Origin of the sequence: Acidovorax sp. NB1, assembly GCF_005405905.1 — a bacterium.
In the GTDB taxonomy this organism is placed as follows: domain Bacteria; phylum Pseudomonadota; class Gammaproteobacteria; order Burkholderiales; family Burkholderiaceae_C; genus Acidovorax.
This window is the reverse complement of the sequence record NZ_BJHU01000010.1, coordinates 1-81,190: the sequence shown is the minus strand read 5'-3', so window position 1 is coordinate 81,190 and position 81,190 is coordinate 1. Positions and strand designations below refer to the sequence as shown.

70 protein-coding genes and 1 riboswitch are annotated in these 81,190 nt (G+C 65.7%); of the genes, 28 read left to right on the top strand and 42 right to left on the bottom strand.

The annotated features are described in order from the left end of the window. A partial coding sequence (locus AvAM_RS26120; protein ID WP_137746011.1) for an adenylyl-sulfate kinase occupies positions 1–93 on the bottom strand: 93 nt, incomplete at its 3' end. Positions 94–484: 391 nt separating this feature from the next. Between AvAM_RS26120 and AvAM_RS04750 the strand changes: the two genes are divergently transcribed. The 4 genes from AvAM_RS04750 to AvAM_RS26010 all read left to right on the top strand — a co-directional run bounded on the left by AvAM_RS04750 (position 485) and on the right by AvAM_RS26010 (position 4,238). Beyond that, positions 485–2,830 (top strand): NADP-dependent malic enzyme, encoded by a 2,346-nt coding sequence (locus tag AvAM_RS04750; protein ID WP_137746010.1) that lies wholly within the window; start codon positions 485–487, stop codon positions 2,828–2,830. Between the two features lie 243 nt (positions 2,831–3,073). Then, positions 3,074–3,484, top strand: a complete 411-nt coding sequence (locus AvAM_RS04745) for a ribonuclease domain-containing protein (protein WP_137746009.1) — start codon at positions 3,074–3,076, stop codon at positions 3,482–3,484. 140 nt (positions 3,485–3,624) lie between these two features. Beyond that, positions 3,625–4,050: a barstar family protein gene (locus AvAM_RS04740; protein WP_063461487.1), complete on the top strand. Its 426-nt coding sequence runs from the start codon at positions 3,625–3,627 to the stop codon at positions 4,048–4,050. A gap of 59 nt (positions 4,051–4,109) precedes the next feature. Continuing rightward, positions 4,110–4,238, top strand: a complete 129-nt coding sequence (locus AvAM_RS26010) for a hypothetical protein (protein ID WP_283202033.1) — start codon at positions 4,110–4,112, stop codon at positions 4,236–4,238. Positions 4,239–4,519: 281 nt separating this feature from the next. Here AvAM_RS26010 and rsmA read toward each other — a convergent pair whose 3' ends face one another. From rsmA to AvAM_RS04725, 3 genes are all read right to left on the bottom strand, one after another. Further along, the gene (gene rsmA / locus AvAM_RS04735; RefSeq protein WP_137746008.1) at positions 4,520–5,299 is read right to left on the bottom strand and encodes a 16S rRNA (adenine(1518)-N(6)/adenine(1519)-N(6))-dimethyltransferase RsmA; all 780 of its coding nucleotides are present in this window, start codon (positions 5,297–5,299) and stop codon (positions 4,520–4,522) included. Between the two features lie 65 nt (positions 5,300–5,364). Continuing rightward, entirely contained in the window at positions 5,365–6,783 is a 1,419-nt protein-coding gene (locus tag AvAM_RS04730; RefSeq protein ID WP_137746007.1) for a peptidylprolyl isomerase, read from the bottom strand. Positions 6,784–6,787: 4 nt separating this feature from the next. Then, positions 6,788–9,202, bottom strand: coding sequence for an LPS-assembly protein LptD (locus AvAM_RS04725; RefSeq protein ID WP_375708138.1), 2,415 nt, complete (start codon positions 9,200–9,202; stop codon positions 6,788–6,790). A 120-nt stretch (positions 9,203–9,322) separates the two neighbouring features. Between AvAM_RS04725 and AvAM_RS04720 the strand changes: the two genes are divergently transcribed. The 3 genes from AvAM_RS04720 to AvAM_RS04710 all read left to right on the top strand — a co-directional run bounded on the left by AvAM_RS04720 (position 9,323) and on the right by AvAM_RS04710 (position 12,545). Beyond that, positions 9,323–10,465, top strand: coding sequence for an aminoglycoside phosphotransferase family protein (locus AvAM_RS04720; RefSeq protein ID WP_137746006.1), 1,143 nt, complete (start codon positions 9,323–9,325; stop codon positions 10,463–10,465). Between the two features lie 92 nt (positions 10,466–10,557). Further along, positions 10,558–11,295 (top strand): 16S rRNA (uracil(1498)-N(3))-methyltransferase, encoded by a 738-nt coding sequence (locus AvAM_RS04715; protein ID WP_137746005.1) that lies wholly within the window; start codon positions 10,558–10,560, stop codon positions 11,293–11,295. 86 nt (positions 11,296–11,381) lie between these two features. After that, a complete protein-coding gene (locus tag AvAM_RS04710) occupies positions 11,382–12,545 on the top strand; it encodes a diguanylate cyclase (RefSeq protein ID WP_249367941.1) in 1,164 nt (387 codons plus the stop codon). On the opposite strand, the gene AvAM_RS04705 is transcribed toward AvAM_RS04710, so the two are convergent. Both AvAM_RS04705 and AvAM_RS04700 read right to left on the bottom strand, forming a co-directional pair. Then, positions 12,529–13,089 carry a DUF3617 domain-containing protein gene (locus AvAM_RS04705; RefSeq protein WP_137746004.1) on the bottom strand — a complete coding sequence of 187 codons (561 nt, stop codon included), beginning with the start codon at positions 13,087–13,089 and terminating at the stop codon, positions 12,529–12,531. The two genes, AvAM_RS04710 and AvAM_RS04705, sit on opposite strands and share 17 nt — an antisense overlap. 124 nt (positions 13,090–13,213) lie before the next feature. After that, positions 13,214–14,512, bottom strand: a complete 1,299-nt coding sequence (locus AvAM_RS04700) for an acyl-CoA dehydrogenase family protein (RefSeq protein WP_137746003.1) — start codon at positions 14,510–14,512, stop codon at positions 13,214–13,216. A gap of 187 nt (positions 14,513–14,699) precedes the next feature. Here AvAM_RS04700 and AvAM_RS04695 point away from each other — a divergent pair, with 187 nt between their 5' ends. Next, the gene (locus tag AvAM_RS04695; RefSeq protein ID WP_137746002.1) at positions 14,700–15,431 is read left to right on the top strand and encodes an SOS response-associated peptidase; all 732 of its coding nucleotides are present in this window, start codon (positions 14,700–14,702) and stop codon (positions 15,429–15,431) included. 31 nt (positions 15,432–15,462) lie between these two features. On the opposite strand, the gene AvAM_RS04690 is transcribed toward AvAM_RS04695, so the two are convergent. From AvAM_RS04690 to AvAM_RS04650, 9 genes are all read right to left on the bottom strand, one after another. Next, positions 15,463–16,722, bottom strand: coding sequence for a branched-chain amino acid ABC transporter substrate-binding protein (locus tag AvAM_RS04690; protein WP_137746001.1), 1,260 nt, complete (start codon positions 16,720–16,722; stop codon positions 15,463–15,465). A 73-nt stretch (positions 16,723–16,795) separates the two neighbouring features. Then, complete coding sequence (locus AvAM_RS04685; protein WP_137746000.1) at positions 16,796–18,436, bottom strand: long-chain-fatty-acid--CoA ligase; 1,641 nt, start codon at positions 18,434–18,436, stop codon at positions 16,796–16,798. Positions 18,437–18,600: 164 nt separating this feature from the next. Further along, entirely contained in the window at positions 18,601–20,088 is a 1,488-nt protein-coding gene (gene ubiD / locus AvAM_RS04680) for a 4-hydroxy-3-polyprenylbenzoate decarboxylase (protein ID WP_137745999.1), read from the bottom strand. A 78-nt stretch (positions 20,089–20,166) separates the two neighbouring features. Next, positions 20,167–20,751 (bottom strand): UbiX family flavin prenyltransferase, encoded by a 585-nt coding sequence (locus AvAM_RS04675; RefSeq protein ID WP_137745998.1) that lies wholly within the window; start codon positions 20,749–20,751, stop codon positions 20,167–20,169. Beyond that, positions 20,744–21,151: a putative zinc-binding protein gene (locus AvAM_RS04670; protein ID WP_137745997.1), complete on the bottom strand. Its 408-nt coding sequence runs from the start codon at positions 21,149–21,151 to the stop codon at positions 20,744–20,746. Before AvAM_RS04670 ends, AvAM_RS04675 begins: the two co-directional genes overlap by 8 nt. Continuing rightward, complete coding sequence (locus tag AvAM_RS04665; protein ID WP_137745996.1) at positions 21,148–21,705, bottom strand: SCP2 domain-containing protein; 558 nt, start codon at positions 21,703–21,705, stop codon at positions 21,148–21,150. The genes AvAM_RS04670 and AvAM_RS04665 overlap by 4 nt, the downstream gene beginning before the upstream one ends. A gap of 44 nt (positions 21,706–21,749) precedes the next feature. Next, a complete protein-coding gene (locus AvAM_RS04660; RefSeq protein ID WP_137745995.1) occupies positions 21,750–22,370 on the bottom strand; it encodes a hemolysin III family protein in 621 nt (206 codons plus the stop codon). Positions 22,371–22,372: 2 nt separating this feature from the next. Further along, the gene (locus AvAM_RS04655; protein ID WP_137745994.1) at positions 22,373–23,332 is read right to left on the bottom strand and encodes a U32 family peptidase; all 960 of its coding nucleotides are present in this window, start codon (positions 23,330–23,332) and stop codon (positions 22,373–22,375) included. 193 nt (positions 23,333–23,525) lie between these two features. Continuing rightward, the gene (locus AvAM_RS04650) at positions 23,526–24,581 is read right to left on the bottom strand and encodes a peptidase U32 family protein (RefSeq protein ID WP_137745993.1); all 1,056 of its coding nucleotides are present in this window, start codon (positions 24,579–24,581) and stop codon (positions 23,526–23,528) included. Positions 24,582–24,747: 166 nt separating this feature from the next. Between AvAM_RS04650 and AvAM_RS04645 the strand changes: the two genes are divergently transcribed. Next, the gene (locus AvAM_RS04645; RefSeq protein WP_137745992.1) at positions 24,748–25,932 is read left to right on the top strand and encodes an MFS transporter; all 1,185 of its coding nucleotides are present in this window, start codon (positions 24,748–24,750) and stop codon (positions 25,930–25,932) included. On the opposite strand, the gene AvAM_RS04640 is transcribed toward AvAM_RS04645, so the two are convergent. Further along, positions 25,916–26,833: a LysR substrate-binding domain-containing protein gene (locus AvAM_RS04640; RefSeq protein WP_137745991.1), complete on the bottom strand. Its 918-nt coding sequence runs from the start codon at positions 26,831–26,833 to the stop codon at positions 25,916–25,918. The two genes, AvAM_RS04645 and AvAM_RS04640, sit on opposite strands and share 17 nt — an antisense overlap. Before the next feature lie 162 nt (positions 26,834–26,995). Between AvAM_RS04640 and AvAM_RS04635 the strand changes: the two genes are divergently transcribed. Both AvAM_RS04635 and AvAM_RS04630 read left to right on the top strand, forming a co-directional pair. Next, on the top strand, positions 26,996–28,363 hold the full coding sequence (locus tag AvAM_RS04635) for a M20/M25/M40 family metallo-hydrolase (protein WP_137745990.1): 1,368 nt from the start codon (positions 26,996–26,998) through the stop codon (positions 28,361–28,363). A gap of 300 nt (positions 28,364–28,663) precedes the next feature. Next, entirely contained in the window at positions 28,664–29,143 is a 480-nt protein-coding gene (locus AvAM_RS04630; RefSeq protein WP_137745989.1) for a YidB family protein, read from the top strand. A gap of 58 nt (positions 29,144–29,201) precedes the next feature. Here the strand turns inward: AvAM_RS04630 and AvAM_RS04625 are convergent, their stop codons facing one another. From AvAM_RS04625 to otnI, 6 genes are all read right to left on the bottom strand, one after another. Then, on the bottom strand, positions 29,202–30,071 hold the full coding sequence (locus tag AvAM_RS04625; protein WP_137745988.1) for an alpha/beta hydrolase: 870 nt from the start codon (positions 30,069–30,071) through the stop codon (positions 29,202–29,204). Positions 30,072–30,203: 132 nt separating this feature from the next. Then, on the bottom strand, positions 30,204–30,728 hold the full coding sequence (locus AvAM_RS04620; RefSeq protein ID WP_137745987.1) for a TlpA disulfide reductase family protein: 525 nt from the start codon (positions 30,726–30,728) through the stop codon (positions 30,204–30,206). Positions 30,729–30,789: 61 nt separating this feature from the next. After that, a complete protein-coding gene (locus tag AvAM_RS04615) occupies positions 30,790–32,280 on the bottom strand; it encodes a M20 family metallopeptidase (RefSeq protein WP_137745986.1) in 1,491 nt (496 codons plus the stop codon). A gap of 201 nt (positions 32,281–32,481) precedes the next feature. Next, a complete protein-coding gene (locus AvAM_RS04610) occupies positions 32,482–33,741 on the bottom strand; it encodes a GGDEF domain-containing protein (RefSeq protein WP_137745985.1) in 1,260 nt (419 codons plus the stop codon). Positions 33,742–33,883: 142 nt separating this feature from the next. After that, positions 33,884–35,908, bottom strand: a complete 2,025-nt coding sequence (locus AvAM_RS04605; RefSeq protein WP_249367939.1) for a methyl-accepting chemotaxis protein — start codon at positions 35,906–35,908, stop codon at positions 33,884–33,886. A gap of 163 nt (positions 35,909–36,071) precedes the next feature. Continuing rightward, positions 36,072–36,899 (bottom strand): 2-oxo-tetronate isomerase, encoded by an 828-nt coding sequence (otnI, locus tag AvAM_RS04600; RefSeq protein ID WP_137745984.1) that lies wholly within the window; start codon positions 36,897–36,899, stop codon positions 36,072–36,074. Between the two features lie 190 nt (positions 36,900–37,089). On the opposite strand from otnI, the gene AvAM_RS04595 reads away from it, so the two are divergent. Both AvAM_RS04595 and AvAM_RS04590 read left to right on the top strand, forming a co-directional pair. Continuing rightward, positions 37,090–37,536 (top strand): MerR family transcriptional regulator, encoded by a 447-nt coding sequence (locus tag AvAM_RS04595; RefSeq protein WP_137745983.1) that lies wholly within the window; start codon positions 37,090–37,092, stop codon positions 37,534–37,536. 62 nt (positions 37,537–37,598) lie between these two features. Continuing rightward, the gene (locus AvAM_RS04590) at positions 37,599–38,261 is read left to right on the top strand and encodes an NAD(P)H-dependent oxidoreductase (protein ID WP_137745982.1); all 663 of its coding nucleotides are present in this window, start codon (positions 37,599–37,601) and stop codon (positions 38,259–38,261) included. On the opposite strand, the gene AvAM_RS04585 is transcribed toward AvAM_RS04590, so the two are convergent. The 4 genes from AvAM_RS04585 to AvAM_RS04570 all read right to left on the bottom strand — a co-directional run bounded on the left by AvAM_RS04585 (position 38,227) and on the right by AvAM_RS04570 (position 41,884). Further along, entirely contained in the window at positions 38,227–39,375 is a 1,149-nt protein-coding gene (locus AvAM_RS04585) for a glycerophosphodiester phosphodiesterase (protein ID WP_137745981.1), read from the bottom strand. The two genes, AvAM_RS04590 and AvAM_RS04585, sit on opposite strands and share 35 nt — an antisense overlap. Positions 39,376–39,458: 83 nt before the next feature. After that, positions 39,459–40,043 carry a methionine biosynthesis protein MetW gene (gene metW, locus AvAM_RS04580; RefSeq protein WP_137745980.1) on the bottom strand — a complete coding sequence of 195 codons (585 nt, stop codon included), beginning with the start codon at positions 40,041–40,043 and terminating at the stop codon, positions 39,459–39,461. After that, positions 40,040–41,170: a homoserine O-acetyltransferase gene (locus AvAM_RS04575; protein WP_137745979.1), complete on the bottom strand. Its 1,131-nt coding sequence runs from the start codon at positions 41,168–41,170 to the stop codon at positions 40,040–40,042. The genes metW and AvAM_RS04575 overlap by 4 nt, the downstream gene beginning before the upstream one ends. A gap of 144 nt (positions 41,171–41,314) precedes the next feature. Further along, positions 41,315–41,884: a TMEM165/GDT1 family protein gene (locus tag AvAM_RS04570; RefSeq protein ID WP_137745978.1), complete on the bottom strand. Its 570-nt coding sequence runs from the start codon at positions 41,882–41,884 to the stop codon at positions 41,315–41,317. A 12-nt stretch (positions 41,885–41,896) separates the two neighbouring features. Further along, positions 41,897–42,081: riboswitch (yybP-ykoY riboswitch) on the bottom strand. Positions 42,082–42,326: 245 nt separating this feature from the next. On the opposite strand from AvAM_RS04570, the gene AvAM_RS04565 reads away from it, so the two are divergent. Both AvAM_RS04565 and AvAM_RS04560 read left to right on the top strand, forming a co-directional pair. Continuing rightward, positions 42,327–42,734 carry an RNA-binding protein gene (locus tag AvAM_RS04565; RefSeq protein WP_108616140.1) on the top strand — a complete coding sequence of 136 codons (408 nt, stop codon included), beginning with the start codon at positions 42,327–42,329 and terminating at the stop codon, positions 42,732–42,734. A gap of 352 nt (positions 42,735–43,086) precedes the next feature. Then, positions 43,087–43,617, top strand: a complete 531-nt coding sequence (locus AvAM_RS04560) for an RNA-binding protein (RefSeq protein WP_137745977.1) — start codon at positions 43,087–43,089, stop codon at positions 43,615–43,617. A 300-nt stretch (positions 43,618–43,917) separates the two neighbouring features. On the opposite strand, the gene AvAM_RS04555 is transcribed toward AvAM_RS04560, so the two are convergent. The 4 genes from AvAM_RS04555 to AvAM_RS04540 all read right to left on the bottom strand — a co-directional run bounded on the left by AvAM_RS04555 (position 43,918) and on the right by AvAM_RS04540 (position 47,055). Continuing rightward, positions 43,918–44,694, bottom strand: coding sequence for an SDR family oxidoreductase (locus AvAM_RS04555; protein WP_137745976.1), 777 nt, complete (start codon positions 44,692–44,694; stop codon positions 43,918–43,920). 173 nt (positions 44,695–44,867) lie between these two features. Further along, positions 44,868–45,485 carry an LPS export ABC transporter periplasmic protein LptC gene (gene lptC / locus AvAM_RS04550; protein WP_137745975.1) on the bottom strand — a complete coding sequence of 206 codons (618 nt, stop codon included), beginning with the start codon at positions 45,483–45,485 and terminating at the stop codon, positions 44,868–44,870. Further along, a complete protein-coding gene (locus tag AvAM_RS04545) occupies positions 45,482–46,051 on the bottom strand; it encodes an HAD family hydrolase (protein ID WP_137745974.1) in 570 nt (189 codons plus the stop codon). Before AvAM_RS04545 ends, lptC begins: the two co-directional genes overlap by 4 nt. A gap of 2 nt (positions 46,052–46,053) precedes the next feature. Beyond that, positions 46,054–47,055, bottom strand: coding sequence for an SIS domain-containing protein (locus AvAM_RS04540; RefSeq protein WP_137745973.1), 1,002 nt, complete (start codon positions 47,053–47,055; stop codon positions 46,054–46,056). Positions 47,056–47,180: 125 nt separating this feature from the next. Here AvAM_RS04540 and AvAM_RS04535 point away from each other — a divergent pair, with 125 nt between their 5' ends. After that, the gene (locus AvAM_RS04535; RefSeq protein WP_137745972.1) at positions 47,181–49,166 is read left to right on the top strand and encodes a monovalent cation:proton antiporter-2 (CPA2) family protein; all 1,986 of its coding nucleotides are present in this window, start codon (positions 47,181–47,183) and stop codon (positions 49,164–49,166) included. Between the two features lie 151 nt (positions 49,167–49,317). Here the strand turns inward: AvAM_RS04535 and AvAM_RS04530 are convergent, their stop codons facing one another. Continuing rightward, positions 49,318–52,371, bottom strand: a complete 3,054-nt coding sequence (locus AvAM_RS04530) for an EAL domain-containing protein (protein WP_137745971.1) — start codon at positions 52,369–52,371, stop codon at positions 49,318–49,320. Between the two features lie 203 nt (positions 52,372–52,574). Between AvAM_RS04530 and AvAM_RS04525 the strand changes: the two genes are divergently transcribed. Continuing rightward, positions 52,575–53,129 (top strand): adenine phosphoribosyltransferase, encoded by a 555-nt coding sequence (locus tag AvAM_RS04525; protein ID WP_137745970.1) that lies wholly within the window; start codon positions 52,575–52,577, stop codon positions 53,127–53,129. Between the two features lie 99 nt (positions 53,130–53,228). On the opposite strand, the gene AvAM_RS04520 is transcribed toward AvAM_RS04525, so the two are convergent. The 7 genes from AvAM_RS04520 to rpmH form a co-directional block, all read right to left on the bottom strand. Then, positions 53,229–54,158 carry a hypothetical protein gene (locus AvAM_RS04520; RefSeq protein ID WP_137745969.1) on the bottom strand — a complete coding sequence of 310 codons (930 nt, stop codon included), beginning with the start codon at positions 54,156–54,158 and terminating at the stop codon, positions 53,229–53,231. A gap of 111 nt (positions 54,159–54,269) precedes the next feature. Continuing rightward, entirely contained in the window at positions 54,270–54,761 is a 492-nt protein-coding gene (locus AvAM_RS04515) for a Crp/Fnr family transcriptional regulator (protein ID WP_137745968.1), read from the bottom strand. Positions 54,762–54,884: 123 nt separating this feature from the next. Next, positions 54,885–56,324 (bottom strand): tRNA uridine-5-carboxymethylaminomethyl(34) synthesis GTPase MnmE, encoded by a 1,440-nt coding sequence (gene mnmE / locus AvAM_RS04510; RefSeq protein ID WP_137745967.1) that lies wholly within the window; start codon positions 56,322–56,324, stop codon positions 54,885–54,887. 77 nt (positions 56,325–56,401) lie between these two features. Next, positions 56,402–58,105 (bottom strand): membrane protein insertase YidC, encoded by a 1,704-nt coding sequence (yidC, locus tag AvAM_RS04505; protein ID WP_137745966.1) that lies wholly within the window; start codon positions 58,103–58,105, stop codon positions 56,402–56,404. Next, positions 58,102–58,398 (bottom strand): membrane protein insertion efficiency factor YidD, encoded by a 297-nt coding sequence (yidD, locus tag AvAM_RS04500; protein ID WP_137746012.1) that lies wholly within the window; start codon positions 58,396–58,398, stop codon positions 58,102–58,104. Before yidD ends, yidC begins: the two co-directional genes overlap by 4 nt. Further along, positions 58,398–58,925: a ribonuclease P protein component gene (locus AvAM_RS04495; protein WP_137745965.1), complete on the bottom strand. Its 528-nt coding sequence runs from the start codon at positions 58,923–58,925 to the stop codon at positions 58,398–58,400. Before AvAM_RS04495 ends, yidD begins: the two co-directional genes overlap by 1 nt. 72 nt (positions 58,926–58,997) lie before the next feature. After that, entirely contained in the window at positions 58,998–59,132 is a 135-nt protein-coding gene (rpmH, locus tag AvAM_RS04490) for a 50S ribosomal protein L34 (RefSeq protein ID WP_005798102.1), read from the bottom strand. A gap of 406 nt (positions 59,133–59,538) precedes the next feature. On the opposite strand from rpmH, the gene dnaA reads away from it, so the two are divergent. From dnaA to AvAM_RS04445, 9 genes are all read left to right on the top strand, one after another. Continuing rightward, positions 59,539–60,963, top strand: coding sequence for a chromosomal replication initiator protein DnaA (gene dnaA / locus AvAM_RS04485; protein WP_063461437.1), 1,425 nt, complete (start codon positions 59,539–59,541; stop codon positions 60,961–60,963). A gap of 130 nt (positions 60,964–61,093) precedes the next feature. Then, positions 61,094–62,212, top strand: a complete 1,119-nt coding sequence (gene dnaN / locus AvAM_RS04480) for a DNA polymerase III subunit beta (protein ID WP_137745964.1) — start codon at positions 61,094–61,096, stop codon at positions 62,210–62,212. Between the two features lie 154 nt (positions 62,213–62,366). Then, positions 62,367–64,973 (top strand): DNA topoisomerase (ATP-hydrolyzing) subunit B, encoded by a 2,607-nt coding sequence (gene gyrB, locus AvAM_RS04475; protein ID WP_137745963.1) that lies wholly within the window; start codon positions 62,367–62,369, stop codon positions 64,971–64,973. Positions 64,974–65,136: 163 nt separating this feature from the next. Further along, positions 65,137–65,913, top strand: coding sequence for an RNA polymerase sigma factor (locus AvAM_RS04470; protein ID WP_137745962.1), 777 nt, complete (start codon positions 65,137–65,139; stop codon positions 65,911–65,913). Between the two features lie 50 nt (positions 65,914–65,963). Further along, positions 65,964–66,479 carry a hypothetical protein gene (locus tag AvAM_RS04465; protein WP_249367937.1) on the top strand — a complete coding sequence of 172 codons (516 nt, stop codon included), beginning with the start codon at positions 65,964–65,966 and terminating at the stop codon, positions 66,477–66,479. A gap of 2 nt (positions 66,480–66,481) precedes the next feature. Further along, complete coding sequence (locus tag AvAM_RS04460; protein WP_137745960.1) at positions 66,482–69,868, top strand: UvrD-helicase domain-containing protein; 3,387 nt, start codon at positions 66,482–66,484, stop codon at positions 69,866–69,868. 84 nt (positions 69,869–69,952) lie between these two features. Further along, positions 69,953–70,702: a multiubiquitin domain-containing protein gene (locus AvAM_RS04455; protein WP_137745959.1), complete on the top strand. Its 750-nt coding sequence runs from the start codon at positions 69,953–69,955 to the stop codon at positions 70,700–70,702. Further along, complete coding sequence (locus tag AvAM_RS04450) at positions 70,677–71,858, top strand: ThiF family adenylyltransferase (protein ID WP_137745958.1); 1,182 nt, start codon at positions 70,677–70,679, stop codon at positions 71,856–71,858. Before AvAM_RS04455 ends, AvAM_RS04450 begins: the two co-directional genes overlap by 26 nt. Further along, complete coding sequence (locus tag AvAM_RS04445) at positions 71,855–72,325, top strand: DUF6527 family protein (RefSeq protein ID WP_137745957.1); 471 nt, start codon at positions 71,855–71,857, stop codon at positions 72,323–72,325. The genes AvAM_RS04450 and AvAM_RS04445 overlap by 4 nt, the downstream gene beginning before the upstream one ends. A 54-nt stretch (positions 72,326–72,379) precedes the next feature. On the opposite strand, the gene AvAM_RS04440 is transcribed toward AvAM_RS04445, so the two are convergent. Further along, positions 72,380–77,299 carry a type ISP restriction/modification enzyme gene (locus tag AvAM_RS04440; RefSeq protein WP_137745956.1) on the bottom strand — a complete coding sequence of 1,640 codons (4,920 nt, stop codon included), beginning with the start codon at positions 77,297–77,299 and terminating at the stop codon, positions 72,380–72,382. A gap of 382 nt (positions 77,300–77,681) precedes the next feature. Then, positions 77,682–78,548 (bottom strand): competence protein CoiA family protein, encoded by an 867-nt coding sequence (locus AvAM_RS04430; protein WP_137745955.1) that lies wholly within the window; start codon positions 78,546–78,548, stop codon positions 77,682–77,684. 33 nt (positions 78,549–78,581) lie between these two features. Between AvAM_RS04430 and AvAM_RS04425 the strand changes: the two genes are divergently transcribed. Next, positions 78,582–79,634, top strand: coding sequence for a hypothetical protein (locus AvAM_RS04425; RefSeq protein ID WP_137745954.1), 1,053 nt, complete (start codon positions 78,582–78,584; stop codon positions 79,632–79,634). A gap of 110 nt (positions 79,635–79,744) precedes the next feature. Here AvAM_RS04425 and AvAM_RS04420 read toward each other — a convergent pair whose 3' ends face one another. Beyond that, on the bottom strand, positions 79,745–80,386 hold the full coding sequence (locus AvAM_RS04420; RefSeq protein WP_137745953.1) for a hypothetical protein: 642 nt from the start codon (positions 80,384–80,386) through the stop codon (positions 79,745–79,747). Next, the gene (locus AvAM_RS04415; RefSeq protein WP_137745952.1) at positions 80,383–80,868 is read right to left on the bottom strand and encodes a helix-turn-helix domain-containing protein; all 486 of its coding nucleotides are present in this window, start codon (positions 80,866–80,868) and stop codon (positions 80,383–80,385) included. Before AvAM_RS04415 ends, AvAM_RS04420 begins: the two co-directional genes overlap by 4 nt. A 16-nt stretch (positions 80,869–80,884) precedes the next feature. Here AvAM_RS04415 and AvAM_RS26115 point away from each other — a divergent pair, with 16 nt between their 5' ends. Beyond that, positions 80,885–81,019 (top strand): hypothetical protein, encoded by a 135-nt coding sequence (locus AvAM_RS26115; protein WP_137745951.1) that lies wholly within the window; start codon positions 80,885–80,887, stop codon positions 81,017–81,019. Positions 81,020–81,190: the final 171 nt, after the last annotated feature.

The following is an 81,190-nucleotide window of genomic DNA, read 5'->3' as shown; positions in this document are numbered from 1 at the left end:
CAAGCTCTGCGCCAGAGCCTGGGCGAGGGTGGTCTTTCCTGAGCCCGGCAGACCCGTGAGCCACCAGGTGGTGGCCTTTTCTGGTTTCTTCATAAAAAGGGGCACTCAGCATTCCTGCGGGTTCAGCAGGTATCGCGTTGGGGCACTCACAGCCCTGGCCTCAATGGATTAACAATTTGTAGACCATGGGTTTTAACCAATGCCCCCTCTGTTGTCACTCTTTATTTCCCCGGGAAATCGTGATCCGTAAATACAACACGCCGGCATTGATCAATGCCTTCATCGTGGGAGATCCGGAACAGGTGCCCAGGTGCCCAGGTGCCGCAAGAAAAGTCACAACACCTGCACCCACATAAGCAGATTCGCTTACTAGGGTTTTTACGGCCCGCCCCCTACAATCGCAGACCCTTACAAAGCTGACAGCCTGCTGCAGACCCGCTGGAGTACGGTTTTGGCCCCTCACCCCCTGAGTTGGAGACACTGAATGCCCGAGAACACCACGGCCCAGAACAACAACAACGATTCCGACAAGCGTGCCCAGTTGCGCCGTGCCGCTCTCGAATACCACGAGTTTCCCAAGCCGGGCAAGCTGGCGATTGCTGCCACCAAGCAGATGATCAACCAGCACGATCTCGCGCTGGCCTACTCGCCCGGTGTGGCAGCCCCTTGTGAAGAGATCGTCAAGGACCCGGCCAACGCCTTCCGCTACACCTCGCGCGGCAACCTGGTGGCCGTGATCTCCAACGGCACCGCGGTGCTGGGCTTGGGCGACATTGGCGCGCTGGCCTCCAAGCCGGTGATGGAAGGCAAGGCCGTTCTGTTCAAGAAGTTCGCCGGTGTGGACGTGTTCGACATCGAGATCGATGAAAAGGACCCCGCCAAGCTGGTGGAAGTGATCGCCGCGCTGGAGCCGACCTTCGGCGCCATCAACCTCGAAGACATCAAGGCCCCGGATTGCTTCTATGTGGAGCGCGAGCTGCGCAAGCGCATGAAGATACCGGTCTTCCACGACGACCAGCACGGCACGGCCATCACGGTGGCGGCCGCCATCGTCAACGCGCTCAAGGTCGCCAACAAGAAGATCGAGGACGTGAAGCTCGTGACCAGCGGCGCGGGCGCAGCGGCCCTGGCATGCCTGAACCTGCTGCTCAAGGTGGGCGTTCAGCGCAAAAACGTGTTCGTCACCGACCTGGCCGGTGTGGTCTATGAGGGCCGCGAAGAGTTGATGGACGACGACAAGCGCCAGTTCATGCAGAAAACCGACGCGCGCAAGCTGGCCGAGGTGATGGTCGGCGCGGACGTGTTCCTGGGCCTGTCGGCAGGCAACGTGCTCAAGCCCGAAATGGTGGCTACCATGGCCGAGCGCCCAGTGATCTTCGCGCTGGCCAACCCCAACCCCGAGATCACGCCCGAGCTGGCACACAGCGTGCGCAGCGACATCATCATGGCCACGGGCCGCTCGGACTACCCCAATCAGGTGAACAACGTCCTGTGCTTCCCGTACATCTTCCGGGGTGCACTGGACTGCGGTGCCACCACCATCACCGATGAGATGGAAATTGCCGCTGTGCACGCGATTGCCGAGCTGGCCCAGGCCGAGCAGAGCGAAGTGGTGGCAGCCGCCTACGTGGGCGAGAAGCTCACCTTTGGCCCCGAATACCTGATCCCCAAGCCGTTCGACCCACGCCTGATGATGAAGATCGCCCCAGCCGTGGCCCAGGCGGCCATGGACAGTGGTGTGGCGCAGCGCCCCATCACCGACATGGATGCGTACCGCGACCGGCTGCAGACCTTTGTGTATGCCTCGGGCACGACGATGAAGCCCATCTTCGACGCGGCCCGCAATGCGGCCAAGAAGCGTGTGGCCTACGCCGAGGGTGAGGAAGAACGCGTGCTGCGCGCCGCGCAGATCGTGGTGGATGAGCGTGTGGCCCGCCCCACGCTGATTGGCCGTCCGGCCATCATTGCCCAGCGCATCGAAAAGTTTGGCCTGCGCCTGAAGGAAGGCGTGGACTATGACGTGGTCAACACCGACTTCGACCACCGCTACAACGACTTCTGGCAAACCTACCACCGCATGACGGAGCGCAAGGGCATCACCCAGCAGGTGGCCAAGATCGAGATGCGCCGCCGCCTCACGCTGATCGGCGCGATGATGCTGCACAAGGGCGAGGTGGACGGCCTGATCTGCGGCACCTGGGGCACCACGGCCAACCACCTGCTCTACATTGACCAGGTGATTGGCAAACACGCGGGCGGCGCCGACAGCACGGCCCAGGACGTGCCGGTGTACGCCTGCATGAACGGCCTGATGCTGCCCGGCCGCCAGGTGTTCCTGGTAGACACCCACGTGAACTACGACCCCACGCCCCAGGAGCTGGCCGAGATCACCGCCCTGGCGGCCGAGGAAATGATGCGCTTTGGCATCAAGCCCAAGGCGGCACTGCTGTCGCACTCCAACTTTGGCACCAGCAACCACCCCAGCGCCGTGAAGATGCGCCAGACCCTGGAGCTGCTGCGCCAGCAGGCCCCCTGGCTGGAAGTGGACGGCGAAATGCACGGCGATGTGGCACTGGACGGCAAGGCGCGCGCGGCCCTCATGCCCAGCAGTGAACTCACGGGCGATGCCAATCTGCTCGTGTTCCCCAACATTGATGCCGCCAACATTGCCTACAACCTGCTCAAGACCGCAGCCGGTGGCGGCATTGCGATTGGCCCCGTGCTGTTGGGTGCAGCCAAGCCGGTCCACATCCTGACACCCAGCGCCACGGTGCGCCGGATTGTCAATATGACAGCCTTGACGGTGGCCGACGCCAACGTTTCAAGATAAGCCATAAATCGGTAGCAAGTGCTAACTTAATGCACTTGTACAACCCTTCAGCGTCTGCCCAATCTTTGTGCAGACGCTTGCTTTTTGGGGGCCGTTGAGCGACACTAGCGGCTCGAAATTTCGGGTTAACCCGTAGGTTTCTGGACGCTGGACTTATGCAAACAAGGGGGCATGAAGCGCGTTGTTGGAGGACAGGCGATCTGCCTGTCCCCGAATTGCATAAGTCGTGTGAAAGGTTCGTTGATGTTGAAGGCTGTAGCCACCCGGGCGCGCAAAGCAGGGTTTTTGTGTGTTCTGGGTGTTGCGTTCGTGTTGTCTCCGGTCGTGGGGCAGGCACGGAACTCCCCGTCCACCGACGGCGCCATCCCCCCCATCGCATTGGCCGAGTTGCCGCCCCAAGGGCGCGCCACTTATGCGCTGATCCTTGAAGGAGGGCCCTTTCCGTATGACAAGGACGGAACAGTTTTCGGCAACCGCGAGCGGCTGTTGCCCGCCCACAAGCGGGGCTACTACCGCGAGTACACCGTCAGAACACCAGGATCGCGCAACCGGGGAGCCCGGCGCATCGTGTGTGGTGGCAAGCAACCCCGGACGCCGGACGCCTGCTACTACACCAGCGATCACTACGCCAGTTTTCGCGAAATCGTCGAGTGACCCCCGTTGCGCTGCACGCAGGCCAGAGATACGCTGGCAGCGGTCAGCGCGCCCCCTTGAATCCCCCACCCGTAGGCTGCATCCCGCAGCCCTGCGGAGAGCCAGAAGTTTGTGGACTTTATAAAGAAAGAGTAGCGGAGATGCAGACGCCACTTCGTAAAGACCTGGAAACGCCACTGCGTGGCGTGCGCACCAACATCGTGCAATCCATTCGCGCCTTCCGCGTGCAGGATTTGCAGGATGCGGCCACCTCCATGGGTCACCATTTCTTGTACGCCAATCTGGCCCACGCGCAGTCCAAGCAGGATGTGCTGGACCTGATCGCAGCACAGTTCACCTTTCCGTCGCACTTCGGCAAGAACTTCGATGCGCTGTACGACTGCATGACGGACCCCTTGCACAAATCGGGCCCGCAGCCCGGGTTCATCGTGGTGCTGGAACAGATCCCCGCCACGGCCAAGTTCGACAAGGAAGCGCGCGAGCAGCTGCTCGACATCTTCCGCGATGCGGCCGACTACTGGGGCGATCGCAAGATCCCGTTCCGGTGTTTCTATTCTTTTCTGTAGCCCGTTCTGCATCCACCAGCCAAGCAGAACGGGCGAACGAGGCTACGGATGCCCAAGAGGTGAAGGGCATCGAGATCCCCGCAGAATCCGCCGAAAAGATGCCAACCGACAAGCTCGTGGACGTGTCGCCCATGGCGTTGCGCATGAGCAGCCCGTTCAATGCGGGTTACTGGCTCAGCGCCGCCTGAATTCGGCACATCCCCCTGAGGCGCTTTGCGCCTTTCCCCTTCTCTCGAATTGCTACGCAATTCGGGAAGGAGGAGGACACCAGCGCGGCGGGGTGGCCCTTGCGCGGTGTCACTGGCCTGGGCCGTGCCAGTTGCCACTGGCAGTGGAGAAATGAGGCGCCGAAGCTGCAAGCGCGACGCCATCCCATCGCAGGCGGGGGGCAACATCGCCCGATACGTCCCCATACCCATGGCCAATATGGTGTCTTGCGCGCGTCCAGCAAGCACCAACAGCTATCAATTTAAGAGCAAACTTGCGCCAGCGCCACGTATTCGGCCACGGGCACTTCTTCGGCGCGACGTTGGGTGTCGAAGTTGCCGGAGAACTGGCGGGCTTCGAGCCAGCGGCCCAGGGTGTGGCGCAGCAGCTTGCGGCGCTGGCTGAAGGCGACCTGCACCAGTTCTTCGAGCACGGGCACCGACAGCGGCGCGGGCTCGGCGTGGGGCACCATGCGCACCACGGCGCTGTCCACGCGCGGGGGCGGGTCGAAACTCTCGGGCGGCACGAAGAGCACGTTCTCCATCGCATAGCGCCACTGCAGCATCACCGACAGGCGGCCGTAGTCGCCCGTGGCGGGGCTGGCCACCATGCGGTCGATCACCTCTTTTTGCAGCATGAAGTGCTGGTCTTCGATGACCTGCACATGCGCGAGCAGGTGGAACAGGATGGGTGTCGAGATGTTGTAGGGCAGGTTGCCCACCACGCGCAATCGAAGGCCGGGCTGCGCGGCCTTCTCGCGCATCGCCTGCGCCAGCGCCGTGAAGTCCACCTTGAGCACGTCGGACTCGATCACATCGAGCTGGCCATGCAGCCGCAGGCGCAGTGCTAGGTCGCGGTCCAGCTCGATGACGGTGAGGCGCCCCAGGCGCTCCACCAGGGGCTGGGTGAGGGCGGCCAGGCCGGGGCCGATCTCGACCATGGGCTGGCCCGGCTGCGGAGCAATGGCCGACACGATGCCATCAATGATGCCGTGGTCGGACAGGAAATGCTGCCCGAAGCGCTTGCGGGGGATGTGTTTCAACGCGGCCTTGCCTGTCTTGTCACGGAAGTGGGGGATGGGTGAGCTGCTGCCAATGCTGCTGATGCTTACTGAGGCGGATCGCGGTATTCAACGTAGGCTCGGCCGCGCAGCTCCTGCGCCCAGGTGGCATAGGCTTCGTCGAGTTTCTTCTCGCGCACGGTGCCACGCGCCATATCGCGCTGTTCGCGCTGGGTCAGCTTGGCCTCGCGGCGCTCCAGCAGCTGGACCAGGTGCACACCAAAACGCGACACCAGCGGCTCGCTGACTTCACCGGGCTTGAGGGTGTCCAGTGCCTGCTCAAACTCGGGCACATACCGGCCCGGGTTGGCCCAGCCCAGATCGCCGCCGTCCTTGGCGCTGCCGTCTTGCGAATGTTCACGCGCCAGGGCCGCAAAGTCGGCCTGGCCTGCAAGCACGCGGCGGCGGTAGTCGGCCAGGCGGGCGACCGCCGCGGTCTCGGACAACTGGGGGCCAGTGCGCAGCAGAATGTGGCGGGCGTGGTTCTGCACCACCGTGGCAGGCATGCCCGCCGTGACCCGCTCCACCACCTTGAGCACGTGGAAGCCCGCCGGGGACCGCACGGGGCCCACGATGGAGCCCACGGGCAGGCCGAGTGTGGAGTTCACGAACAGCTCCGGGTACCGGTCGGCCGGGCGCAGGCCCAGCAGCCCACCCGCACGCTGGCCCTCGGCCGCATCCGAAAACTCGCGCGCCACGGCGGCAAAGTCTTCGCCGGCTCGCACCTTGTCGGCCGCGCGCTGGGCCCGTGCCTGGCGCTCGGCCACCTGCACGGGGCTGGCGTTCTCGGGCACCAGCACCAGCACATGGCCCAGGTTGATTTCCATGGCGGAAGGGTCAGCGCCCTTCTGTTCCTCACGCAGGAACTGGTCCACGTCCAGGTCGGACACCTTGACCCGTGCTTCCACCTCGCGTTCACGCAGGCGCTGCTGCAGCAGCTGGTTGCGCAGTTCTTCGCGGAAGCGTTCACGGCTCATGCCGTCGCGGGCCAGGCGCGCGTACAGCTGCTCCACGGTCATGTCGTTCTGGCGGGCCACACCCTGTTCGGCCTGCGCCACCGCCACATCGTCCACCTTGATGCCGGATTCGCGCGCCTGCTGGAGCTGCACCTTCTCCAGGATGATGCGTTCCAGCACCTCGCGCGCGAGCAGGTCGCGCGGGGGCATGGCGCCGCCCTGCTTGGCCAGCTGGGCTTCGGCCCGGGCCAGACGCGAACGCACTTCGTAGTTGGTCACGGGCTCGGAATTGACCACCGCCACGATGAAATCGGCCGAGCGGGGCGCCGCGCCCACACCAGGCTCTGGCAGCGTGATCGACGGTGTGGCCGGGGGGCGCGCCGAGGGCGCGGACAGGCCACTCTTGCCGGACGGCGACGCCCCCGACGGGCGCAGCCCCTGCGCCGCAGCGCCTTGCAGGCTCATGGAGGCCAGGGTGGCGAGGGCCAGTGCAAAAACTCGGTGATTCATGGCGTTAGTCGTAGTTGCTGAAACGGCTGGGCGTTGAGACCTGCTCGCGCAGGTTCTGGTAGCGCGGCACGTTGTTCTTGAAGGTTTCCAGCGGGCTGGAGCCCAGGCTGAGACGGGAGAATCCCACAAACTCGATCTGGAACAGCAGGCGCGTGTTGGACGTGGTCACGCTGCTTTGCAAGCGCTCCAGCACCACGCGGCCAATCCAGCAGCAGCTGTCGTATTCAAAGCCCACCACGGTGTCCACCAGCTTGCGGTCCTGCAAGCTGTAGTTGAGGCGGCCCACGCTGTACCAGCGCCCGCCGCCCTGGCCCCGGCCCGCGCCCAGGTCCTTGCCCTTGTCGCCCCACAGGTCGTTGAGCGGCCACTGCCAGCCGATGTCGATCTGCTCGCTGGTGCCGCGCTGCAGGCGGTAGGCCGCACTCACGGTGCGGTAGTTGCCAGGGCTGTAGCGCGCGCCGATGGTCGAGCGGATGGAGCGGCCGGTCTTGGGGTTGTACTGCACGGTGGAGTCAAAACCCCACTGCGGTGTCCAGGTGATGCCAGCGCCCAGCAGCAGGTCGGACAGGCGCTCGCTGACCGGTGCCACGCCCGGCAGGGTGACCTTCTGGTCCGAAAAACGCAGGCGCTGGGCGATGCCGAACCGTGCGGCCTCGGCACCCGTGTTCGGGTCCAGCAGCCGCGTGGTCACGCCCAAGGTGAGCAGGTTGTTGTCCGCCAGCCGGTCGTTGCCGCCAAAGGCGTTTTCGGTGTAGATGGTGGCAAAGTTGAAGTCGTTGGCCGCCGTGTCGTACACCGGCAGGCGGCTTTGGTCACGGTAGGGCGTGTAGGTGTAGAACGCGCGCGGCTCCAGCGTTTGCAGGAAGGTACGGCCAAAGTAGGCCGCATCACGCTCGAATACCAGGCCGCTGTCCAGACTGAAGGTGGGCAGGGTGCGGCTGGCCGAGCGGTCGCCGTTGGACAAGGGGCTGTCGAACTGGTACGTGGTGGCATGCAGCTGCAGGCGCGGGGTGATGAACCCACCAGGCGCAAGAAACGGCCGGCTGATCTGCGCCATGGCATAGCTGCGGTCGGCATTGGGCTGGCCCGTGAGGGCGCGCGCGGCCTGGAAGCGTGTGGTGTCCAGCTCCACGCTGGCATCCAGCCCGCCGCCCAGTTGCGACGGGGCATAACGCCACTGCAGCTGGGGCATGCGGTCATAGGGCGGAACGATGGGCGCGTTCACGTCCTGCAGCGTCTGCCACTTCAGGGTGCGGATCCGGGCGCTCATGTCGTTGCGCGCCCAGGACAACGTAGCGTCGCCGGGCAGCAGGCGCTGGCGCAGCGGCTCGGAGGCCCGGCCAAAGTCGCGCCAGTAGTTGTCGTCGCTCACGCGGTTGATGTTGAGGTTCAGCCCCAGGCCACCGATGCCGGTGTCAAACGCGCCTTGGTGCTGGCCTGAAAAGCTCCAGCGCATGCGGTCCCGCAAGCGGTCAGAGGGCATCACATCCCCGCTGATCTGGCCTGAGTACGTGGGTTCCAGGTAGCGAAACTCGCCGCCCAGGTTGGCGCCCCGCTTGGTCATGAGTGCGGCACGCAGCGTGGCGTCACGGTTGGGGGCGATGTTCCAGTAATAGGGCTGGATGTAGGCCACGCCGTCCCGGCTGTCGAGGCCGATGGTGGGCGGCAGCAGGCCCGATTTGCGCTTGTCCGACAGCGGGAAGGTGATGTAGGGGATGGGCAGCACCGGGACGCCCTTGAACTCCAGCACGGCATCCTCGGCCGTGCCCACTTCTTCCTCGTTGTCCAGGCGCAGCGTGCCCGCGCGCAGCACCCAGTCGGGCTCCCAGCTCTCTTCGTTGCCGCGCTCGCAGGTGGTGTAGGTGGCGTTGTGCACCACGGCCCGGTAGCGGTCGATGAAGTCCACGCGCGTGGCGTCGCCGTGGGCCTGCGTGGCCAGGAACTTGTAGCGCGCGTCGCTGAAGAAGCCCTCGAACGCGTCCACGCGCAGCTCCAGCGCCGTGCCCTCGTACACATTGCCCGCACGGTTGATGCGCACCTTGCCGTTGGCCTTGGCCAGGTCTTCGGGCACGTTGTAGTCCAGCCGGTCGGCATGGATCACGGTGTCGCCCCGGCGCAACTCGGCGTTGCCCTCGATCACCGCATTCAGGTCGGTCTGGCCGCTGATGTGGTCGCCCTTCACAAACACGGGCAGCTGGGGGCGCACGGCGTCAGGGATCTTCTCTTGCAGCAGGGGCGAGGTGCGCAGCGCAGGCGGGGCATCCCAGGCGCTGGGCGCCGGGCCCTGGGCCAGGGCCGCCAGCGGCCAGCTGCAGCAGGCCAGCGCCACACCATAGGCCAGTGCGCGCGGCACCGGGGCGCACTGGCGCACCGCCTGTGACGTGGCGGGCCGGGACCGGAGGGAAGGGGGGGTCTGCACGGTGGGGGGCTGGCAGCGTGGCACGTGGTGGGGTGGTTCGGGCAGTGGCAGAAGAAAGAAGGCCCGCCCCAGGCTCTGCGGGGATGCGTGCCCAAAGCGGGTTTTAAAATCGGATTATCCATGAGCCACCCCTTCCCCCCATCACCCGCCGGTGCGCCCCTGGGCGCGGCCGCTGCCGCCACCGCCCTGCCCCCCGTGACCTGGCCCGACGCCGCCCGCAAAGCGGCCTTCGATGCCTGGCTGGCCCCGCTGGTGGGCGGGCAGCAGCTGCTGCCCGCCACGCTGCGCCCCGCCTCGGCCGACGCGAGCTTCCGCCGCTACCTGCGCATCGACACGGCCACGGGCGCCAGCCGCATCGTGATGGACGCCCCGCCCGACAAGGAAAACTGCAAACCCTTTGTGCAGGTGCAGGGCCTGATGGCCGCCGCCGGGCTGAATGTGCCGCAGATCCTGGCGTTTGACGAACCCACCGGCTTCATGCTGCTGTCCGACCTGGGCCACCAGACCGTGATCGAGCGGCTGAACCCCGAAAAGCCCCAGGACGCCTACGCCTGGTACCAGCAGGCCACCGATGTGCTGCTGGACTGGCAAAAAGCCTCTACCCCCGGCGTGCTGCCCGCCTACGATGAGGCCCTGTTGCGCCGCGAGCTGGCGCTGTTCCCCGACTGGTACCTCGCCAAGCACCGCGCCGTCACGCTGGACGACCAACAGCAGGCCACGCTGCAAGGCGCCTTTGACGCCATCGTGGCGCACAACCTGGCCGCACCCCAGGTCTATGTGCACCGCGACTTCATGACCCGCAACCTGATGGCGCCCGTTGCAGCAGGCGCGCCCCTGGGCGTGCTGGACTTCCAGGACGCGGTCTACGGCCCCATCACCTACGACATCGCCAGCCTGCTGCGCGATGCCTTCATCAGCTGGGAAGAAGAATTCATCATCGACATCACCGTGCGCTACTGGGAGAAGGCGCGCAAGGCCGGGCTGCTGGGCGCCACCAGCGCCAGTGGCTGGGGTGATGACTTTGGCGAGTTCTACCGCGCGGTGGAATGGATGGGCCTGCAGCGCCACCTCAAGGTCGCAGGCATCTTTGCGCGCCTGACGCTGCGCGACGGCAAGCCCAAGTACCTGGCCGACGCGCCCCGGTTCATGGCCTACATCCGCGCCACGGCCAACCGCTACCGCCAGCTGGGCCCGCTGCTCAAGATGCTCGACCAGATTGAAGGCACCGAGCCCGTGGTGGGCTTTGCCTACGGCCGCATGTAGGCAGGCACTACCGCCCAGCCACCAGAAATTCAAGAAAAAACAGCCCTCTGCGCGCGACCAGCTTGCCCAGATAGCTATTAATAGCATAGCAAATGCCCCGTTTCCACTGCCCCGCTCCGCTGGCCACGGGTGCCGAAATTGCACTGCCCCCCGGCGCCGCGCGCCATGTGCAGGTGCTGCGCCTGCAGCCCGGCGATGCGCTGACGCTCTTCAACGGTGAGGGCGGCGAATTCGACGCCACCGTGCAGAAGATGGGCCGCAGCGACGTGTGGGTGCAGGTGGGCACCCACCACGCCACCGAGCGTGAGGCGCCACGCGCCGTGCACCTGCTCGCGGGCATCACCGCCAACGAGCGCATGGACTGGCTCGTGGAAAAAGCCACCGAACTGGGCGTGGCCAGCATCACCCCGCTGGTGGCCGAGCGCAGCGTGCTCAAGCTCAAGGGCGAGCGCGCCGACAAGAAGATCGCCCACTGGCAGGCCGTGGCCGTAGCGGCGTGCGAACAATGTGGCCGCAACCGCGTGCCCGTGGTGCACGATGCCATCGACCTCGCGGGCTGGGCCCGCGCGCAGGCAGGGGCCGCTGCGCCCGACGGGGCCGGGGCAGCGCAGCGCCTGCTGCTGTCGCTGCGCGCGGGCACCCTGCCGCTGCAGCAGGCGGCGGCCCCGGCCGGGCCGGTGCTGTTCCTCTCGGGCCCCGAAGGCGGGCTCAGCAGCGCCGAGGAAGACCTGGCCCTGCAACACGGCTTTGCCCCCGTCACGCTGGGCGCCCGCGTGCTGCGCGCCGAAACCGCGCCACTGGCGGCCCTGGCGGCGCTCACACTGTTATAGGGATGTACGCGCAGCCCCCTGCGGCCTAAAATGCGCGATCGGCCGCGCCCCGCGCCTGGCCCCACCCTCTGGCAGGAGCCCCCATCTTGCGCCCACCTTCCCGCTGGCAGCGCCTCAGGGACGTGATCCTCTCCACCGATCCCCGGCGGCGCACGCTGGTGGGGATGGCGCTGCTGGCCCTGCTGCTGATGGCCGCCAGCGCAGGTGTGATGCTGCTGGTGGCGCATGCCAGCGCTGCCCTCAACCCCACTGCCGTGCACTGGTGGGCCGCCCTCTCGGTGGGCGGGCTGGCCGTGATGACGGCCTTCATCCGGTCTGGCGCCACGCTTGCTCTGCGCGACCCCTCGCTCACCCTGCCGCAGATGGCCTGGACCATCACCAGCGGCGCCGTGGCCTATGTGCTGGCGGGCGAGGCGCGCGGGCTGGTGCCCAGCGTGCTGGCCATGATCCTGTTCTTTGGCACCTTCGGCCTCACGGTGGCCGAGGTGATCGGCATCGGCATCTATGCGCTGGTGGCCTTTGGCTGCGCGATCGGTGTGAGTTCGCGCCTGAGCGCCAACGCCTCGGGCTACCTCGACACGGCCTATGCCCTCATGGTCGTGATCGTGCTTGGGGGCTGTGTGGCGCTGAACCTGCGCATCCACCGCATCCGCGCGCGGCTGCAACAGCAGCGCGAGGCCCTGGCGCAGGCGCTGGACATCAACCGCGAGCTGGCCACACGCGACGAGTTGACGGGGCTCATCAACCGCCGCGCCATGCTCGACCTGATGGAGCTGGAACACCGCCGCAGCCTGCGCAACGGCCGCCCGATGCTGCTCGTGCAGCTCGACATCGACCACTTCAAGCCCATCAACGACCAGCACGGCCATGCCACCGGTGACCGCGCACTGCAGGCCTTTGCGGGCACCGTGCGCGCCCATGTGCGCGACACCGATGTGCTGGCCCGCTGGGGCGGCGAGGAGTTTGTGCTGATGCTGTGCGACACCCAGCTGGACGACGCACGCGAGCTGCTCGAACGCGTGCGGCTGGCGGTGGAGGCGCTGGAGATCCCCCACGCCACCGGCTCGCTGCGCCTGACTGTGTCGGCAGGCCTGGCCCTGCATCTGCCGGGCGACACCGTGGTGCACACGCTGGAGCGCGCCGACCAGGCGCTCTACACCGCCAAGGCCCTGGGCCGCAACCGGTGGGTGGTGGCGCCCAGCGGGCCGCAGCGGCCCGCTGGCGCAGGCCCGCTCAGCGCGCGGGTTTGAGCGCGCCGCAGTCGGCGGCCAGCCATTTGCCGGTCTGCGCCATGTCGAGCTGGTCGGGCTTGCCGTTGGTGGTGGTCGTGACCTTGAACTGGCCCGTGTAGGCCGTGGGGCCGTTGAAAGTCATGGTGCCCTCGCCCGTGGTGGGCGGCTGGCCCTGCGCGCCCTTGCAGCTGAAGCGCATGGCCACGGCGTTCGGCCCGGTGCGGGTCACGGTCTGTGTGCAGCCCTCCTGCGGGGGGATGCGGTCCAGGTCGGCCTGCTCGGGGCTGATGCACACCTTCACCGTACTGGTGTTGCCCCCCGGGCCCATGGCCACGCCCTGCTGCGCCAGCATCTGCTCCATCTGCTTGCGCTGCGCAGGTGTCATGCTGGCCATGGACTTCTGCATCTGCGCCATGGCGGCCTCCATCTGGCCGCTCTGGCTTTTCATCACCACGCTGTGCTCCCAGAGGCCGGGGCGCATCTTCTGCACCTGGGCTTGCGCGGGGGCCAGCGCGCCGGTCAACAACAGGGCCGTGGTCAGGGCAAGGACAGGCTGGCGCATGGTGGGTTCTTCCGGATGGGAGCAAGGTGGCCAGTATCTCCAAGCCGCCCCGCACTGCCAAGTGGGGCGTGGGACGGGGCGACCTTGTCCGCCTGCGCAGTGCCCACTGCTCGCACGGGGCCCGTCACGCGCTCAGGTGCGGCGGCGCGCGCAGCTGCTCGGGCGTGGTGAACCAGGCGGCCGATTCGCCCAGCCCTGCGCGCGCCTGCGCCAGCTCATGCCGCGCCACGGTGCGCAGGTGCACCTCGTCGGGCCCGTCCATCAGCCGCAGCGCGCGGCCCCAGGTCCAGAAGGCCGCCAGCGGCGTGTCGGGCGACAGGCCCATGGCGCCGAAGACCTGCATGGCGCGGTCCACCACCCGCTGCTGCAGGCGCGCGGCCACCACCTTGATGGCGGCGACCTGGGCACGCACGGCGCGCGCGTCAGCCGCATCGCCCTGGTCCAGCAGCCACGCAGCGTGCAGCACCAGCAGGCGCGCCTGGTCGATCTCGATGCGCGACTCGGCCAGCCATTCCTGCACATTGGCCTGCTCGGCCAGCGGCTTGCCAAAGGCCGTGCGCTCCAGCGCGCGTTCGGTGGCCAGGGAGAGCGCCAGTTCGCACTGGCCGATGGTGCGCATGCAGTGGTGCACGCGGCCGGGCCCCAGGCGCGCCTGCGCCATCGCAAACCCCGCGCCCCAGTCGCCCAGCAGGTGGTCGGCAGGCACGCGCACGCTGCGCAGCAGAATCTCGCAATGCCCCTCGGGCGCGTGGTGGTGCAGCACGCTGATGTTGCGCACGATCCGCACGCCCGGCGTGTCCACCGGCACCAGCACCATGCTGTGGCGGTGGTGGCTGCCGGTCTGGTCGGCGTCTTCGGCATCCGCGTCGCGGCACAGCACGATGAGCAGCTGGCAGTGCGGATGCGCCGCGCCGGTGATGAACCACTTGCGGCCGCTGAGCACCAGGCCATCGCCTTCGCGCCGCACTGTGGTCTGCAAGTTGGTGGGGTCGGACGAGGCCACATCGGGCTCGCTCATCGCAAAGGCCGAGCGCAGCTGTCCGTGCAGCAACGGCACCAGCCAGCGGGTGCGCTGGGCGGGTGTGGCAAAGCGGTGCAGCAGCTCGATGTTGCCGGTGTCTGGCGCCTGGCAGTTGAACACCTCGGCCGCCCAGGGCAGGCGACCCATGGCCTCGGCCAGCGGCGCGTAGTCAAGGTTGTTCAGGCGCGTGCCCGGCTCGTCCTCGCGCAGCGTGGGCAAGAAGAGGTTCCACAAACCCTCCTCACGCGCCAGCGCCTTGAGGTCTTCGACAAACGGCGGCGGGTAGTCGCCCGCAGCCACGGCCGCGTGCCAGGCGGCGTTGTAAGGCAGCAGGTAGCGGTCCATGAACGCGGTCAGGCGTTCATGCAGTTCACGGGCCAGGGGCGAAGGTGCAAAGTCCATGCGGCCATTGTCAAAACCGCGCCCGCCCCCGTCACAACGCAGGCGACAAGCGGCTTGACGCACATCAGGGCCGTAGCAGTGCGGGGAGGTCGATAACTACATTTTTCATAGCTAAAAACCTTTACTGGATGCGCGGAAACGCCGATTTTTATTCACAAACCCAGCCGCCAACCGCTACCATCGCCCCATGGCCACCCACTACGAAACCCTGCACCCCGCCGACCGCTACCAAGAGGCCTTTGCGGTGGAGCCGCCCCCCACCCCACTGGAACGCCACCTCCGCCCGCGCAAGCCCGGGGCCTGCATCGTGCCCGCCACCAGCGCTGCCGCCCTGGGTGCGACGCCGCCCGGGCCAGCGGACGATGCGAGCAGCGCCCCGGCAACGCGCCTGCTGGTGCCCGCGCAATGGGGCCTGGTGCCACACTGGGTCAAGTCCGCATCCGACGCCAAGCTGCGCGCGCCCAAGCTGACCCACGCCAAGGCCGACCTGGCCTCCACCGGCACCGCGTTCCGCGATGCGTGGCTGAACGGCCAGCGCTGCATCGTGCCCATGGCAGCCTTTTTTGAAGACGACTGGCGCACCGGCAAGGCCGTGCCCACCCGCATCGCCCGCGTGGACGGCAAACCCCTGGGCGTGGCGGGCCTGTGGGCGCGCTGGCAGGGCGCCGACGGCGAGGTGATCGTGAGCTACTGCCTGCTCACGGTGAACGCCAACAACCACGCGCTGCTGCACCGCTACGGCCCACCGGGCAGCGAGAAGAACATGCCCACCATCCTGAACGAGGGCGCCTACGACGCCTGGCTGTCCGCACGCCCCGACAAGGCCAAGGAGTTTCTGCGCCAGTACGCCGCGCAGTCGCTGCTGGCCAACCCGGTGGAGAAGAAGGCGGACAAGGTGCCCAAGGGGTGGCTGGACTGAAGGCAGTCCCCGCCACCCGCCATGCGTCCGCTCAGGACGGCCGCTTCATCTGGCAGGACGTGGGCTGGGCGCTGATGTAGTTGTCCCAGGCCACTTCAGAGCGGAAGCCATAGCCGGTCTTCTCGGCGTCGTACTTCACACCCTTGCTGCCCTGCTTGGCCCAGATGCCCAGGTACAGCGGCGCTTCGAGCTGGTGGTCGGTCTTGCGCATGCGCACCTCGCCCATGGGGCTCTTGTAGGTCATGTTTTCCAACGCGAAGGCCACCTTCTTGGGGTCGGTGGACTGGGCCTTGCGCATGGCATCGCGCAGCATGTGCATGCTGTTCCAGTGGGCCGCAAACACAAAGTCGTCGCCCGTCTTCTTCTTGTAGTCCACGTAGATCTTTTCCAGCTCGGGGGTGGGCGCGTTGTGCACCCAGTTCCAGATCACACCGACCTTGCCCTCGCCCCAGGGCCCGATCTGCGCAGGCGTGCCGGGGTTGTTGGCGTTGAGCGTGAAGTAGTTGATGTTCAGGCCGTAGTCGCGCGAGGACTTGAACAGCAGCGTGAGGTCGCTGCCCCAGTTGGAGGTGATGACCGTGTCGGCCTTGGCGGCCGCGATCTTGGCCACGTACGAAGCGAAGTCGCGCGTCTGCGCGATGGGGATGAAGTCATCGCCCACGATCTCGATGTCAGGCCGCTTGCGGGCCAGGTATTCCTTGGCGGCCTTGGAGACCTGGCGGCCATGGGTGTAGTCCTGGTTGAGCAGGTACACGCGCTTCACGTCCTTGCGGCCTTGCAGGTAGGTGGTCAGCGCCTCCATCTTCATCTCGCTCGATGGATAGAAGCGGAAGTGCCAGAAGCTGCAGCGGTCGTTGGTGAGCTGCGGGTCCATGGCGGCGTAGTTCAGGTACACGGTCGCGCGCTCGGGGTCGCGCTCGGCGAGCTTGTTGAGCGCATCCACCAGCGCCAGCGCCACGCCCGAGCCGCCGCCCTGGGTGATGTAGCGCACGCCCCGGTCGGTGGCGGCCTTCAGCGCGTTCAGGCTCTCCTGCGGCGTGCCCTTGTTGTCAAAGTCCATCACCTCGAACTTGGGCTCGTTAGGCCCGGCCTTGGCGTTGACCTGGGCCACCACCTCGCGCAGCTGGTTCAGCGAGCTTTGGCCGGTGAGCGCAAACGGGCCGGACAGCAGGTCGATGAAGCCGATCTTCACCGTCTCGGCCGCCCCGGCGTGCGTCGCCATCACCAGCGCTGCGGCGCATGCGCCGACCTTCAACCAATGGCGTGGCCATTTCCTGGGAACCATGTTCATGTGTGTCTCCGTGGGGTGGGTGAGTGCGAACAAAAGGAAAGCCAAAACCGAAAACCGTCAGCGCGCGGGGGTGTCATTCGCCACCGAACACCGCGCCATGGCGCTGCCGCAGCTCGTTCTTCTGGACCTTGCCGGTGCCGCCCAGCGGCAGGCTTTCGACAAACAGCACGTCGTCGGGCAGCCACCACTTGGCAACCCGCTCTGCGAGGAAGTCCAGGATCTGCGCCTTGTCCAGCGACTGGCCGGGCTTGCGCACGATGAAGAGCAGCGGGCGCTCGTCCCACTTGGGGTGCTTGACGCCGATGACCGCCGCCATGGCCACCGCCGGGTGCGCCACGGCGGCGTTCTCCAGGTCGATGGAGCTGATCCACTCGCCGCCCGACTTGATCACGTCCTTGGTGCGGTCGCGGATCTGCACCACGCCCTGCGGGTTGATGGTGGCGATGTCGCCCGTGTGGAACCAGCCATCCACCAGCGCCGAACGCTCGGCCTTGTGGTACCGGTCCACGATCCACTGGCCGCGCACCATCAGCTCGCCCTGCGCCACGCCGTCGCGCGGCAGGCTGGCGCCGTTTTCATCCACCAGCTTGAGCTCGATGCCGAACACCGATTTGCCCTGCTTGGCGACCAACGCGTGGCGGTCCTCGGGCGGCAGCTCGGCATCACCCGCGCCCAGCACGCTCATGGTGGCAATGGCCGTGGTCTCGGTCATGCCCCAGCCATGGCGCACCTCCACGTCGTACACGTCGTTGAACTTGGCGATCAGCGCCTTGGGCATGGCCGAGCCACCCACACCCGTGCGCCGCATGGTGCTAAAGCGCAACTGGTGCTGCTCCACATGCTGGATCAGGCCCATCCAGATGGTGGGCACACCCGCGCTGACGGTGACGCGCTCGGTCTCCATCAGCTCGTACAGGCTGGCCGCATCCAGGCGCGGGCCGGGCAACACCAGCTTGGCGCCGCCGATCAGCGCCGCATAGGGCAGGCACCAGGCGTTGATGTGGAACATGGGCACCACGGGCAGGATGGTCTCCCGCGCGCTGATGCTGAGCACACCCGGCATGCAGGCCGACAGGGCGCTGAGCACGAGCGCCCGGTGCGAATACAGCACGCCCTTGGGGTTGCCGGTGGTGCCCGACGTGTAGCACAGCGCCGCGCCGGCCTTTTCATCGGACACGGGCCACGTGAAGCGGTCGTTCTGGCTGGCTACCAGCGTCTCGTACGCCTCGACCCCACTGACGCTTTGCAGGTCGATGGAGCCCAGCGTGTCGGCATCACACAGCGCCACCCAGTGCCGCACGCGGGGGCACGACGCCGCAATGGCGCGCACCAGCGGCGCGAAGGTGGTGTCGAACAACACCACCTCGTCGTCGGCGTGGTTGACGATGTAGGCCAGCTGCTCGGGGTGCAGGCGCGGGTTGCAGGTGTGCATGACCATGCCGCTGCCCGACACGGCGTAGTACGCCTCCAGGTGGCGGTGGTTGTTCCAGGCCAGCGACCCCACCACGCTGCCGGGGCGCAGGCCCAGTGCCTGCAGCGCATTGGCGAGCTGCCGGGCGCGCTGGGCCATGTCGGCAAAGCGGTAGCGGTGCAGGCGGCCATCGGTGTCGCGCGAAACGATCTGCTGATCGCCGTACTGGTTCTCGCCATGCTCAAGGATGGCCGAAACCAGTAAGGGCCGATCCATCATGCTGCCGGGCTGGTGCTGCTGCATTGCCGTTGTCTCCTAGGGATGTGCGCCTTGCTGCATCGCGGCATCCATAGGGTGCCGGTGCAGAGCCCTCTTTACCGGGGCGGGCACATCGTCGCAAACAACGCGGGGCGGGCTTGTCTTCTACGCGACTGGGGAGCGCAGCACCGCCGTGGTGCATGGAAGTTTCACAGGCCCAGCGCGGCGAAAAGCCCGTCCATGCGCGCTTGCACGGCAGCGTCCATGGCCATGGGCCGCCCCCACTCGCGCTGCGTCTCCCCCGGCCATTTGTTCGTGGCGTCCATCCCCATCTTGCTGCCCAGGCCGCTCACGGGTGAGGCGAAGTCCAGGTAGTCGATGGGAGTGTGCTCCACCAGCAGGGTGTCGCGGGCCGGGTCCATGCGGGTGGTGATGGCCCAGATCACGTCCTTCCAGTCGCGCACATCCACATCGGCATCCACCACCACGATGAACTTGGTGTACATAAACTGGCGCAGGTGGCTCCACACGCCCATCATCACGCGCCGGGCGTGGCCTGCGTAGGCCTTGCGGATGCTGACCACCGCTAGCCGATAGCTGCAGCCTTCGGGCGGGAGGTAGAAATCCACGATCTCGGGGAACTGCTTTTGCAAGAGCGGGATGAACAGCTCGTTCATCGCCAGGCCCAGCACGGCGGGCTCGTCGGGTGGCTTGCCGGTGTAGGTGCTGTGATAAATCGCGTCCTGGCGCATCGTGATGCGGTCCACGGTGAGCACGGGGAACTCGGCGCATTCGTTGTAGTAGCCGGTGTGGTCACCGTACGGCCCTTCCAGTGCGTGCTGCCAGCCGCTTTTGTGGTGCGCATCGGGCTGGATATGGCCTTCGAGCACGATCTCGGCCGTCGCAGGCACATGCAGGGGCACGCCGAGCGCGGGCGTGACCTCGGTGCGGGCTCCGCGCAGCAGGCCAGCGAACTGGTATTCGCTTAAAGAATCGGGCACGGGCGTGACGGCGCCCAGCAGCGTGGCGGGGTCGGCGCCCAGGGCCACGGCCACCGGGTAGGGCTGGCCGGGGTGGGCGGCGCAGTGGTCGGCAAAGTCCAGCGCGCCGCCGCGGTGCGCCAGCCAGCGCACGATGACCTGGTTGCGCGAGAGCACCTGCTGGCGGTAGATGCCCAGGTTCTGCCGGGCCTTGCGCGGGCCGCGCGTGATGGTCAGGCCCCAGGTGATGAGCGGGGCCACGTCGCCGGGCCAGCAGTGCTGCACGGGCAGGCGTGCCAGGTCTACGTCGGGGCCTTCCCACACCTCTTGCTGGCAGGGCGCACCGCGCGCCACGGTGTGCGGCGCCATGTTCCACAGGGTCTTGAGCAGCTGGCCCATGCCCAGCATGTCCTTGAAGCCCTTGGGCGCCTCGGGCTCCTTGAGGGTGGCCAGCAGCTCGCCCAAAGTGCGCACGCCGCGCAGGTCCGGCACACCCATGGCGCGGGCCACGCGGGCGGGTGTGCCGAACAGGTTGGTGAGCACCGGCATGTGGTGGCCCGTGGGCTGCTCGAACAGCAACGCTGGCCCTCCGGCGCGCAGCACGCGGTCGCTGAGTGCGGTCATCTCCAGGTGGGGCGAGACGCTTCCGCCCACACGGCGCAGGTCGCTGGTGGCTTCGAGCTGGGCCATGAAGTCGCGCAGGTCGCGGTAGGCCATATTAGTTATCAGAACATGAACAAAAAAGGCCGTTTGCGCGCGTCCATCATGCGCAAAAAGCTATTAATACAATAGCAATCAATCCAATCCCTGCCAGCGAGGCATCAGGCTGTGCTCCACGCCGATCAGGTCCAGCACACGTGCCACGCTGGTGTCCACCACCTCGCCCACGGTCTGCGGGCGCAGGTAGAAGGCGGGCAGCGGCGGGCAGACGATGCCGCCCATCTCGGTCACGGCCACCATGTTGCGCAGGTGGGTGAGGTGCAGCGGCGACTCGCGCACCATCAGCACCAGGCGGCGGCGCTCCTTGAGCGCCACGTCGGCTGCGCGCGTGAGCAGGTTGTCGGCCAGGCCATGCGCAATGGCGGCCAGCGTGCGCATGGAGCAGGGCGCGACCACCATGGCATGGCACTGGAACGAGCCGCTGGCAATGGCTGCCCCCACGTTGGCGACGTCGTGCACGCGGTGCGCCAGGGCCTCCACGGCGGGGCGGTCCATGTCCAGCTCGTGCTGCAGGTTGCGCCAGCCTGCGTCAGAGACGACCAGGTGGGTCTCGATGCCGTTCTGCCCCTGCAGCACCTGCAGCAGGCGCGCGCCGTACACGGCGCCGCTGGCGCCCGAGATGGCGACGATGACGCGGCGAAGGGAGGCGGACTCAGCCATGGGGCACCCCTTCAGCAGCCGAGGCACGCAGCGGCTCGGCCAGCTGGTCGGCCTCGACCTGCTCCAGCACCAGCGCGGCCTGCAGGGGGTCGAAGTCTTCGTGCGCGCGTTTTTTCACGCCGTATTGCTGCAGCTGGTAATGCCGGTCGGCCGCAATGCCGTGGCGCGCGAGGGTGCTTTTGACGCAGACCAGCGGGCAGCCGTCGAGCGCGATGATGGGGCGGCCCGAGCGCACGGTCTTCATGAGGTGCGGCACATCGCCGCCCACCCCGGCGATGCACGACATCTCGGCCACGCCGCGCCGGTCGAGCTGCAGCGCCACGTGGTTGGCCAGCTGCGCGGCGCTGGAGCAGCCGGAGCAGGAATACACCAGGGGATGGTCGGGGTGCGCGCCGCTCATGGCCGCACCCTCCGGCCCACACGGCGGGCCAGTGCGCCCAGCACTGCGTGCGGGGCCAGCCTGCGCAGCGCGCCGCCGGGTTGCAGCCACTGGCGCGGGTCGAGCACGGGGGTGTCGAGCGCGTCCAGCGCGTTCTTCACAGCCAGGCCCAGCTCGGTGTCGCCCTCCATGGCCAGGCGGCGGCAGAAGAACAGGGTGTCGGGGTCCTGCTTGCGCTGGGCCAGCCACAGGAAGTCCTGTGCGCTGGCGCGCAGCGTGAGGTCGGGCTCCGTTGCGCTCGCATGCAGGGGCGCGAAGCGCTGCCCGTCCCAGCCAAAGTCCAGCGCCACGCGCGCATCGCGCACGGCCATGCGCAGGCGCCGCCCGCGCAGCAGGGCCAGCACATCGGCAGGCAGGTGCGGGGCCAGCACCAGGTTGAGCCCCACGGCCAGCGCGGCCGCGCCCGGCCAGGCGGGCAGGCGCGACAGCACGGCGCCCACGGGCGCGGGCAGGGTGAAGGGCTGCGCGGTGGGCACAGCCGACGGGGCAGCGGAAAAGGGGCTCTCTGCAGTCATGGGGAGAAGTTCTGGGGGGTGGGTGGTGCGTGGGCAGGAGTGGCTCAGGCGACGTAGACCAGCACGGTGGTGAAGTGGCAGGCACTGCCCGCCAGCACAAACAAATGCCACAGCCCGTGGCCATGGGGAATGCGGTGGTCGGCCGCGTAGAAGACCACGCCCAGCGTGTACACCGCGCCACCGGCGGCCAGCCAGGCAAAACCGGCGGGCGAGAGCGCGCGCCACAGCGGCACCACGGCCACCAGTGCCAGCCAGCCCATGGCCACGTACAGCACCAGCGACAGGATGCGGGCGCCACGCGCGAGCCAGATCTCCTGCACCACGCCCAGCGCCGCGAGCCCCCACACCACGCCCAGCAACGACCAGCCCCAGGCGCCGCGCAGCGACACCAGCGCAAACGGCGTGTAGCTGCCCGCGATCAGCAGGTAGATGCTGCAGTGGTCGAGCTTTTGCAGCACGGCCTTGGGTTTGCGCGCACGCACGCTGTGGTACGCGGTGGAGGCGGCGTACAGCAGCACCAGCATGGCGCCGTAGATGCTGAAGCTCACGATCTTCCAGGGGTCGCCCAGGCGCGTGGCCAGCACCACCAGCACGGCGGTGCCGGTGGCGGCCAGGGCTGCGCCCACCAGGTGGGTGAGGCTGTTGAGACGTTCGCCGGGGTACATGGCTAACCAGCGGCAGCCTTGCCAGCCGAGGGTGTGGCCTGCGCCGTGCGCGCGGGCCCCACGCGCCCCTGCTCCAGCCCGGGGCGGCCCTCCCAGAAGCCGTTGCAGGGGGCATCGGGCAGCAGCGGCTCGGCCTGCTGGGCGCAGCGCGCGGCCAGGGCGGCGTTGGTGGCGTCGCAGCGGGCGGCGTCGAACAGCGCCACCACCTCGGGCATGTGCCGGGCCTGGGGCGACAGGCGCACCAGGTCCACGCCCAACGCAGCCATCTGCGGCAGCGCGTGCAGCAGCTGGTACACGCGGGCTGATTGCGTCTGGATGCCGTTGAGCACCAGAAAACCCTCGCCATCGCGCGTGCGCAGCGGCAGGCCGTCGGGGTGGCTCTGGCAGACAAAGCCGCAGTCGTCCTTGGGCCGGTTGGCGTGGCGCGCAGTGAAGCAGCGGGCCGAATAGGCCAGCGGCAGCCGCCCATGCGCAAACACCTCCGTCTGCAACCCGGCGGGCCGCGCGGCCTGGATGCGCGCGAGGTCGGCCTGGGGCATCTCCACCGGCATCACCCAGCGGGTGGCGCCCAGCTGCGCGATCCAGCCCACGGCGCGCGGGTGGTACAGGTTCAGGTGGGGCCCGGCCACAAAACGCTGCCCGGCCTGGTGCAGGCAGTGCACGGCGCCCATGTCGTTGGCCTCCACCTCAAACCCGGGCCCGTTGGCCACGAGCTTGTGCATGGTGCCCACATCGGCCGTGGATTCGAGCAGCACCTGGGTGGACAGCACCACCTGCTTGCCTGCAGCACGCAGCATCTCGCCCAGCGCCAGCCAGTCGGCCAGGCGCAGTTCGTGGCGGCGCGAGCACACGGTCTCGCCCAGGTACACCACATCGAGCGGCGTTCCCGCCAGGGTCTCGTAGAAGTCAAACACCTGGCTGCGTGGCCAGTAGTACTGCAGGGGGCCCAAAGAGATTTTCATGGGAGCGGTCTCCGGGGTTTTCATCGGGTTGTTTCGGTTTCAAAGAGGCACACCCGCCTGCAATCCAGCGTGGGCCAGGCCAGCGACCGCCGCGCAAGGGCCGCCCCGCCGCGCTGGCGGTGTCTCCCTTCCCGCATCGCGCTAGCGAGGCGAGAGAAGGGGGAAGGCGCGCAGCGCCTCAGGGGGTTGTTCCTCATTTCCACGGGCGGTGGTAGGCGCCCAGCGTGTGCTGCTGGCCCTCGGCCACCTGGTCGAGCTGGGCCATCCAGTGCGTGCGCGGGCGATAGCGCTGGGGCTGGGCCATGCAGTCGTCGATGGCAGCGCGCCACACCTGCGTGACCTGGGCCACATAGGCGGGGCTGCGCTGGCGGCCTTCGATCTTGATGGCGCGCACGCCCATCTGCACCAGCTGGGGCAGCAGCTCCAGCGTGTTCAGGCTGGTGGGCTCTTCCAGCGCGTAGTAGCCCTGGTCGTCCTCCACGTCAAAGCGGCCCTTGCACAGCGTGGGGTAGCCTGCCTTTTCGCCGGGCGCAAAGCGGTCGATCAGCACGCCGCCCAGGCGCGACTCCATGCCGCCCTCTGTCTCCTGCCAGCGCACGGCCTTGGGGGGCGAGCACACGCCGTGGGTGTTGGGCGATTCGCCCGTGGCGTACGACGACAGCGCGCAGCGCCCCTCCACCATCACGCACAGGCTGCCAAAGCCGAAGACCTCGATCTCGACCTCGGTGCGCTCGATCACCTGGCGCACCTGCGGCAGCGAGAGCACGCGCGGCAGCACGGCCCGCACGATGCCGAACTGCGCGCGGTAGAAGTTGATGGCGTCGTGGTTGGTGGCCGAGCCCTGCACCGACAGGTGCAGCCGCAGCCGGGGGTGGTGCTGCACCGCGTGCTGCATGAGGCCGGGGTCGGCCAGGATCACGGCGTCCACGCCCAGATCCACCGCATGGTCCAGCGCGCTCAGCCAGGGCGCCTCGCGCCCGGCCTGCGGGTAGGTGTTGAGCGCCATGAACACCTTGGCGCCGCGCGCGTGGGCGTAGGCAATGCCCTGCGCAATGGCGGCGGCGTCGAAGTTGAGCCCCGCAAAGTTGCGCGCGTTGGTGGCGTCGCGCAGGCCCAGGTAGACGCAGCTGGCGCCATGGTCCACGGCGGCCTTGAGGGCGGGCAGGCTGCCTGCGGGGCAGACCAGCTCGGGCGCCGCCAGCGGGGCTGCCGGGGCAGCAGCAGAAGAAGATACGGTCACGGAATCCATCGCGGTCCATCGTCCAAACAGGCCCGCACGGTACGGCGGCCGGGGGGCGCGTCCGCTGATCCCGATCAAAGCGGGCGCACAATGGCAGAGTTTTTTTGTCGGAATTGACCCAGATCCGGTCTCCGGCTTGACCCATTTCAAGTGCGCCTTGACGCACCTCCAGCCCATGAACCGCAACCTTTGGCTGCTGGCCCTGTGCCAGGGCCTGTTCCTCACCAACAACGTCGTTTTTATTGCCATCAACGGCCTGGTGGGCCTGCAGCTGGCCCCGTTTGGCTGGATGGCCACGCTGCCCGTGATGGGCTATGTGGTGGGCGGGGCACTGTCCACGCCGCTGGTGGCGCACAGCCAGGCACGGTGGGGGCGCAAGGTGTCGTTCCAGATCGGACTGGCCGTGGCCGTGGTGTCGGCAGCGCTGTGTGCCTGGGCAGCGTTCAGCGCCAGCTTCTGGCTGCTGTGCACGGCCACGGTGGTGGCGGGCTACTACAGCGCCAATGGCGGGCTGTACCGCTTTGCTGCGGCCGAACTGGCCACGCCAGACTACCGGGAAAAGGCCGTATCGCTGGTGCTGGCCGGTGGCCTGCTGGGCGCCGTGGCGGGCCCCAACCTGGCCAGCGCTACGCGCACGCTGTTCCCGGTGCCGTTTGCGGGCGCCTACATCGCGCTGATTGGCGTGGCGCTGTTGTCCATGCTGTGCATGTCGGCCATCCGCTTCGAGGTGCAACCCGTGGTGCTCAATGCTGCGGGCCAGCGCGAGCAGGGGCGCCCGCTCAAAGTCCTGATGCGCCAACCTGCCTTCATCGTGGCCATTGTGGGCGCCGCGCTGGGCTATGGCGTGATGAACCTGCTGATGGCTGCCACGCCGCTTGCCATGCAGGTGTGCGGGTTTGACTTTGACGCCTCGGCGCTGGTGCTGGAATGGCATGTGATCGGCATGTTTGCGCCCGGCTTTGTCACCGGCCACCTCATCAAGCGCTTTGGCGTGTTGCCCATCATGGGCGTGGGTGTGCTGCTGAACTTTGCCTGTGTGGCCGTGGCGCTGATGGGCCTGGAGCTGCACCACTTCGGCATTGCGCTGTTCTTCCTCGGCGTGGGCTGGAACTTCCTGTTCACAGGCTCCACCACGCTGGCGATGACGGCCTACCGCCCGGAAGAGAAGGACCGCGCCCAGGCAGCCATCAACTTCTGCGTGTACGCCACGCTGGCGCTGAGTGCGTTTTCGTCGGGCGTGCTGGTCACCACCCAGGGCTGGACGCTGCTCAACGCGGGCTCGCTGCTGCCCATCACCCTCACCGGGCTGGCACTGCTGTGGCTGGCGCTGCAGCGCCGCCGCCCTACAGCGGCGGTGTAAGGCCCCCGTCCCCGGCCGCCACCTCGGCCTGCAGCCACTGCGTGAAGGCAGCCACGGTGGGGTCGGGTTCGCGTGCGGGTGGCATGAACAGGCTGTAGCCCCGGGCGCCCGTGTCGGCATGCGGGTGGGCCAGGGCCAGCGTGCCCGCGTCCAGTTCGCGCTGCACAAAATACTGCGGCACCAGGCCCACGCCCAGGTCGGCGCGCACGGCCTCCACCAGCATCGAGAACAGGTCGAACCGATGGCCCCCCAGCCGGTGCTCGGGCACACGCGTAATGCCCGCGCCCGCAAACCAGTCGTCCCACACGCCCAGGCGCGAGCTGAGCTGCAGCAGCGGCACGGCGCGGAAGTCGCCACGCGCCATGGCCCGCCGGTGGCGCGCGCCGGGCGCACACACGGCCACCACCACCTCGCGCATCAGCGGCGTGGCCTGGGCGCCGGGCCAGCTCGCATCGTCGTACTGCACGGCCAGGTCAAACGGCACCTCGGACATGTAGGTCTGCGTAGGAAACACCTGCAGGTGCAGGCTGCAATGCCGGTGCCGGGCCAGGAAGGCGGGCAGGCGCGGCAGCAGCCAGCGCTCGGCAAACACGGGCACACAGCCCACCAGCAGGCGCGTGCCATCGGGCCGCTGGGCCATGGCTTCGAGCGTGTGGTTCTGCAGCCGCAGCAGGTCACCCACCACCTGACCGTGGTAGCGCCGCCCGGCGGGCGTGAGGCGCGAGCCACGTGCGCTGCGCTCGAACAGCAACACGCCCAGCTGGGCCTCCAGGTGGCGGATCTGCTGGCTGACGGCGCTGTGCGTGATGCACAGCTCTTCGGCCGCCTGGCTCACGCTGTGGTGGCGGGCCACGGCCTCAAAGGCCAGGAGGGCGCGGGTGCTGGGAATGTGGCGGTGCATGGAAGGGGCAGGCAAAGCAAGGGGGTGTAAGAAAAACTGTCAGCCCGCCAAATTAAAGCAAAGCGGGCGCCGCGCACTCGCGCGACGATGCGGGGCATGCAAGCTCCGCGCCCACGGTGGGGAGCTGCGCCTTTTGTTGTTGCTTTGTTTTCCTTCCTCCTTATGACCTCCACCGCCTCCCGCCCACGCCGTCCCCACGCCACCCACGCGCTGTGCGCCATCGCCCTGGCTGCCGCCACCTGGACGGCGCCTGCCGCCGCACAAAGCGCCGTGGCCTCGGCACCCGAGCAGCTCAGCCCCGCCGTGGAGACAGCCTTCACGCGCCTGCTGGCCTCGCCCCGCATCACCCAGCTGATGGACGCGGTGCGCGCCGATCACACCCGCTCCATCGACGACCTGAAGATGCTCACCGAGATCGAGGCGCCACCCTTCAAGGAACAAAAGCGCGCCGAGGCCTTTCTGGCGCGGCTGCAGGCGCTGGGCCTGACGCACGCCGCCATCGACGCAGAAGGCAACGTGGTGGGCCTGCGCAAGGGCACGGGCAAGGGGCCCAAGCTGGTGATTTCGGCCCACCTGGACACGGTGTTCCCGGCGGGCACCGATGTGAAGGTGAAGGAGCAGGACGGCAAGCTGATGGCCCCCGGCATTTCGGACAACACCCGCAGCCTGGCCGTGCTGCTGTCGTGGCTCAAGGTGCTGAACGAGCAGAAGATCGAGACCGTGGGCGACCTGCTGTTTGTGGGCAATGTGGGCGAGGAAGAGCTGGGCAACCTGCGCGGCATGAAGCACCTGTTTGCCGAGCACCGCGACATCGACGGCATGGTGGCCCTGGAGCCCGCCGCCGACGGCAACGTGCTGGTGCTGGGCACGGGCAGCCACCGCTACGAGGTCACCTTCAAGGGCCCGGGCGGCCACAGCTATGCCGCGTTTGGCCGCGTGCCCAGCGCCATCCACGGCATGGGCCGCGCCATAGCCAAGATCGCCGACATCAAGACCCCCAGCTACCCCAAGACCACCTTCACCGTGGGCACGGTGGGCGGCGGCACTTCGGTGAACACGATTGCGCCCGATGCGCGCATGGCGGTGGACATCCGCTCGGACGCGATGGCGCCGCTGCTGGAGACCGAGAAGAAGATCCTCGCCGCCATCGAGGAGGCCGTGGCCGAGGAGAACCAGCGCTGGGGCGTGCAGTCGCTGAGCGTGTCGCACAAGCTGATTGGCGACCGCCCGGGCGGGCAGACTGCTTCGGACGCGCTCATCGTGCAGGCCGCTGTGCGCGCCAACCGTGCGCACGGCCGCAAGACCATCCTGGGCGGGGCCAGCACCGACGCCAACGTGCCCATGTCGCTGGGCATCCCGGCCATCGTGATGGGCGGCGGCGGCAAGACGGGCGGCTTCCATGCGCTGTCGGAGTGGATCGACCTGACCGATGCCTGGCAGGGCGCGCAGACCTCGTTGATCACCGTGCTGGGCCTGGTGGGTGTGAAGGGGGTGAGCGAGCCCCTGCTGGAAAAGCGCCGGGGAAAGTAGCCCCCTGAGCGGCTTCGCCGCTTCCCCCACAGGGGACGCCACCAGCGCGGCGGGGCGGCCCTTGCGCGGTGGCACTGGCCTATTGCCGCGCCAGTCATGGCGCGTGTGAGCGCGGCGACCGCTCATTGCTGCCCCACCCCCGAACCGTTCGGGCTGAGCCTGTCGAAGCCGGGGCACTGCGCAGGCAAAGCGCAGAACGAGGGAGCGCGGAATTCACCTTTGTTGACACAGGGCGCCCGCCCGACTGCGTAAGAACGTGTTTACGATCTCTCTTTTGTTTTTCTTGCGCAGGAGATCACCATGGGCTTGCTCGATTCCGTCTTGGGTGCCGTCATCAACAGCGCGTCGCAGGGCGGCGCACAGGCGTCGGCGGGTGGCGCGGGCGGTGGGCTGGGCGGCTTGATCAGCCTGGCTGCGCAGAACCCGCAGCTCATCCAGGCGGTGATGTCCCTGATCAGCAACGACGGCCCGGTGGGTGGCCTGCCCGGCCTGATGACCAAGTTCCAACAGGCCGGGCTGGGCAATGTGATTGCCTCGTGGCTCAGCGCCGGGCCCAACCAGGCGATCTCGGGCGATCAGTTGTCGCAGGTGCTGGGCAGCGGGCCGCTGTCACAGATCGCCACGCAGCTGGGCGTGGGCTCGGGCGCCGCCGCAGGGCAGCTGGCCCAGGTGCTGCCCGGCCTCATCGACCAGCTCAGCCCCCAGGGCCACGCACCGCAGGGCGGGTTTGGCAATGCCAGCGATCTGTTCGGGATGCTGGGCGGATTGCTTCAAAAATGATAGCTATCAGCGCATGATGGACGCGCGCAAACGGCTTTTTCTTCTCACATTCTGAGCACTACACCAGCGGGCAGCGCCGCACCAGCCACTGGCGCAGCAGGTCGAACACGGGCGCGGCCAGCTCGGGGCTTTCATTGAACAGCTCGTGGTACAGGGGCTCGAAGCAGTGCGACTGCACCAGGGCCTGGGGCGCGGCGGCGGCAAAGGCGCGGCTGCCTGCGGGGTTGACGAGCTTGTCGCTGCCCGCCCAGATCAGCAGCGTGGGCACGCTCCAGTGCGCTGCGCGGGCCACGGTGGCGGGGCCGCCGTCGGCAATGAAGCGGGCCAGGCGTGCGCTGATGCGGTCGTGGCACAGCGGGTCGGCCAGGTAGGCGGCAGGCACGGCCGGGTCGTGCGAGAGGTACTGCGCATCAAGCCCGTTGCCCACGCGCAGGTTGGGCGCAAAACGCGGCAGCGTGGCCAGCAGCAGCTTTTGCACGGAGTTCAGGCCCGGGTCCAGCGCGGGGGATGACAACACCAGCGCATCGATGGGCCGCAGGTGCATGGCCGCAAAACGCGCGGCCACCAGGCCGCCCATGCTGTGGCCCAGCAGCACCAGGGGCTGGCCTTGTGGCATGCGGGCGCGGGTGGCATCGACCAGGTCGGCCAGGTCGTCGAGCAAGCGCAGGTCACTGGTGAGCCCGCCACGCGGCCCGGAGGATTCGCCATGGCCGTAGTGGTCGTAGCCACGCACGGCAAAACCCCAGTCGTTCAGCCGGCGCGCCACAGGGTCGTAGCGGCCCACATGCTCGCCCAGGCCATGCACCAGCAGCACGGTGCCCCGACAGGGCTCGCACTCGGGCAGGGGCCAGTCCTGCATGGCCAGGTTCTCGCCGTCACTGGCGGTGAAGGTGGTGAGGGTCGAGGGGGTCAGTTCGTCGGCGTTCATGGGCAGCAGGGGCTGTCAGGGGGATGGCACGCAGCATACCCCGCGCCTTCCAACTCTCGAAGGACTCAGTGGCAACCCCACCGCTCCAGCCCCAGGCTGCACCGGTTGAGGTCCCGCCTCATCCCGCCCAGCTCAGGCGAGCGAGGTCCACAGGTCGTCCCAGTCTGCGGGCTGGAAGTTGCCCTCTCGCCGCAACACCTGCTGGTGCTGGCGGTTGAGGACATAGTGGGTGGGGCGACGGGTGATGGCGCCAAAGCTGTCCTGATGCCCGGCCGCATTGCGCCAGGCGATGGGAAAGCGTTGTTCTGCTGGCACAGACACTTTCAGCAGTTCGATGTACTGCATGAAGTCCGCACTTTTCTCGTCCATGTTCACGCCGAGCAGCACAAAGTCACGCTGACGGTTGTTGGTGTAGAACTCACGCATGAGCCGGAGTTCGTTGACGCACAGGGCGCAGCCCGCCGTAAAGAAACTCACCAGACTCACCTTACCCGCATAGTCCGCCAAGGCCAGAGGCTTGCCGTCACTGCTGGTACCCGACAGCGTGTGGCGCGGGCCAGGGGAGGCGGCCGCAGGCGCCTGGGCATGCACGAGGGGCTGTACCGCAGCAGCCAGCGTGGTGGCCGCACAGGCATGCAGAAATGCGCGTTTTTCCATGGTTATCAGGGCCTGTTTCGAAAGAGTGGAAGAGCAGCGAAAGCCAGAACAATCGCGCCGGTCAGCCTGCCGCAGCGGCGGCCGCCTGGTGCTGCGCCATGCCGGCAATCACCTGCGCCACGGCAGCGGTGAGCTTCTTGGCATAGGGCACGTGCAAAAACTCGTTGGGGCCGTGCGCGTTGCTCTTGGGGCCCAGCACGCCGCAGACCATCATCTGCGCGGTGGGGAAGCCTTCGCTGAGCATATTCATGAGCGGGATGGTGCCGCCCTGGCCGATGTAGCCGCAGGGCGCGCCAAAGTGGGCCTGCGACGCATCGTTGAGCGCCTGCTCGAACCAGGGCGTGGTGCTGGGCGCATTCCAGCCCGTGGCGCCGCTCGTGCCCTGGAAGGTGACCTTGGCCTGGTAGGGCGCGTTGTCTTCGAGCAGGGCTTTCAGCTCCTGCACCGCAGAGGCTGCGTCCACGAGGGGCGGCAGGCGCAGGCTGAGCTTGAAGGCGGTGTAGGGGCGCAGCACGTTGCCCGCGTCCTGCAGCGCGGGGAAGCCTTCGGCGCCGGTCACGGAGAGCGTGGGCTCCCAGGTGCGCTTGAGCAGGGCCTGCAGCGGGTCGGTGGTGGTGGGCAGCGCAAAGGTGGTGGAGCCGCCGCAGTCGTAGTGCGCCCAGGGGAAGCGCTTGTACACCTCTTCGCCCAGGATGCCCGCCGTGGCGCGGGCCTGGGCGAGGCGGTCGGCGGGCACTTCGCAATGGAAGCTCTGGGGCAGCAGGCGGCCGGTCTTGCTGTCTTCCAGGCGGTCGAGCACCTGGCGCATGATGCGGAACGACGAGGGCACCAGGCCCGAGGCGTCGCCGGAGTGGATGCCTTCGGTGAGGATCTCGACCTTGAGCGTGCCGGTGGCCATGCCACGCAGGCTGGTGGTGAGCCACAGCTGGTCGTAGTTGCCCGCGCCCGAATCCAGGCACACCACCAGCGCCACGTTGCCCATGCGGGGCTTGAGGGCCTCGATGTAGGGCAGCAGGTCGCGCGAGCCGCTTTCCTCGCAGGTCTCGATCAGGCCGACGATGCGCGGGTGGGGCACGTTCTGGCGCTTCAACTCTTGCACGGCGGCGATGCTGGCATAGACCGCGTAGCCGTCGTCGGCACCGCCCCGGCCGTAGAGCTTGCCGTCTTCGTACTTGGGCGTCCAGGGGCCGAGGTCGTTGCGCCAGCCGCTGAACTCGGGCTGCTTGTCGAGGTGGCCGTACATGAGCACGGTGTCGGTGGCGCCTGCCTGGGTGGCGTCGATTTCAAAGAACAGCACTGGCGTGCGGCCTTCCAGGCGCACCACTTCGAGCTTCAGGCCTTCGACCTTCTGCGACTCAACCCACGCGGCGGCGTTGCGCACCACGGTGTCGAGCAGGCCCTGCGCGGCCCAGTCGGGCGAGAACATGGGTGACTTGGCGGGGATGGCAATGTAGTCGGTGAGCTGGCCCAGGATGTCGTTGTCCCAGGCCTGGCTGACCCTTTCGAGGGCCAGGGCGGGTTGCAGGGCGTGGGCGGGGACTCGGGCGTTCATGGACAGCTCTCCTGGATGTGGGGGGTGGGAACCTGGGGGCGGCCTCATGCAGGTCGCGCCGGGGGCCCGCAGGTTCTTGTGGACCAAAACCAGCATTCCAACACAACACCTGCGCGCGTGCCACGGGACGCTGCCATACACCTGCGCAAGGTTCTGCTGCGCCGCAGCACGGGCCCTGCCTCTGCCGGGCGACCGCAGCACTCAGTACCGGGAGACGGGATGGGTTTCGGGGTTGTCCAGGGCGGCACGCTGCGCGGACGGGCGGCGCAGGCCTGTGGCCACCTCCACCCGGTTGCGGCCGTTTTCCTTGGCCTGGTAGAGCGCGCGGTCGGCGGCGGCGATCAGCATGTCCCAGCTGTCGCCCGACTCCAGGCGGCCGCCGAACACGCCAATGCTCACGGTGACGGCAATGCTGGTGCCCCCGCCGGACTCGGGGCGGGAGTCGCTGGCCCCTTCGGTGGCGCCCACGCGGCAGCGCGATTCGGCCACCGCACGGCACAGCTCGCGCGCCAGCTGTTCGGCGCCCAGCAGCGTGGTGTCGGGCAGCAGCACCATGAATTCCTCGCCGCCGTAGCGGCCCACCAGATCCTGTGCACGCACGCGGCCACGCAGCACATTGACCACATGGCACAGCACCTGGTCGCCCACCGGGTGGCCGTAGCGGTCGTTCACGCGCTTGAAGTGGTCGATGTCCACCATCATGAGGGCGATGGGCTCGCGCGTGCGCACGGCGCGCGAGACATCGCGGTCCAGCGCCGAGATCAGCGAGCGGCGGTTGGCCACGCCGGTGAGCGGGTCGATGGCCGCCATGATGCGGTTGTTCTCGTCGGCCCGGTCGCGCGCCATGAACACAAACCCCATGGAGCTGATGAGCACCACCGAAAACGTGGCCAGAAAGGTGAGCGTCTGCAGCGCGCTGGCCTGCAGAATGCCGGAGGCCACAGCCGTGCTGCTCAGGGCCAGCAGGGCGCGGCCGCTGAGCACGGCGGCCTCCAGCCCCAGTCCCGCCACCAGCAGCCACTGACCCCGTCCCACTGCGGCATCGCGGCGCTGAAGTGCCGTGGCCAGGGCCCACACCGCCTGCAGGCCAATCACCAGACCCACAAAACTCACGCGCGCCGGAAAGTTGTCGATGAAGGCAATCACAAAGCCGGTGACCAGCACCGGCGGCGCCACGAGCAAAGGCCACCGGGCAGGCTGCCCCTGGAACTGGTGGATCGCCGCGATCATGCCCACAAACACGCAAGACAGCAGCACGTTACCCAGCACCACCGACAGCACGTCAGGCACCACGCCCCGCAGCATGATGAGGCCGTGCCCGATGGCGTTGACCAGCAGGGCCGCCGCCCAGCGCCCCAGGCCGTCGCGTCGGCGCCCCCAGCCCACCACGGCCATGGAGGCGGCCATCATGAGCGAGCTGACAATGATCATTGCCAGCATGGTGGGAACGTGGGCTGCCATGGAGCGCTGGGGGCCTGTGGGTGGTGAGGGCGGTGGGTCAGCCCAGCATAAACCAAGCGGCGCGGCGCGCGAAACACCAATGTGCCACCCCGGTGGCAACAAGGAAGGCGCGGCGGGGCATCACCATCCCCGCTACGGTGCCTCAGTGCAGCTGCGCGGGTTCGCGCGCTGTGCGGGCATGGGTGGAGGTGCTGCCGGGCGCCTGCAGCGCGGGCTGGTCGGGCGGGGCATCGCCCGCGCCGTGCCGCAGCTTGAATACCTGCACCGCGCCCGCCAAGCGTGTGGCCTGCTCGCGCAGGCTCTGGGCGGCGGCGGCCGATTGCTCCACCAGCGCGGCGTTCTGCTGCGTCATCTGGTCGAGCTGGTTCACGGCGGTGTTGACCTGGCCGATGCCGTCCGACTGCTCGCCCGAGGCCGCCGTGATCTCGCCAATGATGTCGCCCACACGTTTGACCGAGCCCACGATCTCGTCCATGGTGCTGCCCGCGTTCTGCACCAGGCGCGCGCCCGATTCCACGCGCTCCACCGAGGCACCGATGAGCGCCTTGATCTCGCGCGCGGCCTCGGCGCTGCGCCCGGCGAGGTTGCGCACCTCGCTGGCCACCACGGCAAAGCCCCGGCCCTGTTCGCCTGCACGCGCGGCTTCCACGGCCGCGTTCAGCGCCAGGATGTTGGTCTGAAACGCAATCGAATCGATCACACCGATGATGTCGGCGATCTTGCGCGAGCTTTGGTTGATGTCGCCCATGGTGGTGACCACCTCGCCCACCACCTGGCCGCCGCGTGCGGCCACCTCGGCGGCGGTGCTGGCCAGCTGGTTGGCTTGGCGCGCAGCATCGGCCGACTGGCGCACCGTGGCGGTGAGCTGGTCCATGCTCTGCGCGGTCTGCGCCAGGCTGCTGGCCGTGGCCTCAGTGCGGGCCGACAGGTCCTGGTTGCCGCTGGCGATCTCGGCGCTGGCGGTGCTGATGCTGTCCACCGCGTTGCGCACCTGCTGCAGCATCTGGGTGTAGCGCTGGCGCATGCCCTCCACCTCTTGCACCAGCGCGCCGATCTCGTCGCGCCGCGTGGTGCGGAAGGCCTCGGTCAGGTCGCCCTGCGCCACCAGCGTGATGGCCTGGGTCAGGTCCTGCAGCGGGCGGCTCACGCCCCGGCGCAGCATCACGAACAGGCCGATGGCCAGCAGCACCACGGCCACGGCCATCAGGCCCCACACGGCCAGCGTCACGCGCCGCTGGCTGGCCATGGCCTCACCGTCGGCCACCTCGGCCACCACCCACCAGCCGCCGCTGGTCTTGCGCACCAGCGCCCAGGGGTCGGTGGCGCCCGCACCCAGCACGGGGGCGGCCTCGCGCACAAAGCCGTCTTGCGACGCGGCCAGGGCCTCGAAGAAGGGGCGCGCCTGCGGGTAGGCCTCCAGCACACGCTTGCCGCGTGCCGTGGGGTGGTACACAAACACCGCCTTGTCGAGCGAGGTGCCTGGGTTGATCACATAGGTGCCACCATGCTCGAAAAATTTGGTCTGCGTGACCTGCTTTTGCAGCATGGCGTGGAACACGCTGATGTCGTTGCCGATGAACAGCAGCGCAATCACCTTGCCTGCGGCGTCCTTGGCGGGCAGATAGTGGCCCATGAAGGGCTTGCCACCCGCCACCGTGACGCCCGTGTAGGGCTCACCCTTGGACACCGTGGCATAGGCCGGGTCGTCCTTGCCCAGCGGTGTGCCCTGCTGGCGCTCGCCCTTGTCGTTTTTGACCGAGGTGGTGATGCGGATGAAGTCGTCGCCCTTCTTGGCAAACACCGTGGCGATGCCGCCGGTTTCGTTGGCGAATTTATCGACCGAGCCGTAGTCCTCGTTGACCAGCGCGCCGTAGCTGCGCAACTCGCCCGAGGCCTCGTCGAGCTGCATGGTGGCCTCGAAGTAGCGCTGGAAACCCTTCATGGTGAGCTGCACCAGCTCGCGGTTGGTGTTGTCGGCCGCATCCAGCGACTGCGCCACGCTCTGCGCCGTGTCGCCCACGCTGGCCACCACCTGCGCGCGGGTGCTGCGCTCGGTCAGCACGGCAATGGCCAAACCCACCAACACCAGGACCAGTGCCACCAGCCCAATGGCGGCCAGCGTGACCTGCCGCGCGACGGAACGGTTGTTGGCCAGGGATGCTGCCATGGGGGATGTCTCCTGCGGGTGAATACGAATGCACAAAGCCGGCTGGGCCGGTCTGCTCTGAATCTACGGCCAGAGCCTTGTTACATTCATTCACGCATTCCCTTACGCAATTGCGCGGACTGGAGGCCCGGGGCAATTGCGCTTAAAGGTGCTGTGCGTGGGGTCAGCGCTCTGCAGACCCCGCCAGCGCCCGGTCCCGCCATACCAGTCCCGCCGAGGTATCGGCCGCCGGGCGGTATTCACACCCCACCCAGCCGCTGTAGCCCAGCGCGTCCAGCGTCTCGAACAGGAATGGGTAGTGCAGCTCGCCCCGGTCGGGCTCGTGGCGGCCCGGCACGCCCGCGATCTGGACATGCGCCACGCGGCCCGTGGGCAGGTAGCGCTGCAGCTTGGTGGCCACATCACCCTCCACGATCTGGCAGTGGTACAGGTCCATCAGCACCTGGAGGTTGTCGGCCTGCACGGCATCGAGCAGCTCGTGAGCATGGTCCTGGCGGTTCAAGAAATAGCGCGGCACATCGCGCAGGTTGATGGGCTCGATCAGGATCTCGTGGCCCGCGCGCGCGGCCTCGGCCGCCGCCCAGCGCAGGTTGCCTGCGCACAGGTCCTTGAGCGATTCGCGCTCCACGCCCGGCGGCACGATGCCCGCGAGCACATGGATGCGCGGGCAGCCCAGCGCCTCGGCATAGCGCAGCGCCTGCTGCACGCCCGCACGGAACTCGGCCTCGCGCCCGGGCAGCGCAGCCGTGCCCCGCGCGCCTTGCTCCCAGGCCGTGGCCATGGCGGCGGGGTCCATCCCGCCGGCCGGGGCGTTCATTAGCACCAGCTGCAGGCCATGGTCCGCCAGCCGCGCGGCCACCTCGGCAGGCGCAAAGGCATATGGGAACTGGCACTCCACCGCCGTGAACCGGTCGCGCGCCGCAGCGGCAAAGCGGTCCAGGAAGGGCAGCTCGGGGTACATCAGGCTCAGGTTGGCAGCAAACTGGGGCATGGCGGGTGGGGGCGGGGGCCCAAGACAACAAGGAACGCAAGGAGAACGCGGCAGCTTATCCTGCACAGCGCGCACACCCTCGCACACCGAACCAAAATACAAGCAAAAAGGCCGTCTGCGCGCGATGGATATGTCTTTATAGCTATATATTTAATAGCAACAAACTCAACCCACAGAACGCTCGCCCCACATGCGCATCGGAGAACTCGCCCACCGCACCGGCACCACGCCCAAGGCCATCCGCCTGTACGAAGCGCGGGGCCTGATGGGTTCCGTGGCGCGTGCGGGCAGCTACCGCCACTATGGCGAGGCGGACGTGGCGCGCGTGTTGCTGATCCGCCAGGCCCAGGCTCTGGGCTTTCGGCTGGCCGAGCTGGATGGCCTGCCCCACATGGACACCACCGCTGGCTGGGAGCGCATGGCGCAGCTGGTGGCCCGGCGCCGCGCCGCCGTGGCGCAGCAGCTGGCCCGGCTGGCCGCGCTGGATGCCCAACTGGCCGGGCTGGAGACCGAGCTGCACACCTGCGACACGCTGGCCGTGCCCGCCACGCCCCAGGCCTGCGTGGCGCCCAGCGCGCTGGCGGCCCCGGGGCCGCTGCCGCGTTCCACTTTCACTCCATCTGATCTGACCGCTTGACTCTGCCCCGTGGGGCAAGGTGAGCATGCCGCCATCAACAACTTCTGTGTGATGGAGATTCCGTGGCAAAGCAACACATTCTGGTCATCCTGGGCCATCCCGCCGCCAAGAGCCTGTGCGCCGGCATGGCACACGCCTATGCCGACGGTGCACGGCAGGCGGGCGCCGAGGTGCGCTTTCTGGACCTGGGGCAGCTCGCGTTCAACCCCTTGTTCCAGGGCTATGGCGCAGCGCAGCCGCTGGAGCCCGACCTGCTGGCCGCGCAGGCCGACATCACCTGGGCGGACCACCTGGTGTGGGTCTACCCCATCTGGTGGGGCGCCATGCCTGCGCTGCTCAAGGGTTTTATCGACCGCGTGCTGCTGCCGGGCTATGCGTTCAAGTACCGCCCGGGCTCGTCGCTGTGGGACAAGCTGCTGGCCGGGCGCTCGGCCGAGCTGCTGGTGACCATGGACTCGCCGCCCTGGTACTTCCGCTGGGTCACGCGCATGCCGGGGCACCACCAGATGAAGAAGGCCATCCTGGAGTTCTGCGGCATCCGGCCGGTGCGTGTGCACAGCTTTGGCCCGGTGCGCAGCGCCAGCACCGAGCGCCTGGCGCAGTGGGTGGGCGCGGCACGCGAGCTGGGCGCGCGGCAGGCCCGGCGCGCGCCACCGGACCGCAGCGCACGGCCGGTGGCGCCGCCCTCGGCTACGGCTTCGGCGACACCTTCGACGACCCCGTGAAGGCCGACACCGCGGCCCGGCCCACGGCCGGGTCGTCGGTGAAGAAGCCGTCGATGCCCGCACGCAGGTAGGCCGTGATCTCGGCCACGCTGTCGCCGCGTTGGGTGCCATCGGTGGCGGGCGCCTTTTTCAGCCCGGCGGGCAGGAAGGCGTTTTCGGGCCGCAGCGTCCAGATGTGCACGCCCAGGCCTTCGGCACGGGCACGCGCCACCAGCGGGGTGGGCTCGCCCGGCACGCCGTCCTTGACCGGCACCACCAGCGTCTTGAATGGGCCGATGGCGTTGGCGTAGGTGGCCACCTGCTTCAGGCCATCGGGCGTGATCAGGTCGGCATAGGCGCGTGTGTTGGCCGCGCCCTGCGCCACAAAGTCATAGGGCCGCCCGGAAGGCGCGACCAGTTGCACCAGGCGCACGCTGCTGAGCTTGCGGATCGCCTGCAGGTTGGACACTTCGAAGGACTGCACGAACACGGGCGCGTCCTTGTGGTTCCAGCCGTTCTTCTCCAGCGCTGCCAGCAACGGTGCCTCCAGCGGCAGGCCGATGGACTGGAAATAGGTGGGGTGTTTGGTCTCGGGGTAGATGCCGATGGTCCTGCCCGTCTTCGCGCTCTGGGCCTTGGCCAGGTCGATCACCTCCTGCAAGGTGGGCACTTCGAACTGGCCGTTGTAGGCCACGTTGGCCGGGCGCTGCGCGGGGATGCGCTCGCGGGCACGCAGGGTTTTCAGCTCGGCCAGCGTGAAGTCTTCGGTAAACCAGCCGGTGATGGCCTGGCCGTCGATGGTCTTGGTGGCTTTGCGGCCCGCAAACTCGGGGCGGTCCACCACGTCGGTGGTGGCTTCCTTCACCGAGCCGTCGGCGTTCAGGATGGCGATCGCGTTCTCGTGCCGGGCCACCAGCACGCCGTCCTTGGTGATCACCAGGTCGGGCTCGATGATGTCGGCGCCGTCGTCAATGGCCTTCTGGTACGCGGCCAGCGTGTGCTCGGGCCGCAGGGCCGAAGCGCCCCGGTGGGCAATCACGGTGGGGGTGGGCGGCCAGGCCTGGGCCACGGCGCCCAGCGCCCAGGTGGTGAGCAGCGCGGCAGCGGTCACGGCGCGCAGTGCAATGCGTTTCATGCGGGTCTCCTACAAACGGAGCCCGCACCTTAGCCGATGCGGTTGACAGCGGCGTGTCGCCAGGGCGCACACACCCACAAGGGCTATGCGTGTTCGAAGTGAAAGACGGCCGTGCCCGCGCGCGCGTTGGGGAGCCAGCGCACCTCTTGCCCATCCTGCAGCCCGAAGGAGTCGAGGATGCGCAGGCTGTTCTTGGTGGCCAGCACCTCGAAGTCCTTGTACGTGCCCACACGGATGTTGGGCGTGTCGTACCACTGGTAGGGCAGGCGCCGCGTGACCGGCATGCGCCCGCGCAGAATGGACAGGCGGTTGGGCCAGTGCGCAAAGTTGGGGAAGGCCACCACACCGGTGCGGCCCACACGCGCCGTTTCGCGCAGCATGGTTTCGGCATTGCGCAAATGCTGCAGCGTGTCGATCTGCAGCACCACGTCAAAGCTGTTGTCGTCGAACATGGCCAGCCCCTCGTCGAGGTTGAGCTGGATAACATCCACCCCGCGCTGCACGCAGGCCAGCACGTTGGCGTCGTCGATCTCCACACCATAGCCGCTGCAGCCGCGTTCGCGCTGCAGGTAGTCGAGCATGGCGCCGTTGCCACAGCCCAGGTCGAGCACGCGCGAACCAGAAGGCACCAGGCGCGCCAGGGCTTGCATTGCCGCTTTGTCCGTCATGCTTGCAACTCCTTGGCAATGCTATCGAAGTAAGAGCGCATCACGCCCATGTAACGCGCGTCATCGAGCAAAAAAGCATCATGCCCATGGGGCGCGTCGATCTCGGCGTAGCTCACGCTGCGGCGGTTGTCGAGCAAGGCCTTGACGATCTCGCGGCTGCGCTTGGGCGAAAACCGCCAGTCGGTGGTAAAGCTCACGAGCAGGAACTTCGCCGTGGCGCGGGCGAGCGCACGCGTGAGGTTGCCGTCATGCGCGCGGGCAGGGTCGAAGTAGTCCAGTGCGCGGGTGATCAGCAGGTAGGTGTTGGCGTCGAAGTAGTCGCTGAACTTGTCGCCCTGGTAGCGCAGGTAGCTTTCGATCTGGAACTCGATGTCCTGCGTGCTGTATTTCAGCTCCAGACCCTCCCTCAGCTGGCGTCCGAACTTCTCGTTCATCACGTCGTCGCTGAGGTAGGTGATGTGGCCGATCATGCGCGCGATGCGCAGGCCGCGCTTGGGGATCACGCCGTGGCGGTAGAAGTGCCCGCCGTGGAAGTCCGGGTCGGTCACGATGGCGCGGCGGGCCACCTCGTTGAAGGCGATGTTCTCGGCCGTGAGGTTGGGCGCGCTGGCCACCACCACGGCGTGGAGCATGCGCTCGGGGTACTGCAACGTCCAGCTGAGCGCCTGCATGCCGCCCAGGCTGCCGCCCAGCACGGCGGCCAGTTGCGCGATGCCCAGGCGATCGAGCAGGCGGGCCTGGGCGTTGACCCAATCCTCCACCGTGACCACCGGGAAGTCCGCGCCGTAGACCTCGCCCGTGTCGGGGTGCTGGTGCATCGGGCCGGTGGAGCCGAAGCACGAGCCCAGGTTGTTCACGCCGATGACGAAGAAGCGGTCGGTGTCCACGGGCTTGCCGGGGCCGATCATGTTGTCCCACCAGCCCTCGCTTTTGTCCTGCCCCGCGTAGACGCCAGCCACGTGGTGCGAGGCGTTGAGCGCATGGCACACGAGCACGGCGTTCGAGCGGTCGGCATTGAGCGTACCGTAGGTCTCGTAGGCCAGGTGGTAGTCACGGATCGACGCGCCGCTTTGCAGCGGGAGCACCTCCGGGAAATGCATGGACTGGGGTGTGGCAAAAAACGACATAAAAAAACCCGGCGTCGCTAAAAACGAGGCCGGGCTGATGTGTCGGACGGGTCTTTAGCAGGATTTATAAAGCGCCCGCAAGCTGTGGCAAATCGGCGCGTTCGGCAAATATACCAAAACCGAAAACGTCGACCACTGCGTCTGTCAGCTGCCCATGGGCGCAAAGATCGCCAGCAGCCCCAGCACCAGGAAGATCACGGCCGACACCACATGCACAGCGCGGATCGGCACGCGGCGTGTGATGCGCTCGCCCAGCCACACCACAGGCGCGTTGGCGATCATCATCCCGAGCGTGGTGCCCGCCACCACCCACAGGTAGGCGTTGTACTGCGCAGCCAGCATCACGGTGGCAATCTGGGTCTTGTCACCCATCTCGGCCAGGAAGAAAGCGACCACGGTGGTGCCGAACACACCCCAGCGCGGCGAGCCGTCGGCCTCGCCTTCGTCGAGCTTGTCGGGGATCAGCATCCAGATCGCCATGGCGATGAACGACGCGCCCAGAATCCAGCGAAGCACCTGCGGCCCCACAAAGGTGGTGACCCACGCGCCCACAGCCCCGGCCAGGCCGTGGTTGACCAGCGTGGCGACCAGGATGCCGAGCACGATGGGCCAGGGTTTGCGGAAGCGGGCAGCGAGCACCAGCGCCAGAAGCTGCGTCTTGTCGCCCATTTCGGCGAGCGCGACGATGGCGGTGGAGATGAAAAACGGTTCCATGTGGGGGTCCTATCCGGCCGGATGGGTGGAAAACGCATTGACTGCACCCCGACTCCGGCCATGTGGATCGGTTTGCAGTCAATGGTCTCGCCCAGCTAAAAAGCCGCATACGCCATAGGCCCAACGGGCCCAAGTTTGTTGACGCATGCCCCCGGCGCATTGCACAGCCGGGCGGGCTACTCCCCAAAGACCCCGCGATTTTACCCTATGGTTTGCCCGGGGATTGGCTTCAAAACCACGCAAATCGCCTGTTTTGGGGCATCCGGCCCAGAAATAAACACCCACACTGCCCATAAAGTGATTGATAATGGGTTCGCTTTTCTGCTTGCAGAAGGGCAGCTAACTTAGCGGTGATTGGTCAGTTTCGCGTCTTTGAAGTCGTCACAGGTTTGTTGATTGCGTCGGGCTCCATCGCGTTTTCATGTTTTTTCAGGAGTCCTTCATGGGCAACAAACTCTACGTGGGCAACCTGCCCTATTCCTTCCGCGACCAAGATCTGGAACAAACCTTCAGCCAGTTCGGCTCCGTGGGCAGCGCCAAGGTCATGATGGAACGTGACACCGGCCGCTCCAAGGGTTTCGGCTTTGTCGAAATGGGCAGCGATGCTGAAGCCCAAGCCGCCATCCAAGGCGTGCATGGCCAAAACTTCGGCGGCCGTGACCTCGTGGTCAACGAAGCCCGTCCTATGGAGCCCCGCGCTCCCCGTAGCGGTGGCTTCGGTGGCGGCAATGGCGGCGGCGGTTACGGCGGTGGCCGTAGCGGCGGTGGTGGTGGCTACGGCGGCGGCGGTTACGGCGGTGGCCGTGAAGGCGGCGGTGGCGGCTACGGCGGTGGCCGCGGCGGTTACTAAAAAGACCTTTTCAGCAGGCCCTTGCGCCTGCTGATGGCAAACAAGGAGCCTTCGGGCTCCTTTTTTTATGGCCTGTCCCTCCCACAACGAGCCCCTTCTTTGACGGGCGCCAAGGCCGGCAACGGCCGCGCTTGAAGGCCATTTCTTGCGCGCGCGCAGCATGGGCGCCACAGCGCACATCACCGCTTGCTTTTTCCACAAAAGTGTGGCGCATAATGGGTTGGCGGGGCTTTTTCCTGCTTTCCAAGTTTGCGGTGATCCGTCAGTTTCGCGCTGAGAGCGTCATTGAGATTAGCTGGCTGCGTTTTCGGGACTCCATCGCTTTATCCATGTGTTTTTGAGGAGTCCCTCGATGGGCAACAAACTGTACGTCGGCAACCTGCCTTACTCCGTGCGCGACAGCGATCTGGAACAGGCTTTTGGCCAATTCGGCGCGGTCACCAGTGCCAAGGTCATGATGGAGCGAGACACGGGCCGTTCCAAGGGCTTTGGCTTTGTGGAAATGGGCAGCGACGCAGAAGCCCAGGCAGCCATCAATGGCATGAACGGCCAGCCCCTGGGTGGCCGTTCCATCGTGGTCAATGAAGCCCGTCCCATGGAGCCCCGCCCCCCCCGCAGTGGTGGTTTTGGCGGCGGCGGTGGTGGCGGCTACGGCGGCGGTGGCCGCAGTGGTGGTGGCGGCGGTTACGGCGGTGGCCGTGAAGGCGGCGGTGGTGGCTACGGTGGCGGTGGCCGCGATGGCGGCGGCGGTTACGGTGGTGGCGGCGGCCGCGGCGAAGGCGGTTTCCGCAGCCCCTACGGCTCCGGCTCGCGCAACGGCGGTGGCGGCGGTCGCAATGGTGGTGGCGGCGGCTACGGCGGCGGTGGCAACGGCGGCTACTGAACCTCGCAGATACTGCATTCTTGAAAAAAAGCTCCTTCGGGAGCTTTTTTCATGGCGGGGCCGCTTCAGAGTGAAAAGTGCGCCCTTGGGGAGCGGGGGGCGTCTTCCATGCCACTGCGTGACGAGCTCGAACTCCGTGGTCCCGTCTTCGCAGGGCGGAACGAAACGGCCAATACCCCCACCGGGTGCGACCCCAGCCAGCACTCCCGCGCAAGGGCTGCCAAGCCGCGCATGCAGCGCTTTGCTTGCGGGCGCCGGGAGCGCCCCCCTGCGGGGGAAGGCGCACAGCGCCTCAGGGGGCTACTCGCCTTCTCGGCGTTTGCGCGGGCGTCCAGCCAGCACCTTGTCGAACACGGCATTGGGCAGCAGGCGCAGCAGCTTGGCCACCACGCCCATCTGCCAGGGGATGACCCGGTAAGTCACACCCGCTGTGATGGCGCGGTAGGCGCGGTCGGCAAAATCCCCGGGCTGCATCAGGAAGGGCATGCCGTAGCGGTTCTTCTGGGTCAGCGGCGTGTCGATGTAGCCGGGCGATAGGGTGACCACCCGCACGCCATGCGGGCGCATTTCGCCACGCAGGGCTTCGCAGTAGCTGATGACGGCCGCCTTGCTAGCGCAGTAGGCGCCGTGCCCCGGCAGGCCCCGGATGCCCGCCACGCTGCCGATGCCCACCAGCGTGCCGCTGCCGCGCAGCACCATGCCGTCCACAAAGGGCTGGAAGGTGGCGGCCATGCCGATGTTGTTGGTGGCAAAGGTGCGCGCCATCACCTCAATATCACCGCGCACGGCGGTGTCCATTCCCACGCTGATGCCGGCATTGGCGATAACCACATCCGGGACGCCCTGGCGTGCCAGGCAGGCCTGGCCTGCGGCCACGATGCTGTCGGTCACTGCCACATCAGCACTATAAATTTCATAGCTATCAGCGCTTATCCCTTGCGCGGTAGCCCATGTTTTCACCTCTTCTGTGCGGCGCGCGGCCAGGGCCAGCCGATAGCCTGCCTGGTGAAAGCGCAGTGCCAGCGCCTGGCCAATGCCGCTGGACGCGCCGGTGATGAAAACAAGGGGTGTGGTCATCTCAGTTATCCGTTGTGCTGTGAATCACCCACGGCGCGTGAAACTGGCGCGCACCATGCGCGGGCAGCAGCGCAAGGGCCGCCCCGCCCCGCCCCGCTGGCTGCGTCCCCCTCCCCCTAGCGCGAAGCGCGTAGAGAGAAGGGGGAAGGCGCGAAGCGACTCAGGGAGTTGTCTCATTTCTTGCCCGGCAGGATCATGCCGCGCACGCGCCCGCGCAATTGCAGCACCTGGTCGAGGTTGTCGTACTCCATGCCATCGGCCGTGAAGCGGTCGTTGCCCCGCGTGAGCGTGACAGGCTGGTCGGACCGCACGCGCTCGGTGTTGGTGAAGGCATGCAGGAACTCGCCACGGAACTCCAGGCGCGGCTGCGCTGGCGCCCCGGGTTTGGCGGGCAGGGGCTCGCGGGTCACGACGGCGTTGCCAAACAGCTGCACCTCCGAGCCATCGGCATTGCTCAACGCACGGTTGGCGGTCGCCACGGTGAGCCGGCCGTCAAGGCCGATCGAGCGCATGCGGACCCGGTCGATCTCCAGCGTGTCCGTGTCGGGGTAGTGCCGCGCTTCAATGCCTTGCACTTCGCTCTGCAGGCGGCCTGTGGCATCGAACGTCTTCACCGAAAAGGACTTCATGAAATAGTCCGGCTGGTGCTTCACGGGCCGGTCGATGGCGGGCAGCTGCGGCATGGGCGCGTTGCGCACCAGCCACCAGGTGCCCAGGGCCAGCAGGCCCATCAGCAGCACGGGCAGGTAGATCGAGAGCTGGTCCCAGCCCTGGCGGATCACACGGATCATGCGGTGTAGTCCGCCAGCAGTGCGGCATAGCGGCCCGTGGCCACCAGCAGCAGGTCGCACAGCTCACGCGCCGCACCGTCGCCCCCGCGCGCCTGGGTCACGAAGTGGGCCGCATGGCGCACCTCGGTCTGGGCGTTGGCAGGTGCGCACGCAAACGCGCTGCGGCGCATGACAGGCAGGTCGGGCCAGTCGTCGCCCATGGCCGCCGCCTGCGACCAGTTCAGGCCCAGGGTGGCCAACATCTGCTCGGCGGCAGGGCGTTTGTCTTCGGTGCCGAACACCGCGTGCTCCACGCCCAGGGCCTTGAGGCGCACACGCAGCGGAGCGGAGTCGCGGCCGGTAATCACGGCGGGGGTGATGCCCGCTTTTTGCAGCAGCTTGAGACCGTGGCCGTCCAGCGTGTTGAAGCGCTTGATCGTCTCGCCCGCTTCGCTGAAGTACAGGCTGCCGTCGGTGAGCACCCCGTCCACGTCGAAAAAGGCCACGCGCACGCCCTGGGCGCGCAGCAGCAGTTCGGGGTCGATCTGCAGGGCGGGGGAGGGAGAGGTCTGCGGAACCATCGCCATCATCAGATCACCTTGGCGCGCATCAGGTCGCCGATGTGCACTACGCCCACCAGCACACCCGCTGCGTCCAGCACCAACACGCTGGTGATGGCGTGGGCTTCCATCATCTCAGCGGCGTCCACAGCCAGCGCGTCGGGGGCGATGCGGCGCGGATGGGGGTGCATGACCTGGGCAGCCGTGGCTGTGCGCAGGTCGGCCCCGGCCTCGATGCGGCGGCGCAGGTCGCCGTCGGTGAAGATGCCCAGCACCTGCCCGGCGGCATCGACGATGGCCGAGGCGCCCAGGCCCTTGGCGCTCATCTCGCGCATGAGGTCACTGAACGAGGCGTCAGGCGCCACGCGCGGCACTTCGGTGCCCGAGCGCATCACGTCGCTCACATGGGTGAGCAGCTTGCGGCCCAGTGCACCGCCGGGGTGCGACCGGGCAAAGTCTTCGGGGCGGAAGCCCCGGGCGTCCAGCAGGGCCACGGCCAGCGCGTCGCCCATGGCCAGCTGGGCCGTGGTGCTGGCGGTGGGGGCCAGGTTCAAGGGGCAGGCCTCGCGCTCCACGCTGCAGTCCAGCACCAGGTCGGCATAACGCGCCAGGGTGGACTGCAGGCCGCCCGTCATGGCGATCAGGGGTGCGCCCAGGCGCCGCAACACGGGCAGGATGGCCGTGAGTTCGCCGCTTTCGCCGCTGTTGGAGATGGCCAGCACCAGGTCGTCGCCCGTGACCATGCCCAGGTCGCCATGGCTGGCTTCGGCGGGGTGCACAAAAAACGCGGGGGTGCCGGTGGAAGCGAGCGTGGCAGCAATCTTGCGGCCCACATGGCCGCTTTTGCCCATGCCCATGACCACCACGCGGCCCCGGGCCTGCAGCACCATCTGCACGGCCTGGGCAAACACCGCATCCACACGGGCGGACAGGCCCGCCAGGGCCGCAGCCTCGATGTCGAAGGTTTCGCGGGCCAGGCGCAGGGCCTGGTCGGCATCAAAAGGGGGCAGCGCGGCGGAGGCGGGAGTCATCCGGGGATTCTATCGACCGGGCATGCCGGGCGGGCCCTGCTGGCGGGATGCCCTCTGGCACAGACCGTGCATCGCCTGCAGAAAACACCATTGCTGGCGCACAAGCCTCGGATAGCATCGAAGCCATGTCTTCTCTCGCCCTCACACTGCTTTACCTGCTGGCCGCGGTGCTGGGCGTGGTGACCTGCCGCAGCCTGAAGCTGCCGCCCATGCTGGGCTACCTGGCGGCCGGGGTGCTCATCGGGCCACATGCGCTGGCGCTGGCGCAAAACTCCGAAGGCGTGCGCCACCTGGGCGAGTTTGGCGTGGTGTTCCTGATGTTTGCCATCGGGCTGGAGTTCAGCCTGCCCAAGCTGCGCGCCATGCGCAAGCAGGTGTTTGGCCTGGGGCTGATGCAGGTGGTGCTGACGATGGCCGTCGTGTCTGGCCTGGCGCTGGTGCTGTCGCACTGGGCGGGCGGGGTGTGGGACATGGGCTGGCAGACAGCGCTGGCGCTGTCGGGGGTGATGGCCATGAGCAGCACAGCGATTGTGGTCAAGCTGATGTCCGAGCGCGCCGAGCTGGAAAGCGAACACGGCCGGCGGGTGATGGGCATCCTGCTGTTCCAGGACCTGGCCGTGGTGCCGCTGCTGGTGCTGATTCCGGCCCTGGGATCGTCGCCCGACCAGCTGCTGACCTCGCTGGGCTGGGCGCTGATCAAGGCCACGGTGCTGGTGGGCCTGCTGCTTACGGGCGGCCAGCGGGTGATGCGCTGGTGGCTCACGCTGGTGGCGCGGCGCAAGAGTGACGAGCTGTTCATGCTGAACCTGCTGCTGATCACGCTGGGGCTGGCCTGGCTGACCGAGGTGGCGGGCCTGAGCCTGGCGCTGGGCGCCTTTATCGCCGGGGTGCTGGTGTCCGAGACGGAATACAAGCACCAGGTGGGCACGGACATTCGGCCCTTCCACGACGTGCTGCTGGGGCTGTTCTTCATCACCATCGGAATGATGCTGGACTGGCACATCCTGGTGGACCGCTGGGCGCTGGTGCTGGCGCTGCTGGTGGTGCCGCTGGTGCTCAAGCTCTTGATCATCCTGGTGCTGGCACGCGGCATGGGCGCCACCACCGGCGTGGCGCTGCGCACGGGGCTGTACCTGGCGCAAGCGGGCGAGTTCGGGTTTGTGCTGCTGTCGCTCACGCAGGGCAATGGCCTGGTGCAGCCCGCGCTGATGAACCCCATCCTTGCAGCCATGGTGCTGTCGATGCTGGCCACGCCTTTCCTCATCATGTACAGCAACCGCATCGTGATGAAGCTGGTGGCCAGCGACTGGCTGCAGCAGTCGCTGCAGATGACGTCGATTGCGCGCAAATCCATCAACACCAGCAAGCACGTGATCATCTGCGGCTACGGCCGCTGCGGACAGAACCTGGCGCGCATGCTGGAGCACGAGGGCATCCCCTACATGGCGCTGGACCTGGACCCGGACCGCGTGCGCCAGGCCGCTGCGGCGGGCGATTCGGTGGTGTATGGCGACGCCACCCGCCTGCAGGCGCTGATGGCCGCCGGCCTGGTACGCGCGAGCGCCGTGGCCGTGACCTACATCGACGTGCCCGCAGCCCTGAAGGTGCTGGCCAACGCGCGCTCGCATGCGCCCCAGGTGCCCGTGGTGGTGCGCACGCAGGACGACGCCAACCTGGACAAGCTGCAGGAGGCCGGCGCGACCGAGGTGGTGCCCGAAGCCATCGAGGGCTCGCTGATGCTGGCCAGCCACGCGCTGGCCCTGGTGGGTGTGCCCATGCGCCGCGTGCTGCGCCTGGTGCAGGACCAGCGCGACGCGCGCTACAACCTGCTGCGCGGCTACTTCCACGGCGCCGACGACGACACGGCCCACGAGCGCGACCAGGAGCGCCTGTCCACACTGAACCTGCCGCCGGGCGCCACGGCCCTGGGCCGCAGCCTGGGCCAGCTGGCCCTGCCCGCGATGGGCGTGCGCGTGGTCAACCTGCGGCGCGGCAACGGCCACATGAGCGCGGCGGTGGACGAGGCCCTGCTGGCCGAAGGCGACACGCTGGTGCTGTCGGGCCACCCGGCGGCGCTGGCGCTGGCGGAGGACAAGCTGCTCAGAGGGTGATCCCCCTGAGCAGCCCTCGTTGCGGGGCGGCCGTTGCTTGGCCGTGCTGGCCTGCGAGTGGCGCCTGTTGCAGAGCGCGTACCGAAGTTTGACTAAAAATCGGCCTTACCGCGCGTCCATCATGCCTTTATAGCTATATATTTAATAGCAATCAAAGCAAGGCGGCAGGCCCGGGCCGCCCGAACAGGTAGCCCTGGAAGCGTTTGCAGCCGTTGCGCAGCAAAAACGCGCGCTGGCCTTCGGTTTCCACGCCCTCGGCCACCACGTCCAGCGCCAGGCTGTGGGCCAGGGTGATGATGGTGCAGGCGATGGCGGCGTCGTTGGGGTCGGTGAGCACGTCGCGCACAAAGCTCTGGTCGATCTTGAGCTGGTCCAGCGGCAGGCGCTTGAGGTAGCTCAGCGACGAATAACCGGTGCCGAAGTCGTCCAGCGAAAAACCCACGCCCAGCGTGCGCAGGGCCTGCATCTTGAGGATGCTGTCCTCCACGTCGTGCAGCAGCAGGCTTTCGGTGAGTTCCAGCTTGAGCCGCCGCGCATCCGCGCCCGAGTCGCGCAGCACGGCCAGCACGTCCTGCACAAAGTCGCTCTGGCGGAATTCCTGCGCACTCACGTTCACGGACAAGGTCCAGTCCGCCTTGGCGGGGTCGGCAGCCCACAGCGCAAGCTGGCTGCAGGCCATGGCCAGCACCTGCCGCCCCAGGGGCAGGATGAGGCCGGTCTGTTCGGCCAGCGGGATGAAGTCGGCCGGCGACACCATGCCGCGCTGCGGGTGGTTCCAGCGCACCAGGGCTTCGGCGCCCAGCAGCTGGCCGGTTTCGTCCACCACCGGCTGGTAGTGCAGCAGGAATTCGGTGCGCGCCAGCCCCAGGCGGATGTCGCCCTCCAGCGCCGAGCGCGCCGACGCCGCCGCCTGCATGGCGGGGTCGAAAAAACACAGCGTGTTGCGCCCCTGGGCCTTGGCCTGGTACATGGCCAGGTCGGCGCGCTTGAGCAGCTCCTGCACCGGCTGTTGCGCGTCCAGAAACAGCGCGATGCCGATGCTGGGCGTGCTGTGCATCTCGCAGCCCTCGACCTGGTAGGGCTGGTTGAGCGCGACCAGCACTTTCTGCGCCACTGCTTCGGCCTCGGCGGCGGCCTCTGCCTCTTCGGTGTGCAGGCCTTCGATCACCACCACAAACTCGTCGCCCCCCAGGCGCGCCACGGTGTCGGTGGCGCGCACGCAGGCGCTCACGCGGGCGCCCACCTGCACCAGCAGCCGGTCGCCCCATTCGTGGCCCATGGTGTCGTTGATGCCCTTGAAGTTGTCCAGGTCGAGGAACAACAGGGCGCCATGGTTGCCCTCGCGGGTGCTGGCGGCCACAGCGCGCTCCAGCCGGTCCATCAGCAGCCGCCGGTTGGGCAGGCCGGTGAGTTCGTCGTAAAACGCCAGACGCTGGATCTGGGCCTCGGCCAGCTTGCGCTCGGTGATGTCGCGCGCCACGCCCCGGTAGCCGGTGAAGGTGCCTTCGGCATCGAAGATGGGCTCGCCGCTGATCGACACCCAGATCGGCTGGCCGTCGTGGGTCACCCGCTGCATCTCGAAGTCGTGGAACACCTGGTGCGCCTCCAGCAGCGCGCGGTGGTCGCGCCACTGGCCTTCGTCCACAAAGGTGTCGGGCAACTCCCAGCGCGTGAGGCCGTAGTGCACCTCGTCGGGCACGCCGGTTTTCTGCTGGGCGTTGCCGTCCAGCCGCACAAAGCGGAACTCCGCGTCCTGCTCCCAGTACCAGTCCGAGGAGAGCTGGGTGAGGCTGCGCCAGCGCGCCTCGCTCAGGCGCAGGGCCTCCAGGGTGCTGAGGTAGTCGGTCACGTCGGTGAAGGTGCGCACCCGGCCGCCGGGCTCCAGCGCGCGCGTGCGCACCTCGATGTAGCGGCCGTTGTGCGTGCGCCGCACGTAGGAGTCGGGCATGGTCAGCTGACCGCCATGGGCCGCGTACTCCGAGGCCACGTAGTTGCGCGCCATGGGCTCGATGAGCTGGAACTGCGGCCCGAAGTCGCCGCGCTCGGTCTGGTAGCGCACCACGTCCTCCACCTTGGGCTGGCTGGCCAGCAGCGCCTCAGGCAGGTCGAGCAGCTCCAGGTAGCGCCGGTTGTAGACGCGGATGCGCCCCTCGGCATCCACGTTGGTGATGCCCTGGGAGATGTTGGCCAGCGTGACCTCCAGCGCCCGGGTTTTTTCGCCCAGCAGGGCGCTGGTGCGCAGCAGCTCGGCCTCGACCGCGCTGCGGGCCAGTTCGGCGCGGCGTGCGGTCTCCAGCTGGCCCACGGTGTTGAGCAGGGGCTGCAGGAATTGCACATCCGCCTGCGAGTACCCCTCGCTGCGGTTCGCCAGGCCGACCATGGCCACCAGCTCGCCCGCCGCGTGGATGGGCAGGCCCAGGTAGGTGCGCAGCACGGGGTGGCCCGGCGGGGTGCCTGCAGCACGCGGGTCGTGGCACGCGTCGTTGCTGATGACCGGCTCGCCAGAGACCAGGGCCGCGCCCACCAGGGAGTGCAGGCTGTCGAACACCATGCCCTCCTCGGCGTGCTGCGCATACAGCGCGCGGGAGGCGGCGTCCCAGCTGATGTCGGTCATGGCGTGCACCCGCAGAAACGGGTGTCCGTCCGGCGCGCGCTGCACCTGGCCCACCAGGCCAAATGCGCTCTGGCTGAGGAACATCAGTTCTTCAAGCAGGGCCTCGAACGCCGCCCGGGGCCCGGAGCTGGCAATGAACATGCCCTGGGCGCGCGAGATGGCCTGCAGCAGCCGGTGCTGGCGCGCCAGCATGGCCTCGGCGGCCAGGCGGGCGCGGGCGCCGGTGCTGCGTTCAAGCACCGCGTCGATCTGCGCGGGCAGCGTGAGCAGGTAGTCCAGGGCTGCATCCTGCACGGCAAAGTCGTCAAACCCATGCCGCATGGCCTGCGCCGCGTGGGTTTCGGCCCCCATGCGCACGATGATGATGGCGGGCACACCCTGCAGCAACTGCAGCAGGTCATAGGCCGCGCCACCCAGGGTGCTCTGGGCCACCAGCACCACATCGGGCCGGTGCTGCTGCAAGAATGCCCGTGCTTCCGCCAGCGAGGCGCGGGCTTCCACCTGCCAGCCCGACCAGGGGTCTGCCAATGCGCCCACTACCGCCTGGGCATGGGAGTGGTCGCTTTCAATCAGCAGGATGGAGATGGGCATGGGCCAATCTTCTGTGGGGGGCGCCGCCTGCAATGCAGCCGGCCGTGGGGTGTAACAGCAGTGAAACATTATGGGGGCTGGCGGTGGCCCCGGGAGCGCAGAAAAGCGCATGCAGGCGGCTGATTACACTTCAGCCCTTCGCGCGGGAAAGCCGTTGTCCGACGCCCCCACACCCGCGCCCCTTGACCCCCCTCTCTTTTCCCATGCAGCCACTCAGCGTCAACGACTACCTCCGCCAGCACATCCGCACCGTGCCCGACTGGCCCGCACCCGGCGTGCAGTTCCGTGACATCACGCCGCTGCTGCAGGACCCCAAGGTGTTCCGCGTGCTCATCGACGCCTTCGTGCACCGCTACATGGACAAGGCCCTGCGCCCCGACGTGGTGGCCGGGCTGGATGCGCGCGGCTTCATCCTGGGCGCCGTGGTGGCCTATGAACTCAATGTGGGCTTCGTGCCCATCCGCAAGAAGGGCAAGCTGCCTTTCACCACGGTCGAGGAAACCTATGAGCTGGAGTACGGCAGCGCCACCGTGGAGCTGCACACCGACGCCGTGAAGGCCGGTGACCGCGTGCTGCTGATCGACGACCTCATCGCCACCGGCGGCACCATGATGGCGGGCAAGAAGTTGCTCGAAAAACTGGGCGCCACGGTGACCGAAGGCGCCGCCATCGTGGACCTGCCCGAACTGGGTGGCTCCGAACGCCTGCGCGAATCGGGCCTGCCGCTGTACACGCTGGTGGATTTCGCAGGGCACTGAGGCGCCAGCCGGTTCGCCGCGCCTCCTGATTTTCGACGCCTCAGGCAAAAAAGAAGCCCTCTGCATGGAGGGCTTCTCGCTTGGGGGGACCGGTGATGCTCAGCGCAGCTCGCCGTACTGGGTGCTGCTCAGGTCGGGCGAGGGGCTGTCGGCCCCGGGCATTTCGGTGTCTTCAAAACCGGTGGGCTGCGACGGGGGCAGCAGTGGCCCGGAGCGCACGGGCACACCTGGCTTGGCGGCCGCTGCCGGGGCGGCTGTGGCGCCTGCGGCGTTGGCCAATGCACGCTTGAAGGCGGCCACCTCGTCGGCCTCAATGGGCTCGAACCGGGGCGCCGGGCGCTGCTCGCCCACCGGCGCGGCCACCGGGGGCCGGGTCGGCGCGGCAGCCACGACGGGCGCTGCGGGGCGCACGGGGGCAGCCGGAGCAGGGGCGGCAGGCGCCGGTGCCTGGATCACGGGCAAGACCGGGGCGGCTGGCGCCACCGGCGCCGCAGCGGCCGCCGGGGGCCGACGCACGGCCGCCGCCACGGGCGCGGCCGACACGGGCAGAGCAGCCCCCTGGGGTGCCACGCCTTTCTGCGGAATGCCCACGGCCACATGGTCGTTGATGCGCCAGTACACGGCCGTCACCAGGATGTCGTAGCGGGTCTTGGCGGTCTGGGCGATCAGCGCCTCGATTTCGGACAGGCGCACGGTCTCGCCGCCGTATTCGCGCGCCAGGTCCATCATCACCAGGAACTGGCGACCGCGCTGGTCCAGCGACAGCACCTTGAATTTGTAGCTGGCAGACAGCACCCCGGCGCGCACCATGGCATCGCGCACCACGGTGTAGAGCAGCTCGCGGCGCTCCATGCGCTCGTTCTTGCGGTTGGCGGCGTGTTCGGGGGGAGCCGGCTCGACCAGGGGTTTGCCCATGCGGCCGGGGTGGAGCGGCACGGTGGCGTCAGCATTCAACAGACCCGACGGTTCTGCGGCTGGCCGGGGCTTGGGGGGGGCGGGTTTACGGCTGAACCAGCTGAACAGGGACATGGCTTGCTTTCTTCGGATGGTGCCTGGACAAAATCCAAATCGAGTGTAACTTGCTGTACCCCTCGCAGAGCCCCGAACAAGCCCGCAAACCCCGGGTCTCCGGGGCGCCTGTCAGGTGGCCGCAACGCGGCGGCGGCGGTTGCCCAGGCGCTTGGCCAGCACAGCCCCTGCGGCCATCGCCAAACCCAGGGCAATGGCGGGCTGGCGGTTGGTCAATTCGGTGAATCGGATGGCCGTGAGGCTCCAGAGCTTGCAGGGCGCGCTGGCCTGCACGGTGGCGCTGCGTGCGCGGTGCGAAAAGAAGGCGCCTTCGCCCACCACGGAGCCCGCGCCCACAATGGCCAGACGCAGGCGCTCTTTTTCGTCCTGGTAGTGCACGCTCAGGTTGCCGCTTTCCACCAGATAGAGGGTGCGGTCTGTGGCACCCTGGCTGAAAAGCACCTGCCCGGCGGGCAGAACCACCGGCAGCAGGTAGGACGAGAGCACATCCCATTGGGCAGGGGAGAGGGGGTTGGTCATGCTGTCGTCTGCGGTAGTTTGCGCAATGGCGTCCAGCAACCCTTTCAGGTCAACCTTGATGGCAGCAGGGGTGGGTGCATTCATGATGCGTCGAAAGTACCGTTGTTACAGAGCTGACACAAGCGCTGTTTACGTCCGTTTACAACATAAGCGACAGGCGGCGGCATGGGCGCTCCGGCCGGGCGCCTCAGGCCCATTCTCTGTTTTCTATTTGCCAATGCAGAAGCTGGAGAAGATCACGCCCAGCAGGTCGTCGGAGCTGAACTCGCCGGTGATGGCGCTCAGGGCGTTCTGGGCCAGGCGCAGCTCCTCGGCCAGCAGATCGAGCGCCGGGCCCTGGGCCTGCAGCTGGTCGGCGGCCTCCTGCAGGTGGGCCGACACGGCACGCAGCGCCTCGATGTGGCGCGCGCGCGCAATGTGGAGGCCTTCGGGTGCCGACTGCCAGCCCGCCACCTTCAGCAGGATTCGCCGCAGGCCATCCAGCCCCTCGCCTGTGCGTGCGGACAGCCAAACGCCCGGCCGGGTATCGGCGCGCCCGGCCCCTCCTGCAGTGGGGATCACCGCCGCCGGGACGCGGTCCAGCTTGTTCCAGACATCGATCACCGGGATGGTTTGAGGCAGTTTTTGGGCCAGTGCGCGCGCTATGTCTGCCTCAGCAGCTATGTATTCAATAGCATCCTGGCGCGACAGATCGTGCAGGAACAACACCGCATCGGCCCCCGCGATCTCGTCCCAGGCGCGGGCGATGCCGATGCGCTCCACCTCGTCCTCGCTGTCGCGCAGGCCGGCGGTGTCGATGATGTGCAGGGGCACCCCTTCGATCTGGATGGTCTGCTGCACCTTGTCGCGCGTGGTGCCAGCAATGGGTGTGACGATGGCCAGCTCGGCGCCCGCCAGCGCATTGAGCAGCGAGCTTTTGCCCGCATTGGGCTGGCCCGCAATCACCACCTTGATGCCTTCGCGCAGCAAAGCGCCCTGGCGCGCGCGCTGCATCACCAAGGCCAGGGTTTGCTGCAGATTCGATAGCTGGCCATGCGCATCCGCCTTGCGCAGGAAGTCGATTTCTTCCTCCGGGAAGTCGAGCGTGGCCTCTACCAGCATGCGCAGGTGGATGAGCGCGTCGCGCAGGCTGTGGATTTCGGCGGAGAACGCGCCGGTCAACGAGCGGCTGGCGCTGCGCGCCGCAGCCTCCGTGCTGGCGTCGATCAGGTCGGCAATCGCCTCGGCCTGGGCCAGGTCGATCTTGTCATTCAGGAAAGCCCGTTCGGTGAACTCACCGGGCTGGGCCACGCGCAGGCCCGGCAGGCAGGGTCGGCCCGTGGCCGGGTCCGTGGCGGTGCCCGCCTCCAGGCAGCGCGCCAGCAGCAGCTGCAGCACCACGGGGCCGCCATGGGCCTGCAGCTCCAGCACATCCTCACCGGTGTAGCTGTGCGGGCCGGGGAAGTACAGCGCCAGCCCCTGGTCGATGGCCTGGCCCTGCGCATCCCGAAACGGCAGGTAGGTGGCCTCGCGCGGCTTGAGGCTGCGGCCGCACAGGGCCTGCACCAGGGCCTCCAGCCCTTTGCCCGACACCCGCACGATGCCGACGGCACCACGCCCCGGTGCAGTGGCAATGGCGACGATGGGGTCATGGTGGCGGGCAAGCATGGTGGGACTGTACAGGGTGGAAGGAAACGAAAAAGGCCGCTTGCGCGGCCTTTCAGGGGGCAGTGATCAGGCGGCGATCACTTGAAGCTGGGCAGGTTGAACTGCGGTGGCACGCCCATGCGCGTGTTGATGATCCACTGCTGTGCAATCGACAGGATGTTGTTCGTCAGCCAGTACAGCACCAGGCCGGCCGGGAAGAAGAAGAACATCACGCTGAAGATCAGCGGCATGAACCACATCATCTTGGCCTGCATTGGGTCCGGTGGTGCGGGGTTCAGGGCCGTCTGCAACAGCGAGGACAGCGTCATCAGCAGCGGCAGGATGAAGAACGGGTCCGGGGCCGACAGATCGTGGATCCAGCCAATCCAGGGCGCGTTGCGCATCTCGACGCTGGACAGCAGCACCCAGTACAGCGCAATGAACACGGGGATCTGGATCATGATGGGGAAGCAGCCGCCCATGGGGTTGACCTTTTCCTCGCGGTAAATGCGCATCATCTCCTGCTGCATCTGCTGCGGCTTGTCCTTCAGGCGCTCGCGCATCTCCATGATCTTGGGGTTGATGGCCTTCATCTTGGCCATGCTGGCGTAGGCCTTGGCATTGAGCCAGTAGAACGCGATCTTGAGCAGCAACACCAGCGCCACGATGGACCAGCCCCAGTTGTTCAGGAGCTTGTGCAGCTGGTCCAGCAACCAGTACAGCGGCTTGGACAGGATGGTGAGCCAGCCGTAGTCCTTGACCAGCTCCAGGCCGGGGTACAGCTTTTCCATCATGGTCTCGACCTGCGGGCCGGCGAACAGGCGCGCGTCGATGGTCTTGGTGGTGCCCGGCTCGATGGTGCCGAGGGAGGTCAGCATGCCCACGGAGTACAGGTTGGTGTCCACCTTGCGGGTGAAGGGCTCGCGCTGCACGCCGTCGGCCAGCAGCCATGCGGTGGCGAAATAGTGCTGCACCATGGCCACGTAGCCATTGGCCGAGTCCTTGGGGATGTCGATCTTGCCGTTTTCGATGTCCTTGAACTCGATCTTCTGGTACTTCTTGGCTTCGGTGAAGACCGCCGGGCCGGTGAAGGTGGAGTAGAACGACGACTCGCCTGGCGGCTTGTTGCCATCGCGCACCAGTTGCAGATAGAGCTGGGGCGACACGGCGACGCTGCCGGTGTTGACGATGTCGTGCTTGACGGCGATGTCATAGCCGCCGCGCTTGATGGTCCAGGTCTTGACCAACTTCACGCCGCCCTGGTCGGGCGACTCGAAACGGATGCTCAGCTCGTCCTGCCCGTCCTTGAGTTCACGCGGGCCGGGCACGGCCGTCATTGGCGTCTTGTGCGTGGGGAAGGTGCCGCCCACCAGGCCCGTCTGCGCCACGTACACGCGCTGGGCGCTCTCGTCCAGCAGCAGGAAGTTGCGGGCCTTGTCGGTCATGTCGGCGTGCTTGAGCAGCTCGGCCTGCGTGAGCGAGCCGCCTTCGCTGTCGAACACCAGGCGGTACAGATCGGTCTTGACCTCGATGCGCTCACGCTTGGTGGGCGCGGCGGCGGCTGGCTGGCCGGGCACCGCTGCTGCGCCTTGAGCAACCGCAGTGGCTGCGGGCACGCTGGTGGCTGGCACGCTGGCAGCCCCGGCCGCGCTGGACGCTGCACCGGCAGCGGGTGCCGTCACGGCGGGCGTGGTCGGGAAAAACGTGGCCTTGTTGCCGTTGTGCAGTTGCCACTTGTCCCACAGCAGAACCATGGAAAAGCCAAAAATCACCCACAAGATGGTGCGGCGAATGTCGTTCATGAAGACTTCTTTGGTGAGGGTGGTTGGGTGGTGGAGGATTGTTGCAGCCGCGAAAAAAGCCTCATGCCGCGCGGCAGTTCTCGGGGGACCGGATCGTGGCCCCCATCACACCAGGGGTGGCAGCGTACCAGCCTGCGCACCGTGAGATAGCTGCCTGCCGCCGCGCCATGCAATTCCAGCGCCTGCAGCGAATAGACCGAGCAGGTGGGTTCGAACCGGCAGGCTGAACCTAGCCAGGGGCTGAGGAACAGCCGGTAGCCCTTGACCACGCCCATCAGCAGGCGCTGCATGATCATGGCGCCACCTCGTGTGCGGGCACCCGCTCGGCCGTCTGCGGGGCCACAGCCGGGGCGGGCGAAGCAGCGGCTACGCCACCCGCACGCCGTGCGGCGTAGCCGAACAGCTGCAGCAGCTCTGCACGCACCGCCTGCTTGAGCTGGTCGGACGTGGCACTCACGAACTGCTTGCGGTCAAACGCCGTGCGCAGGCGCACCACATGGGCCGCCTGGGGCAGGCGCGCTTCAAAAGCTGCGCCCACGGTATAGATCTGCCGCTTGATGGTGTTGCGTGTCACGGCACGGCGCGCCCAGCGCTTGGGCACCATTGCGCCCAGCCAGACATCCGGCACGGCAAACAGGGCCTGCGGTCCTTGCGTTGACGGCAAGGAACCGGGCCCTGTGGGTGCAGCACTGGCGGGGTTGGCAGCGGCGCTGCCAGCAGGGTCCAGCACCAGACGGTGCAACGCGAAATGCGCTGTGCGGGAGACGGTGCCCCCTGCCATGGCCGCCTGGAACTGCGGACGGGTTTTCAGCCGTTGCATGCAGGCACCCCGTTTGGAACCTGACGGTACAAACCGAGGCTGACGGGGAGCAGGCCGTAGACCGGGACGGCCTTAGACGGCCAGGCGCTTGCGGCCCTTGGCGCGGCGTGCGTTGATAACGGCACGGCCGCCGCGGGTCTTCATGCGGACGAGGAAACCGTGGGTGCGCGCGCGGCGCGTCTTGGAAGGCTGGTAAGTACGTTTCATGGTCTATTCCTTGAGGTTCAGTTCCGGACTGCTGCTCCTGAACCCCTGCTTTACTCTGCTGGATACCAGCTGAATAAAAGCAGAAATAACGGCGCGCCGGGTCAAATCACCCTGAACACATTCAGGGAAACCCAAAATTATCGCAGGCTTGTTGCCCTCTGGCAATGCCTTTCGGCGGGCAAGCCCATCCAGATGCCGCCTTCTGGGGCCGCCGCCAGGCCATTGCGCCCCTTGTTCAGGGCGCTCCCGGAAACAGAATTCCAAGTTTTCCACACCCCGGCGCAGCAGCCAGGCAACCCCGGAATCCCCCGATGACAGCCGCCGCCAGAATGTGGATAACTCCTTGACAAGCTACAATCCGCCGCCCAGCACCGTTCCTCCTATCCACAACAAGAATCCCCGATAAATGACCGAGGAACCCACCCGCAGCGCCCAGCCATCGCCCGGCGCCGATGCCGGCCAAGGCCTGTGGCAAGCCTGCGTAGAACAACTGGCGCAAGACCTGCCCGAACAACAATTCAACACCTGGATCAAGCCTCTGGTCGCTCAGGTGGCTGAGGACTTTTCCAAGGTCACCCTGCTGGTAGCCAACCGCTTCAAGCTGGACTGGATCCGCGCCCAGTACGCAGGCCGCATTGCCTCCCTGCTGGAAGGCCTGTACGGCCAGCCGGTCTCTCTGGAGTTAGCGCTCGCTCAGCGGGAATCCGTTACCCGTACTTATGTGCGCCCCGCATCACCCGAGCCCTCCAGCGCCCCGGCACCGGCAGAATCCCCGGCCGCCAGCATCGACGAGGCCCCGGCCGGTGCCTTCCGCAACCGGCTGAACGCCGCCCTCACATTCGAGACCCTGGTGGAAGGCACGGCCAACCGCATGGCACGCTCGGCCGCCATGCACGTGGCAGGCATGCCCGGCCACCTGTACAACCCGTTGTTCATCTATGGCGGCGTCGGCCTGGGCAAGACCCACCTGATGCACGCTGTGGGTAACCGCCTGCTGCAGGACAAGCCCGACGCCAAAGTTCTCTACATCCATGCGGAGCAGTTCGTGTCGGATGTGGTTAAGGCGTACCAGCGTCGCACCTTCGACGAGTTCAAGGAACGCTACCACTCGCTCGATCTGCTGCTCATCGACGATGTGCAGTTCTTTGCCAACAAGGACCGCACGCAGGAAGAATTCTTCAATGCGTTCGAGGCTTTGCTGACCAAGAAGAGCCACATCGTGATGACGTCGGACACCTACCCCAAGGGCCTGACCAACATCCACGACCGCCTGGTGTCGCGCTTCGATTCGGGCCTGACGGTGGCGCTGGAACCGCCCGAGCTGGAAATGCGCGTGGCCATCCTGATCAACAAGGCGCGCGTGGAGGGCACCGAGATGCCCGAGGAAGTGGCCTTCTTCGTGGCCAAGAACGTGCGCTCCAACGTGCGCGAACTGGAAGGCGCGCTGCGCAAAATCCTCGCGTACTCGCGCTTCAACCAGAAAGAGATCTCTATTCAGCTCGCCCGCGAGGCGCTGCGCGATCTGCTGTCGATCCAGAACCGGCAGATTTCTGTGGAAAACATCCAGAAGACGGTGGCCGACTATTACAAGATCAAGGTCGCCGACATGTACAGCAAGAAGCGCCCGGCGAGCATTGCCCGCCCGCGCCAGATTGCGATGTACCTGGCCAAGGAGTTGACGCAAAAGAGCCTTCCGGAGATCGGAGAATTGTTCGGAGGGCGCGACCACACCACCGTTTTGCATGCCGTTCGCAAGATTTCGGGCGAACGCCAGCAGCTGACCGAGTTGAACCAGCAGCTGCACGTGCTGGAGCAGACCCTGAAAGGCTGATCGGTGGTGGTAGATGCACCGAACAGAAACCGCCCCGTAAAAGGGCAAAATGACGGGCTGTGCAGCAGGGGGAGGCACAACCCGTGCCGCTGTCCACGCACCGTTCCAAAAACCACAAGAGGTTGAAGACATGATCGTCCTGAAGGCAACACAAGACAAGGTTCTCGCGGTTCTGCAGTCCGTGGCTGGCATCGTCGAGCGCCGCCACACGCTGCCCATCCTGGCCAATGTGCTGATCCGCAAGACGGGCAATGCCCTGCAGCTGACGACCAGCGACCTCGAAATCCAGATCCGCACCACCGCCGAGCTGGGCGGCGACACCGGCGACTTCACCACCACCGTGGGCGCACGCAAGCTCATCGACATCCTGCGCACCATGCCCGGCGACCAGACCGTGAGCCTGGAGTCGCAACAGTCCAAGCTGGTGCTTAAGGGTGGCAAGAGCCGCTTCACGCTGCAGAGCCTGCCCGCTGAAGACTTCCCGCTGGTGCAAGAATCCGCCGCCTTCGGCCCCGTGTTCGCCGTGCCACAAAAGACGCTGAAGGACCTGCTCGGCCAGGTGTCGTTTGCGATGGCGGTACAGGACATCCGCTACTACCTCAACGGCATCCTCTTCGTGGCCGAGGGCAAGACTCTCAGCCTGGTGGCCACCGACGGCCACCGCCTGGCGTTTGCCAGCGCCACGCTGGATGTCGAAGTGCCCAAGCAGGAAGTCATCCTGCCGCGCAAGACCGTGATCGAGCTGCAGCGCCTGTTGAGTGACGCGGGCGGCGAGAACCAGCCCCACATCGAGATGCAGTTCGCCAACAACCAGGCGAAGTTCACCTTCGGCGGCATGGAGTTCGTCACCAAGCTGGTCGAGGGCAAGTTCCCCGACTACAACCGCGTGATCCCCAAGAACCACAAGAACAGCATCACCCTGGGCCGCGCGCCCCTGCTGGCCAGCCTGCAGCGCACGGCCATCATGACCAGCGACAAGTTCAAGGGCGTGCGCCTGAACCTGGAGCCCGGCACCCTGCGCGTCGCGTCGAACAACGCCGAGCAGGAAGAGGCCGTGGACGAGCTCGACATTGACTACGGTGGCGACACCATCGAGATCGGCTTCAACGTGACCTACCTCATCGACGCCCTGGCCAACATGGGCCAGGACATGGTGAAGGTGGAACTGTCGGACGGCAACAGCTCTGCGCTGATGACCATCCCCGACAACGACAGCTTCAAGTATGTGGTGATGCCCATGCGCATCTGAGGCGGCCCCTCCCACCTGCCGCACAGCCACGCAGCTGCACCCCGTTTACTATCGTATTGATAGCTACTAGCGCTTACTGGGTAGGCGGTAGAGCCCAATTTGACCATTGAAACTATTGGAAACCCACCGGTTTCCACGGACCCCAAGGCCCACCATGACCGCTGACAACAACCTGCCCGAGCAAGAACCTACCGGCACGGGTGAGCCTGTTCCCAACAAGATCGACACCAACCAGGCCGGGGCGAGCGAGAGCTACGGCGAAGGCTCCATCACCATCCTGGAAGGCCTGGAGGCCGTGCGCAAGCGCCCCGGCATGTACATCGGCGACACGAGCGACGGCACAGGCCTGCACCACCTGGTGTTCGAGGTGGTGGACAACTCCATCGACGAAGCCCTGGCCGGCCACTGCGACGACATCGTCGTCACCATCCACACCGACAACTCCATCAGCGTCACCGACAACGGCCGCGGCATCCCCACCGGCGTGAAGATGGACGACAAGCACGAGCCCAAGCGCAGTGCTGCCGAAATCGCGCTGACCGAACTGCACGCAGGCGGCAAGTTCAACCAGAACAGCTACAAGGTATCCGGCGGCCTGCACGGCGTGGGCGTGAGCTGCGTGAACGCACTCTCCAAATGGCTGCGCCTGACCGTGCGCCGCGAAGGCAAGGTGCACCAGATCGAGTTTGCGCGCGGCTTTGTGCAGGACCGTTTGCTCGACAAGGTCGATGGCTTTGAAGTCAGCCCCATGAAGGTGACCGGCGAGACCGAAAAGCGTGGCACCGAAGTGCACTTTTTGCCCGACACCGAGATCTTCAAAGAGAACTACGACTTCCACTACGAGATCCTGGCCAAACGCCTGCGCGAACTGTCCTTCCTGAACAACGGCGTGCGCATTCGCCTGAAGGACGAGCGCAGCGGCAAGGAAGACGACTTCTCAGGCGCTGGTGGCGTGCGCGGCTTTGTGGAGTTCATCAACAAGGGCAAGACCGTCCTGCACCCCACTTCGTTCTACGCGGCTGGCGAGCGCCCCGCTGAGACCTACGGCGGCATCCCCGGCACCCACATTGGCGTGGAAGTGGCCATGCAGTGGAACAGCGCCTACAGCGAGCAGGTACTCTGCTTTACCAACAACATTCCCCAGCGTGACGGCGGCACCCACCTGACCGGCCTGCGCGCCGCGATGACCCGCGTCATCAACAAGTACATCGAAGAAAACGAGTTCGCCAAGAAGGCCAAGGTCGAAGTCACCGGCGACGACATGCGCGAAGGCCTGTGCTGCGTGCTGAGCGTGAAGGTGCCCGAGCCCAAGTTCAGCAGCCAGACCAAGGACAAGCTGGTGTCGAGCGAAGTGCGTGCGCCCGTGGAAGACATCGTGGGCAAGCTGCTGACCGACTACCTGCAGGAAAAGCCTGCCGATGCCAAGATCATCTGCGGCAAGATCGTCGAAGCCGCCCGCGCCCGCGAAGCTGCCCGCAAAGCCCGCGAGATGACCCGCCGCAAAGGCGTGCTCGACGGCATGGGCCTGCCCGGCAAGTTGGCTGACTGCCAGGAAAAAGACCCGGCGATGTGCGAGATCTACATTGTCGAGGGTGACTCCGCCGGCGGCTCCGCCAAGCAAGGCCGCGACCGCAAGTTCCAGGCCATCCTGCCCCTGCGCGGCAAGATCCTGAACGTGGAAAAAGCCCGCTACGAAAAGCTGCTGACCAGCAACGAAATCCTCACGCTGATCACGGCTCTCGGCACCGGCATCGGCAAGGCCGGCGGCACCACCGGGGGCGACGACTTTGATGTCGCCAAGCTGCGCTACCACCGCATCATCATCATGACCGACGCCGACGTGGACGGCGCCCACATCCGCACCCTGCTGCTGACCTTCTTCTACCGCCAGATGCCCGAGCTGGTCGAGCGCGGCCACATCTACATCGCACAGCCACCGCTGTACAAGGTCAAAGCGGGCAAGGAAGAGCTGTACCTGAAAGACGGCCCCGCGCTCGACGGCTTCCTGCTGCGCATTGCGCTCAACCACGCCAGCGTGAGCACCGGCGGCGCCAACCCGCAGGTGCTGGCGGGCGACACCCTGGCCGAACTGGCACGCAAGCACCAGGTGGCCGAGAGCGTCATCCACCGCCTGTCCAACTTCATGGACCAGGAGGCCCTGCGCGCCGTGGCCGACGGCGTGAGCCTGAAGCTCGACACCGTGGCCGAGGCCGAAGCCAGCGCCGTGGCCCTGCAGATCAAGCTGCGCGAGCTGAACACCACCGGCACCCCCGCCGAAGTGGCCGGCGAATTCGACGCCCGCACCGACAAACCCATCCTGCGCATCAGCCGCCGCCACCACGGCAACGTCAAGAGCAGCGTCATCACGCAAGACTTTGTGCACGGCGCCGACTACGCCGCCCTGGCCGAAGCCGCCGAAACCTTCCGTGGCCTGCTGGGCGAGGGCGCCAAGGCCCTGCGCGGCGAAGGCGACAAGCAGAAGGAAGAAAAAGTCGGCGACTTCCGCCAGGCCATGAAGTGGCTGATCAGCGAAGCCGAACGCACCACCAGCCGCCAGCGCTACAAGGGCCTGGGCGAAATGAACCCCGAGCAACTGTGGGAAACGACGATGGACCCCAACGTGCGCCGCCTGCTGCGTGTGCAGATCGACGACGCGATCGAAGCGGATCGCGTGTTCACGATGCTGATGGGGGATGAGGTGGAGCCGCGCCGCGACTTTATTGAGACGAATGCGCTTCGGGCGGGGAATATTGACGTCTGATAGTGTAGGTTCTCATTGATCTTGCAAATATTCTCACTACTTGCAAATCACGGCCGCGTGTTGAGCGAGGCATAAGGTACGAAATTGCGGACCATAAGGCGCGAAAGCCATGAACCCCTTTTGGCCGATGCGCTTTGTGATGGTTAATGCTTGAGGATTTGGCATGGCACGCTCTCTTCGTAAGCACAAGCTCGACGGCACGCCTTACTTCAGGCGAGATAAGGTCGAATTCGAAATTCAGGCCCTCGCTGAAATCAGTGCTGCCGAACTGGAGCGGCGAGCCGACCTGTGGCAGGTAAACGACCCCGAATTCGTCTCCCCCGAAGCGTTGCTGTACTTCGTGCGCAATGCGGCGGCCGGTGCCCACCGCGACAAACTGACCGAGAAGCTCCTGCTTCGTGTGGCCCGTCGAGTCCCTTCTGTCGCCGACGCTGGTGGCAAAACGGTCTCATTGACCAAGATGAATATCCGCGAGGACGTCCGCGACCACTTCGTCGACCTGCTTCTCAGCGACCGAAAGCAGTATGACGACCGCCTTGATTACTACGAAGTCAACTTCAACAGCGCGGTCGCGGCGGATCGTCGGGATGCAAACGCCCAGCACTGGAAACATGAGAACCGGACTGCTGAAATCGAGACGGAGGATGGCGAGGTTTCCGCCCAAGTCGAATTAGCCGTGGGAGACTACAACCCATTCGACGCCGACGAACTCGACAAAAAAGATTACCGGCGCCTCCTTGATGAGGCGATTGACAGCCTACCTGAGTTCCAAAGGAGGATCGTCGTGATGTGGCGCCAAGACATTCCCATAGAGTCCAATGACCCCTCGATCGAGTCCATCAGCAAAGTGCTGGGGAAATCTGAGAAGACCATTCGCACGCATCGCGACAAAGCCTTTGCATCCCTAAAGCTGCGCCTTGAGCGCAAGGGGAGGACGTGATGGCACCGCAGCCACAAGTTACAAAAGATGATGTCCTGAGAGCGTTCGCCATGGATTTCGAACCGGGAGCCGGCGTTCTGCAGCGATACCTTGCGCGCTACCCAGAGCACTCTATGGCTCTCACGGATCTATCCATGGAGTTGACTCGTGAGTTCGACGAAGATATTCCCCCTAGTACCGCCGATTTCGAACTCGTTGCAGCAGGCATGGCACGTCTTCGGGAGGATGTTGTTACGCTTCAAGCTTTACAAGCTGCCCCAGCCAAGGTGTTTGCCGATGCCATCAGATTGCTGTCCTTACCTATGCAGGTTGGCCTAGCGTTCCGAGAACGTCGGATAGAGGTCGCAACCTTGCCCCAACGGGTTCTGGCGAAGATGGCTGAGGCGCTGCAGACGTCGACTGAGACACTGGTCTCGTACCTCGTTCTTCCTCCCGAGACACCCCTGGCTCGTGCAAGAAAGTCGACAGTCAAGCCCGCAACTCCTGAGAAAGTGTCGTTCGAGAGAGTGTTGAAAGACGCTGGCGTCGACGAACAGAGCATTTCGAACCTACTCCGCGAGGAGTAGCCATGGACCCGATAGAGCTGGCGCGACAGCATGCTCGGCGACTACACGATGAGGCCGTCCAGCGCGGGCGCAACCCCTGGTCCCCGTACGAGTTCGCTGTTGGCGTAGCGAACGACCTCGGGATCACCGTCGAGACCTGCGCTCCCGGCGCCGCGATGCTCGATGGTGGCCGAGCCTCCTTTGATCCAGACCTTCCGCTCATCCTCCATGAGGTCGATGGCTCACCTTTCGACCAAGCTTTCCTGGTTGCGCATGAAATCGGGCACGCCGAACTGGGCGATGGAGAAGAGGCATCCGAGCCAGCGGCCCACATTGACCCAGCTCGTACCTCGGAAGCTGCTCCTGTCGGGATGGATCGGGTCGTCGACTACAGCCGCCGACAGCGTCGAGAAGTCCAAATGGACCTCTTTGCCAGGGAGCTTCTTCTACCGAGGTCTCTGATTGTTGACTTGCATGTTGTTCAGGGCCAAACCTGTTCTGATATTGCAGGGCGGCTAGGTGCTCCATTCGAAGTCGTCGCTCAGCAGATGCTCGATGCGCTGCTCCTGCCAGCCATTCAGGTCGCCGCTGAAGCCGACCCCGTTGAAATTCCTCTCAACGACAAGCAGCGTGACGCGGCTCAGCATCGCGGCGCTGCATTCCTACTTCAGGCTGGGCCAGGAACTGGGAAGACCCGCACGCTCGTTGCGCGTGTCGAAAGCTTGCTGGACGAAGGCATTGACCCACGGCGCATCCTTCTCCTGACCTTCTCGAACAAGGCCGCTGGAGAGATGACTGAGCGGATCGCGTTGAAGCGGCCGAAGGATGCCGCGGCACTCTGCATCGGAACCTTTCATAGCTTCGGCCTGGACATCCTGCGGCGATTCAACGACCGGTGCAACCTGCCAGCCGATCCTCGTCTGATGGATCGAACCGAGGCCGTGGAGCTTCTTGAGAATGAGTTCCCTCGACTCGGCCTGACCCATTACCGCAACCTATACGATCCATCGCAGACAGCGGCAGACATCTTGACCGCGGTGTCACGCGCAAAGGATGAGGTTGTTGATGCCGCTAGGTATCAGGTGCTGGCCACAGCTATGCGTGCGACGGCAACCGACCCAAGTACGAAGGAAGCCGCCGAGAAGGTAGCAGAGGTCGCCAAGGTCTATGCGCGCTACGAGGAGCTGAAGGCAGTCTCCCAGTGCGTGGACTTCGGTGACCTGGTCATGCGGCCGGTGCTGCTGCTGGAGAGTGATGACGCAGTTCGAGTTCAGCTTCAGAGCGACTATGACCACATCCTGGTTGACGAGTACCAGGACGTGAATCGCAGCAGCGTGCGGCTCCTGGCGGCGCTGAAGCCAACGGGCGTCAACCTATGGGTGGTGGGAGACGCCAAGCAATCCATCTACCGGTTTCGCGGTGCCTCGTCGTTCAACATGTCCCGCTTCGGGCGTGAGGATTTCCCTGGCGCGGTACGCGACAGCCTGGAGGTCAACTACCGCTCCACCTCGGAAATGGTCCATGCCTTTTCGACGTTTGCTACGGGAATGTCTGCAGCCGATGGCGAGCAGGCGCTCGAAGCGGATCGAGGCCCTGGTGGCAAGCTACCGGAGGTCATCACGGTGGGCAGCACACCCTTGCTGACAGCGGCTATCGCGGATGGCATCGAAGAGCTCCGCGCAGAGGGATACCGGTATCGCGACCAGGCCGTCCTGTGCCGCGGGAATGATCGGCTGTCGGATATCGGGCGGGAACTCGAGCGCGCAGGAATTCCAGTGCTTTTCTTGGGCAGCCTGTTTGAGCGGCCGGAAGTGAAGGACCTCGTTGCCGTGTTGACGCTTCTTGTCGACAGGCGTGCGATGGGATTGATCCGAACCGCCTGCTGGCCAGAGTTCACGATGGGCTTGGAAGACGCTGTGCGAGTCTTTGAGCATCTCCGGGGAACCAACGCGGAACCAGGTGCATGGCGACTTGGCGCCCCGGCCGAGGTAACGCCAGCGGGGCAAGCGGCGCTGGCTGCCCTCCATGCGGCCCTTGCTGGCTTCGATGCGACATCGCAGCCTTGGGCCGTACTGGCGACGCTCCTGTTGGACCGAACCAGGCAAGCAGCACGCATCGCTGGATCGACCAGCGTACCGGAGCAGGCGCAAGGTATCGCGATCTGGCAATTCATGAACTTCGTTCGGGTGCAACCGAATGCCCAGGGACTCCCGATCCAGCGGCTGTCCGACCGTGTACGAAGGCTGCTTCGCCTCAGAGACGACAGGGACCTGAGGCAACTGCCTGCAGCAGCCCAGGGTATCGACGCAGTCCGCCTGATGACGATCCACGGTTCCAAGGGGCTTGAGTTTCCCGCGGTCCACATCGCCGGCGTCAACAAGGACTCGATCCCGGGGTCGCTTCGGACGTCGAAATGCCCTCAACCAACGGGAATGATTGCCGGAAGCCAAGGCAGCGCTGAAGACGTCGCACGAGCAGCCCACAACGAGGAACAGGAGTGCCTGTTCTACGTCGCCATGTCCCGTGCGAGGAATCGCTTGGCGTTCTACGGGGCCACCGCGACGGCGTCCGGGCGCGCTAGAGCGCTATCGCCGTTCCTGGAGCGGATCGGGCCTGTCAATTCGCGCCCGACGACGCCGTCCACCGTCATGCCTCCGGCTCCCGATGAGGCGATGATTCCTGTCGCCTTCTCCGGGACACCGCGCTTCAGTTCCGATGCAGTCGGGCTCTACGAGTCTTGCGCCCGACGGTTTCTGTACACGCACCTGCTGCATGTGGGCGGTCGCCGCCGGACGAGCTCGTTCATGCAGATGCACGAGGCGATCCGCGAAGTCTACCGCGCCGTCGTGGCGCAAGGGGGCGCGTCGACGGGAAAGCTCGATGAGCTGCTCTCAAAGGCGTTTGTCACCCACGGTCTGCATGAGCACGGCTACGTCGAGGACTACCGCGCGATGGCGACGACGATGCTCCGATACTTCCTAGAGTCCAGAGCTGGAGCGGTTGTCGAAGCACCGACCGCGCTTCGTGTGTCGATCGGCGACCACGAGGTAGAGGTCACCCCAGACGAAGTCCTGGTGCGAGACGGCTTCAGGACCTTGCGCCGGGTGAAGACGGGCCACGCGTCCAGCGGTGACGGTAAGGACGTTGGAGCCGCAGCCTTCGTGCTGGCCTCCAGGGCCGCATTCCCCGACGCCAGCGTCGAGCTCGTTTACCTGGCGGACGCTGAATCCAAGCCATTGACCCTTTCCCCCAAGGAACTGAGCAACCGCCAGGACAAGCTGGGTGACATTTTCCGTGGCATCCGGGCCGGCCAGTTCAAGACCGAAGCGTCGGACGCTATCTGCCCTAACTGCCCGGCCTTTTTTGTGTGCGGCGCAGTTCCGCCAGGCACGCTCTCGAAAAGCTTTTAAAGAAAGTTTACCGGCGATGTCCGGTGGGTTCGATTAGGCGGTTGTAGGCGAGAAAAACCTCGCTACAGCAACCACAAGGACCCTATGAAACATCCTGACTTTGACGACGTTGGCGACGCGATCCGTGAGGACCGTCCTCTGCGGGAGGCTGCCGCCTACCGTATCCGCTTTGGCTTGGAAGGACTGACCTTCCGCCACATCGACGTGCCGGACCCAGTTCCCACTGGCCGGCAAATCCTGGCCAGCGCGGGCCTGGACCACCGTGCGGACTACATCCTGTTCGCCTACCTGGACACGGGTGACTTCGAGGACGTTCGCCTCGACGAGACCTTCGACCTGCGCGGAAAGGGCGCTGAACGCTTCATCGCGTTCAAGTCCGACCGCGACTTCAAGTTCTCCCTGAACGACCGCCAGCTGGCCTGGGGCCGCGCCGACATGTTGGGCAGCGTCCTGTACGACCTTGCCGATACGTCGCCGGATGAGGCCGTGTTCCTGGAGGTTCGCGGCGGCGAAGATCGCTTGATCGACCCGGACGAGCGCATCAACCTCGACGCGCCGGGCATCGAGCGCTTCATCACTGCGCCCAAGCCGGAAACGGGCTACATCATTTTGGTCAACTCTGAAGAGAAGACCGTGCCGGACAAGCTCGTCACCTTCGAGCAGGTGGTCAAGCTGTACTACCCGAACGCGGCCGGCGAGACCAACGTGAAGTTCTCGATGACCTACCGCAACGCGGCCTCGCTCCCCCACGCCGGCGAGCTCGGCGAGGGCGGCTCCGTCGAAGTCAAGAAGAAAGGAACCATCTTCAATGTCACGCGCACTGTTCAGTCTTAATTCCGACCTGGCCCGCCTTCGTTCGGAGGGTTACTTCATGCGCATCCAGGGGAGCCTCCTGGTGATGCTGGAGGTGCCCTACGTAGACGCACAGCGCCAGGTTCGCTTCGGCACGCTGTCGTCGGCCCTTGACCTGGCCGGCGACCGCACCCGCAAGCCCGAAACGCACGTCATGAACTGGGATGGCGACTTCCCATGCAATGCCGACGGGACGTGCCTGCAAGGCATCTCGCATGCCGAGCCGAACACCGACCTCGGCCACGGGCTCAAGGCGCGGTTCACCTTCTCCAGCAAACCGAGCGATCAGGGCTACGCGGACTACTACGCGAAGATGTCGACCTACGCGACCATCGTGTCCGGGCCGGCTGCGGTGCTGCAGCCGGGCCTCAGCCCGCGCGTGTTCCGCGGCGGCGACGAGGAAGACGAGGCCAGCATTTTCAACTACCTCGACACGGCCTCCAGCCGCGTCGGGATCGGCGCGCTGGCCGCCAAGCTGGAGCAGGAAGTCGTGGCCATCATCGGCCTCGGCGGGACCGGCAGCTACATCCTCGACTTCTTGGCGAAGACACCCGTCAAGCAGATTCACCTGTTCGACCCCGACGTCTTCCTGTCGCACAACGCCTTCCGTGCGCCCGGTGCGCCGACCCTGGAGGAGCTGCGGGATGCCCCGATGAAGGTGCACTACTTGAAGGGCATCTACGGGCGCATGCACCGCTTCATCGAGGCGCACCCTGTGGAGATGAAGGTGGAGACGCTCGGCCTGCTGGACGGCATCACCTTTGCGTTCCTCAGCATGGATGCCGGCGAGGAGAAGCGCGCCGTCGTGGCCAAGCTTGAGGCCCTAGGCGTGCCCTTCATCGACGTTGGCATGGGCCTGGAACTCACGAACGGCAGCCTCGGCGGCATCCTGCGCGTCACGACGAGCACGCCAGAGAAGCGCGAACACGTCCACCAGGGCCGCATCTCCTTCGCCGGCGGTGGTGGCCAGGACCTGTATGCGTCCAACATCCAGGTGGCCGACCTGAATGCGCTGAACGCGTGCCTGGCGGTGGTGAAGTGGAAGAAGCTCCGCGGTTTCTACCGCGATCTGGAAAACGAACACCACAGCACGTACACCACCGATGGCGGCATGCTGCTCAATGGAGACCAGACATGATGCGTCACCAGATTCTGGAGCATCGCTTCGTCCGCAATGTCCCTCGCGAGCTGGATCCCGGCGTGCTGTACATCTCGGTGGAATACGCGACCGCAGTTCACTCGTGCTGCTGCGGCTGTGGCGACCGAGTCGTGACGCCATTTACGCCGACAGACTGGCGCATGACATTCGACGGTGAGTCGGTCTCGCTTGATCCGTCGGTGGGCAACTGGAACCAGAAGTGCCGGTCCCACTACGTGATACGCCGGAACCGCGTGTTGGAGGCCGGCCCTTGGTCAAACGCCCAGGTCGAAGCAGAACGTCGTCGAGACAAAAAGGCCAAAGCCGCCTATTTCGGCAAGACGGCAGACGCCCAACCCAGCGTAGTTACCCAGGCGGCTGACCGTGTGCCCAGCACAGCTGTGCAAGAGACGAACCACTCGTCGCGGAGCGTCTGGGCACGGATTAAGTCATGGCTCACTCGTTGAGCAGAGTGGAGGAGGACTGGGCGGGTGGGCGCCAAGTACACATAGCGGCCGCGCCTACAGCACGAGCGCGGGCAGTCCCCTTACGATCCTCATCGTTTCCAAACTGACGGTAACCACGCGCTGGAACAGCTCCAGCGGATAGCGCGGATTGCCCATGGTCTCGACCGCCCAGTCGTTCGCATCGTTGACGATGCCGCTGTCCTTGTCGGTCTTCACGCCCTGGCGCTCGACCACCCAGTCCAGGGCTGGCTTGCCGTTGACGAAGTAGTCGTAGGCTTCCAGCGGGATGCCGGTCAAAGTGATTCGGTCGTTGTAGTGCAGGGTCGTCAGGTCCTTGTCCTTACCTTTGCCCTTGCCGTAGCGCATCTTTTCGACGCGGTAGTCGGCATCAGTAAGCTTCTTGCCGCCACTGTCGATCTTCAGCGTGTAGGGTTCGACGCTCTCGTAGTTCAGGTGCAGATCGGCCAGTTTGCGGCCGGCCTTGGAGAAGGCCCAGAAGTCGGCGGCTGTCTTCACACACGGAATGCGCGGCAGCTCCTTGCCCAAGTTATCGGCGAAGCGCTTGCGGTAGTCGGGTGCGTGCAGCAGTCCGTAGACGTAGTAGAAAAGGTCTTCGCGGCCGATGTTCTCGCCCGGGTAGGCGGACTGGAAGTGCGCTAGACCCTCTGCCGTTATGGCGTCTTTGCGCTTGCGCGATGTGGGCGTCGCGCCTTCATGGCTGAACAACGTGCCTTGTGGCGCTGAACCGGCTTGTTCACCCTCTGAGTCGTCATACAAGTAAAGTGGGAAGCACTGGCCCGTCTGCATCATGTGGAGGTCGGGCAGATGGTCCGTGATTAGAGTTGAGAACTCCTTCTGAGCTCCCACCCCATTCACGCAGATGACCAGGTTTTTGTGCTTTCCATCGGGAAAGACGCGCGGCATCTGATAGACCATTTCGTTGAATCGCCGGCTGTAGTACAACCATTGCTTCGTGAACGGGCGGTAGCTGCTTGGGGCCAGACATTCCGCATCAAACTCGAATCGACGGTCCTTGACTGCATCTTGCTTCAACGCTCGAGTCCAACTAATTTGCTCGGGGTCGGAATTCACGAACCCGTCAACCAGCTCTTCGCGTTGCAACTTGGGGAGCTGGCCATGCGTCAGCGAGAAGCGATCGGCCTCTGTGTTGTAGAAGGCGATCATTCGCCCCATGTTGGCTGCGACAGCAGACCGGCTGGAGTTGTAGCACCAAGCATCGCGCTGGGTTTTCACTCCACTGGAGTAGTTGGAGAAGATCGTGACCTCGCCAGCACCGCCCTTGTCCCCCAGCACCAAGTGCTGCTTCAGATCGTTGTCGCGCTGTCGTAGCCAGTCACCGTGCTCGTCGGGCTCGATCAGCATCCACTTCCCGGCTTTTGAAATGCCAGCGATGCTGGCGAAGTCAGCAATCTTCTGAAGCTTCTCGTCCCGATTCAGATAGTCGCCGATGTCGTGGAAGTGAATCTGCCCGTGCTGTCTGGCGTTGGGATTCTTGACCAGCAAGGAAATGGCGATGGGTGCACGACTGCCACTGCCGAAAATCTTGCCGCCCTCCTTGCGGGACAGCTCTCCTGACGTTCGCTGATTGCCCCGCAGGTGGAATATCCAGATGCTGCTGAACTCGTCCGCCAGACATTTGCGCAATCCGTCGAAGGTCCCCGTTTCGACGAAGCCGGCGTTGGTCACAAAGCCAATCACCCCGCTGCTGCCAATCCGGTCGCAGGCCCAGCGGATAGCACGGACGTAGCTGTCGTACAGCGCATTCTTGTTGGTCGCCACAGATTGTTCTGCATAGGTCTGGCGGACCCGGCCGTCCAGATACGGGTAGGCGACGTTCTGGTTGTTGTCGTTCGCGCGCTCCTGCCCCACGGAATATGGCGGATTGCCGATAACGACCCGGATGTCCAGCTGCTTCTGCCGCTTGCGCCGCGCGCTGTTATCCACCAGCAGAGCATCGACCAGGTCTTCCTTTTCGTACATCTGGAAGGTGTCGGTCAGGCAGATGCCCTCGAAGGGCTGGTACTTGCCGCCGACAATGCCGTGGTAGACAGCCTCGATGTTGATTGCGGCGATGTAGTAGGCCAGCAGCACCAACTCATTGGCGTGGATTTCGTGCTTGTACTTGTGGGGCAGGTGCTCGGGCGCGATCAGGCCGCTTTGCAGCAGGCGGGTGATGAACGTGCCGGTGCCAGTGAAGGGATCAATGATGTGGACGCCCTTGCTACCCAGCGTCTGCCCGAACTCGGTCTCCAGGATGTGGGCGACGCTGTGGATGATGAAGTCCACCACCTCGACCGGCGTGTAGACGATGCCTAGCCGCTCGGTCATCTTGGGGAAAGCGTTGCGGAAGAACTTGTCGTACAGCTCGACGACGATCTTCTGCTTACCGGCCGCGTTGTCGATGCCCGATGCACGCATCTTGACGCTGTCGTAGAAACGCTGGAGGGTGTCGGCTTCCTTGTCCAGCCGGTGCTCATGCAGAACGTCCAGCACGCCCTGCATGGCCAGCGACATGGGGTTGTGCTGGGCGAAGCTGTAGTCCTCGAAGAGGGCATCGAAGACTGGCTTGGTGATCAGGTGCTGGGCCAGCATCTCGATGACCTCACCGTCGCTGATGCTGCCGTTCAGGTCATCGCGCAGCTCACCGGCGAAGGTGTTGAAGGCGGCGCGCTCCTTCTCGTTGGCTGGGTATTCAACGATGGCTGTGATGCGGTCGATGTGGGTGCGGGCGATCTTGGCAATGTCGTTGGCCCAGTCTTCCCAGTGGTGGCGGTTGCCCACCTTCTGCACCAGCTTGGCGTAGATGGCCTTCTCGATCTCGCCGATCTCGAATGGCAAGGAGGTCTGGGCTTCCTTGCCGTAGGGCTTGGGCGTCGGCTCCCCGATGGTGAAGCCGCCCTTGCCGGCGTCCTTGTTCTTCGAACCCTTGGGCTTCTCGGCCTTCTTCTGAATCTTGTCGGTAATGGCGACGACTTCCATCTTGCTGGTGTCGCGGCCGATGAGGTCCAGCTTGTTGACCATTGCGTCAAAGCGGTCATCGTGCGAGCGCAGCGCCTGCAGCACCTGCCACACCACGGCATAGGTCTTGTTGTCAGCCAAGGCCTCATGCGGCTCCACGCCGGCGGGAATGACAACAGGCAGCACGACATAGCCACGCTTCTTGCCCGGAGCGTTGCGCATAACCCGGCCGACCGACTGAACCACATCCACCTGGGAGTTGCGCGGCGTCAGGAACAGCACCGCGTCCAATGCCGGCACGTCGACACCTTCGGACAGGCAGCGCACATTGCTCAGGATGCGGCAAGTGTCCTCAGCGGCATCGGCCTTGAGCCAAGCGAGCTTGGCTTCCTTCTCGCTGGCATTCATGCTGCCGTCTACATGCTCGGCTTCGCAGGCCAGTGTCGAGGCTGCATCGTCCTCCTCGGTCGCCTGGTAAGCCTCGACCACCGCCTGGAACATGCCGGCGATGTTTTTGGAACTGACCTTGTGGGTCTTGGCACTCTTGCTCACTTCGATGACTTGGCAGAAGGCCACAGCACGCTTCATGACTTCGTGGTCGCCGTTCAGATCCTCGGCGAGACCCTGCTTGGCCAGAGCTTTCCAGCAGCCAATGATCTTGGCGGCGTCATCCACCTTGAGCTGGTTGTTCTCGTCTTTGAGCAGGCTCTGGATGCGGCGGCTGACGTGGCTCTCTTCCACCGACAGCACGATGACCTTGTAGTCCACCAACAGACCGCGCCGGACCGCCTCGGAGAAGGTGATGACGTGCAGCTCGGGGCCGTAGAGGGCCTCGTCGTCCATCGAGCACAGCGCCACGCTGCCCTGTTCGGCCTTGGCCTTGGCGCTGTCGCCGTAGATGCGCGGCGTGGCCGTCATGTAGAGGCGCTTGGCCGAACGGATGAAGGCCGCGTCGTGCACCTTGACGAAATTGCTCTCGTCTTCGTCGCCGAAGGTAGCGCCCGTGGTGCGGTGGGCCTCGTCGCAGACGATGAGGTCGAAGTCAGCCAGGCCATGCCCCTGCTGGGCGCGGTGGATGACGTCGATGGAGTGGTAGGTGCTGAAGACGACGCTCATGTGCGCGGCGTCGTGCCGTTTGGCCATCTCACTGGCCAGGCGGCCCGGTTCGGTCGTGGCGGGGTAGCGCAGTTCGTGGGTGAAGGTCTGGACGCTGTCGTCGTCTTTCTGGCGCTTCTTGCCGACATCACTGTCCGAGCAAACGGCGAAGCTGTGCAACGGAGTGGCGCTTTCCTGGGTCCACTCGGTCAGGGTCTGCGACAGCAGGGACAGGCTGGGCACTAGAAACAGCACGCGCTTGCCCTTGCCGGCCAGGGCTTCGGCGATCTTCAGGCTGGTGAAGGTCTTGCCCGTGCCGCAGGCCATGATGAGCTTGCCGCGGTCAGTGATCTGCAAGCCGGAAAGCGCGCCGTCCAGCGCCTGTTGCTGATGGGGCCGAAGCTGCTTTTTGACCTTGAGCACCGGCGCCGCTTTAGGCTGGTACTGGGCCCAGTCGATCTGGCTGTTCTCCAGGTCGTTCAGGTCGATCTTGCTGACGGGCGGTTGCTGGTCGCGCAGCGCCTCCTCCGCGTGGGTGCTCCAGTGGTTCGTAGTGCTGACGATGACACGGTGGGCGAAGGGCTTCTTGCCCGAGGCGGTGAAGAAGCTGTCGATGTCGCTCTTTTGCAGGCGGTAGTCCTCAGCGTACAGCTTGCACTGGATGGCGTGGATTTCGCCGGTACCTTGGGTCTTGGCCACCAGGTCGATGCCGGTATCTCGCTTGTCCAGCCCCTGGAGTGCCGCCCATTCGCCGTAGGTCCAGACCTCGCTGTAGAGGTCACGGTAGGTAGCCTCGTTGCGGAGGTAGCAGAGCATCAGCTCTTCAAAGTACGTGCCCTTCTCGCGCTCCGACATGGACGAGTTGCGATAGTGATCGAGCAGCGATGAAAGGGCAGTCATGTCGTTCTAGAAGCTTGTGCTGGTTTTGCTGGGAACACGGGCGAATCAGGCTACCTGCCCTTGTGCGTCTTGGGAGACTTGACCGGATGGAGCACGATGCCGCGCGTCCGGCAGTAGTCGAGCACCATGAATGGACCATCGAGGCCAAGCTTCGACGCTCCTGGTCAGCCGCTGCAACCAATGCAGCCTTCACGTCTGGCGGAACCCAGACGCTGACGACTTCGGTTTTGGAGACGGTCAAGTACTTGCTCCTGTGTGTAAAACGCTAGCGTTTTGCAAAGCGTATCAGAGAGCCATTTAACCTTTTCAGAACTGATGACGGCCCGGCTGCTTGACCATTTCTGCCCAACCTGACGCAAGGCGCTTTCAGATGGAGTTGGCACTACCCGGCAGATGCAATGGCGCGCAACTGTAACCGAGCCGCCTGCGCCCTGAAGCTTGGAATGACCCAATTATGGTAAGCCTCGCGATACCGACCAAAATGTGCGCGTGCGACGGTTCGCACAACAGAGACGACATCTGGGTCATATCGCACTGCTTTTATGGCGATATCTCCGCTGGGCAGCTCTTTTACCGATATCCAACGTCCACGGATCGTCACGATTTCCTCCGGAAGGAAGCGTTGTGTAGGGGTGTTCTCAGCAGAAGCATCTACCGGCTGCTCGGCCTCAATGTTCTCGGGCCAGAGCCAAGCTTTTCCCGCAACATCTTCCAAGATGGCATGTTTGACTTTGGCAACATCAAAGGCGGTGGAGGTGAACGCACGGAGATCAATCTCCAAAGCAGGTAGTTTTAGTTGCTCATAGGCTAGGCACTTGTCCGCACCGCAAAAAGACGCGTAGGCGACTTCAATGGCCACCGTCACCCCTGCAGCCGTCGCCGCCAACAAGTCGGGCCGCAACTCTCCAACAACAACTTCCTCCTCGATGTCAGTGCATGCCAACAGGATAGAAGGATCTAACCGTCCGCCGAATCCCAGCGCTTGAGATGCAGCGGGAGTCACTGGGACTACCAACCCTCGGGCTTCGATGATTACTCTCTTGGCAAAGCGGTGCAGATCTGATTCGTAGTTTGAAGCGCAGGGTTCGGCGTTCGAGCTGTGCGCAAAGTGATGCTCCCTGAGTTCGCCCTGCCGGGCAATAACCGGTTCACCGCAAACAGCACATCGGCAATCACAGGCCAAGCCACGCTCGACCTCGCTCACATGAACAAAGCGATTGGATTCGTGCAATGCGAATAGTGACAACATTGGGATTCCTAGAGTTGAGTGAAGGAAAACCAAGTGTTGCGATCCGAATCCCTACCAACCAGCCCTGAACCGGTTGCCAACGGGTTGACCCAGCCCACTTTTCGCGATCTGTTGCTGTGTATGCGCGACTGGCTGGACGTACAGCGCGATGAAGCCACGGCATCGAAGCTTGTGCGCGCATTGGTGAGCGAATCCATCACCCTAAGTGCCAATTCCAAGGGGGGACAGCCGCCTGAATTCGATGCACAGGAGCTCACCGAGGCTTGCGATATGCCGGAGCAGGAAGACTATGAAGCGTCCTCGACCAAGGTCAAAAACGCTAACTTGACTCGTTATCTCGAGAGTCGCCGATCAAGCGTCGAAGCCTTCTTTGAGGGACAAGGTTTCAGCCATGCGCTTCGACTAAAGAAACTGTCTCCCGGTGGTCGGCATCGTGCGCGATGGCTACTGGAGGACTACTCAATCGAAAGTAATGATGACGCTGCGGAGGGACAACCCGATGAGCAACTAGTTGAAGTCCTTTCAGATCCAAACAATCAACAGATCAAGTACGAGTACGCTGAAGCAGGCTTAGTGAAGTGCTCATTCATCGCTAAGCCACTTCTTGGCAAAGGATCGTTCAAGATCAGATCAGTTCGAGGCTTGGCATTCGGGGGCACCATCCTCCTGCCAGCGCTGTGCGTGCTGTTACTTGCAGGAATTGGGTGGTTGCACCTTTTTGTCCACCGGCCATTGGCAACTTCAGACCTGGCCTTTGCCGTATTAGCGATTTTGATCAGTTGGGTCTTGGCAAAAGCAATCCGCGATGGCTGGTGGCTGCTGTCAGACCGAATTGCGCCGGCGTCGGAGCTGCTGGTCAGTTGGAAGGAAGCTCCCGCTCAACTGGAAAGCTTCAGGGCGGGGGACGAGCGCGTTATCGGTTTGGTTCGGTACACAGCCACTTGTCCCGAGTGCTCAGCTGCGGTTGAGTTGCGTTATGGGGAGGGACACGAACGGCGCCGGCTATTTGGCTGCTGCGTGGAGTCACCCCAGGAGCATGTGTTTACCTTTGATCGGGTCACCAGACGCGGCAGGCGTGTTAGATAACCGCGCTCAAGTATGCCATTGAGTTCTGGTTGCAAGCCGAACTGTGTCGGGCAGGGCGCGTATCACCAGGCAAGATACACCTGCACCATCTAGTGAGAGTCGGTGCAGAGCTAACGTTGATGCTGACGCTGCTCTTGAATCGAAATGACAGTAGCACTCTCGACGTTGTGCTGCCCCCCAATGCGCTCAACGGTTTCGCCCGCGCTCGCTGCAGCATCAAGCGCACGAGTCGTATATAAGCCCCATCCGGGCCAGATCAACCAAAAGAGGAAAGTCAACCCACCAGCAACGGCGGCCCTGACCTCCCATCTAGCAGGTGACGAGACGACTTGGGCCATCAGCATCAGCCAAATGCCCAGAAAAATCCCCAGAGCAGACATCGCGAGAAGCGTGTAGCCCCAACCACGACGAAGCTGCACCTTGTCATCGACGCGAACGACATCTCGGTTCAGAGCCAGAACGCGAAGGTCAGACCTGGATACCCCGGTCCGCTCGCTAGCCTCAAGAACGCGAATGACAACAGGATCGGAAGGTCTCCAGTACCTGGCGCCCTTTACAAGCTTGCGATGCCGCTCAGTGAGCTGACGCACAGGCATTGAGTCCTCACCGAACTCCTCCAAAGCATCTGCCAGCTTTTTCTCATTGCGCCGAATCTGCCATTCTGTCCACCAGACGCCGGACCAGAAGCGATCCCGCGCTTTAAGAAACCCTTTGGCCGCATCCTTCAATCTAGAAGCAACAGCCATCATCAAGTGCCCGTCAGCCTGCGCAGCTCATCGCGCAATGAATCCAAGCTCTGGTCCTGACTGCTTTTGTCCTTGAGCGACGCACACAAGAGTTGAAAGAAGCGAGCTCGAATCTCGAGTGGCAGAGGCTCGCCATCCTCATCCACGCAGAACTCATCTACGATCCGATAGATGTTCAGCAACGCTAGACCGCTGACCATCAATTTGTCGCTACCGGCAGCCACCTGTCGAGAGCCGCTGACCAAGTAGGAGACATCGACACCAATTCCACGTAGCTTTTCCAAGTAAGCCACGTCGGGGGAGCGGATGTCGGTTTCATAGATGTGCTGAGTGGTACGGGCAACACCACCGACTTCGGCGAACTGCGTCTGACTTAGCCCCAGGCGATCTCGCTCTTCTCTCAGCCGGCTCCCGAACGATTGGGAGTTGACGCAGCCGGGCGGGTTGATATGATGTCCTGAATTCAGAACATTTTTGCCCGTTTTCATATTGCCTCTGCCCATAATGACCCAGATCGTACCAGTTTGTACTGTTGCTGACGTGCGTGCTGAGTTCAAGAAACGCGGGATCAGCGTGAGCGAGTGGGCACGTGTGCGCGGCGTTTCCGCCCAATTGACCTATCAAATCCTTGCCTGTTAGTGCCGATGCAATCTTGACCAGCTAAACCGCAAAGTGCCAATCCAATATTGACCAGGGTGTTCCACTGACCTGCTGAGAATTTCAGCAGGGATTCAAGGTGATCACCATGGACATGATTGGCAAGGTCAGGCGCATGAGGCTGCGCGACCAACTCTCTCTCAGCGAGATCGC

Excerpts from the sequence above, each read along its gene's own strand:
- AvAM_RS04750 (WP_137746010.1), top strand. The coding sequence starts at position 485 with ATGCCCGAGAACACCACGGCCCAGAACAACAACAACGATTCCGACAAG.
- AvAM_RS04745 (WP_137746009.1), top strand. The coding sequence starts at position 3,074 with ATGTTGAAGGCTGTAGCCACCCGGGCGCGCAAAGCAGGGTTTTTGTGT.
- AvAM_RS04740 (WP_063461487.1), top strand. The coding sequence starts at position 3,625 with ATGCAGACGCCACTTCGTAAAGACCTGGAAACGCCACTGCGTGGCGTG.
- AvAM_RS04730 (WP_137746007.1), bottom strand. The coding sequence starts at position 6,783 with ATGAATCACCGAGTTTTTGCACTGGCCCTCGCCACCCTGGCCTCCATG.
- AvAM_RS04720 (WP_137746006.1), top strand. The coding sequence starts at position 9,323 with ATGAGCCACCCCTTCCCCCCATCACCCGCCGGTGCGCCCCTGGGCGCG.
- AvAM_RS04715 (WP_137746005.1), top strand. The coding sequence starts at position 10,558 with ATGCCCCGTTTCCACTGCCCCGCTCCGCTGGCCACGGGTGCCGAAATT.
- AvAM_RS04705 (WP_137746004.1), bottom strand. The coding sequence starts at position 13,089 with ATGCGCCAGCCTGTCCTTGCCCTGACCACGGCCCTGTTGTTGACCGGC.
- AvAM_RS04700 (WP_137746003.1), bottom strand. The coding sequence starts at position 14,512 with ATGGACTTTGCACCTTCGCCCCTGGCCCGTGAACTGCATGAACGCCTG.
- AvAM_RS04695 (WP_137746002.1), top strand. The coding sequence starts at position 14,700 with ATGGCCACCCACTACGAAACCCTGCACCCCGCCGACCGCTACCAAGAG.
- AvAM_RS04690 (WP_137746001.1), bottom strand. The coding sequence starts at position 16,722 with ATGAACATGGTTCCCAGGAAATGGCCACGCCATTGGTTGAAGGTCGGC.
- AvAM_RS04685 (WP_137746000.1), bottom strand. The coding sequence starts at position 18,436 with ATGCAGCAGCACCAGCCCGGCAGCATGATGGATCGGCCCTTACTGGTT.
- ubiD (WP_137745999.1), bottom strand. The coding sequence starts at position 20,088 with ATGGCCTACCGCGACCTGCGCGACTTCATGGCCCAGCTCGAAGCCACC.
- AvAM_RS04675 (WP_137745998.1), bottom strand. The coding sequence starts at position 20,751 with ATGGCTGAGTCCGCCTCCCTTCGCCGCGTCATCGTCGCCATCTCGGGC.
- AvAM_RS04670 (WP_137745997.1), bottom strand. The coding sequence starts at position 21,151 with ATGAGCGGCGCGCACCCCGACCATCCCCTGGTGTATTCCTGCTCCGGC.
- AvAM_RS04665 (WP_137745996.1), bottom strand. The coding sequence starts at position 21,705 with ATGACTGCAGAGAGCCCCTTTTCCGCTGCCCCGTCGGCTGTGCCCACC.
- AvAM_RS04660 (WP_137745995.1), bottom strand. The coding sequence starts at position 22,370 with ATGTACCCCGGCGAACGTCTCAACAGCCTCACCCACCTGGTGGGCGCA.
- AvAM_RS04655 (WP_137745994.1), bottom strand. The coding sequence starts at position 23,332 with ATGAAAATCTCTTTGGGCCCCCTGCAGTACTACTGGCCACGCAGCCAG.
- AvAM_RS04650 (WP_137745993.1), bottom strand. The coding sequence starts at position 24,581 with ATGGATTCCGTGACCGTATCTTCTTCTGCTGCTGCCCCGGCAGCCCCG.
- AvAM_RS04645 (WP_137745992.1), top strand. The coding sequence starts at position 24,748 with ATGAACCGCAACCTTTGGCTGCTGGCCCTGTGCCAGGGCCTGTTCCTC.
- AvAM_RS04640 (WP_137745991.1), bottom strand. The coding sequence starts at position 26,833 with ATGCACCGCCACATTCCCAGCACCCGCGCCCTCCTGGCCTTTGAGGCC.
- AvAM_RS04635 (WP_137745990.1), top strand. The coding sequence starts at position 26,996 with ATGACCTCCACCGCCTCCCGCCCACGCCGTCCCCACGCCACCCACGCG.
- AvAM_RS04630 (WP_137745989.1), top strand. The coding sequence starts at position 28,664 with ATGGGCTTGCTCGATTCCGTCTTGGGTGCCGTCATCAACAGCGCGTCG.
- AvAM_RS04625 (WP_137745988.1), bottom strand. The coding sequence starts at position 30,071 with ATGAACGCCGACGAACTGACCCCCTCGACCCTCACCACCTTCACCGCC.
- AvAM_RS04620 (WP_137745987.1), bottom strand. The coding sequence starts at position 30,728 with ATGGAAAAACGCGCATTTCTGCATGCCTGTGCGGCCACCACGCTGGCT.
- AvAM_RS04615 (WP_137745986.1), bottom strand. The coding sequence starts at position 32,280 with ATGAACGCCCGAGTCCCCGCCCACGCCCTGCAACCCGCCCTGGCCCTC.
- AvAM_RS04610 (WP_137745985.1), bottom strand. The coding sequence starts at position 33,741 with ATGGCAGCCCACGTTCCCACCATGCTGGCAATGATCATTGTCAGCTCG.
- AvAM_RS04605 (WP_249367939.1), bottom strand. The coding sequence starts at position 35,908 with ATGGCAGCATCCCTGGCCAACAACCGTTCCGTCGCGCGGCAGGTCACG.
- otnI (WP_137745984.1), bottom strand. The coding sequence starts at position 36,899 with ATGCCCCAGTTTGCTGCCAACCTGAGCCTGATGTACCCCGAGCTGCCC.
- AvAM_RS04595 (WP_137745983.1), top strand. The coding sequence starts at position 37,090 with ATGCGCATCGGAGAACTCGCCCACCGCACCGGCACCACGCCCAAGGCC.
- AvAM_RS04585 (WP_137745981.1), bottom strand. The coding sequence starts at position 39,375 with ATGAAACGCATTGCACTGCGCGCCGTGACCGCTGCCGCGCTGCTCACC.
- metW (WP_137745980.1), bottom strand. The coding sequence starts at position 40,043 with ATGACGGACAAAGCGGCAATGCAAGCCCTGGCGCGCCTGGTGCCTTCT.
- AvAM_RS04575 (WP_137745979.1), bottom strand. The coding sequence starts at position 41,170 with ATGTCGTTTTTTGCCACACCCCAGTCCATGCATTTCCCGGAGGTGCTC.
- AvAM_RS04570 (WP_137745978.1), bottom strand. The coding sequence starts at position 41,884 with ATGGAACCGTTTTTCATCTCCACCGCCATCGTCGCGCTCGCCGAAATG.
- AvAM_RS04565 (WP_108616140.1), top strand. The coding sequence starts at position 42,327 with ATGGGCAACAAACTCTACGTGGGCAACCTGCCCTATTCCTTCCGCGAC.
- AvAM_RS04560 (WP_137745977.1), top strand. The coding sequence starts at position 43,087 with ATGGGCAACAAACTGTACGTCGGCAACCTGCCTTACTCCGTGCGCGAC.
- AvAM_RS04555 (WP_137745976.1), bottom strand. The coding sequence starts at position 44,694 with ATGACCACACCCCTTGTTTTCATCACCGGCGCGTCCAGCGGCATTGGC.
- lptC (WP_137745975.1), bottom strand. The coding sequence starts at position 45,485 with ATGATCCGTGTGATCCGCCAGGGCTGGGACCAGCTCTCGATCTACCTG.
- AvAM_RS04545 (WP_137745974.1), bottom strand. The coding sequence starts at position 46,051 with ATGGCGATGGTTCCGCAGACCTCTCCCTCCCCCGCCCTGCAGATCGAC.
- AvAM_RS04540 (WP_137745973.1), bottom strand. The coding sequence starts at position 47,055 with ATGACTCCCGCCTCCGCCGCGCTGCCCCCTTTTGATGCCGACCAGGCC.
- AvAM_RS04535 (WP_137745972.1), top strand. The coding sequence starts at position 47,181 with ATGTCTTCTCTCGCCCTCACACTGCTTTACCTGCTGGCCGCGGTGCTG.
- AvAM_RS04530 (WP_137745971.1), bottom strand. The coding sequence starts at position 52,371 with ATGCCCATCTCCATCCTGCTGATTGAAAGCGACCACTCCCATGCCCAG.
- AvAM_RS04525 (WP_137745970.1), top strand. The coding sequence starts at position 52,575 with ATGCAGCCACTCAGCGTCAACGACTACCTCCGCCAGCACATCCGCACC.
- AvAM_RS04520 (WP_137745969.1), bottom strand. The coding sequence starts at position 54,158 with ATGTCCCTGTTCAGCTGGTTCAGCCGTAAACCCGCCCCCCCCAAGCCC.
- AvAM_RS04515 (WP_137745968.1), bottom strand. The coding sequence starts at position 54,761 with ATGAATGCACCCACCCCTGCTGCCATCAAGGTTGACCTGAAAGGGTTG.
- mnmE (WP_137745967.1), bottom strand. The coding sequence starts at position 56,324 with ATGCTTGCCCGCCACCATGACCCCATCGTCGCCATTGCCACTGCACCG.
- yidC (WP_137745966.1), bottom strand. The coding sequence starts at position 58,105 with ATGAACGACATTCGCCGCACCATCTTGTGGGTGATTTTTGGCTTTTCC.
- AvAM_RS04495 (WP_137745965.1), bottom strand. The coding sequence starts at position 58,925 with ATGCAACGGCTGAAAACCCGTCCGCAGTTCCAGGCGGCCATGGCAGGG.
- rpmH (WP_005798102.1), bottom strand. The coding sequence starts at position 59,132 with ATGAAACGTACTTACCAGCCTTCCAAGACGCGCCGCGCGCGCACCCAC.
- dnaA (WP_063461437.1), top strand. The coding sequence starts at position 59,539 with ATGACCGAGGAACCCACCCGCAGCGCCCAGCCATCGCCCGGCGCCGAT.
- dnaN (WP_137745964.1), top strand. The coding sequence starts at position 61,094 with ATGATCGTCCTGAAGGCAACACAAGACAAGGTTCTCGCGGTTCTGCAG.
- gyrB (WP_137745963.1), top strand. The coding sequence starts at position 62,367 with ATGACCGCTGACAACAACCTGCCCGAGCAAGAACCTACCGGCACGGGT.
- AvAM_RS04470 (WP_137745962.1), top strand. The coding sequence starts at position 65,137 with ATGGCACGCTCTCTTCGTAAGCACAAGCTCGACGGCACGCCTTACTTC.
- AvAM_RS04465 (WP_249367937.1), top strand. The coding sequence starts at position 65,964 with ATGGATTTCGAACCGGGAGCCGGCGTTCTGCAGCGATACCTTGCGCGC.
- AvAM_RS04460 (WP_137745960.1), top strand. The coding sequence starts at position 66,482 with ATGGACCCGATAGAGCTGGCGCGACAGCATGCTCGGCGACTACACGAT.
- AvAM_RS04455 (WP_137745959.1), top strand. The coding sequence starts at position 69,953 with ATGAAACATCCTGACTTTGACGACGTTGGCGACGCGATCCGTGAGGAC.
- AvAM_RS04450 (WP_137745958.1), top strand. The coding sequence starts at position 70,677 with ATGTCACGCGCACTGTTCAGTCTTAATTCCGACCTGGCCCGCCTTCGT.
- AvAM_RS04445 (WP_137745957.1), top strand. The coding sequence starts at position 71,855 with ATGATGCGTCACCAGATTCTGGAGCATCGCTTCGTCCGCAATGTCCCT.
- AvAM_RS04440 (WP_137745956.1), bottom strand. The coding sequence starts at position 77,299 with ATGACTGCCCTTTCATCGCTGCTCGATCACTATCGCAACTCGTCCATG.
- AvAM_RS04430 (WP_137745955.1), bottom strand. The coding sequence starts at position 78,548 with ATGTTGTCACTATTCGCATTGCACGAATCCAATCGCTTTGTTCATGTG.
- AvAM_RS04415 (WP_137745952.1), bottom strand. The coding sequence starts at position 80,868 with ATGAAAACGGGCAAAAATGTTCTGAATTCAGGACATCATATCAACCCG.
- AvAM_RS26115 (WP_137745951.1), top strand. The coding sequence starts at position 80,885 with ATGACCCAGATCGTACCAGTTTGTACTGTTGCTGACGTGCGTGCTGAG.